Origin of the sequence: Vibrio sp. Vb0598 (assembly GCF_033338935.1) — a bacterium.
Taxonomy (GTDB): Bacteria; Pseudomonadota; Gammaproteobacteria; order Enterobacterales; family Vibrionaceae; genus Vibrio; species Vibrio alginolyticus.
Genome location: NZ_JAWOTP010000015.1, coordinates 1 through 115,343 on the forward strand (window position 1 = coordinate 1; position 115,343 = coordinate 115,343).

The following is a 115,343-nucleotide window of genomic DNA, read 5'->3' on the forward strand; positions in this document are numbered from 1 at the left end:
ATGATTTCCATCGATTCACGAATCGCAGTACCTGCTGTGATTACGTCATCCACTAGCATGATACGACCTTCAAGCGCAGAGCCTACAAGGTTACCGCCTTCGCCGTGATCTTTCGCTTCTTTACGGTTGAAGCAGTAAGGCGTGTCGACGTCATGATGATCCGCCAGCGCGACTGCTGTTGTCGTCGCGATTGGGATACCTTTGTACGCCGGGCCAAACAGCACATCAAACTCAATGCCAGAATCAGCAAGCGCTGCTGCGTAAAAACGACCAAGACGCGCTAGGTCACGACCAGTATTGAAAAGACCAGCGTTAAAGAAGTACGGGCTTTTACGGCCAGATTTCAAAGTAAACTCACCAAACTTAAGAACTTCTTTCTCAAGTGCAAACTCAATAAATTCACGCTGGTATGCTTTCATTATTTTCTCTCTATGTCCTTGGTTTCTTGTGTCTCTTCTCGACAATCATTCATTTCTCTATTGTCGAGATAAAAAAATAGCCCCCATAATGGGAGCTATTTAAATCAATTGGCTAACGCCGCCTTCTGCGCTGCGACAATTTCCGTAATGCCGACTTTCGCCGACTCTAGCAGAGCCATCAGCTGCTCGTGACTGAACGGTTCACCTTCTGCGGTGCCCTGAATTTCAATCATCTTGCCTTCTTCTGTCATTACCACGTTCATGTCTGTGTCTGCCGCTGAATCTTCAACGTACTCAAGGTCACACAGAACATCATCACCTAGCAAACCAACTGAAACTGCCGCTACGTGGCCTTTCATTGGGTTTGCTTTTAGCTTGCCGCTATCTACTAGGTGTTGGAATGCATCGGCCATTGCAACACTTGCGCCGCTGATGGATGCAGTACGCGTACCACCGTCAGCTTGGATAACGTCACAGTCAACGGTGATCATGAACTCACCCATGGCTTTTAGATCGACAACTGCACGTAGGCTTCGCGCGATAAGACGCTGAATTTCCATCGTACGGCCGCCTTGCTTTCCACTTGCCGCTTCACGACGAGTACGCGAATGTGTTGCTCGAGGTAGCATGCCGTATTCAGCTGTAACCCAGCCTTTACCTTGACCTTTTAGCCAACGTGGCACAGATTCTTCGACGGTCGCATTACACAACACTTTGGTGTTACCGAACTCAACTAGCACTGACCCTTCAGCGTAAGCTGTGTAGTTACGAGTAATTTTGATAGGGCGAACTTGATCCGCCTTGCGATCGTTTGGACGCATGGGCATCTACCTTAAATATGAGGAGAAGACGATTTGGTTGGGCGAAGATTATAACGGAATCGATTCCGGATTCATAGGTTACGCATCTGGCACAACATAAACAATCCATACATCCCGCGCACCTATCGACGCAGCATGATACACTCTTGAAGTAATTTTCAAAAAATGAAGACAGGAAAATTCGATGATTTACAGTATGACAGCGTATGCACGCAAAGAAGTAAAAGGCGATTGGGGTTCTGCGGTATGGGAAATCCGCAGCGTGAACCAGCGTTATTTAGAAACATACTTCCGCATGCCAGAGCAATTTCGCGGGTTAGAGCCCGTTTTACGTGAGCGTTTTCGTAAGCGCTTAGCGCGAGGCAAAGTAGAATGTAATCTACGTTTTGAAGCAAACCCTGCCGCAAAAGGTGAGCTTAGCATCAATGAAGCGCTTGCTAGCCAGGTAATTAAAGCCGCTGAACAAGTCATGCACATGACTGGTGAACTGAGCCGAATCAATCCATTTCAAGTTATGCAATGGCCGGGGGTAATGGAAACGCCAGAGCAAGACATGGATGCGGTAAATAAAGTGCTACTAGAAGCGTTTGATGGCGCAATGGATGAATTTATTGAAGCGCGCGCTCGTGAAGGCGAGAACATGAAGGCGCTGATTGAGCAACGCCTCGAAGCGATCACATCAGAAGTTGTGAAAGTGCGCGCACGCATGCCAGAAATACTAGAGTGGCAACGTGAGCGTCTGTTCTCTAAATTTGAAGATGCAAAAGTAGAGCTAGACCCATCTCGCGTTGAGCAAGAGCTTATCCTTCTGGCACAGAAATCAGACGTAGCAGAAGAGCTAGACCGTCTTGATTCTCACGTAAAAGAAACCACGAACATTCTGAAAAAAGGCGGCGCAGTGGGTCGTCGTCTAGATTTCATGATGCAAGAGTTCAACCGTGAATCGAACACGCTAGCGTCGAAATCCATCAGCACCGACATCACCGCATCGGGCGTTGAACTGAAAGTTCTAATTGAACAGATGCGTGAGCAGATCCAAAACATTGAATGATCTAAAAGTCATCGAGTATTGAAACAAAAAAGCCCCGCTAATACGGGGTTTTCTTTTATTCGTCTTTTTCCAAGGTACTGTTATCAACGTAGGGCCAATAATGGTGCCCAATTCTGATCAGCAAAGTAGCCGCAGCCAAAATAAACGCAGCCAGAGATAACCACACAACCAAAACTGCATCCAGCTCTTTCATTCCGAGTGTGATGTAGCGGGCGATGGCCATCATCGCGATGTAGATAGGATAGCGTACCGGAATTTTACCGTTCATCACGAACTGCTGCACCATAGCGAGCACTTCCAGATAGATAAACATCAACAGAATATCCGTGAGTAAGACACGCTTCTCTACAAATACGTGCACAAACTCTTGCATCATGGCGTACAACGTCGCCAAGGTAATAGAGACTAATAACACCGCCTCCAAAATATGGAAGATTTTCAGGAAAGGTCGACTAAAGGATTTCGGTAAATTCGACGGCATGGTCCATTATCCAAACAAAGAAAATAGGCCTTGAGTTTAGCATGCAACGATCTTCAATCAATCAGAATAAACATCAGTGCAAATCGACTCCAAGTCCTGGCATTTGCTTATAAAAACGCTCCGCTTATTTGGCGGAGCGCTTTTGTGTTATAGGACCTGTGGCATCACTTACGCCACTTGCTGCTTTTTTTCAGCTACGCGCTTTTTCTTCCGATATTTAGGGTGAGTGATCGGAATCGCAGATAGGAGTTTTTTGGTGTATTCGTTTTGCGGGTTTGCATAAATTTCTTTAGCACTGCCTGCTTCTACCACTTTACCAAAATACATCACGGCAACTTTGTCAGAAACATGTTTCACCACCGAGAGATCGTGAGAGATAAATATGATCGCCAAGTTCATTTCTTGTTGCAGTTGTAGCAATAGGTTCAAGATTTGCGCCTGTACCGACACATCTAACGCAGATACCGATTCATCACAAATCAGCAGTTTAGGCTTCAATGCAATCGCGCGAGCGATACCGATACGCTGCCGTTGCCCGCCTGAAAATTCATGTGGATAACGGTTTACTGCCGTTTCTGGTAATCCCACTTTGATTAAAAGCTCTTTTACCCATTGTTTACGCTCTGTTGGCGTGCCAATTTTATGAATAACAAACGGTTCTTCCAGAATCATACCGATGGTATGACGCTGATTGAGTGACTCCATTGGGTCTTGAAAGACGATTTGCATGTCTTTACGCAGCGATCGCATCTCTTTCACAGACAATTTAGTGATGTCTTTACCTTCAAAGAAAATCTTACCTTCTGTTGGCTCGTATAACTTTAAGATCGTGCGACCAAGGGTGCTTTTACCACAACCTGACTCACCAACTAGCCCCAGTGTTTCACCTTCAGAAACAGACAGTGAAACCCCGTCTACCGCTTTGATGGTGTAGCCTTTCTTGAACAGCCCTTTACCAGAAACAAAGTGCTGCTTAAGATTTTCAATTCTTAATACTTCTTTTGCCATAACATCCTCTTTTATGACTGGTTCACTTTGCCCAGTTAACTGGCAAACATACTGGCATCAATAGGCTTGATATCGATCATCTGCTTCGGCTCATTATCTAAGCTCGGCATCAATCCCATTAAACGCTCTGTGTATGGGTGCTGCGGGTTATCAAACAACTCAAAAATTTCTGCTTTTTCGACAATACGTCCGCCATACATCACGGCAACATCATCACACACTTCTGCCACAACCCCGAGATCGTGAGTGATGAAGATCATCGCCATGCCCGTTTCTTCCTGAAGCTCGTTCATCAGTTCAAGGATAGACGCCTGAACCGTAACATCCAACGCTGTAGTCGGTTCATCACAAATCAGAATATCCGGCTTACAGGCCAATGCCATCGCGATCATGACACGCTGGCGCATACCACCAGATAGGTTATGGGGATACTCATTCAATCGCTTCTCTGGCATTGGAATTTTTACTTTTGCCAGCATTTCAATCGAGTACGCCTCCCGCTCCTTTTTGTCGAGCTCAGGTCGATGGAGCTCAAGCACTTCACATATTTGACGACCAATGGTGTGCACTGGGTTGAGCGCCGTCATCGGGTCTTGGAAGATGATCGAAATGCGATCGCCACGCATGGCGTACATCTCTTCCGCAGGCAAATCAACTAGGTTGGTGCCGCGATAATTCACTTCACCTTTGATAATGTTGCCATATGGCTTAGGTAATAGCCCCATGATCGACATTGAGGTTACGCTCTTACCACTACCTGACTCTCCTACCAGACCGAGTGTACGTCCAGCTCTCACATCAAAGTTCACACCATGCAGAACCTTCACTGGCCCATCATCGGTGGTAAATTCAACTTCGAGATCTTTAACACTTAGGATTACATCGTTTTCCATAACCAATCCTTACAGCTTATAAGTGTCATCTACGACAACAACAGGTTCAAAAGCTTTGCCTGACTTCATCGCTTGTTTCGTTTCTTTTTTGATATCACTATCAATCCAGTAAGTGCCATCGCCTATGATTGCACCACTGAACAGCGCCTCTGTCATGCGATTCATTGGCTTATCTGGAAACTTTAACCAGCGCCAGTGACCATAGCGGACATAAGGAACCATGTAGCCTGGGACGATAACGTGAGCATCAATGATGTCACGCTGAATCTCATGACCTAGCTGGATCTTTTTATCCATATCCATGCCAAAACGATACTCGATGATCTTTTCATCCAGTTCAGGCGTGCTGTAGTTTGTGAAAGAGTTAGTTTGCGGCTTGTTCGCATTGACTGAATGGAAGTACTCCCAATACGTTGGGATCTCAGACGTACCCATATCTAAGAAAGCCAAATCGTGCTTTTTCTCACGTACGTATTTGAACATGGATGAGCCATCAACTAACTTGAGCTCAATATCCAGCCCTGCTAGCTTGGCTTGCTCACGCAAAAATGCAATACGAGGAGTATGAACAGGTGTTCCGTAGGTCAGCTCGAAGCTTAAGCGCTCACCTTTATCATTAACACGAATACCATCAGAACCAATTTTGTTAAAGCCTGCGGCTTCGAATGCCTCGGCCGCTTTTGCGGGATCGAACTTCGGTGCCTTAGCATCTGGTAGGGTGTATTTACCATGACCATAACCGGTCGGGTTCGGTTTACGGGAGTAGTCGCCACGCATGACATTCTCTATCATGCCATCAAAGTCAATCGCGTAAGTAATGCCCTTGCGAATGTTTAAATCATCCAGCAAAGGCATCGCGGTGTTCATCCATACACCACCAGCCCCAACTGGGAATTGGTTGTAACCCCAGAACTTTTGAATGTATCCCTTTTGGTAAGGTTCCGTATTCGATTTATCATGCCATAAGCTTGGTAAAACAAGACCAAATGCGTCCAGCTTCCCTTTCTCAAAGTGCTTCATCGCGATATCACTGTCGCGAATCACTGTGATGCGGATTTTGTCGACATTATAGCGATGTTGATAATACTTATTGCTGTAACCCCACCAGTCTTCACCGACATGTTTGAAGGTCACACTTTTACCTTTTTTAATGTCATCTAGGTAGTATGCACTGGTCGTTGGTTCACTTTTAAAATTGTAGTAGCGGACAAAGTTGTCATGTATACCGTCACCATTTTCATCTTTTGAAGGGTTAGCATAAAAATGTGCGGGACGTGGGCGCAGAGCCCCCATTCGTAACAGCAATTCTTCCGGATTAAACTCTTTCGCCGCCTTAACAGCAAACGTATGAGTGTCGTACTTGATAACATCCGCAATCGTTTTGTTGTAGTAATCGTTGTACCAAGGTTCCAAGATGTCTTTGGAACGATAAAACTTCAGCATGAACACGAAATCGTCGGCAGTCACAGGTTTGCCGTCCGACCATTTGGCTTCAGGGTTGAGTTTGAAATAGACCGTTTTGTTGTCACCTGCTAACGCCCACTCGTTAGCAAGCTCAGGTATGAACTCTAAAGTATCTGGGTGGCGGACCACCAAGCCTGGTGTTTCATCTAAGATAAAAGAACGTAGCCCTGCATTAGCGTCTGGACCAACACTACGTAACGTCTGCGGGAAACTTGACATAAAGGTGCGATAAGTCCCTCCACGTTTCGCTTCTAGCGAACCATATTGAGGCTCATCCCAGTTTGTTTGCCAGTTTAAGTCAGTCGGAAGCGTTGCTGACATTGCACCAAAACTCAGGGCGCTCAGCGTGGACGCTAAAAATAATTTCTTCATAAAACTTCCCTTTTTTATGTTTTGCTCACAATGCTCGCTTAAACATAGCGTGTGAATTTTTTCGGGTCGAAAGCCGCTCGAATGGCTTCACCAATAAAGGTCACCATTACCAGAACCAGAACAATAGAAGTCACTACTGACGCAACAATCCATGGCGAATCTAAGTTTGACTTACCTTGTTGCAGTAATTCCCCCCAACTTGGTGTTGGTGGCATCAAGCCTAAGCCTAGGTAATCGAGAGCAGTCAATGCTGTGATGTTAGCTGCAATAGTGAAAGGTGCTAGGGTTACAATCATCACCATCGTATTTGGCAAGATGTGATTAAACAAGATACGTCCAGTCGATGCCCCTAAAGCACGTGCCGCCATTACGTATTCTCGTGCCGCTTCTTTATAGGTCATGGTCCGCATGTACCATGTCATCCCCATCCAAGTGAAAAGCACGTTAATAGCGACAAAGAGAGCAAACGTCGGTTGAACGATTGAAACAAGAATCATTATGACGTACAAAAACGGTACCATTGACCAGATTTCGATAAGTCGCTGTACAAACAAGTCAAATTTACCGCCCCAAAAACCCATAGCACAACCGACTGCAGTACCGATCGCGTAGGAAATGGCCATCGTAAGCAACGCAAATCCCATCGCAGTTCTGAATCCGTAGACGAGTCGCGCCAAAATATCGCGACCTATCACATCTGTACCTAAATAATGCTTATTTTCGGCACTAGGTGCTGTTGGCGGGAAATCACCACTAAAATCTTGTTCATATGGGTTCCACGGCACAAGCGGCAAAATAACAAAGTTGTCGCCCCCTTCAGCCTCAAACGCTTTTTGCAGTACACGATAATCGGCTTCACTGGATGACTCTTGGCCGAATTCGCTACCTAAACGTACGTCACTGACAACAGGAAAATAGTAGCTACCATCGTACTTGACGACTAGCGCTTTACTGTTGATCAAAAGTTCGGCGAATAGAGAAAGGATCAACATGATAGAAAGAGCAACAAACGACCAATAGCCTCGTTTGATCTCTTTAAAGTGACGAATTTTCTTTTGAGTTAATGGACTAACTTTAATCATGTTACGCTCCAAACTTCACACGTGGGTCGACTAAAGCAACACAAATATCTGAAATGATGTTACCAATGAGCAGTAACAACGCATTAATGGCGACAATACCCATAACAACAGGGTAATCACGCTCCATGATTGATTCGTAACCCAATAAGCCAATGCCATCAATATTGAAGATAACTTCAATCAGGAAGGCACCGGTCATGAAGAACAACAAAGAGTTACCAAAGTGACTCGCGATCGGAATTAAGCTGTTACGCAACGCGTGCTTACGAACTGCTTTTTTGAAAGGTAATCCTTTCGCAATTGCGGTGCGGATGTAATCTGAGGAAAGGTTTTCCATCAGGTTATTTTTCATTGTCATCGTCAGCGTGGCAAAATCACCAATGAGGTAACAGATCAAAGGCAACACCGCATGCCACATAATGTCTTTAGCGCGTTCAAAGAAGGTTTCGTAATCGTCGAAGTCATCGCCGACAAAGCCTCCCATCGGAAACCATTCCAAGTGATAACTAAATAACGTGATCAGCAATACACCCACCACATAACCTGGTAGCGCGTAGCCTACGAAAATGAGTACTGAAGAAGCGGAATCAAACACAGAACCGTGCTTGAGTGCCTTATAGTAACCAAGAGGAATCGAGATAAAATAACTAATAAAGAAGGTCATGCCGCCATAAAACAACGACACTGGCAAACGCTCTGCGATCATGTCCGAGACAGGCTCGTAGTAACGCGTCGACTCGCCAAGATCTAGCATTACCAAACGACTTAACCACTCGACGTACGCTTCCGTTACAGGTTTATCCAGGCCATAAAACGCATTCAGCTCCGCGATTTGATCGTCAGAAAGGGCCGTATTACCACCCGCAGACGTCATTGATGCGGCGCCATCTCCCTGAGACTGCATTTGTGACAACATGCGTTCAACAGGTCCGCCAGGCACGAAACGAGTGATAGCAAAGATGAGAATAGTTATCCCGAGAAACGTTGGGATAACCAACGCCAAACGGCGTAAAAAGTACGACAGCATATACAACTTGCTCCTTGTCTACTGTCCAGTTCAAACGGAGTGAAAGAGGATATTTTCCGCCCAAAATGGTGCATATTTATCTCGTAGTAACTAAAACTGTTGAAGCACACTCCCTGCGCCTCAAGAGCTAGACTTTTCTACTACTGCAATAATTTCAGCGTCATATTTATCTTGAATCCACATCAGCTTCAAGTGTTTGAAACCAAAACATGACAAACTTCCTTCGATGTCGAAAAACAGAAATGTTTTTGTAAAAAATTATAAAAAACCACAAAAATAATTCATACAGAATATCAATCTAGGCTGTTTAGAGCCAAAACCCTACATAAAAATGCACCCTACACACATAAATAGACACATAATCCAAGGTTATATTTGACCTAAAAATACGAGTGAGCCCTTTAACAGCAATGGGTATCATATTTTGATACCACCTAATAAGTTCGAGCTAACAAAGTATGGATTCGATATAAAACTCATCTCAGAACAATTCACTGGAAAAATATCTTTTTCCAGATTCAATTACCCACTAAAAAACCATAGGCAAGATAAGTCATTAAAGTTTATAAGAAACACAAAATACGGTGTTTTATTGAAATTTAATCTCGATTCATAAACCTTATTCGGTTTTTTATTCCGCCTTTTAAATAAAGCCTGGTTATTTACATCTTTTTTACATTTAAGCATCCCCGTTTACCACTGGTTTGACTTCCTTTTTTCATCTCGGTTATACATTGGCCGAACGTTAACGAAATATTAACGTCACATTTGGCCGCTATGCGGCCAGACATAGGAAATAATAATAATCGGAGCAACAAGGATGTATAAAAACACAACCGCTTTATCTGTTGCGATAAGCCTTGCTTTGGGGACAGCAGCAGTTGCAGCCCCAGCAACAGCACTGGCAGAAGAGCAGCAAGTTGAAAAACTTCAAAAGATGAAAGTTACTGGTTCGCGTATCTCCACGACGGATATGGAAGGTCCTTCACCAGTTACTGTTATTAATAGTAAAGACATTGAGTCTAAAGGCTTTAACAGCGCGCAAGACGTATTGAACAGTTTGACCCAAAACACAGGTGGTGTAATGGCTCAAACAGACTCTTTCTCGTTTACACCAGCAGCGCAGTCAGTCAACTTACGTGGCCTTGGCGCGTCACGCACATTGATTCTTATTGATGGCCGTCGTCTTCCTCAATACCCGCTAGCACAAGATGGTACATCTAACTTCCAAGATATCGGCCAAATCCCTGTCGCCGCTATTGAGCGTGTTGAAGTAATGACCGACTCAGGTTCTGCTATCTACGGCTCCGACGCAATCGGTGGTGTCGTAAACTTCATTTTAAAGAAAGACTTTGATGGCGTTTCTGTAAAAGTACGCGCGGGTGACGCGACGGATGGTGGTTACCAAAATGGTCGTTTAGACGTTGTAGCTGGCAAAAACTTTGACGACAAACGTATTCTCTTCGTTGGCCAATTTGCGGGCAACGAAATGCTAAAGCAATCTGACCGAGATGATTGGGCTGGCGATGACGGTTCTAGCCGTTCTCAGCTAAGTGGCTACTCTAGCTACGGTGCAAACTTTGAAGGCGCCAACGGAACACTTCTAACACCAGCTGATGCTGGTTCTTCCTGTAAAGAAGTCGTTGGTGATGCCGCGATTGAACGAGCGGATGGAAAGTGTGGTGTTAACCGCTCTGCATACCGAACATTAAAACCAGAAAACAAACAAGTAGACCTACTTTTACGTGGTGAAATGGACATTAACGACAATGTCACTGCCATGGCAGAAGCCCGTTTTGGCTACAAGTCTACAGAATCTGAATTCGAACCTAACCCTTACAGCGTTGAAGTTGATGCCACTCACTTCCGCGGCGAAGGCGAATACACTCGCCGTATGGTCGAATTTGGACCACGCGAAAGTAACACTGAAGCCGATTCTTTTGGCTTAACCTTAGGCTTGAACGGCCTGCTTGCTGATACGTATGATTGGGACCTATCCGCTGGTTACTCTGAGCAAAGCGTTGAAACAAGCAACCCAGCAATCTTCCTAACTCTCGACCAAGCTGTACAAAATGGTGATGTCGATCTTCTAGGGCCTATCTCTCAAGACGTTGTAGACAAATACAGCGGCACTTCAAGCAAAGAAGCTTACTCAAAGCTTTACTCTGTTAACGGCTCACTGGCTGGTGATTTGGTTGAACTTCCTGCAGGTATGTCTGGCTTTGCTGTTTATGGTGAATGGAACCGTACTGACTACAATGAGACGATTGATGCGACAACAGCAGCGGGTGGTTTCTCTGGTCTAGGTGGAACATCAGGCGGCGGTGACCGCGATCAGATTGGTCTTGGTGTTGAAGCTCTTATTCCTATCATTGAAGATTTAGAAATGACTGTCGCTGGTCGTTACGACCACTACTTCGACGACTCGGCAACTGGCGGCGCATTCACTCCTAAAGTAGCCCTAGCATACCGTCCTACTGACACCCTATTGCTACGTGGTAGCTACGGTCTAGGCTTCCGAGCTCCAGACTTGAAGCGACTATTTGGTGATCAAACTCGAGGCTTTGGTTCTGGTTTTGACCCTGTGCTTTGTGCCAACGCTGGTGGTAGCGGCCCACAAGATAAAGACAAGTACCCAGAGTGTGATACTCAGTACTTCGATACGCTTAATGGCCCTAACTCTGAGCTGAAAGAAGAAACAAGTACAAACATTAACTTGGGCCTAGCGTGGGAGCCTGTGGATGATCTTGGTGTAACTGTTGACTGGTACCACATCAAGATGGAAGACGTCGTAACAGCACCAACTTACCAAGACGTAATTAACGATCCAGGTAAATACCCAGGTACTGAAGTCGTTCGTAACCCAGATGGCACCATCAAGTCGGTATCCTATGGTCCAGTGAACCAGTCGTATGAAGAGCGTTCTGGTATTGACCTAGCGATCAAATACGCATACGACACTAATGAGTTCGGTTCATTTAACACGCGTGTTGCTGTAACGAAGATCTTGATTGCTGAATATCAAGAAAACGACAGCGAGCCTGTAACGGATGAAAGAGATTTCATGCCTGAATACACCGCAACGTTAAATCTTGGCTGGGCATATGAAGATGTCGCTATCAACCTATTTGGTAAATACCGCGACCGTATGTGTTCAAGCTACGCAAACCGTTACTACTTTGATGACTGTGATTCTGCTAAAAAAGCGGGTTACAAAGCAGAAATCGCTAGTATGACAACGTGGAACCTAACGGCTTCTTACCAATTCAACGAGAGTGGTCGTGTAACTCTTGGTGCTATCAACATGTTTGACAAAGTACCGCCTGCAGATCCTCTAAGCGATACCTCTCCATTCTATGCAACTGGGTATGACGATCCAATCGGACGTCAGCTATACGTCGAGGCATCATACGACTTCTAAAAAATATTTGGCGCGGGTTTTCCGCGCCCTTTTCGACTGACTAAAACACTGACAAGGATGCAACCATGAAATTCAAGGAATTTGGTCTCAGTGCCATAGCTGCAGCATTGCTTACTATCAGTAGTAGCTCTATAGCGGCCAACTCTGGTGCTGTCGTTTCCACACAAGCAAAAGCAAATCAATCTTCAGAAGCTTCGCAACAAAAAATCGACAATTATGCCGAAAGTACTGAAGGCATGTTGGCAGAATACAAAGGCTTACTACGTCAAATCGACAGCATGAAAGTCTACAACGAGCAAATTAACCGTATGGTTCAATCACAGCAAGGTGAATTGGACTCATTAAATAACCAAATTGCTCAGATCGATCAAACGGCAACAGAAGTAGTGCCACTAACACTTAAAATGATCGATGCACTCGATGAGTTTGTGACTCTCGATCTGCCTTTCCAGAAAAAAGAACGTAATAAACGTGTCCAAGAACTGCGTCGTCTCATGGATCGCGCCGACGTAACGACTTCTGAGAAATTCCGTAAAGTGATGGAAGCCTACCAAATTGAAGAAGGCTTCTCTCGCTCAATTGAATCTTACAAAGCTAGCCTAGATAGAAATGGGGAAACCGTGACTTACGACTTCCTACGTATTGGTCGCACGGCGCTTTTATTCCAATCTCCAGACGGTGGTGAGACAGGTATGTGGAACCAACAAACACGTCAATGGGAAACATTACCGGAAAGCTACCGCATAGCGGTACAGCAAGGCCTTCGTATCGCGAAGAAGCAAGCGCCACCAGCGCTAATCAAATTGCCTGTATATGCTGGGGAGGAATAAGAGATGAAAGGATTCAAAACTCTAGCCGCTGGCCTACTAGCGAGCTTATTTATGGTTTCTGGCGTACAAGCAGAAGCGCCTAAAAACTTATCTGAACTACTTAAAAACGTAAAATCAGAAAGCATCGTTGAGTCGAAAGAGAACAAAGCCCGTGAAGCTGAGTTCAAGAACAATCGCGATAAGCAAGCGGTATTATTGCAACAAGCTCGCGAAGAGTTAGCTGCGCAGCAAGCACTGGGCGATCAACTTAAAGCAACATTTGATGAAAACGATAAGCAGCTAACTGAACTAACAGAAACCCTACGTGTTCGCTCTGGTACTTTGGGCGAAATGTTTGGTGTGGTCCGCCAGTATGCGGGCGAGTTTAAGGGCTTATTTGCAGCCTCTCAAAACGCTGTTCAGTTCCCAGAGCGTGACGCTCTACTAACGAAACTGGCTGAAAGCAAAGAACTGCCATCAACACAAGAGCTAGAAGCATTCTGGCATACCATTCTTCAACAAGTGGTTGCCTCAGGCGAGACAGCAACAACCCAAGCAACGGTTGTTTATGGCGAAGGTAAAGAAGCGGTTCGCGATGTTACTCTTGTCGGTGAATTTAACGCGATTGCCGATGGTAAGTACGTTACTTATGTACCTCAAACAGGTAAGTTCGAAGAACTCTCTCGACAACCTCGCACCAATATTACACGTCATGTTGCGGGCTTTGAGTCAGCGTCAAACAGCTATGAGCCACTGTTTATTGACCCATCCCGTGGTGTAATTCTGTCTCTACTTGTACAAAGCCCTACCGTTCAAGAACGTATTGATCAAGGTGGCATTGTAGGTTACGTCATCCTTGGTATGGGTGCAGTTGGCGCTATCATTGCTCTAGTTTGCTTCCTACGCCTTCAAGTGATTGGCGGTAAAATGCGTAAGCAAGCGAAATCAGAAACCGTGATTCCTGGTAACCCTCTGGGTGAAGTTATCCAAGCTTACCAAGAACACAAAGGTGACAACCTTGAAGATCTTGAAGCGAAACTGGACGAAATCATCCTACGTAACGCACCGAGCATTGAACGCTTTATCAGCTCAATCAAACTGTTCGCTTCTGTAGCACCACTTCTAGGTCTACTGGGTACGGTTATGGGTATGATCGGTACGTTCCAAGCAATCACACTATTTGGTACAGGTGATCCTAAGCTAATGGCTGGCGGTATCTCTGAAGCTCTTGTTACAACCATGCTAGGTCTGGTTGTCGCAATTCCATTGCTGTTCCTTTACACCATCGTACACAGTAAAGGTCGTCGTTTGGTTCAAACTCTTGAAGAACAGAGTGCAGGCTTCATCGCTCGCTATCAGGAAAAACTACATAAAGCCGAAAGCTAAGGAGGCGTTATGTGGTGGTTAGTTGGAGAACTTGAATCAATTAGGCGCTTCTTGGGAATGGGTGGCGATGTACTCGTCGCCATCTTCATCCTCAGCTTTATGCTGTGGGCAGTATTGTTAGAACGTTGGTTCTATTTTGCTGCCGTCGCTCCAAAAGCCATGAAAAAAGCCGTTGGCTCATGGCAGGAGCGCTCAGAGCACCAGAGCTGGAACGCTAAGATGATCCGACAAGAAATTGTTTCTCGTCAGGACATTGAGAATAAAAAGGGCCTGCCAATCGTGAAAGTATTGATTGCGCTTTGTCCCTTACTGGGTTTGCTCGGCACCGTTGTTGGCATGATCCAAGTATTCGACATCTTAGCGGTAACAGGAACAGGAAGCCCTCGAGCAATGGCCTCGGGGATCTCAAAGGCAACAATCCCAACTTTAGCCGGGATGGTGGCTTCTCTATCAGGACTGTTCTTTAGTTCACGTCTTGATCATTTAGCCAAAGTCACAACGCAAAAGCTGGAAGATAAGCTAAAGCATATTGCCTGAGTAAATGGAATTAGAGGTATAGGTCATGAAAAGACGCTATAGCAGTGATAGCAGTGATGAAACCGCTATCGATATGACACCGATGCTCGACATCGTATTCATCATGTTGATCTTCTTTATCGTAACAACATCGTTCGTAAAAGAAGCTGGTCTAGAAGTAAACCGCCCGACGGCAAGCTCTGCGCAAACCGTGAAAAAAGGTAACATAATGGTCGCAGTTGGTGCGGCGGGTGATGTTTGGGTTGATAAACGCCGCATCGAAGTGGACGCGGTTCGCGCGAATATTGAACGTCTTCGTGCAGAAAGCCCTGATGGCGCAGTTGTTATCCAAGCCGACACAGAAGCAAATGCTGGCGTAGTCGTGAAGGTTATGGACCAGATCAAAATGGCAGGTGTAGAAAGCATCTCCATTGCCGCAACCAATAAGGATTAAGCTTATGCGGTATCTGGCCTCAATTGCACTGGCGCTCATTGTCTCCCTCGGGTTGTTCTGGGGGATGGACAAGCTAGTAAACAAAGAGCGCCACGAGTTAGTGTCGAATGATGACCTGCGTATGGTCGAGTTTATTCGCATTAAACCAGACGAAAAAATACAGGAGAAAAAACGCGAACTTCCAAAGCCACCACCGCCTAAGCGTCCGCCGCCGCCGCCAGAAATGAAAGTGACAGCGACAGTAAAACCGGTGATGGAGCAGACCCCAATGGATATGCCAAAGCTTGACCTACCCGTAAATGTTACAGGTGGTTCGGTGCTTGGACATTATAGCCAGGGTGGAGGTGCGCAACTCGCGGGTAGCGGAGGTCCAACACCTCTAGCGACATTCCAACCTCAAATGCCTAGGAAGGCTGCGAAAGCAGGAATAGAAAAAGGGGTCGTCTTATTAGAGTTTACTGTCAACGCACGTGGTGCCGTAGAGGACATCAAAGTTCTTAAAGAGCAACCACGACGCTTAGGCCTCGGTCGAGCGGCAAGAAAAACAGTCTCTAAATGGACATTTAAACCAAAATTGGTTGACGGGAAACCTGTTAGCTCGCGCCTATCGCAAGAAATAGAGTTCTCAACCAATTAAGGAGTCACGATGAAAAGTTTATGGAAAAGCAAAGTGGCTTCTTTAATTCTCTTCGCAGGAGTGGCAATGACCGCTCCTACGATGGCAAAAGAAGCTCCTCAGTTATCAGATCGGACATTTCGAACCGTTAACAAAGTGCAAGAGTTGATCGCAACTGAAAAATATTCAGCAGCGAAAGAAAAACTAGCAAGCGCTTTAGAAAGCACAAGTTCGAAAAAATACGACCGAGCAGTTTTACTTCAGCAGACTGGCTTTTTGTATTCGCTACAAGACAATTATGTGCAAGCAGCAAAATACTTTGCCGAAGCATTACAGCTCGACGCACTTCCCGTTCCTGTTGCTCAACAAGTTCGCTACAGCTTGGCTCAGCTTTACCTAGCTGAAGAAAAGTATACGTTGTCTGTAAAAACGATGAAGGAATGGTTCAAGGTTGCAGAAACAACCAAAGAGAAGCCTCAAGCTCATGCTTATATCACGTTAGCGAGCGCTTATGTTCAGTTGGAAGATTACAAAAATGCAATCCCGCCAACCAAAAAAGCCATCGCGATGAGCAAGAGCCCAAGTGAGTCTTGGTACTTAATTCTCGTTGCATCTCACTACGAGTTAGGCCAGCTGAAAAGCGTTGCCAGTGTACTCAAAACTCTGACTTCAAAGTACCCTCAGAAAAAGCGTTACTGGATGCAACTTTCTGGTGTCTACATGGAGCTAGGTCAAGAGCGCAACTCTCTAGCCACCCTAGAAATGGTTTACAAAATGGGGAAACTAGAAGGAGAGAAGGAATATTTACGCTTTGTAAACTTCTTGGCTTATCAAGGTATTCCATATAAAGCAGCCAAAACTCTTGAAAAGGAAATGGCAGCTGGAAACATTGAAAAGACGAAGGAAAACTATGACCGCCTAGCCAGTTTCTGGCAGCAAGCTAAAGAGCTAGATAAATCAATTCTCGCTTATAAAAAGTCATATAACCTCGCTCCTTCTGCTAAAACGCAAATTCAGATTGCTCGCTTAATGATACAAGACAAGCAGTATTCTGAAGCAACTCGTTTTGTAGAAAGCGCGGCATCCAGTGCCTCTAAAGAGCAAAAGGCAGAACTTGAATACATTCGCGGGATGGCCTATTTCGAGCTTAAGCAACCACAAAAGGCCTTGCAGGCGATGAAAGGCGCTGCTCAATCGCCAAAATTCAGGTCAACCGTTAGCCCTTGGATAAATTTCCTAGAGTCTCAAGGATAATTCGAAGATTAAGTGTGAGTCAGTCGCACGCCTGGGGAAGTGAAAGCTTCCCCTTTTTTCCGTTTTATCTTTATTAACCCCTATTTTTAACCAGAGTCACTCACGCAAGCCAAATCGGGACTCTAAACCTAAAATCAGCACACTAAACGGTTGTAGAAATGGTTTTAATAACAGAGTGCGCGGATGGTAAGTCCTGTACCACGCTCCTTCTTCGCTGTTTAGGAACACTCTGGCGTAAGTAACTATTTCATCTGGGACGATCACAGACAGAAAGATCAACTGGTAACAAAATAGAGATCATGATACTCTTCGCCTCCATTTTTCTGGCGGGATTATCACCAACATCCACCCCTTTGGTGGTTGATTTCTCAATGCCAGTGCTATCGTTATAAGAATGTCGAACTTTCCTTCGGCACTCAATCAATCCAATCAAAAGTGGAACAGTACAATGGGCAAAGGTACTCTCTATATCGTATCTGCACCTAGCGGCGCAGGTAAATCTAGCTTGATCTCAGCGATGTTGGAACGCAACCCAACCTACGCAATGAAAGTGTCTGTGTCTCACACCACGCGCAACATGCGACCTGGTGAAGAAAATGGTGTCCACTACCATTTTGTAGCGAAAGATGAGTTTGAAGCCCTGATCGCTAAAGGTGACTTCCTAGAATACGCAGAAGTGTTTGGTAATTATTACGGCACATCTCGTGTATGGATTGAAGAAACACTAAATAAAGGTATCGACGTTTTTCTAGATATCGACTGGCAAGGCGCACGCCAAATCCGTGAACAAATGCCAGAAGCCAAAAGCATCTTCATCCTGCCACCATCAAACGGTGAGTTAGAGCGTCGCTTGAACACTCGTGGTCAAGATAGCGATGAAGTGATCGCAAAGCGTATGGCTGAAGCCAAGTCGGAAATCTCTCATTACAACGAGTACGACTACGTGATCGTAAACGACGATTTTGATACCGCTTTGATGGATTTTAAAGCTATCTTGCGTGCTGAAAGATTGAAGGAAGAAAAGCAAGCTGCTAAATATAAAGGTATGCTTGACGCGTTGTTAGCAGAGTAACTTCAAAAAAGTCACGCTGTAAAACATAAAGAATTTCCCGTTTTTTGCCCAGTGCGAAAAACACAATAAACTACCTGAGAAAGTCCACAAACGGTGGCTTGTCTAATTGCTAGTAAATAAAGTAGTTAGGTTGTATACTTTCTCGTCATTCTAAAATTTTAGTTAACTATTTGGAGTCCTCATGGCACGCGTAACTGTTCAAGACGCTGTTGAAAAAGTTGGCAACCGTTTCGACCTAGTACTGATTGCGGCTCGCCGCGCTCGTCAAATGCAAACTGGCGGTAAAGATGCACTAGTGCCAGAAGAGAACGATAAGCCAACGGTTATCGCTCTACGCGAAATCGAAGAAGGTTTAATTACTAAAGAAGTTCTAGACGCTCGTGAACGTCAAGAACAGCAAGAGCAAGAAGCGGCAGAGCTAGCGGCAGTAAGCAGCATCGCTCACAACCGTTAATTCTGACTTTAGAATTCAACAACCTCCCGGGCCTATAATTTGTATCTATTCGATAGCCTCAAAGACGTTGCCCAAGAATACCTAACAGAGCCTCAGATTGAGGCTCTGCGTCAATCTTATGTGGTAGCGAGAGATGCCCATGAAGGGCAAACCCGCTCTAGCGGTGAACCATACATCATCCACCCTGTCGCTGTGGCTCGTATCTTGGCCGAAATGCGCCTTGATATCGAAACCCTCCAAGCTGCTTTGCTGCATGACGTCATTGAAGACTGTGATGTAACTAAAGAAGATCTCGAAGAGAAATTCGGCAACACTGTCGCAGAATTGGTTGATGGTGTATCTAAACTGGACAAACTCAAATTCCGCGATAGGAAAGAGGCTCAGGCTGAGAACTTTCGTAAGATGGTTCTGGCCATGGTGCAAGATATCCGCGTCATTCTGATCAAACTGGCTGACCGCACGCACAACATGCGTACGCTTGGCGCGCTTCGACCAGATAAAAAGCGTCGTATTGCTCGTGAAACGTTAGAAATTTACGCGCCCCTCGCTCATCGTCTTGGTATTCACAATATCAAAACCGAACTCGAAGAGTTGGGCTTTGAGGCGCTATATCCCAACCGCTACCGCGTACTGAAAGAAGTGGTTAAAGCCGCACGTGGTAATCGTAAAGAGATGATCCAACGCATTCACAGCGAAATAGAAGGCCGTCTGCAAGATTTTGGCTTGAATGCTCGCGTCGTTGGTCGTGAGAAAAACCTGTTCTCTATCTACAACAAGATGAAAACCAAAGAACAGCGCTTTCACACCATCATGGATATCTATGCGTTCCGAGTCGTTGTTGATACCGCTGATACTTGTTATCGCGTTTTAGGCCAAGTACACAGCTTGTATAAGCCACGTCCTGGTCGCATGAAAGATTACATCGCGGTACCAAAGGCGAACGGCTATCAATCGCTACACACTTCCATGGTTGGCCCACACGGCGTACCTGTTGAAGTTCAGATCCGTACTGAAGATATGGATCAAATGGCGGACAAAGGTGTCGCGGCACACTGGTCTTACAAAGACAAAGGCGACAAGTCTGGTACCACTGCGCAAGTGAAAGCTCAGCGTTGGATGCAAAGCCTGTTAGAGCTACAACAAAGCGCGGGTAACTCATTCGAATTCATTGAAAACGTAAAATCCGATCTTTTCCCAGATGAGATTTACGTCTTCACACCAAAAGGTCGTATCGTTGAACTACCTTTAGGCGCAACGGCTGTCGACTTTGCCTATGCCGTACATACCGATGTAGGCAACTCTTGTGTTGGTGCTCGTGTTGATCGTAACCCTTACCCATTGAGTAAGGCATTGAAAAACGGTCAGACAGTGGAAATTATCAGTGCCCCTGGTGCGCGTCCGAATGCGGCATGGCTGAACTATGTCGTGACTTCTCGTGCCCGCACTAAGATTCGACAAGTACTGAAAACGATGCGTCGTGAAGAGTCGATTACTTTAGGTCGTCGCCTACTTAATCACGCACTTGGCCGTCACTCGATTGATTCAATTTATCCAGAAAATATCCAAGAAGTCTTGAATGATCTTCGCCTAGAAAGCATCGATGATTTATTGGCTGCTATTGGATTGGGTGAGTTGATGAGCATTGTGATCGCACGTCGTCTCCTTGGTGACACCGAAGAGCTCACGACAACAAGTTCAATCCCAACGGACTCGAAGAAGAAGCTTCCGATTCGTGGCGCAGAAGGCTTATTGCTGACGTTTGCAAATTGTTGTCATCCTATCCCAGATGATCACATTATTGCTCACGTATCGCCTGGTCGTGGTTTGGTTGTTCACCGAGAAACATGTCCAAACGTTCGTGGTTATCAGAAAGAGCCAGACCGTTATATGGCTGTCGCTTGGTCTGAAGACTACGATAAAGAGTTCATTGCTGAACTTAAAGTCGACATGCTTAACAACCAAGGTGCTCTTGCAGAACTGACCAACGTGATCTCGAAAACAGGATCAAACATTCATGGCCTTTCAACGGAAGAACGTGATGGTCGTCTATACACTGTGACTGTGCTGTTGACGACGAAAGATCGTGTCCACCTTGCTGGTATCATGCGTAAGATTAAGGCAATGCCTCAAGCAACCCGAGTCAGACGCAGAAAGAACTAACCTCTATCGCCACCTACTCTGTTAGGTGGCGATTTTTTATACCTCAATAAATATGAACCTAGAACGTTACAACCGTATTCACCAAGTCCTAAAAACTCGCCAAACTGATCTGACACTTTGTCTCGAAGAAGTACATAAGCCAAACAACGTCTCTGCTGTGATCCGCACCGCTGACGCGACAGGCTTACACAAAGTTCACGCAATTTGGCCAGACAAAATGCGTACGCTGAGCCATACCTCAGCTGGCGCGCGTAACTGGGTTGAAGTGGATACTCACGATTCGATTGAAACTGCGATTACCGAACTCAAAGCGCAAGGTATGCAGGTTTTGGTGACCAATCTTTCGGACACCGCCGTCGATTTTCGCGAGATCGACTACACCAGACCAACGGCAATCATTTTAGGCAGTGAAAAAGTTGGCGCTTCAGAGCAAGCCAAACAGCTTGCCGATCAAGACATTATTATCCCAATGGTGGGCATGGTGCAGTCACTAAACGTATCGGTTGCCAGTGCCGTAATTTTGTATGAAGCGCAACGTCAACGTGAAGCCGCAGGCATGTACGACCGAGAAGAAAGCGCTCTGCCTAAAGAGACAATCAACCGTATTCTCTTTGAACGTGGTCACCCAGTGCTGGCAAAGGTCGCGAAACGAAAAGGGCTCGTTTACCCACCACTCGATGAAGAAGGTCAAATCATCGCCGATGACGCGTGGTGGCAAGAGATGCAAAGCAAGTAACAGACTTTCGTCATCCTGAACGGCGGCGAAGGAGCGTGGTTCAGGATCTAATTCTCAAATATACAGATGCTGATAGTGTTAACTTCAGCGACATACTTGTTGGAAATAGAATCCTGATGTCGCTAAAGCTCCTCGGAATGATAGGTTATCAGTCAAATCATGACACTAACTAAAGCATGACTATTTTTTCCTGTACAAAAACACAGCTCCATGGTTAACATACTGCTATGTTAACCATTTTCTTGAGCCCTCTATGTCCGCCCAAATGTTATCTGCCGTCCCATTAACCTCCCTTTCTGGAGTTGGCGCGAAAGTCGCAGAAAAACTCGCCAAAGTTGGCTTACATAGCGTTCAAGATTTGCTGTTTCACCTTCCGTTACGCTACGAAGATCGTACTCGTATTTACCCTATTGCCAAACTGCATGCTGGCCTTTGGGCGGCAGTGCAAGGTAAGGTCATGGCAGTCGACACCATCTTCGGTAAGCGCAAAATGCTAACGGTAAAAATCAGCGACGGTAATGGCACTATCACGCTGCGCTTTTTCAACTTTACCGCAGCCATGAAGAACAATTTCACGCAAGGTAAGTTAGTACATGCTTACGGTGAAATTAAGCGCGGTGGCATGGGTTTGGAAATTGTTCATCCTGACTACAAGTTTTACGTCAGCGAGCAAAAGCCCGATGTAGAACAGAGCTTAACCCCTGTTTATCCCACCACCGATGGTTTACGCCAAATCACATTACGCAACCTTACCGAACAAGCTTTAGCCCTGCTTGATAAAACCGCAGTGCAGGAATTACTTCCAGCGGGGTTGTATGACCATCAAATCACGATGTCGCAAGCGCTGCACACCATTCATCGCCCACCACCAACCATTAATTTAGATGAGTTTGACGAAGGCAAACATCCTGCCCAAATCCGCTTGATCATGGAAGAATTGCTCGCACAAAACTTATCGATGCTGGCGGTGCGTAGCAAAGGTCAGAAGGATTCAGCGCTACCTCTCGGTCCTTGTCATAAACTAAAAACGCAGCTTTTAGCCCAACTGCCTTTCTCTCCTACAAACGCTCAAACCCGAGTAGTACAAGAGATTGAAGCCGATCTAGAAAAACCGCACCCAATGATGCGATTAGTGCAAGGCGATGTTGGTTCGGGGAAAACATTGGTTGCCGCTTTGGCCGCTGTTAGAGCCATTGAGCATGGCCATCAGGTGGCACTCATGGCGCCAACCGAACTATTGGCCGAGCAACACGCTATCAACTTCGCAAACTGGTTTGAAACAATGGGCATTCAAGTCGGTTGGTTAGCGGGCAAACTCAAAGGTAAGGCAAAGGAAGCCGAGTTGGCTCGTATTGCCAGTGGTGAAGCACAAATGGTAGTGGGTACTCACGCGCTATTCCAAGAGCACGTTGAATTTCATCACCTTGCTTTGGTCATCATTGATGAACAGCACCGCTTCGGTGTCCATCAGCGATTAGAATTGCGTGAAAAAGGCGCAAAACAAGGCGCCTATCCACATCAGTTGATCATGACGGCGACGCCTATTCCTCGCACCTTAGCCATGACCGCTTACGCCGATCTGGAAACTTCCGTGATTGACGAGCTACCACCAGGTCGAACACCAATCCAGACTGTCGCGATTCCAGACACCAAACGCAATGATATCGTCGAACGTGTCCGAAATGCCTGCTTAAACGAAGGCAAGCAGGCATATTGGGTTTGTACCCTGATTGATGAGTCGGAAGTATTAGAAGCGCAAGCCGCGGCAGATACCGCAGAAGAGCTTCAACGTAAACTGCCGGACGTAAAAGTTGGTCTAGTGCACGGACGAATGAAGCCGGCAGAGAAACAAGCGGTGATGCAAGATTTCAAAGACAATAAACTGCATTTGCTGGTCGCAACGACAGTGATTGAAGTTGGTGTGGATGTGCCAAACTCTAGCTTGATGATCATAGAAAACCCTGAACGTCTTGGTTTGGCACAATTACACCAGTTAAGAGGTCGCGTGGGCCGAGGTTCCGTTGCTAGCCATTGTGTGCTGCTGTACCACTCTCCGCTGTCAAAAACCGCGCAAAAACGTCTCGGAGTACTACGTGAAAGTAACGATGGCTTCGTCATTGCGCAGAAAGACCTAGAAATTCGCGGCCCTGGAGAACTATTGGGTACAAAGCAGACAGGTCTTGCTGATTTCAAAATCGCAGACTTAGTTCGAGATCAACGCCTGATTCCCGAAGTTCAGCGTATTGCGCGTCATATTCATGACAATTACCCGACTAACGCAACAGCGATTATCGATCGCTGGTTGGGTGAGCGGGATATTTACTCCAAAGCGTAACGATTGAAAGCGAGCCAAATGGCTCGTTTTTTAATACGCCAAAAGCAAACGTTTGCTTTTTGAGTAAATCTCTCTATAATCGCGCACAAATTTTTAAGTGTGTTAGATCACACTCCACCAACCTGAGTTGACTCTGATTAACAGCAATCACAGGTAACGACGTCAACTCCACCCTGCTCTCCCATTCAGCGAGAACTAGGGAAATATTGCGACTAGCGAGACAAACAATGACAACTTCAAACCGATCTTCGGAACTGGTCTATCAACTCAACGATCGACCACCTTTGCCTCAAACCATTTTTGCCGCACTTCAGCACTTATTCGCGATGTTCGTCGCGGTTATCACTCCGTCACTGATCATCTGTCAGTCTTTGGGTGTACCAGCAGACCAAACGAATACCATCATCAGCATGTCTTTGTTTGCGTCAGGCGTGTCTTCGTTTATTCAAATTCGCACCGTTGGCCCAATTGGCTCTGGTTTGCTCTCTGTTCAAGGCACCAGCTTTAACTTTTTAGGTCCTATTATTGGTGCAGGCCTATCGCTGAAAGCCGGTGGAGCAGACATCAGTACCATGATGGCTGCCATTTTTGGTACGATTTTAGTCGCATCATTTGCAGAAATTTTTCTATCTCGCGTGTTGGAGCATGCCCGCCGAATCATCACTCCGCTTGTTTCAGGCATCGTCGTCACTCTTATCGGTCTCACACTGATTCAAGTCGGCTTAGTATCAATGGGCGGTGGCTACGCAGCATTAAATGAAGGAACCTTCGGCAGCTTAGACAAACTTGCTCTGGCTGGGACGGTACTTGGATTAATTGTGATTTTAAACCGCTCGAAAAACCCATACATCCGTGTGGCTTCAATCGTGATTGCGATGCTAGTGGGCTACATCATGGCGTATTTTATGGGGATGGTAGATACTTCTCAGCTAGGCGCAACCGAGATCGTAGCACTGCCCGTACCAATGCAATATGGCTTATCGTTTGACTGGTCTCTGTTCATTCCGCTGGTACTGATTTTCTTTATTACCGCACTAGAAGCCATCGGTGATATTACCGCAACATCTGAAGTGTCTGGTGAGCCAGTAAAAGGCCCAGTGTACATGAAACGCATTAAGGGCGGTGTGTTAGCAGACGGCTTAAACTCTGCAATCGCAGCCGTTTTCAACAGCTTCCCGAACTCAACGTTTAGCCAGAATAACGGCATCATCATGCTAACAGGAGTCGCGAGCCGCTACGTGGGTTACTTTATTTCTGGCATGTTAGTGATTCTTGGCTTGTTTCCTGGCGTCGCTAGCTTTGTTCAGCTGATTCCTGAGCCAGTACTTGGCGGCGCAACGATTGTCATGTTTGGTACGATTGCTGCCGCTGGTGTGCGTATTATCTCTCGTGTTGAGCTCGATCGCCGCGCAATTCTGATCATGGCCTTATCCTTCTCAATGGGACTTGGTATCGCACAAAAACCAGAGATCCTGCAATTTATGCCAGAATTTATTAAGAGTATTTTCTCAACTGGTGTTGCAGCTGGTGGCATCACAGCGATCATTTTAAATCTACTTCTGCCAGAGAAACTGGAAGACGAAGATGAACTTCCTCAGGAAGTGAAAGAGTCTTAAGATTATTGAGAATAAGAAAAGCCCAACCTATTTAGGTTGGGCTTTTTGTTTTAAAGGGTGCGGGCCATCGACTTACTTGGTAGGAAAGCTGATTTGAGCGATTAAACCGCCTTCACTGCGATTACGCATCACCACAGAACCTGAATGCTGGCTGATTATACGCTTCACAATCGCCAACCCGAGCCCAGTGCCTTCACTACCGCGAGCTGTGTCACCACGCGTAAAGGGTTCAAATAACCTTGCGATTTGAGAATGCTCGATACCCGGTCCATTGTCCTCTACTGAAATCCACACTAGCTGCTTATCTGCTGTCACACCAGTGCTGATTTTGACCCAGCCATTGCCATAACGTAGCGCATTCACAACTAAATTACTGATCGCCCGCTTAATCGCAATCGCGCTTCCTTTGGCTGGCGGCAAGTTAAGATTAAGATCTGTTTCAATTTCAACCTCATAACCACCTTCAGAACTGGCGACGTCACTGGCAATCGTACTGATATCAACCGCTTCAAACGATTCTTGGTTCACCGGTTTGAGGTAATCCATAAACTGACTGATGATCTCATTACATTCTTCCGTATCGCTAATGATCCCCTCCGCAAGATAGCTGTCCTCAGGAGACATCATTTCTGTCGCTAGGCGAATACGCGTCAGAGGCGTTCGTAAGTCATGGCTAATCCCCGCCATTAATAAGGCTCGGTCTTCTTCTAGCTCTTGAATACCTTTCGACATTTGATTAAAGGCTCGAGTTACAGAGCGAATCTCCGATGCGCCTTTCTCTGCTAAGGGGGGCGGGATCTCACCTCGACCGACGTCTTTCGCGGCTCTCTCTAAAGCCAAAAGTGGACGGTTTTGCAAACGAATAAACAACCAACCACCAGCAATGATCAGCAGCGCCATAATCAAGCTGTTACGAAACAGCGGTGCAAAATCTTCTTCTTGCAGCTCAGATAACGGAATACGAATGATGGAGTTCGGCAATTTTTCGATGTGCATCCACAAAATGTAACTTTCATCGCCAAGCAATAAGCGTACTTCTGTAGGCGAACCCAGCTCTTGGCTCATTTCTTCAGACATCAAATCAATCGACATTGCGTGATGAAATTCAATCGCCTTATCGCTGTCGAGACTATGAACCGTCACCCCTAATCTTTCTAACAATTGACGCCTTAACGGTGCATCAGACTTTAAAGGTCCTTCATCATCAAGCACCAAATTGAGCTCATGGGCGAGAATTTTATTGAACTGCTGCAAACTCGGCATCAACGCGTAGTTAAAAACGGCGTAGTAAGAGAAAACTTGGCTCGCGAGAAGCAAAGAGATGAACAGCAGAATAGATTGTGTCAATGAACTTCGGATGCGCATGGAACGTTCCTAGTGGTCCTAACCGCGAAATTTCAGCCTTCAAAAGGAAGGAAATGAAGGCTGAAGTTGCTATAGCCAAGTGTTGGCTATGGAGTGAAGAGATTACACCTCTTTGCCGTCTGGGACGAAAACATAACCTAGGCCCCACACGGTTTGAATGTAGCGCGGCTTGCTCGGATCGTCTTCTAACATGCGACGTAAACGTGAGATTTGTACGTCAATAGAACGTTCCATTGCAGAATATTCACGGCCACGCGCCATGTTCATCAATTTGTCTCGTGACATTGGCTCACGTGCATTCATCACGAGCGCCTTTAGAACAGCAAACTCTCCAGAGGTGAGTGGCATTGCCTCATCACCGCGGAACATCTCGCGAGTGCCTAGATTGAGCCGGAATTCCCCGAACTCCACCACTTTTTCTTCCGTGCTTGGTGCACCCGGCAACTCTACGGTTTGGCGTCGTAATACGGCCTTGATGCGAGCCAATAATTCGCGTGGGTTAAACGGTTTTGGCAAATAATCATCCGCCCCTACCTCAAGACCTACGATGCGGTCCACTTCATCACCTTTCGCGGTGAGCATTAAGATTGGCAACATATTGTTCGCGTGGCGTAGACGACGACAAATTGACAAACCGTCTTCACCTGGCAACATTAGGTCCAGCACCATTAAGTGAAAGTTTTCGCGCGTTAGTAGGCGATCCATCTGTTCGCCATTGGCGACACTTCGTACCTGAAAACCTTGCTCAGAAAGGTAACGCTCCAATAGAGCACGTAAACGAGCATCGTCATCAACCACTAAAATTTTATGATTTTCTTGCATTGAAACATCCTTTCAGAAGCGTCTATTGTCGAAAATGTATCACTGTTTTTCCTAACGTGCTCAAGCAAATTGTTACTCTTTTTATCTTAAGCGCTTTATTCTCTCTCTAGCAGGTATTTTCAGCACCTACTATTGACCATAATTCCATTCCAGTTCACGTTTGGCCTCAAGCAGCTCTTGCTGTGCCTCAGCCAGCTTGTGACGTTTTTTCTCAATTTTGTCTGCTTTCCCTGAATGCTGAGCTTCGACTAATTCTTCCTCTCGCTCCTCAACTTCTTTAGTCTTTTCTTCCACTTCTGCTTGCAGCTCTTGGCGCAGCTCACCTTCCGAGCATTCATTCTGGATAGCGGAAAGTGCTTGCTCCAAGCCTTTAATGCGATGCTCATTACCTTGCGCTTTTGCATACTCAAGCTGCTGCTCTACCGCTAACTCTTTAGCGTCACAGCCTTTCACTTCATCTTGAGCAAAAACTGAAAGTGAGAAACCTATTGTTAGTGCAGCACTACACATGACTGCTTTGTTCATTTTACTTCTCCGAGAAAGGCACCATGCCTTTATACCAAATATTCTGACGTTGAGACCCAAGTCACTTCTAGTGAACTTCATGAGACTTGAATCGGTGATAAAGCCTCAGTCTTCCGAGGCCGGTTGAGTGTATTCAATTGAGTTGATGAACCACTCTTTTTCACCTTCTGGGGTGCGTACCGTGAACTCTTCATCCACTTGTTTTTTCAACATCGCTCGCGCCATAGGTGAATCGATAGAGATGTAGTCTTTCGCATCGCCATAAATCTCTTCAGGCCCGACAATACGAAACTTTTTCACTTCTCCTGCCTCATTTTCTATTTCCACCCATGCACCAAAAAAGACTTTGCCTTCTTGTTGCGGAGAATAGTCAACGATCGTGACTTCTGGCAGGAATTTACGAAGGAAGCGGACACGACGGTCGATCTGACGGAGTAAACGTTTATTGAAGGTGTAATCCGCATTTTCTGAGCGATCGCCCAGGCTCGCAGCCCAAGTGACGATCTTGGTGATTTCCGGACGCTTTTCATTCCAAAGGTAATCATGCTCTTGTTTGAGTTTGTTGTAACCTTCTCGTGTAATCAGCTTAGTTTTCAAATTAACTCCTATCTCAACTAAAAAATGCTGCTCTTTGGCAGCATTAAGGAGATGATATACCCAAAGATCCAATGTTGTTCAGGCTTTGGGTATCAAGGTGATAAGGCGGCCAGAGTGTTACTTTTCGTAATCCGGTTTTTGCGTCACGATGTAATTCGTATCACTCGAAACAACCGCGCCATGTTTTAGGAAGTTTTTACCTAAAATCATGCTGTAATGGAAGCGACCTCGGTCCTGTAAGTTGACTCGGATCTTCTTCTCTAATTCGCCAAGCTTAACATGCATTTCAACCACAGGGCGTACGTTCGCTTTCTCACCTTTCTTCGCTTTAATACGCATGACATCAACAACAGGCTTAGTAAACGCCTGTTTCATGCCAAGATCGTTCTCATAGGTAAAGCTCACCATGTCTTTGCCGTCTTTCTTAAACTGCTTGATGTTCTTAGCATTGATTGAGCTTACATCTGCACCCGTGTCTAACTTCACAGGGAAAGACATCCCCTCAACTTCCGCCACTTCGATGTGGCCAGCTTTGAAAAGTGGCCTTGCATCTAGTAGATGGTCTGCGCGAGTGTTCAGCAACACACCACCCTTGGCTATGTCATGACCAAAGACGAAAAAGGGTTGAGTGTCACCCTCATCAAGCACATCGAGCGCAAACTTCATTGATGTGTCTTTCCTACCGAGAAGAAAGTCTCCTTCAACAACAGGGCGCACCGCGCTGCCAACCTTGAGCTTTTTCAACACTGGTTTGGTGATTTTTTCTTCTTTCCCCTCATCGTTCATTAAATAAAACGTGACGGACTCATCCTTACCTTTTTCTGTTACTTCAAACCCATTTACACGCAGTAATGGCGTTTTCACAGTAAAAGTGGGGTAAGCAGGGACGGTATAACCATCAATGGTGACCTGTTCTTCTGGTGAAACGACAAGAGGTTTTGATTTGAGTGCGCTTTTGAACGTTTTTTCTACGCCACCCAATAGATTTTCTCTGTCCGTATCAATAACAAAGTGCTGACTCGCAACGTCCCGACCTAAGCGAATTTGCGAACTGAACTTACTGCGATCACGCAGATACACCAACCAACGTTGAGTTTCATTTTCGCCGACTTTGACGGGTAAATAGACTAAAGGACGCTCGCTTTTGGTCGTTTTCAGCATTCGTACCAAGGGTAATGTCATTGGGTGACGCTTGCCATTCTCGCCCTCTAACATAAAAGAGACTTCGTTATGCTTTTTGTCTACCTTGATGTCCAGTGCATGGACGTTGGTATAACGGCTAGAAGTTGAGATGCTGATCTTATATGGCACACCTTCGACTTCAACCGTCTCTTTTTTGCCAATCATTTTTGCGCTTGGCTGTTCTTGAAGGTAATCGTAACCAGCGAAGACCCATGCGTTATCATCGAGATAGGTTTTACCAATCAAGATAGGAGAAGAGAATTGCGTACGCTTGGTCAGGTTCACTTCTGTATCAACGGTGTGACCAGCGATTGTCATCGGCATTTTTATTGTCGGGCGTAGGATGGGCTTTTTGCTTGTTCGGCTGCGAATCGCGCTCACTCTTTCCAGATCATCGGTAATCTGTATTTCCTTCCCTGTATAAGGGTGAGGAACCGTAAAGCTAACCTTTACTTGATATGGCTTAAAACTGTCGGCGTCCCACTTTGCCTTCGTACCACCTAAGTCATCGACAATCGCCCAAAGTAACTCGTTATCTTTCAAATCTTGGTAATCTGGGTGTGAGCTACTGACATGGATATTCTCCGCATGCATCGATGTCGTATCTGCACCAGTATCAATCTTGCCAATAAATGGCACCGCTTTTAGTTCCGGAATGTCACTGTAGTAGACGCTCTCCACACGCCCTAGTACCAATTTGTTATCGAGCTGATAAACGGGAGCTTGTGTGGTTCCTGAGATAGACTGCGCCCAACTAAGCGGGGCGGCAAGTAAGGCACTCGTAAGCGCTAACGCCAAAGACATTTTTTTCATCATGATTATCCGTATAAGCCGAGGTACATTTAGTAATATCAACAACCGTGGAATTAGGTTAGTCGATAACTGCGGATATAAGTTCTCAATTTAATTACAGTTTTGACATAAATCTGACTGATGTCCACCAGCGCCCGGTAAATTTTTGCCTCGTTAATTTAAAACATTGCAAATTCTTCGAATGACCCCAATGTTCTATACAACCAAAACCGAATTAAAAGAGAAAACACGGATGAGCCAAGCTATCTGTCGCATGATTGCTCAAGAACTGAATGTTCGCCCAGAGCAAGTCAACGCCGCTGTCACCCTAATTGATGATGGCAACACTGTCCCTTTTATTGCACGTTACCGCAAAGAGGTGACGGGGGGCCTTGATGATACCCAACTGCGTACTTTGGACAGCCGTCTGTCTTACCTTCGTGAAATGGATGATCGCCGTCAAACCATCCTCAAATCAATCCAAGAGCAAGGCAAACTGACGCCAGAGCTAGAACAAGAGATCGCGCAGGCAGACAGCAAAACTCGTCTTGAAGACTTATACCTACCTTACAAACCAAAGCGTCGTACGAAAGGTCAGATCGCGATTGAAGCTGGTCTTGAACCACTCGCAGATCAGCTTTGGAATCATCCACAAACCGAGCCAGAAAGCGAAGCAAGCAAATACCTTGATGCAGACAAAGGCATCGCAGACACCAAAGCTGCATTGGATGGCGCTCGCGCGATCATCATGGAGCGCATCGCAGAAGACGCAAACTTACTGGAAAAAATTCGCAACCACTTAAATCGCAATGCGGAACTGGTCTCACGAGTCGTTGAAGGCAAAGAGCAAGAAGGCGAGAAGTTTAAAGATTACTTCAACCACAACGAGCCCCTAAGCAAAGTGCCATCGCACCGCGCACTGGCGATGCTACGCGGCCGTAACGAAGGCTTCCTGACATTGGCAATGAATGCTGATCCAGAACAGGAAGAAGGCGCTCGTCAGTCTTACTGCGAAACGATTATCGCCGACCATTATGGCGTGACGCTAAGCAGCGCACCGGCGGATACCTGGCGTAAGCAAGTGATCAGCTGGGCATGGCGCATCAAAGTATCAATGCACATGGAAACCGAGCTAATGGGCGCAATGAAAGAGCGCGCTGAAATCGAAGCGATTGAAGTATTCGCCACTAACCTAAAAGACTTGTTGATGGCAGCACCGGCTGGCCCTCGTGCAACACTTGGTCTAGATCCGGGTCTGCGTACAGGTTCAAAAATCGCGGTTGTCGACTCAACAGGTAAAGTGCTTGCAACCGAAACCATCTACCCTCACCCACCACAAAAACAATACGACAAGTCAGCACAAATCGTTGAGCAGTTGGTGCGTAAGTACAACGTGGATTTGATTGCGATTGGTAACGGTACGGCTTCACGTGAAACCGACAGCTTTGTCGCAGACGTCATCAAACGTGGCAACCTGAAAGTTCAGAAGATCATCGTAAGTGAAGCGGGTGCATCGGTTTACTCAGCGTCTGAGCTTGCAGCAAAAGAGTTCCCGAATATGGACGTATCACTGCGTGGTGCAGTGTCGATTGCACGTCGTTTGCAAGATCCATTGGCTGAACTCGTGAAAATTGATCCTAAATCTATTGGTGTGGGTCAATACCAGCACGATGTAAGCCAATCTATGTTGGCAAAACGCCTAGATGCGATTGTGGAAGACTGTGTAAACGCGGTTGGTGTTGATGTGAACACTGCTTCTGCGGCGCTACTGACGCGCGTAGCAGGCTTATCAAGCACCATCGCGCAGAACATTGTCGACTTCCGCGATGAGAACGGCCGCTTCGAAGCACGTACAACCTTGAAGAAAGTACCTCGTTTAGGTCCTAAGGCGTTCGAGCAGTGTGCGGGCTTCCTGCGTATTATGGATGGTAAGAACCCACTTGATGCGTCTGCGGTTCACCCAGAAGCGTACCCAGTGGTCAAAGCGATTTCTGAGAAGAACAACAAAGATATCAAAGCACTGATTGGTGATTCAAGCTTCCTTAAAGGTCTGCATGCGGTCGATTACACCGACGATAACTTCGGCGTTCCAACCATTACAGACATCATCAAAGAGTTAGACAAGCCGGGTCGTGACCCACGTCCAGAATTCAAAACGGCGACCTTTGCAGAAGGTGTAAACTCGGTATCTGACTTGGAACCGGGCATGATTCTAGAAGGCGTGGTGTCTAACGTAGCCAACTTCGGTGCCTTCGTTGATATCGGCGTTCACCAAGATGGTCTTGTGCATATTTCTGCACTGACAGATCGTTATGTGTCTGACCCACGTGAAGTGGTGAAAGCGGGCGACATAGTCAAAGTGAAAGTGATGGAAGTTGACGTGCAGCGTAAGCGTATTGGTCTATCGATGCGTATGAACGACGAACCGGGTCAAGACAACCGCAGCCAACGCTCATCAGCAGCGCCACGTCGTAATGACCAACCGCAGCGTCGTCAGCCTCGCCGTGATGATTCGTCATCGAACAGCGCGATGGGCGGTGCGTTTGCTGCAGCGTTTGCTAAAGCGAAAAAGTAACCTTACCTAGGCTTCACCGCTAACGAGCTTTCATAACTAAAAAGAAAACGCTCCAATCAGTCAACCTGCTTGGAGCGTTTTTGTTTGAGTAGGATATTGAGTCGTCATAATACTGCTATCACTTCTGACGGGGTATGGGGAGCGACTGCATGACCATAATGAAACTTGATCACCTTCCTGCGCTTTTCCATTAATCCTTCATTGATCGCAGCATCCAAAATGCGCTTTGGTAAGCGAAAGCGGATCGCGTAGCCTTTCCCCTGGTCTTCACTATACGATTTGAGCGCAAGCAAACTAAAAAGCCGTTCTAGTGTATCTTCCGGCTCTTCTTGATAACGCGTGTCGACTTCCGTTTCCATATCATAATCAGGATGCTCTGAAGGATCCCAAGAAGACTGACGTCGGCGCTTGTCGTCACCTTTTACTTTTCGCTCTGCATTGGTTTTGGCCAATGCGACCGTTGGCGTTACAGGCTCTCGGACTTTATTGTCGCGAGCTGCTTGTTCCGTCTGCACATTCACGGATGGGGCGATCAGTGGCACACTTACGTTGGTCGGTGACACAATCATTGCGAACCCTCCTCAGAGTCGCCCAACTCGTCAATATGGCTTAGCTTTATTGGCTAATAAAACCTCACCAGCCTTTATATCGACCACTTTTTAAACAACTTGAGGTATTTCCGCTCGTACTTGCTCAATCGTGAGCAAACTCTCGGATTTGAACACAAAATTCGTCATGTTCGGTGATAAAAGGCGCATGAGAGGACTGATTAAAAACAAACTGCTGGGTATGAGGCAACTGTTCACTTAAATCGTTAGCTACTTTAATTGGCACCAACCCATCTAAACGGCCATAAAGACGCAACATTGGAACAGAAAGAGACGTCAACGCATCGCGCAGATCCACATCAGCAAGGATGTTTAGCCCAACCAACAGCGATTCAGGGTTTGGCTGAGGGCGCGATAGTACCGCTTGCTTGAGCTGTTTAACGTCTTTACGCGCTGATGGGCTGCCCATCGCTTGCAACGCCATAAAGCGCTCAATGGTCAGTGAGAAATCTTCTAGCAACTGAGAGGTGAACGCACTCAGTACATTCGGTTGAATGCCACGCCACGGTTTTTCTGCGGCAAATTTAGGTGAGCTGGCAACCGTAATCAACTTAGCCACACGCTCGGGCATATTTAACGCCACATGCGTCGCCACTAAACCTCCGAGGGACCAACCAAGCCAAATCGCTTTCTCTGGCGCACCTTGCACCACCAAGTTAGCAATATGGTCTAAATCTTCGGCATGAGATTCGGCGCTATGTCCGTACCCCGGAAGGTCAACCACATGAACTCGGAAATAAGGTTGAAGAGACTCGACTGTCTGCTGCCATACCGCACCATTCATGCCCCAACCATGCAGTAACACCAAATCTGGTCCCTGACCAAATGACTGCCAGTGTAATTTCGTGCTCATGCTCTCAATCTCTCCCACTTATTTTATTCCCTACGGCTTCAGCCAAGCGTTAGGCTGAGTAAAATATCACCATGAATAAACGCTATGTTATCTCATCACTGGCAAAACATCATGCATCGCGTATTGAGCAGTCAATGCGGCCTGTGTCGGTTCCCTATTCAAACACCAAGCCACACAAATACTCTGCGCTGGTGCGAGCACTGTTTAAAATACCTAACTCCGGTAAAACGATGTCAACGCTGCGGTTTATCATTACAGAAAGAAGAAATGAGTACGGATAGTATTTGTGGTGAATGTCTTTCAAAGCCACCGCCATGGCAAAGGCTATACACGTTAGGCGATTACGACTTTCCCCTTTCACGGGAAGTACAACGCTTTAAAGATCACGGAGAGTCTTGGCATGTAAAAGCATTAACCGAGCAACTGGCACAGCGCATCACCACGCCAGCTCCAATCATTACCAGTGTGCCATTGCACTGGCAGCGTTACCTGCGCCGGGGTTTTAATCAAAGTGATGTTTTAGCCCGACACCTCGCCAAGCAATTGCAGACTAATTTTGATGCGAAGGTCTTTCGTCGAGTAAAGCTCGCCCAATCACAGCGTGGTAATACCAAAACAAGCCGTGAACAAAACTTAAAAGGCGCGTTTATTCTCAATAAGCAACCTCACTCTTCCCATGTTGCCATCGTCGATGATGTAGTCACCACAGGCAGTACCGTCCGACAATTATGTCATTTACTACTTGAAGTTGGCGTAGAAAGCATCGATATTTACTGCATCTGCAGAACACCTGCTCCTCGTTCTCTCTAGATCGCTTCGCCATGCCTTAGCATCAAAAAGACTAGACCCATACGTCAACAAGAGTAGAATAGCAGCAGTAACCTACAAATTTACTCGGGTATTCGTCGTGTCAAATATTACTATTACAGAAACTGCGCAAACGCATTTCGCTAACCTTTTAGGCCAACAACCTGAAGGCACTAACATTCGTATTTTCGTTGTGAACCCAGGTACACAAAACGCTGAGTGTGGCGTGTCTTACTGCCCACCAGAAGCAGTAGAATCGACCGACACTGAACTCTCTTACAGCGGTTTTTCAGCTTACGTGGATGAGCTGAGCCTGCCATTCCTTGAAGACGCTGAAATCGATTTTGTTACCGATAAAATGGGCTCTCAGCTAACGCTAAAAGCACCTAACGCTAAAATGCGTAAAGTTGCGGACGACGCACCACTGGTTGAGCGCGTTGAGTACGTTATCCAAACTCAAGTCAACCCACAGCTTGCTGGCCACGGTGGTCACGTAAACTTGGTTGAGATCACTGAAGACGGTGTTGCGATTGTTGCATTTGGTGGTGGTTGTAATGGCTGTTCTATGGTTGACGTAACACTAAAAGAAGGCATCGAGAAAGAACTGCTAAATCAGTTCATTGGTGAACTAACCGCTGTTCGTGATGCAACAGAACATGACCGTGGTGATCACTCTTACTACTAAGAGTAAACACTGTCAGAAAATGGGAGGCTTCGGTCTCCCATTTTTGTATCGATACTGAGGTGGTGCTGAGATGCTTAGCTCGACTCGTAAAATCCGCTAGAAACTCAGGCGGAGTTCTCATATATTAAGAATCTTACGCATCTCGTAAACGCCAACGACACCAAGGAGCCAGCGTCATGCCGAAACGAACCCCACCAGAGATACTCTCATGCCAGACGGTTGCAAAATCCAAACTGTTTGCTGTGGAAGCGCTCGACCTTCGTTTTTCCAATGGTGAGCATCGTACTTATGAGCGTATGAAGCCAAGTGGACGAGATGCTGTAATGGTAGTCCCTGTAACAGAACAAGGCGATTTATTACTGGTGCGTGAATACGCCGCTGGAACTGAACGTTACGAGCTAGGTTTCCCAAAAGGGCTGATTGACCCAGGAGAAACACCACACCAAGCTGCGGATCGTGAGTTAAAAGAAGAAATCGGCTTTGGCTGTAATCAGTTAACCCCGTTGAAACAAGTTATCCTCGCGCCATCTTACTTTTCGAGCAAAATGACTCTATTTTTAGGACAGGCGCTTTATCCAGAGAAGCAAGAAGGCGATGAGCCTGAACCACTGGAAATTGTGCGTTGGCCACTTGCGCAAGCCGAAGAGTTATTAACTCACATGGATTTCTGTGAAGCACGAAGCATCACAGCGCTAATGTTGGCACTGAAACACTTACCAAACACCACTCACAAGCATAACCAATAACGGTCATTAGAACCGAATAACACTGTGAGTAAGGACTATCACTTATGCCAATGACAAAAGATCTATCTCACCTACTTCCTCAAGTCATCGAGATTGCCCGCAGTGCTGGGCAAATGATCCTCGAAATATATGAAAAGAAGCAATACGAGGCCTACACCAAAAGTGACGAAACTCCCGTAACAAGTGCGGATATTGCAGCTCACAAGTTCATCACTGAACGCTTGAGTGATCTGACGCCTGACATTCCCGTGTTGTCAGAAGAAGACGCAGACATAAGCTTAGAGCAACGCGCTCAGTGGGAACGTTATTGGTTAGTCGACCCTCTTGATGGTACTCAAGAATTCATCGCTCGCAGTGGTGACTTTGCCACTATTATTGCGTTGGTCGACAACAATCGACCAACCATGGGCGTCGTTTACGGCCCTGTATCTGGCGTGACTTACTACGCTTATAATGGCAAAGGCGCCTGGAAAATTCCCGACATGTCGGACAGCGTCAAAATCCATACACACAAACACGAACAGCCAGAGCAAAGCATCGCAATTGCTATTAGTCGTCGCCAAGACATCAATCGTATTACTAACCGTATGAGCAGCGCCTGGAATTACGACTTAATACCGCTCGGTTCTGCGGCATTGAAAGCATGCCTCGTCGCGGAAGGGGCTGTGGATTGTTACTTACGTCTGGGGCCAACTGGCGAGTGGGACACCGCTGCGACACAATGCATTGTTGAAGAAGCTGGCGGACGTATTCTCAGCACGCAATTAGAACCGCTGTCATATAACGAGCGGGAAACACTAGAAAACCCGAATTTTATTGTTCTTGGTGATGCGGATTTACCTTGGAATGAGATTTTACAACGCAAAGATTAAGCGCCCTATCGGTAAAATTTAGAGCACAAAATTCTAGCAATAGAAAGGCCACGAATATCTTCGTGGCCTTTTCTTTTTGACCTTCTGTACAGCACTTGGAGTATTTAGCCTACTATGTTCCAATTACTTGCAAAGCTGAACAAAAGAAACAAATCAATTAAAAATCATGGCTTTAAACTTTCACTCATTCCCAATCAAGATCGAATGTACAGCGAATAGAGGTTTTAGCTTACGATGATCCAAAAGCAAAAAGAGCTGCACAATAGCAGCTCTTTTAAGATATTGGATTTTGTCACGATAGGTTAGAAGCGCCCTTGGTAATTAAACTCATATTGACCTTGAGCATTCGGCTTACCCAACCATTTCAGTTGCTCCCCCATGCTGGATGGGAACTCTGCACCAGGTTTGAACCACGCTTTGGTTGAGTACCGTTGATTAGGCATCAGCTCTGCTGAGAACGCCGCAGAGACTTGTTTGCTGCTCTGCTCACCAGTTGCCGTCAATACACTATCCTGACAGTTTATATCGGCAATCACAGGACCGAGATCTAAGCTGCCAACGGGGCTTTGAATACCACTGGCATTCCATACTAAAGTGCCTTCACCGTTCTTACACCAAGGCGCAGCATAAGTCGCCTGACGAATATTCAGCTCAAGCTGCCCATCAACACCAACAGGCACAGGGAGGCGCGCTTGCTCAACAACTTTTACCGCCGGAATCGAGGCAACTAAGTTTTTGGCATAAGGGCCATCACTTAAGCTATAGCCGACAAAACCGCGCCCACGAACGTCCATTTCACTACCACGACCAAAGCGCACAGCAAACTCAGCTTTACCTGTCAGTAGACTCGACCATTGGAAATCCCAATTAACTTCTCCAAGGTTCTGGCGCTGCCAACGAATACTAGAAGCTTGACCTTGCCATACCGAACCGTTGGCTCCTTGAATGTCCAGGCCTCTCACTGTTGGTGCTTGTTGTAACACCCAAGAGACTGGTAATCCCATTAAAAGACTGACTGAAAAAAAGACGATAAAGATAACAACGTAAAGTACTGCTCGCTTCACCTTAACCTCGCTTAAACTGAAGGCGGTTTACATCGATCATGCCCGCTTGCTCTGTTCGGTCGATATCTAAAAATTCGACTTCAATACCCTGTTGCTCTTTCAAGTAACGTAACCAATCCACTAGTTGATTAAACGCGAGTGGTTTGATCCACACTTGAACGCTCTCATTACGAGGTTGTACGCGAATCAACTCAACTTTATAACGACGAGCTGAAGAAGAAACCAACTGATTCAACGGTTGACTAGAGTAGCTCACACCGCTGCTTTTTCGCAGTGCAGTGATGCCATCCGCTTTATCTTGTACCCAAGCTAGCAACTGCTTTTCACTTTGAATACGTGACTGAGCTAGCTCCGCACGTTGACTCATTGGCTGTAATAAACCCCAATAAATAATACCGATAACGGCAATAGCGCCACATCCCATGACCAAACGCTGCTCACGCTGCGAGATGCTGCTCCACCAAACCTGAGCGTGAGAAATTAAATTTTTCATCATCACCTCACAAACGCTTCAAAACAAAGCTGCCAACCACAACGTTATCGCTACGGTTCAACTGACCTTGCTCAACATTAAACTTCTCTGCCAATTTCACACGAGCCTGCTCAAAAGGTTGGAAGTCTGAACTACGAGCCTGAATACGTACTTCGCCACGTTGTCCGTCGTATTTAAAGCTAGTGATCTCCAAGTCACTGACCTGACCAAGCGTCGCGGGTAATGCCGCCAACCATGACAACATTGCCTGCTGACCACTTCCACCAGATAAGCGGCGCTCTTCATCATCCATTTGTCGTTTGAGGTAACTAACGGTAGGAATGCGTCGTTTATTTGGGAACACCTGGCGGAAAATACGCTCACTCTCCTCACGATACGCTTGAGCTTGTGCTTCGTACTTGTGGACCACGAGCAACTGCTGCGCAACCATGACGACGATAAGCACCCCCGCAGCAATGGTGGCTTTTTGCCAGAGCTTCCAGTATTTACCCCAAGAAGATTTCGGCTTGAAGATCCCAGTCAGCAAATTGACTTTGCTTTCTGTCACCCCCTTCGCCAGTAAAGCCATCGTCATTTCTTCTGGTTGCGGCTCCCATATTTCAGGTAACGCAGATTCCGGGACCGAGCTATAGCAATCGAGCTTCCAACCTTCATGATTTTGTAGATAAGAAGAGAGGTAAAGGTCTAACCAAGAAGCGTCGACAACCGCGCCCTCTGTCGCAGAGTGACGAATTAGCCATTGCTCGCCAATCATTGCAGCACTGCTGTGCTCTCCACGAACCGGTAATGCAAGCACATCGGGTAAAATGCGTTTAATGGCGATACCTTGGCTTGAAAAACGTTGCAGTACAGTCTGAATCCAAGCACGTTCAACTGCGCAAATCTGCGCTTTGTCCGCTTGTTTACCCAACACGCTAAAGTGCAGGCCATCAACGTCCTGAGCAACTTCGTCTTCCACTAAGTACGGTAACATCGCCTCGAATTGGCGTGTTGCACCAGGTGGTATATCCACTTGCGTCAGGACCACATCATTACTCGCCAACAGCGCCACAACTTGGCGCTGACCAGCATATGAGACCAACTCATCTAAGTGTTCCCACCCGGCGATTTCACCGCTAGCAATCACTTCCTGTTGATCTGTCGACCACACCACCCAAGGAATGGTACTTTGTTGTTCGCTACTCAGCCGAACGGTCAGAAACTCGCTCACTGATCCCTCCAAAACGACGGCGAACTACGGTCACCGTTTCTCTATTTGTACTTTGCAAAAGGCTTCGGATACGTACACGTGATTCATCCACCAACACTTGTGCATCCAATTCAAAAAAGGCGCTATCCACACCCAAATAGCCTTTGGCGTTTTTCTTTACATCTTCACTTAAGCCAGCCATTTCTGACTCTGCTAAAAATTCATCAATGCTATCCCACCCATCAAATGGGCGTTTTTCAATTAGCTGAATCGCATCACTACTGCTTAAGTTTGGTGAGAACATTGCCACCAAAATCGGAGCTTGCTCAACATCAATCGTATTCACGTTTAAACGCCAGTCATCACTTGGTAATGCACAGACCAGCGGCTCCAATTTTTGGAAAATTTCACCACTCACCTGATAGACAGCCCGTAACTCGGAAGCATCTGCCATCCAACCATTTGATGCTAAATAGGAAGGCTTCATCGCTTCATATGTGCTGTCTTCAACCCCAGTAGTCGAACGGACAGAGTCGTCAGCATCAATGTATTCCCAAGTAGAGTCTGCAATGATTTCTGCTTGATATGGCTCGACATCCAACTCTTCTAATAAGCGCTGCAATACATTCACTAAATATGGTCTTGTAATTTGCTGACCCGTTGGTTGCACACGACTCAATACATTTAGATTAAAGCACGCTTGCTTGTCTCTAATTCGTCCCGCCGCTTGACCATAATCTAACGGATAGACTTGCTCTTTTATCGCCCACGGTTGACTCATATTAATCGTGTCGGTGTCTTTATAACTTTGCTCGATACCCACTTTTGCTAGCGCCTCGACGCCAAGGCTGTACCAATACGCTTGCTGGTAATTGATTTGATTAGCGCCTCGCTGAAACTGCAAGAACAAACGTTCCGACATACTGGCAGCAACCGTTGCCATAATCGCCAGCAACATCAACACTATAATCAAAGCAACACCGCGCTGACGGTTAACCATTATTGCTGTCTCCTGAACTTTCCTCTTTCTGACTCAATGTGCCATCAGGAGTGAGATAAGTGCGGGCAATTTCTCCATAGTCTTTGAGAGTGAGAACAACAGAAACCGCTTTCGGCAGCGCTTTTTCTTCAGCCCACTCTTTTTTCCATTGCTTACCATCATAGAAACGCATATCAAATGACTCGACCTGCGTTAGCAATGGAGTAACAGTACCTTGTTGCCCAACCGGCGTATCAGGATAGCGCCACCATACTCGCTGCAGTGTTTCTTCTTTTAAGCGATAGCCAACCTTGGTTACTTCTCCACGAGGGAACTGCTGCTGAGGGTTGTGCCAACCTAAACGGGCAAACATCAGTCCTTTGGTATCGGAGTCCAACAGGTAATCGGACCAAAAAATTAGCCGGCTAGCAGGCTCTTCACCATTAGTACGTGTTTGACGCATCGCCATTTGACGAAAATCGTTATCCATCATCACCATGGCACGCTGAATTTCGTTTAAGCGTTGGGTTCGTTCTTGTGATAGCGCATTGCTACGCTGTACTTGCGATACCACTTGGTACGCAGCGACACTTAAACTGGCAAAGATGGCAATCGATACCAACACTTCAATAAGTGTAAAACCTTTTACCCTTTGGCGCGTATTTGCGCGGGGATTATTATTGCGCCACATAGCTTCGTACCGTTACTACAGGGCTCGCGCTTTTCTCTACCGAGACGCTCACATCAAATGCTTTCAGCAATGGCTGCGTCGTGGCGACTGGCGTGACTTTCCAGAACCAAGTGCGTCCTGCCAGCTCTTCTGTGCCGTTTTTCGCTTTGAGTTCTCCGGTATTCAACATCACATTTGCCATCTGATTATCCACAACCATGGCTGCAAACATTTTTTCTTCTAGATAACTGATTGTATTAATATGCTGGCTCACAGAGCGAATGACACTGATGGCAGCGGTAGCGAAAATTGCCAGTGCGACCAATACTTCCAGTAAGGTCATGCCTCTCGTCCGGCGATGACTCAAATTTGGGCGAGCTTGCTTAAAATTGCGCATTCTCATCCTCTTTCACTTCTTCGCCCGGAGCTAATAACAAAATTTGTCCACTTTCTTTGCCAATGACTCGCCAACCGTCATTAAAGGCATCACCATTTTGCGGAAAAAAAGACAGGGTAAATGGCGTGACTTCGGCGCTGGAAAAGATAAACACTTGCGGTGGCTCAATTTTCTTTTCGTCCTCTTCTTCTGCGAACATGTCTTCATCAAAAAGAGAACCTGGTTTGAATAAGCGCTCATCATTATCCCAAGCACCACCTCCGAGCTCGAGTTGTAGCGTAATATCTTCTTCTAGCTTGGTTTTGCTCGGAATCTGCTTTAATTTCAGAGGCTGCCAACCTTCTGAGGTTAAACTCAGTAGAGCGTAGGTCGATTTGGCATCATCCACTCGAACGCCAAAATCTTTACCGCTCAGCACCGCTTCTTCATTGAGCAGCTGTAAACGCTGAAAAAAGCTTTGAGCATACTGTTTGGAAAGATCTTTTTGGCTAGTCGGTAACGTCGAGATCACGGCCACAGCCGTAAGAGATAGCAAAACCAGCACCAATAGAATTTCTATCAATGTAAAACCGTTATGTTTTCGCATTTGTTTCATTAGTGCTGGCTTAGGCTCAATTATTGGAAGTCTTGCATGTTCCAGTTGCCAATATCTGCAGCTGGACCTTCTCCACCCTCTTGGCCATCTGCGCCTAGAGTGAAGATATCGATTGTACCGTTATCACCTGGGCTTAAGTATTGGTACTGGTTGCCCCAAGGGTCATTAGGAAGACGTTTGATGTAACCACCATCACGGTAGTTGCGTGGCTCTGGGTTAGATGGCTTACTAACCAATGCTTCTAGACCTTGGTCCGTTGTTGGGTAAACGCTGTTATCCAACTTGTACATATCTAAGGCATTTTCCAACGCGACAATGTCCGTAATCGCTTTTTGTTGGTCAGCCTTCTCTTTGTTACCCAATAGGTTTGGAACAACAAAACTTGCCAAAATACCTAGGATAACCACAACAACCATCACTTCTAAAAGTGTAAAACCCTGTTGTTTACTACGCTTAAACTTCATTTTTTTCTCCGAAAGTTAGATTAAAGCCATGCCGTTAGTAGACACGTCTTAATTCGAAATTATCCGCTCATCAAGTTATTCATTTCTAACATTGGCATCAAGGTCGCCATCACAATGAACAACACTAATCCAGCCATTAATGCAATCAGCGCAGGAGTAAACACACCCAGAGCAATATTGACTGTTGATTCAAAGTTTTGATCTTGGTTATCGGCTGCCCGCGTCAACATGCTCTCTAATTCACCACTTTGCTCACCACTGGCGATCATGTGTAGCATCATTGGTGGAAACAAGCGGGTTTGGTCCAACGCCTTACGCAGACTAGCGCCCTCTCGAACGTTATCCGCTGCAAGCAACACTTGCTGCTTCACATAACGGTTAGACATAACATCTACCGCAACGCGCATACCCTCTAGAATTGGAATCGCACTGGAAGTACATATCGAAAGCGTTCGTGCGAATCGTGCGGTATTCAAACCTCGAGAGATCTTACCTATTAGCGGTAAGCTCAAGATTTTTCTGTCCCAAGCTAAGCGAAAGTCTGGCTTTTGCAACGCCAGTTTGAGGCCATAGAAAAGCACCACCAGCACAACGAAAATAATCAGCCCCCAATCTTGCACAAACTCACTGGCTGCCAGTAAAAATTGCGTCGATTGAGGTAACTCTTGGCCCATCTGAATGATGGGTTCAATGATTTTAGGAACCACTGTCGCCAATAAGAACGAAACGATGACAACCGCGAATACCACCAAAACTACAGGATAAATCATGGCTTGAAGCAATTTAGATCGCATCTTTTGGCGGTTTTCGACATAGTCTGCCAAACGCTCTAATACGGTATCGAGGTGACCTGATTTTTCACCCGCCGCAACCATGGAGCGGTACAGTTCATCAAACACGTGTGGGTAATCGGCAAAACTGTCGGCAAGCGGATAACCCTCGGTTACTTTCGAGCGAACCGCAGCCAACATAGAACGAATCCTCGGCTTTTCAGCCTGCTCAGAGACCGCACGCAAACACTCTTCCAAAGGCATTCCTGATTGGACTAGCGTAGACAATTGCCGTGTGATGAGTGCCAGCTCAGATGTTGAGATACCGCGCTTAAAGCTGACTGAACCTGAAGACTTAGCCGATTTAGCTTTCGTCTCGACCACTTCAATCGGGATCATCCCTTGCTCTTTGAGTCGCTGGCGCACTTGTCGGGCGTTGTCCCCTTCTATCGTGCCTTTTTTATGCTTGCCTTTTGCATCTAGCGCTTTGTACTCAAATGCCGCCATTAGGTTTCCTTCGTCACTCGCATCACTTCTTCAAGTGACGTAATACCACGACGTACTTTGCTTAAACCATCACTGCGAATACTTGGCGTATGGGCGCGAACGGCTCTCTCAATTTCTTGTTCACCAGACTCTCGATGAATCAACTCTTGCACTTGCTCATCAACCATAATGAGCTCGTGGATACCTGTTCGACCTCGGTAGCCTTTTTGGTTACACGCTTCACAGCCTTTTGCTCGGTGCAGTTCTAACGGTTCATGCGCTTCCATACCAAACAGTTTTTTCTGTTCCGCATCGGCTTCATACGGCTCTTTACAGCTTGGACAAAGCGTTCGAACTAAGCGCTGCGCTAGCACCCCTAATAACGAAGAAGAAATAAGGAATGGCTCAATACCCATATCACGTAGACGCGTAATCGCACCCACTGCGGTGTTGGTGTGGAGAGTCGACATTACCAAGTGACCCGTTAAGGACGCTTGCACTGCAATTTGTGCGGTTTCTAAGTCACGGATCTCACCGACCATCACCACATCCGGGTCCTGACGCAGAATGGCACGCAAGCCGCGCGCAAACGTCATGTCGACCTTTGGGTTCACCTGAGTTTGACCGATGCCATCAATATCAAATTCGATCGGGTCTTCAACCGTTAGAATGTTGCGTTCGTTGCTATTGATCTCTTGCAAGCCAGCGTACAAGGTGGTGGATTTACCAGAACCTGTCGGGCCCGTCACCAAGATGATACCGTGAGGGCGGCCAATCAAGTGACGGAAGTTGTCATGCACTGAAGGGGTCATGCCCAAACTATGTAAATCAAGACGAGTCGCGTTTTTATCCAACAGACGCATTACCACGCGCTCCCCATGGGAGGACGGCATCGTCGATACACGCACGTCCACCGCACGACCACCGATACGCAACGAAATACGGCCATCTTGAGGCACACGCTTTTCTGCGATATCTAGTTTAGCCATAACCTTCACACGAGAAACCAGCAAAGGCGCTAGCTTACGACTTGGGGTCAGAACTTCACGCAATACGCCATCGACACGGAAACGAATCGAAAGGGTTTTCTCGAACGTCTCAATATGAATATCCGACGCACCTTCTTTGATCGCTTCGCCCAACATGGCGTTGATCAATTTGATGATTGGCGCATCGTCTTCCGATTCTAATAAGTCTTCATCATGCGGCAGTTCTTCAGCCAAAGAGAAGAAATCATCGCTATCAGCACCAATATCTTCCATCAACTGACGCGCTTCAGACGAGTCGCGTTGATATGCTTCAGTCAGCTTTTTATCAAAGGCTTCTTTATCGATAGGTTGCGGTACGAAGCTTTTCTTTAATACACGACGGACTTCAACCAGAGCCGCAGGGTTAAGCGGCTCGACATAGTAAAGAATAGGTGGACGCTCAGGATGCTCTGTCTCCAGCACCAGTTTAAAGCGGTTGGCAAAACTGAATGGCAGACGACGCATACTTGGCGCTGTGTCTAACATATCAACCATTAGTTGTTTTCCATTTGATCAATAAACGCTTGAATCTCTGTTGGGTGCTGACGCTCCTGGCCAAAGGCAGGCATAACCGGGATCTTCTCGTCAGCCATCAACTTCAAACCTTGATCCGCTTTGTAAAGCTGTTCTGCGCGAATAAAGTTGTATTTACGCTGCGTAATACCGTCGGCCGTCACACCATCGCGAATAATCGTCGGCTTGATGAACACCATCAAGTTACGTTTTTCTGTTTGCGTGCTAGTTGACTTGAACAGATGGCCAAGTACCGGAATGTCACCCAATAGCGGCACTTTAGACTCACTTTCAAGTGCGCGTTCATCGACCAAACCACCAAGAACCAACATCTGACCATCTTGGATCATGACAGAGGTGTTTAACTGTCGTTTAGCAAAGCGAACGTCAACCGCACCGTTTGCGCCTAATACGTTGGAAACTTCTTGTTCAATGTTTAACTGTACAGAGTCACCTTCGTTAATTTGTGGCACTACTTTGAGTTTGATACCGACTTCTTTACGGTCAACCGTTTGGAATGGGTTGTCGTTGTTTGAGCCAGCCGTAGAGCCCGTAATAACCGGAACCTCTTCACCCACAATAAATGATGCTTCGCCATTATCCATTACGGTAATACTCGGAGAAGATAGAATGTTTGAGTTGGAGTCAGAAGCAACAGCACTAATTAGCGCTGTCCAGTCACCCATGACAATACTCATTGCCGCACCATTTACTCCGCTAAGTGCTGACGCTAGCGTAGAGTAGTCACCTGATTCAGTAACATCATATGGCGTTCGTTCGCCATTAGAGTTGGTATAGTATTCAGTTCGGGTTTGATCTTTTGCTTCTTCTAGACCAACCATCACCTGACCAATCGGGGCTCCTGAGTTACCGTACTGAATTACAGCACCCGTTTCTAACGAACCCCACTGAACACCTAGGTTAATACCATCACCTTCAGACATTTCGACAATTAACGCTTCAATAAGAACCTGAGCACGACGAATATCGAGTTGAGAAATGACGTCTTGTAATGCCATCATAATATCTGGTGGCGCTGTTAAAACTAACGAGTTAGTTGCAGCGTGAGCAGCAATGACGACCTCACCACGCGATGCACCTGGTGTTTTCTGACCGGCTTGCTTTTCAGCTTGCAGGTTATCGGAAACACCTTTCAATACATCCACCAAGTCTTCAGCTTTCGCATTTTTCAGGTACACAACTCGGTTGTTACCTTTTGTCGCCATTTCAACATCAAGTTGACGAATCAAACGTTTCAAGCGGGCTCTTACTTTTGGATCACCAGAAATTAAAATCGCGTTAGTACGTTCATCGGCCACAATTTTAGGTTCAAGGAACTCTGGCGTGCTTTTCTGATTCGCACTTTTATTCAGTGCTTCGACAATGCGTACCATTTCAGCAGCAGATGCATTACGCAGCTCCACCAATTCAATTTCTTTATCGCCGGCTTGGTCAACACGCTTGATGATCTCTGCTAAGCGATTCACTACTGCCGCACGACCAGTAATCAAGATAATATTCGCTGGATCATAATGAACCACGTTACCGGCACCGGCGTTATCAATCAGCTGACGAAGTAGAGGAGACAACTCACGGACCGACACATTACGCACCGCGACAACTCGAGTGATAACACTATCGCCTTGCGCGCTGCCATCACCTAACACAGGGATTGCTGAGGTTTTTGAGTCTTTTGCTTTGATAACCTTAAGTACCCCATTGTCCATCTCTACGACTGCGTAACCGTATACTTCAAGGACATTAAGGAAAAAGCTGTAATATTGCTCTTCGTTAAGTACGTCATAGCTGCGGACATCGATCTTACCGCGTACTGAAGGATCAACAATGATGGTCTTTTCGAGGTTACGACCCACTATGTTGATGAATTCTTGAATATCAGTGCCTTTAAAGCTCGCACTAAATTCGTTTGCCATTGCACCTGGTACGCAGAGTAAACTTCCTGCTAGTAGCCAAGCACTTTTGCTGAACCAATGTTTCACGTATGTCTCCCTGAACTTACGCCGGTTGCCTAAGTCTTACAATTGGATATAGATATCGTACTGTTGGCCGTCTCGCTCAACAGTTAAATTTAATTCTTGCGGATCGCTCATCACTTGCATCAGTTGTACTGAAGAAGACGGGTCACTTAAATCGATCCCGTTCAGTTGAACCGCAATATCGCCAGGTTGTAGCCCTACATCATTAAATAATGCGGCATCACGACCAGGTGATACTCGATAACCAACAATGTCTCCGTCTTTTTTGACGGGTGAAATGGTGATGTATTTAAAAACGCTTTGTGGATCTTTCGCAATTTCCTCGCGGATTTGCTCTAATTTCTCTCCAACGTCAGACGTCGCTGCTTCTGCTCGCTGAGCTTGCGCCCTAGCTACCTGCGGCGATTCAGATAGCTTCTTATATTCTATACCTTGCATCATTAAGGTCTCGTCTCGACCTTGGTTATCAATGATGACGCGATCCACCAATACCGCTTTTAGCGTCGCACGTGTCCCTTCGATTTCTTCACCCAAACCGTACGTAGCTTGCTTACCTCGGTTAGCAATAACAGCAAGGCTGGTATTGGCATCACTGCTGGCAACCGCACCGACTAGGGTGAGGTTAAGGCGCGTCTTAGGGGCGTCTTTAACAATAGGCTGTTCTACAACTGCCGCTTTTTGCTCAGTGAATTTACCGAATAGGTTGGCATTCTGAAGGGCATTAAAATCTATCGCGTCGCCTTTATTACTCGCAGTAACGCTACTCGCCGATGGACGCCATTGCGGCACTTCCGACGATTGAGGTATGGCTAACCACACAATTTTGCCAAGTATCCATCCGGTTATCGCAATAAACAGACAGGTAAGCAACAAGCTAAGTTTGGCTTGAATGGTATAATGATTGGACTTGATCTGAGCCAGTAGCGGTCTGCTTGATAATCCTGCACTTAGCTCTAAACGTTTCACTGAATGGATTCCTTTATTCTAACGTCCGTCATTTAAGCTATAACGATAGCTATCGACTTTAAATTGCTAAATTTGCAATAAAATTATTACTCAACAAAGAGCAGTGAACTATATCACAAGTTGTCTTTCATACCTTTTTCTTATGCAGTTTTTGCCAACTCCCTTGAAAAAAATACGCCTTGACTCCATCTGTAGGTGAATAATCCATCACTCATTGCCGTATTCGGGCAGTGATTAGATAGCGTAGTGTTCTATGAGTTCCCTAAATGAAGCCGTTAGGCTAGATAAATGGCTATGGGCCGCAAGATTTTACAAAACCCGCTCCATCGCGCGTAACATGGTCGATGGCGGTAAAGTCCACTATAATGGCCAACGAAGCAAGCCGAGTAAAATCGTTGAAGTGGGCGCTGAAGTAAGACTTCGTCAAGGCAACGAAGAAAAAATCGTGATCATCGAACAAATCTCAGATCAACGCCGAGGCGCTCCCATCGCACAAACCTTATATCGCGAAACTAATGAAAGTATAGCGAAACGTGAGGAACACGCGACTCAACGTAAGCTTAATGCCCACAACCCAAGTCCGGAACGCCGCCCAGATAAAAAGCAGCGCCGAGACATCATTAAGTTCAAACACCAATAAAAGCCGGAATTACCAACGAGGAAAGCACTCCATGGCAAATAATGTTTTAAACCGCTACCTATTCGAAGATCTTTCAGTACGTGGCGAGTTGGTACAATTAGATGAAGCGTACCAACGTGTTATCTCCAGCAAGGAATATCCGGCAGCAATAGAGAAACTGCTGGGTGAGCTACTCGTTTCAACTACTCTTTTAACTGCCACTCTTAAGTTCGAAGGTTCGATCACCATCCAGCTACAAGGCGACGGTCCTGTGTCTCTTGCCGTTATCAACGGTGACCATAACCAACGTGTTCGTGGCGTAGCTCGCTGGGAAGGCGATATTGCCGATGACGCAAACATTCACGATCTAATGGGTAAGGGCTACCTTGTGATCACTATCGAACCGAAAAACGGCGAGCGTTACCAAGGTGTCGTTGGATTAGAAGGTGACACTTTAGCAGAAGTGCTAGAAGGCTACTTTGCAAACTCAGAGCAGTTAAAAACGCGCCTATGGATCCGCACTGGTGAGCATGAGGGCAAAGCACACGCAGCAGGTATGTTGATTCAAGTGATCCCTGACGGCACTGGCTCTCCAGATGATTTCGAACATCTAGAGCAGCTCACTGATACAGTAAAAGATGAAGAATTGTTTGGTTTAGAAGCGAACGAGTTATTGTATCGACTATATAACCAAGACAAAGTACGTTTGTACGAGCCGCAACCTGTCGAGTTCCATTGTGGCTGTTCTCGTGAGCGTAGCGGTGCCGCAATCATCACCGTTGAGAAAGCTGAAATTTATGACATTTTGGCAGAAGTTGGATCAGTTTCTTTACATTGTGATTACTGTGGCACAACTTATACGTTCGACGAATCTGAAGTCACTGAACTGTATGCACAAGCTTCTACGGACAAGAAAACCCTGCATTAATTTACATAGCTTATCAAGCACGTAATTTACCCTACAAAAGGCCAGCTTAATGCTGGCCTTTTTGTGATCAACCCCTCGTAATAACTAACCTCAAGCGTAATAAAACAACTACTTAATTTTAAACAATTAATAATGATTTTGCCCTAGCGCAAAGGATTGCGTGCACGATAGACTATTCCCACCAATATGTGACGGGTTACCTAAAACCTTATTGAAATCATGGGTAAATTTTGAGCTATCTCCCTGTTTTCTCCCCGCCCCGTTGCTAGCATGGTGAGCAGATTAAAATTAAAACATTCTTACAAAATCCCTACAAAATCCTTATAAGGAGCACCTATGACCGTTATGGAACATACTAAGGCTGCAACACTTGATCTAACCAAGCACGGACTGCATAACGTAAAAGAGGTTATTCGCAACCCAAGCTACGAAATGTTGTTTGAGGAAGAAACGCGTGAAGACCTAACCGGTTATGAGCGCGGCGTGGTTACTGAACTAGGTGCGGTTGCCGTTGACACTGGCATCTTTACTGGTCGCTCACCAAAAGATAAATACATCGTCAAAGACGCTACGACAGAAGAACATATGTGGTGGACGTCTGATCAAGTGAAAAATGATAACAAGCCAATCACTCCTGAAGTGTGGGACGAGCTAAAAGAACTGGTCACAAACCAGCTTTCTAACAAACGCTTGTTTGTTGTTGACGGTTACTGTGGTGCAAACCCAGATACACGTTTGAGCATTCGTGTTATCACAGAAGTCGCATGGCAAGCGCACTTCGTTAAAAACATGTTTATTCGCCCGACAGAAGAAGAGTTAGCGACATTTGAACCAGACTTCGTAGTAATGAATGGCGCAAAATGCACTAATCCAAAATGGGAAGAGCAAGGCCTGAACTCAGAAAACTTCACCGTATTTAACCTAACTGAGCGCATGCAACTTATCGGTGGTACTTGGTACGGCGGTGAAATGAAGAAAGGTATGTTCGCCATGATGAACTACTTCCTTCCACTAAAAGACATCGCATCAATGCACTGTAGCGCTAACATGGGCAAAGATGGCGATGTAGCGGTATTCTTCGGTCTATCTGGTACGGGTAAAACGACCCTGTCGACTGATCCTAAACGTGCGCTAATTGGTGATGATGAGCACGGCTGGGATGATGACGGTGTCTTCAACTTCGAAGGTGGTTGTTACGCAAAAACCATCAAACTTTCGAAAGAAGCGGAGCCGGACATCTACAACGCAATTCGTCGTGATGCACTGCTAGAAAACGTAACAGTACGTGGCGATGGTTCTATCGACTTTGATGATGGTTCGAAAACAGAAAACACACGTGTTTCTTACCCTATCTACCATATCGATAATATCGTTAAGCCAGTATCAAAAGGCGGTCACGCGAATAAAGTGATCTTCCTATCAGCCGATGCATTTGGCGTACTGCCTCCAGTATCTAAATTGACACCCGAGCAAACTAAGTACCACTTCCTGTCTGGCTTTACCGCCAAACTAGCGGGAACAGAGCGCGGTATTACTGAGCCAACACCAACTTTCTCTGCTTGTTTCGGCGCGGCGTTCCTAACGCTTCACCCAACTAAATACGCAGAAGTACTGGTTAAACGCATGGAAGCAGCAGGCGCTGAGGCTTACCTAGTGAATACTGGTTGGAACGGCACTGGCAAACGTATCTCTATTCAAGATACACGCGGAATTATTGATGCCATTCTTGATGGTTCGATTGAAGAAGCACCAACTAAGCACATTCCAATCTTCAACCTTGAAGTACCAACGTCACTACCAGGTGTGGATCCTAGCATTCTAGACCCTCGCGACACGTACGTTGACCCACTTCAGTGGGAAAGCAAAGCGAAAGATTTAGCAGCGCGCTTTATCAATAACTTTGATAAGTACACAGACAACGCTGAAGGTAAATCTCTGGTTGCGGCTGGTCCTCAGATTGATTAAATCGAGTAACAGCGACGTCGCGTAAACGCAGTGAAAAGTTGGCATTAACTTATCACCTTTACGTAGGCCAAGTTACAAAAATTGCTTCAAGCCCCTCTTTTGAGGGGCTTTTTATTGAATACCACAGAATATTGATACAAGCTAAAGCCTATCTAGTTTTATTTCATAACACACGTAGGTTCTAGCAAAGATGAAAACAGCGCGTCGAGTTTTACTTCTGTTACTGGTTATCTTAGTTGCCATTCCAGCCGCTACGATTGCGCTGCTAACAACATCTTACGCGGACGCAACCTGGCGCTTGCTGTCAAACACCTTTTCTCTTCCCTTCCGGGCCGGAAGCGTGCGTTATGGCTTTCCCTATCACCTAACTTTACAACGCGTGAACACCAGCGGAGACGATGCGTCTTACATCGAGCAAGTCGATTTATGGATGAATCCCGATGTTTATCGCGATGGTAAATGGATCGTTGATAGTTTATTGATTGATGGTATGAGCTTGCAGTATGGCGCACCAAAGCTCCCACCTTTAGACAACGTTTTATTCCATCAAATCGCGCTCAAAAATATTGATTACGCCGACGAGCAGTTCTCTGCCAATGGCATTGACCTTCAAATTCAATCACCACAATGGAATGGTCAATTAATACCATATGGCGAAGTTCAACTTGCAGCTGACCAACTCTATTGGAATGGCGAAGCCTTTAATCAAGTCTTAGTCGATATAGACTACAAACCGCAAGACAGTACGCTTTATGGCACCTCTTTTAACTGGCGTAACAGTCAAATATCTGGGCAAGGGGAGCAGTATCCTCAAGGCTGGTCTTTAGTAAATGTGACCATCAACAAGCTGAAACTGAGTAATACGCAGCGCCAATCACTGCTTGCAAAACCTTGGCACGATCTACCATTTAACATTAATCATATTAATAGCTTAGATTTGCTTAACGCCGATATTGAATGGGGCGACTGGCACTGGCAGAACTTGGATCTTTCTGTGGAAAACGCCACACTGCCACTGTCTCTCTGGAAGACAAAAGCTCAAGTGTCATTGCAGGCGGATAGCGTTCGATTCCAGCAGCAAACCGCAATAGAGCCACGTTTGAGTGCCGCTATCGAGCCAGGAGTAATCCAGCTCAACGAGCTCAGCTTAGATTGGCAGCAAGGTCGAGTGCAAGTTTCTGGATTGTTCACGCCAACACAATGGAAGCTCAAAGAAGCCTCTATTCAAGGCCTCAAGTGGGCAACACAGCCAGAAGACAACCTAAATTGGTGGCACGCCGCCACCAGCGAGTTAGAGCATGTTGCAATCGAACGACTCGACATTGAGCGCAGCCAAATTATCCAGCTATCTCACGAACCTTATTGGCAACTTTCCGGTTTAAATATCGAAGGGCAACAGCTTGATATTAAACAGTCGGCTCAACGTTGGGGCCTTTGGCAAGGCGAATTGGAAGTCAGCGTTGTCAATGCCAGCTATGACCAAATACTCACGTCTCACGCAGCACTTGCCATGCAAAGCAAAGATGGCTTTTGGCAATTGACTCGCCTTTTTGCGCCACTCGAGCAAGGCTACGTAGAAGGCATCGGACAAATAGATTTGAGTACCCCGAGCCAACCTTGGGCGCTCAACGTCAATGCTGATGGTATTCCCTTATCGCTCTTCCACGATTATTTTTTACCCGACACACTGGCTATTGATGGTTTTTCCGATCTCAGCCTCGATCTACAAGGGTTATCAGGTGATCGCAACATGCTGGCCTACAGCTTATCGGGTGAAGTGGAAGCCAATCTCCGAGATACCCGCTTGAAGTCCCAAGCGGATCATTCGCTCAAAGCCATTACCTTAAGTCCACTGCGTTTAAGCGCGCAACGAGGGGAAGTATCCATAAAGCCGGTCACAATCTCAGGAAAAGCCATAAGTGGTAAGGTTTGGGGAACATTTGATATGGCCAACAACCCGCTAAGTGGCATTACTTATCAATTGGAAGAGTCGTGCGGAAACATTGAAGGCGATCTACTAAGTGGTGAAACCCACCGTAATGAGTGCGTGAACGCATCAAAACTGGCCGAGCCTACTGATATTGAGACTCCACAGAAAAATGAACCTTCCATCGAGCAGCCAACCGTAATTGATAACATCAATTTGGAGACTCAAGAGGAAGAGCTTTACGAAGAAGTTATCGAAGAAGATGAAGTACCCGACACGAATTCCGCAGCAGAACAAACCCTCTCACCGACAGAGCAAGAAGGTGAAACAGATAAGCGCCCAGCAGATCAGTCGGCGTTTACCCCATCAGCAACTGAGTAACTGCGAGTAATTCGGTATCAGCATATAGGTACCGACAAAATCCACAGCGGGCGTGTCACCACTATAAATCACTACGTGAATAACGATGCGTGCTTTGCGTCCCGACTCCAATCGGTCTAGGTCACCACTGATCCCATCCAACGAAGTACTCGCCACGGGGTTTTGTTCGACTGGTTGACGATAACGAATCGAGCTGTCGGCTAACACAATATCACCGTGCAGCCCACGCTCTTTAAGCAGCAGCCACGTCATCCCCCACCCTGTCAGGGTTGCTAAGGTAAAAGCTGACCCGGCGAACATGGTGTTATGGGGATTAAGGTTAGGATTAAGCTGCGCACAGCATTCAAACTGGTAACCCGTGTACTGGTTAATTTTGATCCCCATTTTGTCGCTAATTGGGATTTGTTGCTCCCAGCGCTGTTGAAGCTCAGTACACCATTCAGGGCGACGTAACACATTGGCCATCGGATCCAGTTGCTTCACCATTTGCTGATGGCGCACAGGGCCACGCTCATCGGTTAGCTCGCCTCGACGCTCAAAGCCATTTTTTTCATAAAAGGCGATGGCATCTTCACGGGCATTACACACCAAGCGTTTCGCTCCTTCTTGGCGCGCTAACGACTCTAGTGCAACCAAAACCAGCGAACCCATCCCTTTGCTACGGCGATTATTTTTAACCGCCATATAGCGGATCTGGCCATCATTATCCGGCGTAATGTATAAACGTCCAATCGCCATAGGACGACCTCGACCATCAACAATCATGCGGTGATGGCTCATTTCGTCGTATTCATCGCGCTCAGAGCCGATCGGCATACGCCATGGCTCACGAAGCAGTTGCCAGCGAAACTGATAATACTTGTTTATCTGATTATCGGTTTTGGGAGTAATGAGTTTGAACATATCAATCCTTTGAAAGCACAACACTAATCAGTGTCGGAAAAATTACTCCAAGCCAATTCCATGAGCTTGGAGTTAAAGCTTAGACTATGGCGCCTGTGTTACCAGATTAGACCTGCAACCAAAACGTCACTGGACCGTCATTCACCAAAGACACTTTCATATCGGCAGCGAAGCTGCCACGCTGTGTGGGTAAGACTTCTTCACACAAGTCAGAAAAGTAATCATACAAGCGCTCTGCATCAACAGGATGCGCACCGCGAGAAAAGCCAGCTCGCGTGCCCTTTTTCGTATCCGCAGGCAGCGTAAATTGAGAAACCACCAGCACTTTACCTTCCACCTGTTTAACGTTCAGGTTCATCTTGCCTTCGTCATCTTCGAACACACGGTAGGTTGTAACACGCTCCATTAAACGCTTTGCTTTAGCTTCATCGTCGTCCTTCTCTACGCCCAATAAGACCAGCAGACCACGATCAATTTCTCCTACGACTTCACCATCCACACGGACGGCTGCTTCACTGACTCGTTGAATTAGCGCTATCACTACTCTCGCTTCCTTCATCTGTTAACTGAGATTCAGCGGTCGAGTGTATCATGTCTAAATCTTCACTCCAGTGCTCTCGCTCACCAAGCGCAGCCGTAACTTCCGCCCCCAATAACACGATCATCCAGCATAAATACACCCAAACAAATAAGATAGGAATCGCCGCTAACGCGCCGTAGATGAGCTGATAAGACGGAAACTGAGTGATGTAGAGTGCAAAGCCTTTTTTACTCAACTCGAACAGTATCGCGGCGACTGCTGCCCCCATGGCACCATGAGCGAGGTGTACTTTTTTATTCGGCACTAGAATATACAAGCCAAGAAAAGCAAAAAAGGACAGCAACAACGGTAGCCAACGCAGAAATAAATTAAACGCACCAGATAATGTCTCGTTCTCTAAAATTTGCAGCGAAGTCACGTACGACGTCGCCGCAATACTCGCACCGACCATGATCGGCCCTAACGTGAGTACCATCCAATACATAGAGAATGAAAAGACTAAACGGCGCTTATCTTTAACTCGCCAAATGTAGTTTAAGTTCTTATCAATGTTGGAAATCAGCATGACCGCTGCGATGAATAAAAACCCACCGCCAACCGCGCTCATTTTGCCCGTATTCGCCACAAATTCCTGTAATGCCGTATGTACAGCTTCTCCAGAAGCTGGCACAAAATTCTCAATAATGTAGCCTTGCAGCACTTCACCAACGTTCGCAAAAACGGGAAATTTCGACAATATTGATAACAATACCGTCAGCATTGGCACGATGGATAACAAGGTAATGTAGGCAAGATAGCCCGCGTTCACATTCACACGGTCATGCGTTAATCGCTTAAGAAGGTACGTAAAAAACGCGACGCAACTTGGCAGTAGATTGATTAATCTCGCCTTGTAACTCTCTGATAACTGGTTCATAGTTCATCCCATAATTAGCGCCGAGGACATAAGAATGCCTTATTTATTAGCAATTGTACTATCAATTTTCACTTTAACAGGGTGTCAATCTGCTTATTACTCAGCAATGGAGCAGGTTGGGTATCATAAACGAGATATTATGGTCGACCGCGTCGAAGATGCCAAAGAATCTCAACAAGATGCACAAGAAGAATTCACCAGTGCACTTGAAGCCTTATCTGCGATCACCAACTTTGATGGTGGTGAGCTAGAAAATGTCTACAACAACATCAATGACAAATACGAAGATAGCGAAAAAGCGGCTCAAGACGTACGTGACCGTATTGCTGCGATTGAAGACGTATCCGGCGCACTGTTTGATGAGTGGCAAGATGAGCTAGAGCTGTACTCGAGTGCGAAACTGCGTCGTTCAAGCGAGCAAAAGCTACGTGAAACCAAAGCCTCGTACAAAACCATGCTTAGCGCTATGAAGCGTGCAGAGAAAAAGATGACACCGGTACTGGACACGCTGCGTGACAACACGTTGTACTTAAAACACAACCTTAACGCCAGTGCGATTGGTTCTTTGCAAGGTGAGTTCTCTAGCTTAGAGAAGGACATTCAGTTTGCGATCAAACAAATGAACGAAGCGATTGCAGAGTCCGATAAATTCCTACAAAAGCTCAATCAAAAGTAAATGATTTAGACCTCCTCCTAGTGAGGAGGTTTTAGTCGGCGACCTTACCGAGTAAACCGATGACTCTTCGAACAAAGCCTACTCTCTCTGGCACAGTTCCCCATGGTACTTCTATCACTTCATAACCCAACTCAGTATAGACACTCACTAACGACTGATGAATCTCCAATGCTTCTTCAAAGCTGTGCGGACGCACTTCATCTTGTACGTAAATGGATGCTTCAGGTCGACAAGTAAACACCTGACTATGGTACCCAGCGCTTTCGGTTAAGAAAGCTTGGTCAACCTTACAGCCGCCCACTTGTAGGTATGCAATGATGTCGGGGATGGCGCGATCAACAAACGCAACATCATGACAACGCGCATCACTCTTTTGTTTGTCCATCAACCCAAGGCATAACTTGGCAAACTCAGGTAAATTCGTCCACGGCAAAATACCATTTTCTAACTGGCTTTGCTGCTCAATCAAGTCGCGAGACCCTTCAGGAAACGTGGCGTAACCACACGCGTCTAGCGCATTCAGCAGTGTTGTTTTTCCCGCACCAGGCCCACCGGTGATAATAATCGGGTTCATATTCAACTCCAGAAAACAAAAAGCCCCGAGCATAACTCGAGGCTTCTTCTTAATTGAATCGCTTAACGAAAATTATTTCGCGCCACGAGAAGCACGCTTACGGTCGCTTTCCGTTAGGAACTTCTTACGGATACGGATGCTTTCAGGCGTTACTTCTACTAGCTCGTCGTCATCGATGAATTCTAGTGCTTGCTCAAGAGTCATCTTGATTGGCGGAGTAAGAACCTGTGCGTCATCTGTACCTGATGCACGAACGTTGGTTAGCTGCTTACCTTTCAGTGCGTTTACCGTTAGGTCGTTGTCACGGCTGTGAATACCGATAACCATACCTTCGTAAACTTCAACACCGTGACCGATAAATAGACGACCACGCTCTTGAAGGTTGAACAGTGCGTTAGTTAGCGCTTTACCCATCGCGTTCGCGATTAGTACACCGTTTACACGTTGACCGATGTTACCGCCTTTGTGAGGGCCGTAGTGATCAAACGTATGGTAAAGAAGACCTGAACCTGAAGTCAGTGTCATGAATTCCGTTTGGAAACCGATCAGACCACGTGATGGCATAACGAAGTCCATACGCACACGACCTTTACCGTCTGGAGACATGTCTTTCAGCTCACCTTTACGTAGGCCGATGTTCTCCATGATGCCGCCTTGGTGCTCTTCCATTACGTCGATAGTTACCGTTTCGAACGGTTCCATCAACTGACCATCTTCTTCTTTGATGATTACTTCTGGACGAGATACCGCAAGCTCAAAGCCTTCACGACGCATGTTTTCGATCAGGATAGAAAGGTGAAGTTCACCACGACCTGATACGCGGAATTTATCTGGATCGTCTGTTTGCTCAACGCGTAGTGCAACGTTGTGTACCAATTCCTTCTCAAGACGCTCAAGGATGTTACGTGACGTTACGAACTTACCTTCTTTACCCGCGAATGGAGACGTGTTTACTTGGAACGTCATTGTTACTGTTGGTTCATCAACAGACAATGGTGGTAATGCTTCTACTGCGTTTTGTGCACAGATAGTGTCAGAAATTTTCAGCTCGCCAAGACCAGTGATTGCGATGATATCACCCGCGTTAGCTTGTTCCACTTCGTGACGCTCTAGGCCAAGGTAGCCCATTACTGTACCCACTTTACCGTTGCGAGTTTTACCGTCAGCACCAATAATGGTTACCTGCTGGTTTGGCTTAACGCTACCACGAGTTACGCGAGCCACGCCGATAACACCAACGTAAGAGCTGTAGTCTAGCTGAGAAACTTGCATCTGTAGTGGACCATCAAGGTCAACATTTGGCGCGTCAACAACATCAACGATAGTTTGGAATAGTGGTTCCATGTTCTCGCCAGTTTCGCCTTCTTCTAGAGAAGCCCAGCCGTTAAGTGCTGATGCGTAAACTACTTTAAAGTCTAGCTGGTCATCAGTTGCACCTAGGTTGTCGAATAGATCGAACACTTGGTCCATAACCCAATCAGGACGTGCACCAGGGCGGTCAATCTTGTTGATTACAACGATTGGTTTTAGACCGTGAGCAAACGCTTTTTGTGTTACGAAACGCGTTTGAGGCATTGGACCATCGACTGCGTCAACGATAAGTAGTACTGAGTCTACCATCGACATGATACGCTCAACTTCACCACCGAAGTCCGCGTGTCCCGGAGTATCTACGATGTTGATACGGTAATCGTTCCAGTCGATTGCTGTGTTTTTAGCAAGAATGGTAATACCGCGCTCTTTCTCGATGTCGTTCGAGTCCATGACTCGCTCTTCAGCTTCACCGCGAGACTCAAGCGTGCCTGATTGTTGTAGCAGCTTGTCAACCAACGTGGTTTTACCGTGGTCAACGTGCGCGATGATCGCGATATTTCTTAATTTATCAATCTGTGGAGTAGCCATGGATATTGATTCACTTAGATAGATGAAATGCCCCCACGCTGAGAACGGGTGCTCTCTGGCGACATTTGCTGATTAAAAAAACGGCCATAATGTACCAGATTTTAGCAAAAAGCCTAGAAATATGTGATCTACTCCCGAGCATTTCTGCGATTTTTACGCTTAATGCCCATTTTCTTCCTCAGAACGAATTGATTAAACGCAACTTTATTCTAATCGATGCATAATTCAAATTGACTCTTGCTCAAAAACTGGGCTGAATACGCAATGTACCTGTCACATTATGGTGCAACAATGATTCTTGGCACCATAATAGTGCAAGCAAAGATCATTTTGGTGCAGGCAAGTGCACCAAACTAGCATTCAAAAACACAATTGCTTGAAATTAATGGAATATTTTTTTTGGCACGGTTTTGGCTTTAGTTAAAACAGCATCGATTAATGAAAAGTCAAATTGATTAATCAATGCCAGGTTTCATGAATAATTCATAAATCGAGCTTTTACCGCTTATTAACACTGGAGGTTATCCAAGATGTCAGTAGAAAACGTTCTATCGCTGATCCAAGAAAACGAAGTTAAGTTTGTTGACCTACGCTTCACTGATACAAAAGGTAAAGAGCAGCACATTTCGATCCCTGCTCACCAAATCGACGCAGACTTCTTCGAAGAAGGTAAAATGTTCGATGGTTCATCAGTTGCTGGCTGGAAAGGTATCAACGAATCAGACATGGTAATGATGCCTGACGCATCTTCTGCTGTGCTTGACCCATTCACGGAAGACGCAACACTAAATATCCGTTGTGACATCTTAGAGCCTGCAACAATGCAAGGCTATGACCGTGACCCACGCTCTATCGCAAAACGCGCTGAAGACTTCATGCGTTCTACAGGTGTTGCAGATACTGTACTTATCGGTCCTGAGCCAGAATTTTTCCTATTTGATGACGTGAAGTTCTCGACGGACATGTCAGGCTCTTTCTTCAAGATCGACGACGTAGAAGCGGCATGGAACACAGGTTCTGACTACGAAGAAGGTAACAAAGGTCACCGTCCAGGCGTTAAAGGTGGTTACTTCCCAGTAGCTCCAGTAGATTCATCTCAAGACATCCGTTCTGCTATGTGTCTAGTAATGGAAGAAATGGGTCTTGTTGTTGAAGCGCACCACCACGAAGTGGCAACGGCGGGTCAAAACGAAATCGCAACTCGTTTCAACACGCTAACAACCAAAGCTGACGAAATCCAAATCTACAAGTACGTTGTACACAACGTTGCTCACGCGTTTGGTAAAACAGCGACGTTTATGCCTAAACCACTTGTTGGCGACAACGGCAGCGGTATGCACGTTCACCAGTCTCTAGCAAAAGATGGCGTAAACCTATTTGCTGGTGACAAGTACGGCGGTCTATCTGAAATGGCGCTTTACTACATCGGTGGTATCATCAAACACGCTCGTGCAATCAACGCATTCGCTAACCCATCAACAAACTCGTACAAACGTCTTGTACCAGGCTTCGAAGCACCAGTAATGCTAGCTTACTCAGCGCGTAACCGCTCTGCTTCAATCCGTATCCCAGTGGTACCAAGCCCGAAAGCACGTCGTATCGAAGTTCGTTTCGGTGACCCAGCGGCGAACCCATACCTATGTTTCGCAGCAATGCTTATGGCTGGTCTTGACGGTATCAAGAATAAGATCCACCCAGGCGAAGCGATGGATAAAGACCTTTACGATCTTCCAGCTGAAGAAGCAGCAGAAATCCCAACTGTTGCATACTCACTAAAAGACGCGCTAGCAGAGCTAGATGCTGATCGTGAGTTCTTAACAGCGGGCGGCGTATTCTCTGACGACTTCATCGATTCATACATCGACCTTAAGTCTCAGGACGTAGAACGTGTGAACATGACAACTCACCCTGTTGAGTTCGAGCTTTACTACTCTGTGTAAGGTCGACACTGTGTAAAATGTAAACACAGCAATAAAATATTAGGCTCGCCTCGCAGGCGGGCCTTTTTTGTATTCGCCACTCAAGCTTCGACGTTTAACATGAGGGGATAATAAAAATACGCTTAGAATTTTTCCTTACAGGTCAAAGAGCTAAGCCATTGAAACGTGAAATCATCGAACAAGAGAAGGTGAGCAATGAAAGTTCAGCTTATTCCATCACTGTGTGCACTCAGCGGATTGTTAATCGCCTCTATCGCCTTCGCGCAGGTCGCGTATACGTGGGTAGATGAAAATGGCGTGGTTCACTTTAGTGATACACCAAACAAAGGAGCAAAAGCGATCGCACTGCCAAACCTTGAAGCCAGCGCACCAGCTCCTGAGGTAGAAAGTACTGAATCGCTCGCACCTCAGACTACGCCATCTACTGCATCACAAAACAAGCCAGATAAAACAACCGAGAAGCCTCTCCCATTACAACTCTCGATGCTGACTCCCAAGCACAACGAGACCATCCGCAGCAATCGAGGCATCATCAATATTCAATTAGAAACCAATCGCAAGCTTGGTATCGGTGAGCAATTGCAATTGTTACTCGATGGAAAACCTTATGGTGCGCCACAAAGCCATATAGTGTGGCAGTTAAACAATATTGACCGAGGCACTCACACACTTGCTGTGCACGCGAAAAGAAGCGGCAAGCTTATTGCATCTACTAGCCCTATAACGGTGCATTTACATAGAGCAAGTGTTAAGCCGACCGTAAAAGGGGCAAAATAGAATATCTGGTGAAAAAAATCACATCACAGCGATGCTTTTCACTTTTTCTTCTAAGATTTATTCGCCATACTTAACGTTCAATTGCACCATTATTGTGCATCGCACAATCTTAAAGCAAAACAAGGACGTAATGTGGATACCAGTCTTCCTAGTGCCATTCTCAACAATATGGTGACAGCAACGCTGATTCTTGATGATGGATTGGCCATCCGTTATGCCAATCCGGCTGCCGAATTGCTGTTTTCTCAAAGCGCCAAACGAATTATTGAACAATCACTTTCTCAATTGATTCAGCATGCGTCGCTGGATCTCGCGCTGCTCACTCAACCGTTGCAAAGTGGCCAAAGCATCACCGACAGTGACGTCACTTTCGTTGTTGATGGCCGCCCTTTAATGCTAGAGGTGACGGTTAGCCCTATCACTTGGCAAAAGCAGTTAATGCTTCTGGTCGAGATGCGCAAAATTGATCAGCAGCGCCGACTCTCTCAAGAACTGAACCAACACGCCCAGCAACAAGCAGCGAAGCTGTTAGTCCGAGGGCTTGCACATGAGATCAAAAATCCGCTTGGCGGCTTACGCGGTGCGGCGCAATTGTTAGAAAAAATGCTGCCAGAGCCCTCTCTCACCGAATATACACACATCATCATTGAGCAAGCAGACCGTTTAAGGGCGCTCGTGGATCGATTACTAGGACCGCAGAAGCCAGGTAAGAAGACACAAGAGAATCTGCACCAAATTCTTGAAAAGGTTCGCCAGCTGGTTGAATTAGAGTCACAACGCTCAATCATCATTGAACGAGATTATGACCCAAGCTTGCCAGAGATTTTGATGGATACAGACCAAATCGAACAGGCAATGCTTAATATCGTCAGCAACGCCGCACAAATTCTTAGCCATCAAGAACACGGGAAAATAACCATTCGCACCAGAACGGTGCACCAAGCCAATATTCACGGCAAACGCTGTAAACTCGCTGCTCGTGTCGAAATCACAGACAACGGCCCAGGTATTCCACCGGAACTACAAGACACGCTGTTCTATCCCATGGTCAGTGGCCGCGAGGGAGGAACTGGATTAGGGCTATCTATTTCGCAAAATTTGATCGACCAGCACAATGGAAAAATAGACGTAGAAAGCTGGCCTGGTCACACAACATTTACTATTTATCTGCCGATCTGATTGCGCTAATGGACTTCAAGTCGCGTCAGTTTTTCGGTTTGCTGCAAGGATTACTACATGAGTAAAGGATATGTTTGGGTCGTTGATGACGACAGTTCAATTCGCTGGGTAATGGAGAAAACGCTCTCCTCTGCCAACATCAAATGTGAAACCTATGCCGATGGAGAAAGCGTGTTAATGGCGCTCGAACGCGAAGTGCCGGATGTTCTAGTATCAGACATTCGCATGCCAGGTATTGATGGGTTGGAGCTACTAAAACAAGTACAGCGCGATTACCCAGACCTTCCCGTGATTATCATGACCGCGCACTCAGATTTAGATGCAGCAGTGAATGCGTACCAAAAAGGTGCTTTTGAATATTTACCAAAACCTTTTGATATTGATGAAACTTTAACTCTGGTTGAACGAGCCATTGCACACAGCCACGAAAACAAACGCGAGCAGCTCTCTCCAGAAGACATTCCAGCAGAAACGCCTGAAATTATCGGTGAAGCACCAGCGATGCAAGAGGTGTTTCGCGCCATTGGTCGTCTTTCTCGCTCCTCTATTTCAGTCTTGATTAACGGTGAATCGGGCACGGGTAAAGAACTCGTTGCTCATGCACTGCACCGTCACAGTCCACGTGCTAACAAACCTTTCATTGCGCTCAATATGGCGGCGATTCCCAAAGACTTGATCGAATCAGAACTGTTTGGCCACGAAAAAGGCGCGTTTACGGGAGCAAACAATGTTCGTCAAGGACGATTCGAACAAGCCAATGGCGGCACTCTATTTTTAGACGAAATCGGCGACATGCCATTGGACATTCAAACTCGTTTACTACGCGTTCTAGCTGACGGGCAGTTTTATCGAGTGGGCGGTCACTCTCCGATCAGTGTCGATGTACGAATTGTCGCGGCAACACACCAGAACTTAGAAAAGCTGGTGCACGAAGGTGACTTTCGTGAGGACCTATTTCATCGCTTAAACGTGATTCGCGTTCAGATCCCGGCACTGCGTGAGCGTAAGCAAGACATTGAAAAGCTTACACAGCATTTTCTTATCCGTGCGGCTGATGAGCTTGGTGTGGAAACAAAGACTCTCCACCCGTCGACCGTAGAGATTCTTAACCGTCTTGATTGGCCTGGCAACGTGCGTCAATTAGAGAATATTTGCCGTTGGTTAACCGTTATGGCCAGTGGTAGCGAAGTGTTACCAAATGACTTGCCAAGCGAACTACTCGAAGAGAAAAAATCCATTTCAGACTCTGCACATGGTAGTTGGCAAGAACAATTGGCGGATTGGGCACGGCATTCACTCGCAGCAGGAGATAAAGAACTGCTTTCTTACGCTTTACCAGAATTTGAACGCATTTTATTAGAAGCAGCCTTAGAGCACACTAAAGGTCATAAGCAAGATGCCGCTAAAGTATTAGGCTGGGGGCGAAATACACTCACCAGAAAATTAAAAGAATTGTACTGACAATCACTTACGTGGTGCATTAACAACGAGCGTCGTTTGTCACTCGATATTAATAAAAACATCAGTACAATTGTGGCGCACCACCATCTATGTGATTAGGCGATGTCTACTGCTACGACTCAAATTACACTGCGTACTGCTGTTTTGATTCCATTTGTCATGATCTTCTTACTGGCGATCGGTGTCATTGTCTACGTCCAAAAACAAAGTTACGAAGAAGTGGTCACGGATATCAGTGACAAGCAACTTTCCGTGTTAACCGAAAGTGTCCACGACCACCTCAATAGCTATCTACGTAAGCCTTTTACTGCGGTTATGGCTCTCGCGCACAACGTCAGCTATCACAACCTTTATCGCCCTCACGATACCTCAGACATTCAAAACTACCTGCTGAGTGCATTCAAAAATCTTTACCAATCGATACCGCAGTTGGATGTAATCGCATTTGGTTCAGAAAACGGCGACTTTGCAGGCTTTCGCCGCGAGCTTTCCGACGATTACACCTTAATGGTGCAAGATCGCTACACCGATGGTGATCTGGTTATTTATGGGACCAACCATGTGAGTAACAACATTCGAACGGTTATCTCCCAATACGATCCTCGCACTCGCCCATGGTATAAGCCCGTTGCGGAGAGCCAAAACGCCACTTGGTCTGAAATTTATACCAACGCTGATGAACGCCAGGATATTACGCTATCAGCCATGACGCCGGTGTACAAACACGACCAATTTGCTGGTGTTTTGGTGACAGACATTCGTATCAATACATTCAACGAATTCCTGCGCGAGTTAAAATACAACACTAAAGCGTCGGTCTACATCATGGACCCAGATCATCGTTTAATCGCTCACTCAGGCCCGGGAAGCGTCATCTCATGGGGCACAAAATTTTCGGATAAAGGGCAGCGTTTGCTTGCCGCTGAAAACGCAGACCCGATCATCAAAATCAGTGCGAGCCGCGTCCGGTCTTTCGATCTCAACAACACCAAGCAACCTTATACTTTTTCATTTGAACATGATGGACAACGTATTTTCAGTCGGCTAACCCCGTATCGAGACCAAAATGGCTTAACATGGTTTATTGGCACCTCCATTTCGGAGTCCGAGCTTCTCGGCCTGTTACCAAAAAGCCAGCAAGAGAGTTGGCTCGTTGGCATTATTGTAAGCCTATTTGGGATCGCCATCAGTTGGATCATTTTCAACCGAGTTACCAGACCAATTAACGCGACGGCCGCCGCCGCTCAGCACCTGGCAAATGGGGATTGGGATAGCGGCATGCCAAAGCCTGGTTATGTGTATGAGACAACCGTACTAGTTCATGCTTTTAATGAAATGGCGAACAATCTAAGAGCTTCATTCAAAGCATTGCGTGAACAGTTAGTTTATGACTCTCTAACACGCTTATATAGCCGTCAGGGTTTGGTCGAAATCTGTGAAAATCAGTCTCATCTTTGTCACGGCAGTTTATTTTTACTTGGTATCAACAAATTTAGAGATATCAACGACAGTGTGGGTCATCACAACGGCGACCAGTTGTTGGTCAGCATCGCTGAAAGGCTAAAACAGCAGTTTCGTGACAACGCATTATTGGCTCGGATTGGTGGTGATGAGTTCGCGGTGTTTCTCTCAAATGTCGACACTGAAACCAAAATTAAACAAACCGAGCGTCGATTACAGCAACTCTTTTCCACCCCATTTATGGTGGAAGGCGAGAATGTAGTGATGAAGATTTCACTTGGTATTGTACAAACCCAGCCAAACGAAACCATGCCTTTATGGTTACGCAACGCCAGCATCGCATTAAGTTACGCTAAACAAGACTCACTGACTGGTGTTTGTCACTACAGCCCAGAACTAGCGAGCGCTTCAAAGTTTCGTACGCAAATGCTGACCAAGATCCAAACTGGCATTGAAAACCGAGAGTTTATTCCTCATTACCAACCGATTGTGGATCTCGTCAGTGGCACAGTGTGTGGCGCCGAAGCACTGGCGCGTTGGCATAGCGACTCAGGTATGGTGTCACCATTAGATTTTATCCCAATCGCGGAAGAAAGCGGCATGATCAAAGCCATCGGCCAACAGATTCTGTTACAAGCTTGTCGCGACACTTACCAAGCGATCGAAAGCAAACAGTGGCCGTCGGACTTCCAACTGCATGTGAATATCTCCGTTAATCAACTATCTTGCCCAAGTTTTGTTGATACGGTGACAAGCGTATTGGATATCACGAAATTACCAGCAAGTAACCTCACACTAGAGATCACAGAATCACGCATCATTGATAGCGCACCGACCACACTAGAAAACATGACTAAACTGCGTGAAATGGGTATTGGTATCGCGATAGATGACTTTGGCACCGGTTACTCATCACTGGGTTACCTCCACTCTCTACCGTTTACTTGCTTGAAGATTGATCGCACCTTCATCAATCAACTCACACAAGAAAACTTAAACAGTTCAGTCGTCGCTGCCGTCATCAATATCACAGCAGGTCTCAAAACTAATGTCGTCGCGGAAGGTGTCGAGGATAGCAATCAAGCACAATTACTGCGCTCTTTAGGCTGTAATCAGGTGCAAGGCTTCTACTACAGCCGCCCTATGCCACTAGAAGAATGGCCAACACATTTGGTGAACATGAAGTAGAAAAGAGCGAGAATCGTTGATTTCCTAGTCATCCTCTACTGACAATCTACCCAACTGTTATTTATACTTAACTGCAAATCTTACCCATGTATTGTCACAGATGATGTTTGGGCCCTGTTCCAGTTCATAACTATCCGGATCGACAAAATGATAACGAAGAACCTTCCTCTTACTGATTTGCACCGTCACCTCGACGGTAACATTCGTACTAAAACGATTCTTGAGCTAGGCCAAAAGTTTGGCATTGCCCTACCAGCGTACGATATTGAGTCTCTCACTCCTCACGTTCAAATTGTCGAAGCGGAACCCTCTCTTGTTGCTTTCCTTTCTAAGCTCGACTGGGGTGTTGCTGTACTGGGCGATCTAGATGCGTGTCGTCGTGTCGCGTACGAAAACGTAGAAGACGCGCTAAACGCACAAATCGATTACGCAGAGCTGCGTTTCTCTCCTTACTACATGGCGATGAAACACAAACTACCAGTAGCGGGGGTTGTTGAAGCCGTCGTGGACGGTGTGCAAGCGGGTATGCGCGATTTTGGCGTGAAAGCCAACCTGATCGGTATCATGAGTCGCACATTTGGCACTGACGCATGTCAACAAGAACTGGACGGCATTCTGAGCCAGAAAGATCACATCGTTGCCGTCGACCTTGCGGGGGACGAGCTAGGCCAACCGGGTGATCGCTTTGTGTCTCACTTCAAGCAAGTACGCGATGCTGGCCTTGGGGTAACGGTCCATGCTGGTGAAGCAGCAGGTGCAGAGAGCATGTGGCAAGCAATCAATGAGCTGGGCGCAACTCGTATCGGTCACGGCGTAAAAGCGATTCACGATCCAAAACTGATGGATTACCTAGCAGAAAACCGCATTGGTATTGAATCTTGCCTGACGTCAAACTACCAAACAAGTACAGTAGAAACGCTAGAAAACCACCCTCTCAAGCAGTTCCTAGAGCATGGCGTTCTTGCGTGTCTGAACACTGACGATCCAGCGGTTGAAGGCATCGAACTGCCATACGAATACGAAGTAGCAGCACCAGCCGCTGGTCTGAGCCAAGACCAGATTCGCCAAGCGCAAATCAATGGCCTTGAGATTGCGTTCCTTTCAGAAGCAGAAAAAGCGGAACTGAGAGAAAAAGTAAAAGATCGCGCTTAAATCCAGCGAAAACATAAAAAATGCCAGCATCTGCTGGCATTTTTTATATCTTGAATCTGTATCTCTGATTAAATAACACGAGAGAATTGTTGCTGACGCGCCTTCGCTCGCAGGTACTTATCGAAGCTCATACAAATATTACGGATCAGCAAACGACCTCGCAGCGTCACACGAATTTCATTGTCATCCACTTCCACCAGCTCATCGTTAATAAAGGTCTGAAGTAGCTGTAAGTCTTCTTTAAAGTACTGATCAAACTTCACTTTAAACTCAGACTCAATGGCTTTCTTGTCTAACTTGAAGTTACAAATCAGCTGCTTAATCACTTCACGACGGAGCAAATCATCGGAGTCCAGCGAGACCCCTTTCCATAGAGCGTGACGAAGTTCGTTGACTTGAGCGTAGTATTTCTTCAGCTCTTTCTGGTTTTGCGCGTAAGCATCGCCGATCATCGAGATTGCAGAAACACCAAAGCCAACCAAGTCACATTCACCTTGTGTGGTGTAGCCTTGGAAATTGCGATGCAAAATACCTTCGCGCTGGGCAACAGCAAGTTCATCGTCCGGCAAAGCAAAGTGGTCCATACCGATAAATTGGTAGCCAGCACCAGTCAGTGTCGCGATGGTGTCTTGCAGAATCGCCATCTTCTCCTCTGCTTTTGGCAGGTCTTCGTCTTTAATCTTACGCTGCGCTGCAAATAGCTGTGGCATGTGCGCGTAGTTAAACACGGATAGACGGCCCGGCTGCATCTCTAGCACTTGTTCTAGAGTCTTGGCAAAAGATTCTTTGGTCTGCTTCGGTAAACCGTAAATCAAATCTAGGTTCGTCGAACGAAAGCCTAACTCTTTTGCGCGCGCAACCATCGCAACGATGAACTCTTCATCTTGCTCACGATTCACCAGTTTTTGCACTTCTTTGTTGAAGTCCTGCACACCGATGCTCAAGCGATTGAAGCCTTCACTACGCAGATGATCCAGCATGGTCAGCTCGATTTCACGCGGGTCAACCTCGATACTGATTTCAGCATCGCTACTAAAAGTAAACTCTTGGCGTAGCAGGCTCATTACACGCGTGATTTGCTTTTCAGAGAGAAACGTCGGTGTACCACCACCAAAATGCAATTGCGTCACAGTGCGACCAACAAGTAATGCAGCACGTTGACGAATTTCGTGTTCAAGCACGTCGAGGTATTCATCCGCTTTGTGCGAGTGGCGTGTAATGACTTTATTACATCCACAGTAGTAACAAAGCTTGTGACAGAACGGAATGTGTACGTACAGCGATAATGGGCGTTCTGGGTATTGAGTGCATGCCATATCATAATCAGAAATGGTGAACGCTTCATGAAACTCCAGCGCCGTTGGGTACGACGTATAACGAGGCCCGGAATAGTTGTACTTATCCAATACCGCTTGATCCCAGACGATTTGCTGTTTCGATTCAGTGTGTTGATTCGACATGGTGGTACTTTCCGTTAAATGCTAGGGCAACGAAAGCCGTCACCCGATATTCAGAGCCGCTATTTTGCCATACGACGATGACAAGCGTGGCAACGCCGACTGGCTTTTTAAGTATAAAACTAAAGAAGTGCTAGCGTGATCACGATACCCCCATTAGCCATAAGGAGACTATTGGGGGTCGCGCTTAAATCATCTGAATATTGATTTGATTATTCAGTGGCTGGACGTTTTTCTGCAACACTTTGAGCTCCTCAATAATCGCATCAGTGAGGCGGCTTTCCGCTTTATGACGCGTCAAGTTCTGTTGCATACGCTCTTTCTTGGCAAGTTGTTGGCGTTCTTCGCCACGCGCCATATCTTTCACGATGTGGTAAAGCTCAGAAATCGCAGGGTACGTTTTATCGAAATCAACGCGGTCTTCACCTTGTACATAATCCATGATGTTATACACACGGATACTGATTTCAGATAAATCGCACTGGCCTTGAATGCCCGCCTGACACAAGGTATGCACATTCTCAAAAATGTTGGCGTTACGTTTGTCTATCGCCAATTTTTGATGCTTCAGCTGCAATTCCTTTTGCTTTTTCAATTGAAGCAGAAGGTAACCTGCATAAGAAGCGAGTGCGATGATAATCACAACACCAGCAATAGCTAATAAGGTTACATTCATAGCTTAATTATCCTTTATAGTCGTCGAAATTAATGTCGTCGAAATCTGCCAGCAAGTCATCATCGTTGCGCGTGCTTTTCTCAGCAGGTGCAGTGAAGTCTTCCTCTTCTTCAGGTTCCAACAAACCTAGTTGTTCCATTAGCTTCTCAATGCGATCGAGTTTCTCATCGACGAATTTCTGTAGACCTGTGCCCAGGTTTTCACCCGCTTCAATACGGTCTAGCAACACGTTCAATTGCGCGTCATTTTCTAGCATCTCTAGTTCTTGCTCTGCCGACAAACGACGCTCTTGCTTCGTCATTTTCTTCGCAGGTTCAACAATCAGAGGTATTTTCTTTTTGCTGCCTAAGCGCGGGTCGCGATTTTGTGCAGCAGCTTGCTTTTTCTGCTCGTTAACTTCTGAGTTACGGTTACCCGTTTTCAGACCTTTACGCTTTTTAGCACGCTTGCGTAAGCGGCCTTCCACATCAGATTCTGTACGGTTACGAGTTACAACAAACTCAGGTGCACCAGCGGCACCCGGTTTTCTAGATTTTTTACTACGGCTCATTACTGGGCTTTCCTCAGTAAAATTACATCATTACCAATAAATTCGAGTTCGAGCTTATCCCGCTCAGCTAGGAACTGGAACGTTTCACGGCTAAAGAACACCACATGAGTTGGATCGTTCTTGTAGTGCCATGATTGAAAGGCTTCAACATCGATGACCATTTTCGTCATCAGGCCTATCCAGCCCCCTGGCTTAACTAAATTCAACCATTGCTTCCACACCAAATCTGGGTGGTAGAGGTGCTCTATCACCTCTGTTGCTGTCATGAAGTCGTACGTTTTTTCTAAAACCGACGTATCAGGGTGGTAGTAGAGATCGTACAACGCCATGTTGTGCCCCGCCTCTTCCAGCATCAAGGAGAGCGTTGGGCCAGGACCACAACCAAAGTCGATACCATTTGATTGTGGAGAAATTCGCTCTGTGATCGGGTCAGCAATACGCGACAAAAAGCTTCGGTAACCCAAATCATCGGGGTTGTTCTCATGCAAATCATAGTGAGCTTTTTCGCTTTCCGCATCCAAACGTTGGTCTGGATTTACGAATACCAAGCTGCACTGCTCACATTGAAGATATTCACGACGCTTATCTTCAAAATAATGGTGAGTGCGCTGATTTTGGCATAAAGGACAGGTATGCATGCTGACTTCCTCAAACAGGGATGCGAAACATACCAGAAAGTGAACTCGGATTGGAGTGTTGTTGAGTATTTTTTCAGCAATTTTTATTAAAAAACTTTGTTTACAACCTATAAAGCTAAATAAGTGCAGTAATCTCAATTCAAGTTACGACTGAGCAAGTCAACGGATATAAAAAAAGCGACAGTCAGACTGTCGCTTTCTAAGTGCCATCAATTGGCGAAACTGTGTTGCACACATTTGGTGCACCAATGATCCCTTTGTTTTTAGAGCTTTCCCTGCCAAAAAGAGTTGTTTTTCATCTTCCTGATGAGTTTTGGCTATCCGTTTACTTCCTGTCTACTGAGCAACTTCCTGTGCCTGATCCGTTTCACTGTCTTAACCGTCAGACGAGATGACCATCCTTATCTGATAGGCTCCCTACCTATCTAAATCCCTTTCTAAATCACCAAGCATCCGAGCTACATCCTTGGAGACCTAAACCGTGGTCTTAAATCCTTACATTCACTCCCTGTGAACGACTTCTACTTTACGCCATCCCGTTATGCTCACAAGTAATGGGTTGAAAAAATAATCCGCCTATTTTTCTAAAAAATCAAAATTATCATTTAATCAAAAGCTTAAAAACACTAACAAGAAAAAGCCAACATCAAGTATGGCAAATGTCTCACAAACTGCCGAGCCAACTATCGCTTTCGCATCCAAACTCGACTGTGATATCTGTCACGAACAAAAATGCCCTAGTGGATTCACTAGGGCATTTTTGTACAAGTTGCTCGAACGATGTAGGGACATCTACCCAACCAGCTCAAGATGCAGGATCTTGAGCGATTTAGGTATATTAGTGCAGACCGCCAACGTATTTAGACAGCACTTCGATATCTTCGTCTGTCATTTTCTTCGCGATGTCGCGCATCATGGCATTCATATCATTGCCACGGTCGCCATCACGGAATTTTTCTAGCTGAGCTTTGATGTAGTCAGCATGCTGACCAGAAATTTTCGGGAAACCTGAAAGCTCAGTACCATTGCCACGAGGACCATGACATGCAATACATGCGGTTAGGCCACGCTCGGCATCACCAGCGGTATAAAGCGTTTTGCCTTTTGCTACTACATCTTCAGGTGTTGAGTTTTCTGAAACTGGTAGCGAAGCGTAGTAAGCAGATAGGTCTGCGATATCTTCATCGCTCAGTGGCATTGCCATACCACTCATTACAGGATCGTAACGACCTTGTTTACCACCACTTGTCATGCCTAGCTTAAGTTCTTTTAACTGCTTCTCAAGATACTTAGCGTGTTGGCCTGCGAGTTTCGGGTACGTTGTTATTGCACTGTTGCCATCTGCTCCGTGACAGGCGACACAGGTTTGTGATTTTGCTTTACCAGCCTCAATATTACCTTGGGCCCATACTGAGCAACTGGCTAAAAGACTCAAAATTAGCGCTAATTTCTTCATGACATTCCATTATAATTATCAAGCTTCCAGTACCACGGAATGTGAACATACCGCGTACACTCATGGTACAATAGGCGACCTTATGCCGAGCACGGTTATTTTACACATTTTCACAAAAAAGTAATCAATCGACTACACAAAGTCGAGATGGAGTTAACAGTGAGCGTAAAAATTCATTACCAAAATACGCATTTCATCACCAGCGCACCCGATATTCGTCACCTGCCGGAAGACGAAGGTGTCGAAATTGCGTTTGCAGGACGCTCAAACGCTGGTAAATCGAGTGCACTTAACCGTCTAACTAATCAAAAAAGCTTAGCCAAGACATCAAAGACACCTGGTCGTACGCAATTAATCAACCTTTTCAAAGTAGAAGAAGGTTGTCACATTGTCGATCTACCTGGATACGGTTTTGCTCAAGTACCGGTAGAGATGAAAAACAAATGGCAGAAATCTTTGGGTGAATACCTACAGAAACGCGAGTGCCTAAAAGGCTTAGTGGTTCTAATGGACATTCGTCATCCAATGAAAGATCTCGACCAACAAATGATTTTCTGGGCCATCGATAGCCACATTCCTGTGCAAGTTTTGCTAACCAAAGCAGATAAACTAAAAAGTGGTGCACGCAAACAAACTCTACTGAAAGTTCGTAAGCAAGTAGAAACTTTCGGTGGTGACGTTTCTGTTGATGTGTTCTCTTCACTGAAAGGATTAGGTGTCGATCAGCTACGTGCAAAACTGGATACCTGGTTTGCACCAGCACTAGCACACCTGATAGAAGAAGACGAACAAGAGATACCAGCGAGCGATGAAGAATAATTAACAATATTTGTTAAATTTCTTCGACACGGCCCTGCCATTTGGTGGGGCTTTTGTTTATCTGAACTAAATAACAGGCAATAAAAATCCCCGCCTTCCTGGCAGGGATAACGGGAGAGAAAAATTGGTAATTATTGTTATGTGACGAAGCATTGCTGAACTGAGATTCGATTTCAATAGGTTAAAAAGCGCTCTTGTTTCCTGTGTATCACCAAACATTCACTCCAAAAACACCCAATAGCGTTACAATTCAGACAGTTAAGCCAAGCAAATCTTCAAAAAGATGTAACTTAGTTTCTTTCAAGAAAAAATAATAGTGTGACTGGCGTAAATTTACAGGATGAATAACGCAATAAATTTGAAGGAAAAATCGAGATTTTGCAGTGACTTAGAAAGGTCAAAAAAGAAGGTTTTTGAAGGCTAACTTTAAGCTGCTGATCCAAAAGAATAATTTTCTTTCGCCCAATAAAAAACGCCCCAGTCAAAAACTGACTGGGGCGGCTGAATCAGCCTAATCCAATAACGTGAAACAAAAGGTCTGAAAGATAGAACATCTTACCTCTGTACCCTACGAGTATTAATGTACAACAATTGGTCAGAATTGCAAAGAATTTTTGTAGTTTTTTTTCATGAAATTTTTATTAAGCAACATCAAAGTTAACTTTGCGCTAGCTTTTTTAATCTCAAAAAAAAGCCAGCGTTTGTGCGCTGGCTCATAATTAATTGGTTATTTTGGTCTAAAAGTGACTAATGAGCTTGATCCCAGTTATCACCGTGACCTGCTTCTGCAACCAACGGTACTTTTAGCTCTGCTGCAGATTCCATCAATTTCTGTACTTTACTTTCAATTTCGGACAATGATGACTCTTCAACTTCAAAGACCAATTCATCGTGTACTTGCATTAATAACTTCACACGACCATTGCCTTCTTCCTGAATCCACTGATCAACCAACAGCATCGCTTTCTTAATGATGTCCGCTGCCGTACCTTGCATTGGTGCGTTGATTGCCGCACGTTCAGCAGCTTTACGACGCATCCCGTTGCGCGATTTGATTTCTGGCAAATGCAAACGTCGACCAAAAATCGTTTCAACATACCCTTTATCTGCTGCTGTGCTGCGTGTGTCTTCCATGTACTGCATCACGCCTGGGTAACGTTCAAAGTATGTATCCATGTACGCTTGAGCCTCACCACGAGGAATGCCTAATTGCTTCGCCAAACCAAACGCACTCATGCCGTAAATAAGACCGAAATTAACCGCTTTCGCACGACGACGTTGCTCACTTGAAACGTCCTCAATAGAAACACCCATGATTTCTGCTGCGGTTGCCGCGTGGATATCTTTGCCATCACGGAATGCATTCAATAAAGCTTGGTCGCCAGAAAGGTGCGCCATGATGCGCAGTTCGATTTGCGAGTAGTCGACCGCTAAGATTTTATGCCCTGATGGCGCGACAAACGCTTGACGAATACGACGGCCAGCTTCGTTACGAATTGGAATGTTCTGTAAGTTCGGATCAGTAGAAGATAGACGACCCGTTGCAGTCACTGCTTGGTGGTAAGAAGTATGCACGCGCCCCGTTGATGGGTTGATCATCTTCGGCAGTTTGTCGGTGTAAGTTGATTTTAGCTTCGCCAAACCACGGTATTCCAAAATCAGTTTTGGTAGTGGGTAGTCTAGCGCGAGTTCTTGCAGAACTTCTTCATTCGTCGATGGTGTGCCTGATGGCGTTTTCTTCACAACCGGTAAACCCATTTTTTCAAATAGGATGGCTTGTAATTGCTTTGGCGAGTTCATGTTAAACTCTTGCTCTGCAATTTCGTACGCTTTCTTTTCAAGCTCATCAAGGCGAGCGGTAATCTCGACCGACTGCGCACTCAGCTTCATTTCATCGATAAAGACCCCAGTGCGTTCAATGCGCGAAAGAACTGGCACCAACGGCATTTCAATCTCTTCGTAAACTGTCTTCAGGCTTTCATCCTGCTCGATATTAGCAAACAAGCGATTGTGCAGACGAAGGGTCACATCCGCATCTTCTGCCGCGTATGGCGATGCTTGTTCCAGTTCGATTTGGTTAAACGTAAGCTGATTTTTGCCTTTACCTGCAATTTGCTCAAAAGAAATGCAGCTGTGCTGTAGGAAGCGAAGCGCCAAGCTGTCCATATCGTGTTTACCGCCGACACTGTTGTAGATATACGATTCCAACATCGTGTCGTGCTTAATACCTTTTAGCTCAATGTCGTAACGAGCGAGTACAGACGCATCATACTTTAAGTTTTGACCGACTTTTGCTTTCGCTGCATCTTCAAGAATTGGCTTCAGCTGTTCTAGTACCCAATCACGATCAAGCTGTTCAGGCGCATCTAAATAGTCATGTGCAACTGGCACATAAGCCGCAATACCTTCATCGACAGCGAATGACAAACCAACTAGATTCGCTAGCATGTAATCTAGGTTATCGGTCTCCGTATCAAATGCAAACAGCTCAGCCGTTTGAAGTTTATCTAGCCAAGCATTGAAGGTTTCTTTATCCAGAATTGTTTCATATTGGCTGCGATCGATTGTTACCGCAGAAGTTTCCATCTCGGCTTGAGAAGAAGAAGCTTGTGAAGATCCTGCAAGCTCTACGGCCTCCACAGATCCAGAACCGCCTTCAAGTAGTTCATTCAACCAAGATTTAAACGTCAGTTGGCCATACAGCTTCACTAATTCGTCTTTATTTGGTTCCGCTTTCAGCAATGATTCTGGCGTTTCCTCAAGCTCAACATCCAATTTGATGGTCGCGAGCTCATACGAAAGCATGGCATTTTCTTTGTTGTCGATGAGCTTTTTCGCCATGGTTTTAGAACCACGGAAACCAAGCCCTGCAATATCATCGAGGTTTTCATACAACTTCGTCAGACCACCAATACCTTGCAGTAGTGCGGTCGCTGTTTTATCACCGACACCCGGTACACCAGGAATGTTATCTACTTTATCGCCCATCAGTGCTAAGTAGTCGATGATCAATTCAGGTGGAATGCCAAACTTTTCAACCACACCTTCACGATCCATTACGACGTTCGTCATGGTGTTGATCAAGGTAATGTTATCATCCACTAGCTGCGCCATGTCTTTATCACCAGTACTGATCAATACAGGCATGCCCTTTTGTGATGCTTGGTATGCTAACGTACCGATGACGTCATCCGCCTCGACGCCAGGAACACAGATCAGCGGCAAACCCATTGCACGAATAACATTGTGTAATGGTTCAATTTGACAACGCAGGTCATCCGGCATTGGCGGACGATTCGCTTTGTATTCTGCATACATATCATCACGAAAGGTTTTTCCCTTTGCATCGAAAACCACCACGATGCGCTCAGACGCAAACTGACGCATCATGCTGCGTAACATGTTCACGACGCCGTAAACGGCATTAGTTGGAATTTCACCATTGCTCATGGTGCCCGGGTAGGCGTGAAAAGCGCGATATAGGTAAGAAGAGCCGTCGATAAGGATCAACGGATTTTCAGGAATACTTGCCATAATTGTCTGTATCCAATTCAGTACTTGAGAGATCTGCCTAGGATGCCATGACTGCTGATCTGAATCTATCTTGTTCGCTCGATCTAGGTCGCGTAAATTTTTCCGACTTTATTCACGAAAACACCACCTCCTGTGGATAACTCTGTTTATAGAAATTATCCACTGGTTATCCAATAACAAAAAACACAAGAAAGCACCAACCCAAACCATTGATTAATAACAACAAATTCGCATAACGGCGAGAAGATCAACGATCCTAAAATGATCATCGCATGTGGAAAAGATATTAATAGTGACGTCAAATAGAAATCGTAGAAAAGAAAAAAGCGACCCGAATGGGGTCGCCTAGCAGAAGTGGTAAAGCAAATTCTGTAAATAGAGCAGCTTAACCAAGAAGCTATAAATTACACTGGAAGCAATGTGAGCAATGTCGTGTCAAAAAGAATTCGTGCAAGTTCTCGGAAAAATGTTTCATCACTTCTCAACTTTCAGTTAATTAACTTCTGTTAATAAGTCACTCAACGTCCTTGTGAACTTTCCTCATTCCCTAAGACAGGTTTAATAATAATGATTCTCATTTCGTAGTCAACAGTTAAATGAGAAAAAATCTCATTTATTTTCACATTGCTTTAATGAAATGCACTCGAGATTCTCGAAGATTTACTTTTTCTTCAAACTTTTCAATGATATAGCCATTTCTTAATAACAAGCGAAGCATAGCCGGAAACTGGTTTCGAGATTTCACTTTTAATGTGTTGTAGCCTTGTTCTGCCACCCAATCCTCTTGAGCTTCCAAAAGCAGTTGTGCCACGCCTTCATTTCGAGCTTCAGGGACAACACCACCTAACCAGCTATAGAAAACACCATCCTCTAATTCGTAACCTATTTTGAAGCCGACAATCGTGCCATTTTTTTCTGCAACGAGGATTAAACTGTTTTTCTCTTCTAAACGTTGAGTCATGGAGTCTACCGTTTCTCCTTTCGAAAACTCGGTAACACGCGCCACAACTTGAAGTGCTTCTTCCAATGTGCCTTCACGAATCAGCATTGTCATTATTCTCTTCTCCAAAATAAAAATACCCAAGCACCTTGGATTGTTACTGTTGTAATCCGCCTGAGGTTACTTGGGTATATACAGACGAACAACTCTTGTTGGTCTGGTATTTCTCACTGAGCGATAATTACTCTTCTGTCGCTTCCGGAGTACGATTTAGGTGTTGAGCAGTTTGTGCATTCTCTTCTGCCAACCACTCAGCAACGTCTTTCGCAAAGTACGTTAAGATGCCATCTGCACCTGCACGTTTGAAGCACAATAGTGATTCCATCACAATTTCACGCTCTTTGAGCCAGCCATTCATGATCGCCGCTTTATGCATCGCGTACTCGCCAGAGACTTGATAAGCAAATGTCGGTACTTGAAGTTCAGTTTTTACTCGGCGAACTACATCTAAGTATGGCATACCAGGTTTAACCATCACCATGTCCGCACCTTCATTGATGTCTAGCGCCACTTCGTGAATCGCTTCATCAATGTTTGCTGGGTCCATTTGGTAGTTTTTCTTGTTGCCGCCTTTTAGATTTGAAGAAGAGCCAACCGCATCACGGAATGGTCCGTAGTAGTTCGATGCGTACTTAGCCGAGTAAGCCATGATTTGAGTATGAATGTAGCCCGCGTTTTCTAATGCTTCGCGGATCTTACCAATTCGGCCATCCATCATGTCTGAAGGCGCGACTACGTCAGCACCCGCTTCTGCATGAGACAAAGCCTGCTTAACCAATACTTCTGTGGTTTCATCATTCATTACGTAGCCATCTTCATCGATGATGCCGTCTTGGCCATGTGTCGTGAATGGGTCGAGTGCCACGTCTGTGATTACACCAATTTGAGGAATGTGTTCTTTAAGTGCTCGTACTGCTCGCTGAACCAAACCTTCTGGGTTGTAGGCTTCAGTAGCACATAAGCTTTTAGCGTCTTGGTTTACGACAGGGAAAAGCGCGATTGCTGGAACGCCTAGATTTGCAAGGTATTGTGCTTCTTCTAGCATTAAATCAATCGACAAACGCTCTACACCCGGCATGGACTCCACGCTCTCACGACGATCTTTACCCATAAGAATGAACATTGGGTAAATCAGATCATTAACAGAAAGTTGGTTCTCAGCCATCAAACGACGACTAAAATCGTGCTTACGTAAACGACGCATACGGCGTGCAGGGAATGGACCTTGAATTGATACAGACACCATTTTCTCCTTGTCTGGACGGTTATGATGATCAAATCATCTGGTGAACAAAATCATATCACTCTTGATGCATGTTGCGAGTGACAATCTGGAAAAAGGTAATGAAAAAAACTGAAAATGACCCAGCACTCACACTCAAGTATACTTCGAATACGAAACCAACCATGAAGCACAGAGAGTAACGATGATCGATACCCACGCGCACATCTATGCTAGCGAATTTGATAACGACCGCGATGAAGTAGTACAACGCGCCTTAACGCAAGGCATTAATAAAATCCTGTTGCCAAACATCGATCTGGACTCAATTGAGCCCATGCTAAAAACCGAAGCGGCATATCCTGACGTATGCCACTCAATGATGGGGCTGCACCCTTGCTATGTGGATAACAACGTTGAGCAAACGTTGGAGATCATCCGCGGCTGGTTTGAGAAACACAAGTTTATTGCGGTGGGCGAAATCGGTATCGACCTGTATTGGGACAAAACCTATCGTGCTGAGCAAGAAATGGCGTTCGTAGCTCAACTTAACTGGGCAAAAGAGATGGATTTACCGGTCGTTATCCACACTCGTGATTCGATTGAAGAAACACTCACTTTGCTACGACAAGAGCAAGATGGTCGTCTGCGTGGTGTATTCCACTGTTTTGGAGGCAGCTTAGAAGAAGCGCAAGCAATCAATGAGCTAGGCTTCCACTTAGGCTTGGGTGGCGTATCGACCTTTAAGAATGGCGGGATGGATAAAGTCATTCCACATTTGGATATGCAGTGGGTCATTTTAGAAACCGACTGTCCATATTTAGCGCCTGTGCCACACCGTGGTAAACGTAATGAACCAGCCTACACTTCTCTCGTTGCACAACGTGTTGCCGACTTGCGTGATGTCGACATCGCAACCATCGATGCCATAACGACTGAGAATGCCAAAAAGCTGTTTAATATTTAATTCACGAGAATTGAAAAAAGCGACGAAATCAACGTCGCTTTTTTATCACCTAAACTATTGAATGAACGATTCAACCCGTTGAAATAGTAGAACAATCCATACAAAATTATTGATAAACATAATAATTAACTAGCAACTCTACTTACTTCTCATATCGTCACTTTACTTCGTCCGCTTTGCAAAACTGTCGACAACTCGACACATTATTTTTCTATACTGATTTACGCCCATTAATTAGCACAAATGTAAAACAGCATGAATATGGAAGTTGAAGTGTGTACACATGGTGCTTACTTACAACGCGTACCGCGCAGTTTTTTTCAAAAGCTGCTGGGCATCAAGGAAGTATACGTATGCACAAAATGTGGTTACGTCATGAAAGTTAAGTAATTAGCCCAAGAAAAAACCAACCGCAAAAAAAAGCGGCTCAATTGAGCCGCTTTTCACATCTAGATTAGCCTTATTCTTCGGTTTCCGCTTCTACTTCTTCGCTTCGACGAGTATAAAAACGCGCGAAGAACAAACCGACTTCAAACAGTAAACACATCGGAATAGCGAGTAAGGTTTGCGAGATCATGTCTGGTGGCGTTAACACCATACCTACGACAAACGCAGCCACTATAATATAAGGACGTTTCTGTCTTAAATCTTCTGGTGTAGTGGCCCCAGTCCAACACAACAAAATAATCGCAACAGGCACCTCGAATGCGATACCAAACGCCATAAATAGCGCCAGCACAAAGTCGAGATAACTCGAGATATCAGTTGCAAACTCTACTCCACCAAGAGAGATGGCGGTAAAGAAGCCAAACACCAATGGAAATACCACGAAGTAGGCAAATGCCACTCCACAGTAGAACAATAGCGAACTAGAGAACAGCAGTGGCATGATCAATCGACGTTCATGCTTGTACAAACCTGGCGCTACAAATGCCCACACTTGATACAAGATAAACGGCACCGCAATAAATACCGAAGCAATTAACGTCAGCTTAAGTGGCGTAAAAAAAGGTGACGCTACATCCGTAGCAATCATGGTCGCGCCTTCAGGTAGACGTTCTACTAAAGGTGCGGAAACAAACTCGTAAATGTGGTTAGAGAAATAAATTAGTCCGACAAACACGACCAACACTGCGAGGATTGAGCGCAGTAGTCGGTTGCGAAGCTCCAACAAATGACTAATTAAAGGTTGTGTCTGCTCGACGGTAGACATGGCAAACCTCTTATTAAAAACCAGATCAAAAAGGAGCTACCAATCACTAGTAGCTCCTCCTAATGAGACTATTCGGCTTTCTTATCTGCCGCTGTAACCTTGCTCTCTTGCGCTTTCTCTACCTTTTCTGCTGCTGGCTCTGTTTTTACAGGCTCAGCCTCTGAATCGGTGTTCTTTGCGTAAGGACGATTTACAGATTGCGCTGCCTTCTTCAACTCTTCAACTGAAGATTTCAACTCAGGGGACAAATCATCCATCCCCATTTGTTCTGCTTTGCGCAAGTTTTCTTGCAGCTCTTGGACTTTCAGCTCGTGTGACAATTCGTCTTTGACGCTATTTGCCATACTCTTAGCGGCACCGATAAAGCGAGACACGCTGCGAATAGCATGAGGCAAACGCTCCGGCCCAAGAACGACCAGACCAACAACAGATATTAATACCAGTTCCCAAAAACCGATATCAAACACGTTTTACGCCTGCTCTTTGTCTTTTTTCGTTTCAGGAGCAGCTTCTTTTTTCTGCTGCTCTTCTAGACTTTTTGGTTCGAAGTCTGCGTCTTTGTCATTTTTCGCAGGTTCATCTTCGCTCATCGCTTTTTTGAAGCCCTTAACGGCACCACCCAGATCGCCACCGATACCGCGTAGTTTCTTTGTTCCGAATAGCAATACAACAATTACAGCAATGATTAGAAGTTGCCAAACACTGATACCACCCATTCTCTTTACCTCGGGTCTTTAAACAAACAAAAATATTTCAAGAGTTTAACGTCTATTGACGATAAGCTCGCCAACTAAGCAGCCAAAATGTGACACCTGCGATACCGCAGGCCAACGAAAGCTGCTCAAAAGCATCGTTCACCAATATTGCCGAGCATACGACTAAAGTCGCGCCAACGCCAAACAAAAACTTTCCTGTCGCCTGCTGGCGCTTGCTCTGGCGATACCCTTGATAAAGCTGATCCATACGTTGATTCATCGCTTTACCTTGTTTCAGGCTATCGTAAAGTAGCTCTGGCAGTTCAGGTAATTTCTCTGCCCAAAATGGTGCGCGGTCTTTAATCGCATTCACTAGAGCTTGCGGCCCAACTTGATTCATCATCCATTCTTCCAGGAATGGTTTTGCGGTCTCCCACAAATCAAGTTGAGGATATAGCTGCCTACCAAGCCCTTCCACGTACAACAGCGTTTTTTGCAACAGTACAAGTTGTGGCTGAACCTCCATATTGAATCGACGTGCCGTGTTGAACAAATTCAACAACACATGACCAAAGGAGATTTCGCACAATGGCTTAGCAAAAATAGGCTCACACACAATGCGAATCGCGAACTCAAACTCATCGACATTGGTATCCGCAGGCACCCACCCTGAATCCACATGTAACTCCGCCACTCGGCGGTAGTCACGATTGAAAAACGCCAGGAAGTTTTCCGCCAGATAACGCTTGTCTTCGCTATTAAGTGTACCAACGATTCCGCAATCTAGCCCTATCCACATTGGGTTCTCTGGATGTTCGGGTTTGACGAACACATTACCCGGATGCATATCAGCATGGAAAAAGCTGTCTCGGAACACCTGAGTGAAGAACACACTCACACCGCGTTCCGCGAGCAATTTCATATTGGTGCCATTTGCTTTCAAGCCTTCAATATCAGAGACTTGAATGCCATATATTCGCTCAGAAACCATGACAGTTTCATTACTGAAGTCGGGAAAAACTTCAGGAACATACAATTCTTCGCTGCCCTCAAAGTTGCGGCGCAACTGAATGGCATTCGCCGCCTCACGTCGCAAGTCGAGTTCATCAAGCAGGGTTTTCTCGTACTCACGCACGACTTCAACTGGTTTTAAACGACGTGCTTCAGGCATCGCTCCGGCGACTATACGCGCCATTCGGTGCATCAGTTTTAGATCTGAATCAATGACTGGGCGAATATCTGGGCGGATAACCTTTAATACCACTTCTTGGTTAGTGTCTTTTATGCGCGCAGTATGTACCTGAGCAATCGACGCAGACGCCAGTGGTTTGATATCAAACTCGGTAAACCATTTTTCTAACGGACCACCTAATGCTTGCTCCATCTGCTTTTTTGCCAACTCGCCATCAAAAGGCGCGACTTGGTCTTGAAGTAAAGCTAGGGGATCAGCGATATACGGAGGAAATAAGTCACGGCGCGTCGACATCATCTGACCGAACTTAATCCAAACCGGCCCCAGCTCTTGCAGTGCTAAACGCAGACGTTCACCGAGTGGTTTTTCTGGGTGCTTGTTCTTAATCCAAAACAAGCTTTTGCGCAGTAAAAGCGGCGCTTTGGTCAGTTGGTGATCGGGAAGCAGCTCATCTAAGCCGTATTCCAGTTGTACTTTGGCGATGTGGTATAAGCGCTTTAGTTCTGCTGGCGTCATGGTTTCTCCAATGCAGGCTTATCTGCATCCAGCTTATTCAGCAAAGCCGTTAAACGAGCTTCAATGCGAGAAGCCTGGCTGCGAACCTCATCAACTTGGTCGCAGAAATAGGCCACTTCTAACGGAGCGGGAGCCAGTTTCCATTCTTCAGTCACTACTTGCGCCAGATGACGCTGGTGTTTTTCTGCTTGAGACGCAAGAAAGTTGCCGATGTTTTTTGAACCTTGCACAAAGGTATGTGCGGCGACATCGCCAGTCACGCGAGACAACCACTCTTCAACATCTGGTTTGCAATCCACCATCAACTGAGAGAATTTCTGCGCCAATTGAATATCGCCTTCAAGTTCAAGTTTATCTTGTTTAATAAGACGAGTGATGTTGGCCTGATCGCGCAGCTCTGGTAACACACTCAAGTTGAGCGATAGGTAGCAGTTAGGCTGCCCTTCGTAATAACCAAGCACATCAATTTGCTGACTAAAAACGAATGTCAGTGTTTTATTGATCTCTTTCAGGTGAACTTGAATAACTTGACCTTTTAGACGCGCTAAACGACGGCCCAATGCAGGGTCGTCTTTGATCAGTGTATTCAGTGACGTTTCAATCACAGCGGTGATAAGTGGTTCAAATGGCATGCCGTTAACCCTTAGAATTTATAACCGCGATGCAAAGCCACAATACCACCAGTTAAGTTGTAGTATTTGGTGTTTTCAAAACCTGCGTCTTGCATCATGCCTTCCAGCGTTTCTTGGTCTGGATGCATACGGATTGACTCCGCTAGGTAGCGGTAACTCTCTGAGTCATTCGCAACTAGCTCACCGATTCTCGGCAACAAGTGGAATGAATATGCGTCGTATACTTTCGATAACGGCTCTAGCACTGGTTTTGAAAATTCCAACACCAATAGACGGCCGCCTGGCTTCAGTACGCGGAACATTGAACGAAGCGCTTTGTCTTTGTCAGTCACATTACGCAAACAAAAACTGATGGTGATGACATCAAAATAATCATCTGGGAACGGCAGTTCTTCTGCGTTGGCTTGAACGTAATGCACGTTACCCACAATACCGTTATCACGCAGTTTATCGCGACCAACGTTAAGCATTGAGTTATTGATATCGGCAAGGATGACATGGCCTTCATCGCCAACAATGCGCGAGAATTTCGCCGTCAAATCCCCCGTACCACCACCTAGGTCAAGAATACGTTGGCCAGGGCGAGCGCCACTACAATCGATAGTGAAGCGCTTCCAAAGGCGGTGAATACCACCTGACATCAGGTCATTCATGATGTCGTATTTTGTTGCCACGGAGTGGAATACTTCGGCAACCTTAGTCACTTTTTCGTCTTTTGCCACTGTAGAGAAACCAAAGTGAGTGGTTTCATTCTCTAACGCTGTATTGGATTGCAAACTTGTGTCCGTCATTCTAATTCCTCTTAGGCAGCGCTTTCCTCTACGGGGCGTTTGTTGACAAATAAAATCGCCCACTGCACTGCGGGCGATTAGTTTACTTTATCCTCAGCCGGATGTCTTTCTACTAACGGGTCATTTTCTGAAAATGCATCACTGTGCGCTAACTGCGCGAGGTCGGAAGAAATCGGTCGTTTAATTTCAACTCCCAAGTGTTTAAAGCTTTCGGCTTGGCGAATCACATTTCCGCGCCCTGTGGCAAGCTTGTTCATCGCACCTTGATAGCTTTGATTCGCCTTATCCAGCGCACCGCCGAGCCCCTCCATGTCGTCTACAAACAATCGTAATTTGTCGTAGAGTTTTGTCGCACGCTGCGCAATCATTTTAGCGTTTTCATTTTGGCGTTCATTGCGCCATAGATTATCAATGGTGCGCAGTGCCACCAGCAACGTTGTTGGGCTCACCAAAATGATGTTTTGCTCCATCGCGTCTTTGATCAAACTTGGATCGGCTTGAATCGCGACTTGGAACGCCGGCTCAACCGGAATAAACATCAGCACATAGTCCAAACTCTGAATACCTTTGAGTTTGTGGTAGTCCTTCATGCTTAACCCTTTGATATGTGCACGTAGAGCAGCTAAGTGCGCATTCAAAGCCTGATCGCGCTCAGCATCAGTTTCGGCGTTGAAGTAGCGCTCATAGGCAACCAGCGCCATTTTAGAATCCACAACCACTTGTTTGTTTTGTGGGAGATGCACAATGACATCAGGTTGGTAACGCTTGCCTGCTTCATTTTGTAAGTTCACCTGAGTCTGATATTCGTGCCCTTCACGCAAGCCAGATTCGGCAAGTACCCTAGCGAGCACCACTTCGCCCCAGTTACCTTGCTGTTTGTTGTCCCCTTTCAACGCTTGGGTCAAATTAACCGCTTCGCGCGTCATTTGCTCATTCAAACGTTGCAGGTTTTTCAGCTCATGCACTAAGGTATGGCGCTCTTTAGCTTCTTGGCTAAAGCTGTCATTAACGTGCTTTTTGAACCCTTCTAACTGTTCTCTAAGCGGTGACAACAAGCCTTCTAAACTCTGACGGTTTTGCAAATCGACCTTCGCGGTTTTTTCTTCAAACAGTTGGTTAGCCAAGTGCTCAAATTGCTGTTTCAGGCGCGCTTCCGCTTGCTCTAGAATTTGCAGTTTTTCGGCATTGGCTTGGTTTATTTGCTCATGGCGAGCTTGCTGCTCACGCAGTTGCGTTTCTAGACGTGATTTGTGTTCACGCATCTGACCAAGCTCATCAAAGTATTGCTGGCGCTCTTGCTTTACAGCCTCGAAGTAACGCAGTTTTTCCATTGCTGCCATCAGCTTTCCATGTGTTTGGCGTACTTCAAACGCGGCTTTATCGCGCTCATCATCTAATTCATCCAACTCTTGCTGGGCATCGGCAAGGCTTTGCTTGACCTGTTCAAGTTGCTGTTGATGAAGCTGTTTTTCTGAAACAAGTTGTTGCTCGAGAAGCTGAGTTTGGGTGATAAAACGCTGTTTCACCCACCAACCGGCAGCGACACCACTAAGCGTGGCAGCACAAAGAGAAGAGAGAATGAGAGATTGGTACTCAAGAATCCATTGCATAATAGCGAGTTAGCCTGTGTTTTGTATCTATAACAATGGTATTTAGACACTGGATAAATGTCCAGTTTGTTGGATGAAAAATCCTCGCATACACTAGGCCTTCCTATAATATTCTTTCTTCCGCTCAAATTATCCAAACCGAGCGGCACATCATCACGCAGAGGCATCATGAACGAGCGTCGCGCCCTAGGATTTGGGCTCTCAGCAGTATTACTTTGGTCTACCGTTGCAACCGCATTTAAACTCACGCTGGCAGAATTTACGCCAATTCAAATGCTATGCATTGCCAGCATCGTCTCTGCGATTGCACTAACAGTAATCTGTGGTGTGCAAGGTAAATTGGGCCAGTTAAGCGCTACATTTTTCTCAAACCCTTGGTATTACCTACTGCTTGGGTTGATTAACCCTTTGGCGTATTACGTTATTCTGTTCAAAGCATATGACTTGCTGCCTGCATCTCAGGCTCAAGCGATCAACTACAGCTGGGCCATCACCTTAACGCTAATGGCCGCTGTTTTCTTAGGACAAAAGATCCGTGGTAAGGACTGGCTGGCTTGCGGTTTTAGTTATGTCGGTGTGATAGTGATTGCCACGCAAGGCAATCTTTTAGGCATGGAATTTGAGAGCCCGTTGGGTGTTGGCCTTGCGCTGCTATCAACGCTGCTGTGGGCCGGTTACTGGATTTTAAATACCAAAAATAAGGCCGACCCTGTGGTTGGCGTTCTGCTCGGCTTTTTGGTCGCTATTCCATTCGCCATTGGTTTAAGTCTTTATGAAGGTGCTGACTGGCAGGCAATCTCAGCTAAAGGCTGGGCAGCGGTGACGTATGTCGGACTGTTTGAAATGGGGATCACTTTCGTTTTGTGGCTGAGCGCACTCAAATCAACGCAAAACACCGCGCGTATCAGTAATCTGATCTTTGCTTCTCCATTTATCTCACTCATGTTGTTAGCTACCATCATCGGCGAAGAAATTCACCCTTCAACCTTGATTGGCCTGGTATTGATCATCAGTGGCTTAGTCATTCAGCAAGTCTCATGGGGCAAGAAAACCAAAGCGGTAAACGCTTCTTAATCACCTATCAAAAGCCCTAAAAAACGATGCAATAAGTTGGATAAAAAAGAGATATAGATAACATTTTAATGATAGAAAGCACTTTACGCTGCTAGGATTTAGCTACGCGTTGGATACGATACTCACAAAGCCCAATAGCTTACGCTAGATTCTAATATAATTACCTTTGGGCGATTTAGGACTCGTTATTAATTATGTTTCGCTTCGCTATTCCTTCGCCTTTGATGGCAGACTGGCAACACGTTCTGCGACAATGCTGTAATGTAACTCAAGCTCAGGGACAGCTTTATACTCTGAGCGATACTCAGCAGTGGCTATCGACTGAGGTTTCCACCTCAACCCAAAATCATCGTGCTATCGTCGATGTTATAACGCAAGTTGTCGATCACTTTACGCCGACAGATTTTACAGTTAGCCATACCCCCTTTGAAGAGCAAACCTTGAGCATAGGACCGATTTGGCTACCAAATGGCAAATTGCTTGCCGTACTGACATTGACTCACCCTAATGATCAATCGACGGTTGTTTCGGCATGGCTAAGCGCAATAGCGGGGCGGATCAGCTTTGATATCAACTTGCACTGTCAGCAAGAACAAACGCGACATCAAAGCGCCGAAATAAAGCCAACACCAACACTACAAGAGTTTATCGACTGCCTTGAAGACCACGTATGGATAAAAGGCATGGATGGTCTTTATTCGATGACCAACCGAAGCGTAGAAAATGCGTGGCAAAAAACCAACAGTGAAATCATTGGAAAAGACGATTTTGCTCTGTTTAGCCATGAACGTGCGGAAAAATTCATTGATGCCGATAAATTGGTGGTAGCCACGGGCACGCAAAATATTGTTGAAGAATGCCGTCAAATTGATGAAAACAATAACCCCACTTGGCTAGAAACCATTAAGTCTCCTGTCCGTGATCATGCGGGAAACTTAATCGGCATTCTGGGGATGACACGTAACATCACCCGCCGAAAAATGGTAGAAACGCAGCTCTCCTTAGCGTCCCAAATTTTCAACAATTCGCAAGAAGGCATGGTCATTACAGACCGCAATGCCAACATCATTGATGTAAACACGGCTTTTACCCAAATTACAGGTTACCGCTCTGAAGAGGTGATAGGAAAAAACCCACGAATTCTGCGCTCAGGCCATCATGATCAAGGTTTCTATCAACAGTTGTGGCATCAACTCGAAAACAAAGGCCAATGGAAAGGCGAATTCATCAACAGAAAGAAAGATGGCAGCATTTATCCGCAATTAGCGACCATTAGCGCCGTAATGGACGATAAAAACCACCTTATTAACTACATTTGTGTATTTGAAGATATCTCTGTGCGTAAGGCACACGAAGAAAAGCTGCAGCGCATGGCTTTTTACGATCCATTAACCAATCTACCTAATCGCACTCATTTACTTAGCTTACTCGAGCAACACATCGAAACCGGACACAAAAGCCAGCAGACGTTTGCCACCCTATTCTTAGATATCGACCATTTCAAACACATCAACGATAGTATGGGCCACTTCTGTGGTGACCAATTGCTGTCTAAGTTAGCGATTCGTCTGCAAGATGTGCTTCACCTCAATGCGCATGTGGCTCGCATTGGCGGCGATGAATTTGTGATTATTTTGCCAGACATCCATAGTGATGTTGCCTTACTGGAAACCGTCGGCGATATTCTAAGCGTATTCCAGCAACCATTCGACTTGGCAAACCACGACTCACTTCGTGTCTCGACCAGTATTGGTATTGCCTTGTACCCAAGAGACGGTCAAGACAGTGAAACCTTACTGAAAAACGCAGACACTGCGATGTACTTAGCGAAGAAAAATGGACGCAACGGCTACGCGTTTTACTCACCGGATTTGACCGATAAATCCGTATCCCATGTACGCATTCAATCCGCTTTGCATCAAGCAATAGAAAAACAACAACTCCGGTTAGAATTCCAACCGCAATACAACTTGGAACAAAATACGATTGTCGGCGTGGAAGCTTTATTACGCTGGCAGCATCCAGAGTTTGGCCTTGTACCACCAGCAGACTTTATTCCAATTGCAGAAAAAACAGGGCTGATTCAAAGCATTGGTGAGTGGGTGTTACAACAAGCTTGTTTGCAAGGTAATGCTTGGCTAGACCAGGGCATCGAGTTTGGCAAAATCGCCGTCAATGTTTCTGCGTTGCAGCTTCAGCAGTCAAATTTCATTCAGCGATTAAGTACTATCCTCGATAACACCGGATACCCTGCCCAACGGTTAGATTTGGAGATCACAGAGAGCTTTTTACTGATCGACCCTCAACAAGCCATTGCATCGTTAAATCAATTACGAGAGCTGGGTATTGAGATTTCTCTGGATGACTTTGGAACTGGCTATTCGTCTTTGTCTTACTTGAAAGGTTTGCCAATCAACAAACTGAAAATTGACCGCTCATTTGTCAGTGATGTCCCAAGTAATAGCGACAGCAACGCGATTGTGAATGCCATTATTGCCATGGGAAAAACGCTGTCGTTGAAAGTCGTCGCGGAAGGGATAGAAACTCGGGAACAAGCCGATTATTTATTCGAAAAAGGCTGTATTTATGGTCAGGGATATTTATTTAGTCAGCCAGTGAGCGCTGAAAAACTGTTTCGTTGAACCAGCTTGACCCTCAAGTCACTCTCGCGGTGCCACGTCCGCGGAGGTGATTTGTTTTGCTTGATTTTGGGTTGATTGGCATAGCTCTAGACGATCAACCAAAATATTGATACAAACCAGCAACGGCACACCGATCAATAGTCCCATTCCGCCCCAAAGCCAGCCCCAAAAAACAAGCCAAACAAAAATCACTAACGGGTTTAAGTTAAACCTTTTCCCCAATAGTGTTGGTGTAACAAACTGACTTTCAATCAAATTGAGCAGTAAATAGATAGACACCACCGTCAGCATAAAACTGACCGACTCCAACTGAAGATAAGCAACAAAGCCAAAGCTCACCATGGATATGACAGGGCCGAGGTACGGCGCAAAATTCATCACGCCTGCAAATGCGCCCCATAGAAATGGATCTTCAAGGCCTAGAACAAAAAACACGGCCCCAACACTCAACCCCAGCCCCGCATTCACTAAAGTGATGGTGCCAATGTATCGAGACAGGTCTTTCTGTAGCGCTTTGACCAACTCAATCGCTTGGCGCTGTTTGGCGAACCCATGTAAGTAAGACACTGACTTTCGAAATAAGCTTCGTCCATGATTGAGCATAAAGTAAACCATAAACAGCACGATCATCGCTTGTGTCAAAATCGTCGGCGTAGTGGTCGCGAGCGTTTTTACCAAAGAAAATACGGTATTGTTCCCGACCTCATCCATACTCATATCGTTGGCGATATTCAATGGAGTATTAAGGTGATCAGCCGAAGCTTTAGTAACTTCGCTTACTTCTTGCGACACATTTTTCACGATACTGGGCAGCTCAGACCACCATTGCTTGGCGGGCTCCGACATGGCGGAAAGACCAATAATTGAGGCGCCAACTAGAAATGACAGCGTCAACACGACGGTAATAGCACGTGGTAAGCCTTTGTCTTCAAGATAATTAATGAAAGGGCTGCACAGCAGAGAAATAAAGGTGCTAAGCACAATAGGTAACAATATTGGCTTGGCAAAATACAGCCCTGGGACGAGTAACAGGACGAGAAGCGTTGCACCAATCGCAGTGTTGGCAGGAATGTTCAATTTCGCTGTCATAATAAGCTCAGAATCGGTAAGAAAATTTTGCGGTGAAATCCGCTATTAGAGTGGTTCGCCCTCTGTCGTCGCAGCGTTGCTTACTTGTGTTGCTGCATTTCCATTTTGCTCCGCATCTGACTCATCCAGAGAAGCTGCCGCGACCGGCTTTGTGAGCGAATCGGTAATATCAGACACGCTGCTAACCAATAGCCCCATTGACGAAATAGAAGAAGTCAGTCGAGACAATCGACCTGCTTTTGCTGCGGTAACGGCAACGACAGCACTAATGCCTAATGTCGTCCAAGGGTTTTCTCTCACAAACTTCTTGGTGGTAAACGTGAACATTTCCATCGACAAACAACATTGCTCTAGAGATGCTTTACCTTCCATCCGCTTGATCCGCATGGCTCGATTGAGCTTTTGTAGCGAGCGCATCCCACCCCTCCTGTAATTGTTCTGTCGTATTTTTGAATCCAAGAAATCCAACTAAACGCTTCTGCCACCAGGCTAAAGCAAATAATGCCAAGCCTAATGATGTGATAAATACACCCACGGCAACATATACGTTGGCAGTTAACTGATAAGCCACCACCCCAGAGGCAAGGCACAAACTGAATACGAACAATACCGACAATAGAGTAAAAACAACGGTACACAGCAAAATCTGACGCACTGCGGACACGTTAACTTTCATCTCCAAGAGGAACAAATCCAACGTTGAACCTGACCATACTTTTAGCGATTTCGTCAGTTGGTCCAATTGCGCAAGAATGCTGCTCAAACCATTAATGGTTTGTTGGATATCCTGTTCTTCTGCCCCATCAGGGGCTCGGCCGCTGTCTGAAGCCGCCGAGCCTGATTGCTGATTGGTAACTTGCCCTGAGTTATTCATGTGAAGCCTCGCCTTTCTGTTGTGTGGCTTAATCCTTGGTGACCACTACTATTTGATCAGCTTCGAAACCGCCCAACCAGCAAGGAAGGCACAGCCTATGCTCAGCAATGGGCGCTCCTTGATTACATTTTCTGCCGACTTGGTCGCCTGCTGAACTTGCTGTGCACCGACATCCAGCTTCTCTTTGGCTTGGTCTTTCATCGCGCCAACAGCTTCCGTCGTGGCTTGCTCCGCTAAGTGATATGCTTCTTCTAACTGCTCTTGAGGTTTTACTGTGCTTTCTTTTGTAGTAGCCATAACTAGCCTCCATTAATGAGTTGAATAGTGAATCAAGTGAAACAATGTTTGACCTCACTTACTCCCTACAAAGCCATATCCATGCCAGAATTTTAAGTTATTGTTTTTTATTGATTTTATTTTCATTTCGATAAAAAGCCGTATCTGCACGTGTAATTCTTTCCAAGCTTTCCCCGCCATTCTTGTAATTTTTTCTTAGCGCCTTACCGACTGTTAGCAAGTTATTGCAAAAAAAGATATTAAGTCACTGATTAATAAGACTTAAAATTCATTGGCATACAACCTGCAATTAAAGATGAAACATCGTGTTTGTATTCCATACGCTCAAACACCCCTATCACCAGTAAATAAGGAGTGGCATATGAAAAATGAAAACATCGCCTCAATCATTGAGCTTATCGAAAGCGGAAATGAAATTTACAACAAGGCCATCGAGAACATCGACAACACTTCTTTGAATAATGTGTTGGTAGAACTGCTCAGAGTACGTGAGCGTGCAGTCATTGAGCTCACTCCCTACTCTCTAGCAAGTAACAATGAAGAATCTGCCGACGACACTCCGGTTTCCTACACCATCAAGGCGCGTGAGGTCTACAGCGACGTGATGAAGGAAGTGTCCTCTGACAAAGAGTCTATGTATTTAGAACAGCTTGAAGGTGTCGAAAGCAAGGTACTCAAAGAGATTGAGAATTTGATTACTTCCCACCCAGAGCAGGCGGATAACTCGGTTCTGCTGAAAGTTCGTAGCGATATAAAAAGCTGCAAAGAAAAACTCAGCAGCATCAGCCTTATTAGCTAAAACTTGGTGGTCGCCTTTGCAATAAAGCTCGGTATTGATCAAAGAAATGGCCAACTTGCTTTGGCCATTTCTGACAAGCCCACAGGCGCATTAACATAACCATCACGAGAAATGTCCCACGACAATAGTCATAAATAAAGAGGTCACTATGACATTGGATAACAATCGAGTAAGGGAGCTACTCGTAAAAATGACACACCATCGCCAAACGTGTTTGCCTCTCGTTAACCCGCAATCACATATGACACTCGCAAGAGCGGCATATCGATTCGTGAAAATAGAAAAAGTGATGATCAAAAAGATGGCGAAGCTGTTCTTCGATCAAGATGGTGAACAATTCATTGCAGAAAATGCCACCGAATACGGCGTTGCCGAGTTAGGCAATTACAAAGAAATGCATTTTATGAATAAATTACTGTTAGATGATTTAAAAGCCCTGCTTAGAGCCATTGACGACACCAACTTAACCGCACTTGTTTCTTATTGGTTAGCTGCTTTACAAGTTGAAAACGATGAAATTGAAAAGCACTTACCTCAGGGTGAGTAATTATACTCGCCCTTCTTTCTTTCACTTTGTTTAAACCACATCCCCAATCAACCTAGTAAAAGGTGCAGATAGAAAAAAAGCCGCTGCATCTACGCAGCGACCTTAATAGCCTTTTTACGACGCACACCAAATCATCAAACAACACAGAAAAAGCGCCATGTAGAATACGAAGCAAATGGCGCGTTATCCGCGGATTACCTGTGTTAAAGCGAAGCTGATTTAAGTCTCTGACTTGGAACAAATACGTTCAATGACTTTGGACGCAGCTTGATTGCCAGTTGCTCATCAGAATACAGTTCACCATCAATCACATACTCAATCGGTTTATTCGCAGAAATAGTGACGCTCTGAGCCGTCGCGTATTGAAAATGTGTCGATTCTTCCTGTGCGCCTACGCTCGTTAATGTCAGATCCGACAAGGCGATAAGACGTCCGCCTAAAGACTCGGTGTTATCTAAATATGTGATATGCAGCTTGCCATCATCAGGCTGCGGCGCATCACCACCTTGGGCAAGCAACGTACTAAATGGAGCGATATTCGCAACGACAAAACTATGGACTTCAAGCGTTTGTGTATTATTGTCGTGGTTTCCATCTTCAGTTGGAGCGTCTAACGAAACGGTTAAAGCTTGCGTTTCTTCCGCCACTACAGCATTAAAAAAGCCAGTGAGGTAAGCGAGTTGTCCAAAAACATTTTTCTCTTCTCGCTGAGCGTGCTCGATCATCTTCTGTTCTAGCCCAATACCTAAGACCAATAAAATAAGCCGCTGATTGCAGTCCGCAGTATCAATACGTTGGCAGTGTCCGCCAAGCAACGCTTCACACGCTTTTTCGACCGGTGAGAATTTTGCGCCAACGCCATAGAGCACATGACATAACGCATTGGCAGTTCCGAGCGGAACAATACCGAGTTTTAGGTCGGTATCCACCAATTGGCTCGCCACCTCTGTTACTGTGCCATCGCCACCAGCTACGATGATTTGCTTAGCTCCACTTTCTTTTGCCTGTTGTGTTAGCTGCTCGGCGCTGAGGTTTGTGGTGGTTTGATGAATACTCAAGCGATATTTTTTGGTTAGTTCACGAATCAAGTGCTGTTCGTTTTCCTCCCATTTTCCGCCACCTGCAACAGGGTTAACCACCATCCAAGTGGATTGATCCAGCCCTAGTACGCCTTTTTCACTGATCGCTCGTAACGTTCTAATCTGTAATTTATTCAATCTCGCGGTACTACGTACGTCATTGATTTTTTTCATCACGGATTCAACCGTCAGTGACGGGTCTTTGCTCAGTAAATACGCCGCCACAACAAACACTGAACGACCACGCCCTAACGCACAATGCACAACCACAGCCCGCGAGCACGAGATTTGAGTATCAATCCAGTTAATCGCATGGCGAAGGCGCTCTAGCGTTGGGGCTTTGTGGTCGAGTACCGGAATCGAAAGGTAATGAAACTGCTTGTCGGTCATCGCACTTTCAAGGCCTGCAAATTCTGCGGTGACATCGACAATACAAGAGATCTCATTGGATTCGAGAAAATCTAAGTCACTCTGAAACAAACGGCGAGATAGGTATAAATTGTCGCTGACTTTTTGGATTGGAGGCACTGTATCACGCCGTCTTTCCCAGGCGTTATATGCTTTAGCCCCCAATAAAAATGGGATGAATGCCCAGCGAATCCATCTGACAATCTTGCCATCTTGGTTTTTTCTAAAAATAGAGGGAATGTCGAATACGTAGGCTACGCTGACCAACGCTAAAGAAAGAGATATCCACAAGAACAGCAGACTAACGATAATTTGAGGCGTATAGATAGCGGCCAATAAACTGATCAGAGCGCCAAGAATATAATATTTGATGATAAACATTCGCTCTCCTTGCCTTCAGCGAGTGCACTTTTTAGTGGAAGTTAGAATACGCGGGGGATTGAGCTTGGATACATGAACTTGAGTAAACGCCTTGATTGAGTGCCTTCCCGTGCCGAAATGGCACGAAAAGGTCCAACACTCTACCTAGCTTGCCATCTCTTCAACATAACCATCCGCTAGTTTCATTTTCTGCTTATCGGTCATTACCTTACCGGCTAACTGGAAGAAACGCTGCTCTTCTTCCTCAAGATGGTGCAACACTTTGTGACGCAAGGTTTTCATTAGGTTGAGCCACGCTGGCGAGCTCATATCGGTTGCATCAAGCTGTGCAATCACTTTATCAATTTCATGATGCTCTGCGATGCCATGGCGAGTGAGATCAATGGTCTTATCGCTATCTATTAAAGGCGCGTAGAAAAATCGCTCTTCTGCCGCTGCGTGCTGTTCGAGTTCCTCTTTAAGGTTATGATAAAACTCTTCACGAGCGGGGGAATCTCCAGACGTTTCCATCAGAGCATCGAGTAAAAGGCGCTGCTTTTCATGACTCTCTTTCAGTACATCAAATATGTTTTTCATCTTTGACTCCTTATCTGATTGTAAACAATTGGGACAAAAGGAAGGGCGGTGATTGACCGCCCCTCTCTTACATAGCTATGCGTAAAAAACCTAACCTGATTCGGCTAACAGTCTTGGTCTTCAGCGTTTAGATTTTCTTTAATGTTTTCACATTCATCTTCAATCGCATTTTGGGTTTCTTCGGCGGCTTCATCTATCTTTTTGCCGGCCTGTTCCATTGGCCCTTCTTCACTACAAGCTGCCAACGCAAACACCAAACCGAATACTGCGGCGATACGGTAAATAAATGACGTAAGTCGCATGAAATCTCCTATCTATTTACGTTTTTTCTTCCCAGCAGAACAATCACTATTGATACAATTAATGACAATAGGAATAGGTAAAATATCACTTGCGCGATAGAGGCAGCAGCTCCTGCAATACCGGTAAAGCCTAATAGTGCAGAAATTAGTGCCAGTGCCAGAAAAATAAACATCCAACGAACCATAGTGTTACCTCCTAATAAAAGTGGGTTAAATCACTCGGCTCGCTATTATTGAACCACTTCTAGCTTATCAATCACCTTATTTACGTCATTGGTGTTATTTGCAATTGAAATTGCAAGATCATGCTCCGCATCTGAATTAACTTTACCTGCCAACGTTACCGTTTTGCGTTCCGTCGTTACATCAATATCCGTACCACTCACATTGGTATCCATTAGTAGGCGCGTTTTAACTATAGTCGTGATTTTAGAATCGGTCAGTGTAGCTAAAGCTTCTGAATCAGTTTCTTTCTTGCCTTCATTCACTACTGACAATTCGTTGTTTACTTTTTTCACACCATCAAGACCAGTCACAAGCTCTTCGGCAAGTGATTTTTCAAGATCATTGTTTACCGAACCAGAAAGGGTAACGACCTGATTCTCAACATCGGTATTGATATCAAAAGAGTTGAGATTGCTGTTTAGCAGTAGTGTGGTTTCAGCTTTACCATCTAGCCAAGCGTCCATGGATTCTTTTTCCCATTTATCACTCGCTAAGACTGCTGTAGATGAAGTAGCAAGAACTGACGTAAGTACAATTTTAGCTGCGATGTTATTCATGGTAATTCTCCTTTATTGACGTTGCACTTCCCTAGGAGCAAACCATGTGCCAACTTTATAACTCATTGTTTTTAAGTGACTAATAAAGGAAAGAGGTAAAAATGAGATGAGCAATAAAGTATAAGCATGAATTATTTACACGTAAAAAATGTAATTTTTAATCGGTGATAAAGCCTCCGCCACTTGTGCAGAAATAACCTGATAAAACAGAAAGGCTATTTCTCCAGGATCAATTAATAGCAAAATTATTATTTTAAAAATAAAAATCTGAACAAAAGGAAATATCTACTGATGGCTCTCACCGATATATATCAAAAAGGGGCTAACAACATAAAAATACCGAACAAATCCTTAAATCTATGCTGACAATATTTTGTCTTGTGAAGTGAGAATAATCCACGTACATTGTTTCTGTCATAGTAAAGAGGACATTTCTATGTCGATGCCAAGCCTGTTTCTAAGAATACAAGATCCATCACTTAAAAATGCCATCGCTTCTTGCCAGGAACTGAACAAATTTCGTCTGCATGACATCGATGCCGCAGACCAATGGATTGAAGATTTCCTACAACTCAAACCGGAAGTTGCGATTGTTGAAGTCGCCCACTTTACTAGTGCAGATTATCAACGTCTTTCTAATATCGAAGACATCTACGATATGGACTTGATCATCATTAGCTCAGGCGCTCCAAACGAGAACTTGGATAAACTGATGAACTTGGGTGCTATTTTTCACTACAGAAAGCCCGTTGATATTGCCATTCTGACGGACACCCTGAGCGAAGTCAGCCAGTACTATCAACACAAACAAGATCAAGGGCGTAAAGTGTCCACCAGCGATCTTGACCAATTTGGTCTTTTGGTCGGATCTTCCTCTCCGATGCATCAGCTCTATCGTATGATCAGGCGCGTTGCTAAAACAGAAGCCAACGTCCTTATTGTCGGTGAAAGTGGATCAGGCAAAGAACTGGTGGCGCAGACCATCCACTTAGCGAGTGAGCGTAAACAACAGCCCTTTATAGCGATTAACTGTGGTGCCATTAGCCCTGAATTGGTTGATAGTGAACTGTTTGGTCATGAGAAAGGCGCTTTTACCGGAGCAAATAAAACTCACCAAGGTGTATTTAAGCAGGCAGAGGGCGGCACACTATTTTTAGATGAAATCACCGAGATGCCTATCGAGCATCAAGTGAAGCTATTGCGGGTGCTAGAAACCGGAGAGTATCGCCCAGTTGGCAGTAATACAGTTCATATCGCTAATACTCGCATCATTGCTGCTACAAACCGTGATCCTAAAATCGCCATTGAGGAGCAGTTCCTGCGTGAAGATCTGTTTTTCCGGTTATCGCATTTCCCATTAACGATACCGCCACTGCGAGAACGAGGCGGTGATATCGTCGGTCTGGCCAAGCACTTTATCGCGCACCGCAACGCCAATGAGGCAAAAACCAAAACGATTCTTGACTCTGCGATCCAAAAAATCGCTGCACACGACTGGCCAGGTAATGTCCGTGAGCTCAAACACACGATCGAACGTGCATTTATTTTGGCTGATGACACCATCCGAGATGAACACCTTATCTTCGACACACCACCATTGGAAACAGGCACCAGCATCGAAGACCTTGTTCCGGCGGGCGTTTCGTTAGAAGAGCTAGAAAAAGCCGCCATTCTCAATACCCTTGAAGAGAATCAAGGTAATAAAACGGAATCAGCGCAGGAGTTAGGCATTAGCGTGAAAACGCTCTATAACAAACTCGAAAAGTATCAAGACGAGTAACTCGCTATGGGAATACAAAAAAAGCACTGAATAAAACTCAGTGCTCTTTTTGTATCTTATCTTTTATGCAGTTAGGCTGCGTTTGGTGTTTGATTAAACCCACTGCCCCGCAACAAAACCGCTCGACCAGCACCACTGAAAATTGTAGCCCCCTAGCCAACCAGTCACATCCATCACTTCACCAATAAAATAAAGCCCTTTAATGTCTTTGCATTCCATGGTTTTCGAGGATAAGTGATCAGTATCGACACCGCCGAGTGTCACTTCCGCAGTTCGGTAGCCTTCAGTGCCATTCGGGGCGATATCCCAATGCTCTAGACGCTCCACAATCGCCGCAAGCTCCTTTTGATTGAACTGTTTTAGCGGTTTATCGACTAGCTCTTTACGTTCAATTAAGACTTCAACCAGACGCTTAGGCAGCACTTTGGCAAGCGTATTCTTGAGTGACTGATTTGGATGCTTCTCACGACTGCGTTCTAATAACTCAGCAACATCATCGTTTGGCACAAGATTGATCAACACCTTTTGTCCGGCCCGCCAGAATGAAGAAATCTGTAACACTGCTGGACCAGATAAACCACGATGTGTGAACAACAGGGCTTCTTTGAACATGGTGCCATCTTCAGCCGTAATTTCCGCAGGTACCGCGATACCAGATAACTCAGCAAAGTCTTCTTTGTCTTCTTTATGCAGAGTAAATGGTACAAGACCTGCCGTGGTTGGGATAACTCGAAGACCAAATTGTTCCGCGACTTTATAACCAAATGGTGTCGCTCCCAGTTTTGGCATCGACAAGCCACCTGTTGCGATAACTAAAGACTCACATTCGACAATCTCAGTACCAGCATGCAAACGAAAGCCTTCATCAATTTTTTCAATCGAATGAACATCGCATTGGTAACGCTGCTCGATGTTCGGCATGTCACACTCAGCTAACAACATCTTCACGATATCTTTGGCCGTAAATGCATCGACACAAAACAACTGGCCGTGATCACGCTCTTCGAACTCAATGCCATGTTTACACACCATCGAGATGAAATCCCAGTTAGTGTATTGGGAGAGCGCCGACTTAACAAAGTGCGGGTTTTGACACAAATAGTGATTAGCTGAAACGTCGTAGTTAGTGAAGTTACAACGACCACCGCCCGAGATAAGGATTTTACGTCCTGGCTTTTTAGCATGATCGAGCACCAAAACACGGCGGCCTCGCTTGCCTGCTTCTGCAGCACACATTAAACCTGCTGCGCCTGCGCCAATTACAACAACATCAAATTTCTTACTCATCGGTAGCTCTTAGACTGATTGGTATCGAATCAAAATAAAAAAGGATGTGCACATTGCACATCCTTGCTTTCTAGGCGCGACATTCTACCGACAAATACCGAAAGGGAAAAGCGCTTAAACTCTAAGCGCTCTGTATGTACGTAAAATCTCAGACAGAACAACTATCTAGATCATCGACTCTTAGAGAATGAAGGCAGCAAGTAGCGTCACGCCGAGCAACGCAGTCGATAGAACAAACAATTCACGCACTCTTTCACACTTACCAGTAAAAATTTCATCGTGGTGATGATGATATTCTTTACTTTTAATGTAGTGATACAACCTCACCTGCTTGGTGACATTTCCATGAGTGGTAAAAAAACCATTACCATCAACTTGCTGATATAACAGCGGATGCGCTTCACGCATGATATAAATTAGAGAACGAAGAGCGGTGAGATACCGGACCATATTAACTCCAGTTACCACCATTAGCGCAAATAAGATTGTGTCTCCACTGATCATCTTTTCCTCCCTACATCTTCAACAATGCTCAAGAGAAAAAGACGACCAACACTTCGTCTTTACCCGCTACTTACAACGTCCCAAAACGCGTTTACGCAGCTGGAGCATCCATGATTGAAGATGAACCTTCTTTCGCCATTTGTGCTAGATCTTTGTCGATGAAGAACAACGCTTTACCGTCTTCACCTACCAGTTCGATCTTATCTAAAATCCCTTTAAACAACTTCTCTTCTTCGTGCTGTTCTGACACGTACCACTGTAGGAAGTTAAACGTTGAGTAGTCTTGGCTAGTAAATGCAACGTGCGCCAGTTTGTTGATTTTTTCCGTTATCATTTGCTCATGTTCAAATGTCTCGCGGAAAACGTCACCTAGGCTCGCAAAGTCATGCTTTGGCGCATCAATAGCGCCTAAGATTGGCATTGAGCCAGTTTCACTCACGTAAGTGAATAGGCGTTGCATGTGCTCCATTTCTTCTACGGCGTGAGCGCGTAAAAATTCAGCCGCACCTTCAAAACCTTTGTCTTCACACCAAGCACTCATTTGTAAGTATAGATTGGATGAGAAAAATTCTAGGTTAATTTGCTCATTCAATTGTTCGACCATAGTTTGAGACAGCATGTTAACTCCTATTATTGTGCATGCAATATACCCAAGTAACCTCGAAATAAGTGACGCTGCGAGAATAGCTTGGTCTGGCAGACACGGCGAAGTTTCACTTCAACTCTAGTCAGTAACACTACGCTTATTTCAGCATATCAAAGTCACTTGGGTATAACGCCACTATAACATGATTACTGAGACAAGACTTTGTACCTACGGCACCGATATGAGATCACTTCAGCAAATTTTTTTTGGGGTTGGTGCTAATCTAAAACTATGACCTTACAAGGAGATAGCAATATGAGTTACAAACACATACTTGTGGCAGTCGACCTTTCAGACGACAGTAAAGTGTTGATTAAGAAAGCCGTATCACTGGCTAAACCTCTGGATGCGAAAGTCTCTTTTATTCACATCGACGTGAACTACGCAGAACTCTACACCGGGCTTATCGATATCAATATGGCAGAAGCGCAACATCAAGCAATGGAAGCATCGCGCACACAATTGGCAAACTTCGCAGAATATGCGCAATACCCAATTGCCCATACTTTAGTCGGTAGTGGCGATTTGAGTAATGAGCTGTGCGATACTATTCAAGACTACAGTATCGATTTGGTGGTTTGTGGTCATCACCAAGATTTCTGGAGCAAGATTCTATCTTCGACTCGACAGCTGATTAACTGCTCACCAGTCGATATGCTGGTCGTACCGCTAAAAGACTGATTGGCGCAGCGATAAAACTTGGTTAGACTGCGGGCACATTTGTTGTTGATAAAGATTCTCATCCATGGCTTATCTATCCGCAGTTACCCTACTTTGGGCATTCTCATTTAGCCTGATCGGCGTTTACCTCGCCGGTCAGGTTGATTCTTGGTTCTCGGTGTTCATGCGCGTGGCACTGGCGAGCCTGGTTTTCATTCCCTTTTTGAAATTCCGTGGCGTTAGCAAACCCCTGATCGCGAAACTGATGACCGTCGGTGGCTTCCAGCTCGGCTTGATGTATTGCTTCTACTACCAATCTTTTTTGCTCCTTTCCGTGCCAGAAGTATTGCTGTTCACCGTATTCACACCCATTTACGTCACGCTAATCTATGACTTCTTGAAAGGTCGCTTTTCACCTTGGTACTTAGTTACCGCAGCAATAGCCGTATTTGGTGCCGCCTGGATTAAATTTGCAGGCATTAATGAAGATTTCCTACTGGGCTTTTTGGTCGTTCAAGGAGCAAACCTCTGCTTTGCCATCGGTCAGGTGGGCTACAAATATATCATGGAGAGTGAACCCGTCGATTTGCCACAACACACCGTGTTTGGCTACTTCTACTTAGGTGCACTTTGTGTAGCAACCGTGGCTTTCGCGCTCATGGGTAACCTAGACAAATTACCAACCACTACAACGCAATGGGGCATTCTGACATACCTTGGTTTGATTGCTTCTGGTTTTGGTTACTTTGCTTGGAACAAAGGCGCGACCATGGTGAACGCAGGGGCACTGGCAGTAATGAACAATGCATTGGTTCCGGCGGGCTTGATTGTAAACATTGTGATTTGGAACCGCGATGTTGATGTCATGCGACTCGCCATTGGCGGTGCGATCATCATGCTATCCCTATGGATTAACGAAACCTGGGTGAAAAAGCGCGTAGAGATGAGCTACGCCAATAAGTAACGCAGCTAATCCTATAAACATTTCGACAATAAAAAACGCTCTCCGACTGGAGAGCGTTTTTTTATTTGATTAATGCACTTTGGCTTGTGAGATTGCGTTCATCAAAGCATTAGGTGGCGTTGGCAGCAACACTTCTAGTTTCGCATTGCGCGCTTCAAGCTTGCGCTGACGCTTAAGTAACTTTTGTTGTTTTTTCGCTACTTTTAGCAACTTCTTTTGCTGCTTATAATGCTTTTTCAGTGCTTTTTTCGCTTTCTTGAGCGATTTTTTATCCGCTAAATCAAACCATACTGGTGCGTCGGCTCTTACTGGCTCCGGAGATTTTTCGGCTTGTTTTTTCTCTTTCACACGCTCAACAACACGCCTCACAATCGCGGCTTTTTCGTTGCTTTGTTTAGTGGTCACTGGAATCGCTTGTGCTGGCAGAGCTTCAACCAATAAGCCACATGCTTGTTGCTCACTCAATGGCTTGTCTTGGCATTTTTGTGGAGGAATTGCGGCTGGCTTACAAAGGGTATCTTTGGCCGATGAAGAGCGTGCGCAAGAACGACAAACGAATTTTGGTGCGACAACTAAACGATGGATATCACCAAGTTCTGCCGCGATCTGTTTGCGACTCATTTTACATAAACGTTTAGCCATTCTACTACTCCAGCTTCCCAGTTATCGACCGCATCACAACAAGTGAAATAATAATAATTCTTAGTTAGATATACAGTCAGGGAAGGGAATTAGCAAGAGAAAACTATCAATAGAGACGAGGAAAGAGAGGCTGAGTCACAGCACGACACACCGTACTGTGACAAGAAAAGTTGAGCCGTCAGGAAGTTATGCCATCGATGCTTTAACGTAGACATCGAAGCGATTTTTTTTCGTTTCAATCGCCATGGTCGGTTTTTTCTCGTTCAGCCAGTTAGCATAGTCTGGGCGTTTAACTACTACACGCTTTGTGGCTAACGCCATGGCTGGTTCTAGTAGGCCATCGGCGTCCAAATCGGCGCCAACCAACGATTGGAAAACGCGCATTTCTTTTTTCACGAGCGCCGACTTCTTTTTATTTTCTGGGTGCGGATACATCGGGTCAAGATACACCACATCTGGCTGGACAAAGTCTTTATCTTGCGCCAATTGTTCTAGCGCATCATGGCTAGAAGCATGGATTAGCGACATGCGCTCAGATACCCAGGTGCCGATTTCTGAGTCTTGTTTCGCTCGAGCCAAGCCATCATCTAACAAAGCCGCTACGACTGGATGACGCTCGACCATCTGCACTTTACAACCTAGCGAGGCGAGCACAAACGCATCACGACCAAGACCTGCCGTGCCGTCTAACACGGTTGGCGTTGCCCCTTTGTTCAACCCCGCCGCTTTCGCAATTGCTTGGCCTTTACCACCGCCGAACTTGCGACGATGACCGACCGCACCACCAATCAAATCCACAAAGATGGCACCCAGCTTTGGCTCATCCACTTTACGTAGCTCCAAACGCTCGGTGGTTAGCACCAAAGCAAAATCGCTATCGTCAGCGTGTGAAAGCTGCCAACGCGCAGCGAGTTCATCAAGATGAGATTGTTGAGACGGGTTTTCACAGATCAATTGCAGTTGCAAAAGGAGGCTCCAATAAAAATCGAGGTAACTGGCGCTGAGTGTATACCTAAGTTACCTATTAATGCTAGGTTGAGCTTGCTACGCAGAGGTTATACAACCGTCAGTTGCTCCACTAGCTCATAAAGCGGCTTAGGATGGCCAATACCGTAGCCTTGGCCGTAGTCCACACCGAGGTCTATCAAATGCTGCATGACCTGGTCATTTTCGACAAACTCCGCCACCGTCACTTTGCCGAGCTGTTTCGCCAAGTCATTGATTGAACGAACCATCACGCGGTCCATTTCATTTACGTTGATATCTTGCACGAAAAGACCATCAATTTTCACGATATCGACAGGAAGTTTCTTTAAGTAACCAAATGAAGACAATCCAGATCCGAAATCATCCAATGCAATCATGCAACCCAAAGCCTTTAACTTGGTAAACAGCTCAATGGCTTGATCCAGATTGCTCATCGCCGCTGTCTCGGTGATTTCTAAGCAGATTTTTTCACACGGCAGAGTCGAACTTTCCAATCGCTCCAATAAGAAGTCAATAAACTCTTGATTCCCCATAGATTGACCTGAAAGGTTTATCGAACAGCGACCAAGCTGTTCAACCACCTCAGGACGCTGTTCAAACCACTCTAGCGTTTGAGTAATAACCTGCTTATCAATCCAATGGGCAATGTTGTAGCGCTCGGAAGCAGGGATAAACAGCGCAGGAGAAACATAATCACCGTACCCATTGCGAATACGCACCAAAATCTCAAAATACATTTGAGTCTCGTGCTTTTGTAAGCTTTTTATCGGTTGAGCAAACAGTTCTAAACGTTGATTCGACAATGCCTCATGCACCAAATTGACGCTCTGCATTTCCATCTGACGACGCTGCAACTCTTCGTTATCTAAGCTGAATAGATTATAGCGGTTACGGCCTTGCTCTTTAGCGGCGTGACAAGCAGAGTCTGCTTGAGCATGCACCATTTGTGGCGTATCAGCGGTATGATCGATGATACGGATACCAATTGAGCAACTGATGAACAGGCGTGTGTCTTCCCAAATAAAGAGGTGTTCGCTTAGTGTCGAGATGATCAGTTTGGCAATATTGATGGCGCCATATTCGTCACAGTCTTTGAGTAACACCGCAAACTCATCGCCTCCCATTCGAGCCAAGATGGAATTGTACGGCAGAACGCCTTCCAGCATACTGGCGCAGAATTGAATCGCCGCATCACCTGCATCATGCCCAACCGTATCATTGAGGACTTTTAGTTGATCTAAGTCGAGGTACAACATGGCGTGGACTCGACGATGGCTGTCCACTTCGCACAGTGCGGTCTTAAGCTCTAGTTCAAAATGGTTTCTGTTGTAAGTCCCCGTCAGTAAGTCATAGCGAGCTTGGTATTCCAATTTCTCGGAGAGCAGTTTGGTTTCGGTAATATCTTCGCCCACAATCAGCAGTTGCTCAGATTCACTCAGCGGACGAATATTCTCGCGCACCCAAACACGATGACCATTTGCATGACGATACTCGACTTCACGTCGCCAAACACCATGCACTTGCTGGTTGGGTTGCAATAACACTTGGCGAGGGAACAGCACTTTGTCATCAAAATAGAACTCCCTCAGGCGATGTCCGAGCATGTCCATCGGTTTGTAGCCAAGAAGTAGTTGAGCAAATCGATTCACTTCTTGAATTCGGTTATTACTATCAAGCGTCACCATCATCACGGGCTGCTGCTCGTAATAGTTGCGTAGGGTTGACTCACGTTGGTAGAGCTTGTCCTCCATCAATTTACGACTGGTAATATCGCGCGCTTCAAACAAGTATTGCTTATGATTCCCTACTTGCTGAGAAAAAGGCTTGAGCGAAACTTCTAATACCAAGGCGCCGTGTTCTTTACTCCAAATTTCAGCTTCAAACGTCGACACTTGATGGTGAGGCGCATGGAAATACTTCTCTAGCAGCGCTTGGGCTTTCTCACTCCAGTTGGGATGAAACCAAAGTGGTCGGTCTAAACGCAGTCCTTGGTGATAAAGTAAGGATTGAAGGTGATCGTTGCCCGATTTAAGCACACCGTTGGCATCCAAAATGCCCATATACTGCATGCTCTGATCGAAAATCGATTCTAGAATAGCCTGGCTTTCTCGCGCAGCGCTCTCACTGCGACGCATCCGCTGTAAATAATAACCCATCAGCAAAATGACCACCGACATCACCACAAACAGACTACCAAACAGGCGAATTTCCTTGGCAAAACGTTCAGAAAGCTTCATTGGCTTATTAAAAAATACCGCAGAAACCTCTTGTTCAGCCCCCAATCCCCAACGCGCTACCGCTTGGTAATCGAGCTTTATTTCAGAATCACTTTTTTTCACGGCAGGCAGAGGCTGATCAGGGTTATCCAAAACGAATTCAAGCATCTCTGCGCTCTCAATACCATGCCGATAACCACTTTGAATAACCCCTCCAACTGCGCCATGACCCAAACCAATGTCATGCACCATAAACAGCGGCGCGTTTGAGACTTTGTTGACACCAACCCAGTCACGCTCGCTGCCAACCATACCTTGTTTATCTCGGTAATAGGTCCAGAACAAGACGACTTTATCGGAACTCAGTTTTGCGACTTGTTGTTTTAGATCGATGATACTGTCTGGGACAAGTTGTACGATTTTGTCTCGATATTGCGGGAACTTGAGGACAAAATTGTCGATTTGATAACGCAACACCTCACCGGTCACCGAGTGGTCACTGACGATGAGAACTTGTGTGTAGTTCGGATGTAAGCGCTCAATAAGAGCGAGATTCGCTTCCAAATCGACATCTTCCATGACTCCGGTTGCATTCAGAGAACGATGTAAAGAAGGATGGTAGTTATTAATGCCGTTAAATATAACTGGGGTGTCTTTGATGATTGGGGCTAAACGCTGCATGAGTTCAAGTGCATTGTTATCGCTCACTAAAATGGCATCGAATCGCTCTTTGCGTAATTTCGTAAGATACAAGGATTTTAGTTGCGCAAAAAACTGCTCACTCTGGTTACGTTTCGAGTCTAGATAGAGCACACGCATGTCCAGCGCTCGATCGCCCAGCTGTTGCTCGATGCCTCGCTGTATGGAGTCCGTCCAGAAAAAACCCTGATGATAGGAGTGCACGACCAACACCTTCGGATCTGAGGCCGTAGCAAACGCGCTCCAACATAGCGCGGCAATAACCAGAAAACGCTGCACATTATCTCCATAGCTCGGAGTTAACCCGCAGTTACTCCTGCCAAACCTTGTGAATCCTATCCGCTATGAGTATAAAAGGGAGGTAAAACTCTATCCCTAACGGAAATCATAGTATGAATGCGAGCCTGCCGAAACTCGACGACCTTGACCGCGCAATATTAAAAACACTGATGGCTGACGCCAGAACGCCCTACGCAGAAATGGCAAAGCAGTTCGATGTCAGCCCTGCCACTATCCATGTGCGTATCGAAAAGATGAAGTCGGCTGACATCATCGAGGGAACGGAGGTGATCATCAATACCAAAAAGCTTGGCTACGATGTGTGCTGCTTTATTGGTATTAACCTCAATGCAGCTCGTGATTACCACTCCGCGTTAGAAAAACTCAACGCGCTCGACGAAGTCGTTGAAGCTTACTACACCACGGGCGCGTATAACATATTCGTCAAATTGATGTGCAAATCGATTGAAGAGCTGCAATTTGTACTGATCGACAAGCTGCAAGCCATTGATGAGGTTCAGTCCACGGAGACATTGATATCGTTGCAGAACCCGATCAACCGAAACGTAAATCCGTAAAATTTTTTATAAAAACTGTACAAAAAAGCCAACCGAACGGTTGGCCTTGATGTTTTTTGCTCAATTTACGCCGCAATACCCGAGTGGCGCAACAGTGCATCGATTTGTGGCTCGCGGCCACGGAAGCGCTTGAACAGCTCCATTGGCTCTTCACTGCCCCCCATTTCTAGGATGTTGTTCAGGAAGCTTAGACCCGTCTCTTTGTTGAAGATGCCTTCTTCTTCAAAGCGAGAATACGCGTCTGACGACAGCACTTCAGCCCACAGGTAGCTGTAGTAACCCGCACTGTAGCCACCAGCAAAAATATGGCCGAAGCTGTGTGAGAAACGCGCCCACTCAACCGCAGGAACTACCGCGACTTTCTCTTTCACTTTCGCCAGAGTTTCCAGTACACGCGCACCCACTTCAGGGTCATATTCGGTGTGAAGCGTGAAGTCGAACAAGCCGAATTCTAGCTGACGCAAAATACCCATCGCAGATTGGAAGTTTTTCGCTGCGAGCATTTTGTCTAGCATCGCTTTAGGTAGCGGCTCACCAGTCTCATAGTGACCAGAAATGAACGCCAGCGCATCCTCTTCCCAACACCAGTTTTCTAGGAACTGACTTGGTAGCTCAACCGCATCCCAAGGCACGCCATTAATACCTGAAACAGCACCTGTATCAACTTGCGTCAACATGTGGTGGATTCCATGACCAAACTCATGGAATAGCGTCACGACTTCATCATGCGTGAACAGTGCTGGTTTGTCGCCCACTGGACGGTTGAAGTTACACGTTAGATACGCAACCGGCGTTTGCAGCTCGCCAGATAGCGTAACGCGACGGCCACGACAATCATCCATCCACGCGCCGCCACGTTTGTGTTCACGTGCATAGAGATCTAGGTAGAAACTGCCACGGAGTGTGCCTTCAGCATCAAAGATATCGAAAAAGCGCACGGACTCATGCCAAGTGTCTACGCCTTCACGCTCAGTAACGGTCATGCCAAACACGCGGTTTAGCACTTCAAACAGACCGCTCACGACTTTTGACTCTGGGAAGTATGGGCGCAGTTCTTCATCCGAAATTTGGAACAGGTGCTGCTTTTGTTTCTCGCTGTAGTAAGCGATATCCCAAACGTTCAGCTCTTCAACACCAAACTCACTTTTCGCAAACTGACGTAACTCTTCGACTTCACGTTCACCTTGCGGTTTCGCTCGTGTCGCTAGGTCATTCAGGAAGCCCAGCACTTGATCCGGCGTTTCAGCCATCTTTGTTGCTAACGACTTTTCACTGTAAGTATTGAAACCTAGCATACGTGAAATTTCATGGCGCAGTTTTAGCTGCTCAGTAATGATTTCTGAGTTATCCCATTTGCCTGCGTTTGGACCTCGATCAGAAGCGCGCGTCACGTACGCTTCGTACACTTCTTTACGCAACTCTTGGTTATCGCAGTACGTCATGACAGGTAGGTAAGATGGGATATCTAGCGTAATGAGGTAACGATCTAACTCTTTTGCTTCTGCGGCAGCTTTCGCTGCTGCCAGCGCCGATTCTGGCATACCTGCTAGGTCTTTCTCGTCTGTGATGTGCTTGGTCCAACCCATGGTGGCATCCAGCACATTGTTAGAGAATTTAGAACTCAGCTCAGACATACGTTTGCTGATCTCGCCGTAACGGTGCTGCTCATCGGATGGCAAACCAATGCCTGATAACTCGAAATCACGCAGTGCATCAGTGATGGTTTTCTGCTGGGCACGAGTTAACGTTGCAAATTCTTCGCTCGCTTTGATGGTTTTGTACGCTTCGTACAACCCTTTGTGCTGACCAACCCAAGTGCCGTACTCTGACAAAATTGGTAGGCAACTTTCGTAAGCTTCACGTAGCTCTTCGCTGTTCACTACCGAGTTCATGTGACCCACTGGCGACCAGATGCGGCTTAAGCGATCATCCGCTTCTTCAATTGGCGCAATCACACTGTCCCAAGTTGGGTGAGCGTTGTCTTGTAGAACTTCATCGATTTTTGCTCGGCAGTCAGCAATCGCTTCCTCAACGGCAGGCTTGATGTGTTCTGGTTTAATTTGAGAAAACGGAGGTAGGTCCGTAAACGTCAGTAGAGGATTAGACATGAATAATTCCTTTTGTGTTTTGACTCTGTGATTGCCTGTCTATTTTGTGTAGATAGGCCAACTCAATGTACAGACGAGCCAGCAACATGGATTGGGGGAGCTCCGTTCCCTTTCTCTATGCCGCGATGACCATCATATAGTCAACCAGCGCTACTCTGTCCTTGAGTCTTGTTATACCTAAATGAAATTTCACACCCTTTTGAGTGCGAGAAACTCACCTAGTTCAATTCGATTACCAATAGTAAGTGTGGGTGACTTAAAGAAATTTCAATAGCGTCCCCTTATCAGAGGAACAGATTTGATTGGAAGTTCTACATCTTTAAGTTACTTGAGTATAATACCGCCATAGAGTGAAAATCACAGACCACACTCAACCAAAGAGTGTTTCGAGAGTTTAATTTGTTAAGTTACCGCCACAGCTTCCACGCTGGCAACCATGCCGACGTGGTCAAACACATCGTTCAAAGCCTCATTCTTGATGCGCTGAAACAAAAAGATAAGCCATTCGTTTATCACGATACCCACTCGGGTGTGGGCCGTTACGATCTGACTCACGAATGGTCTGAAAAAACGGGCGAATACAAACAAGGCATCGCACGTATTTGGGATAACCCAAGCATTCCCGAAGACATCAAAAGCTACATCGATGCCATTAAAGTGCTCAACAATGGCGAGAAGCTGCGTTACTACCCAGGCTCACCACGTGTGGCGCGCGCGCAAATCCGCCCACAAGATCGCATGGTGCTGACCGAGTTGCACCCGGCCGATCATCCATTGTTAGAGCAAGAATTCCATCGTGATCGCCAAGTGAGCATCTTCAAAGAAGACGGATTCCAACGCCTCAAAGCAAGCTTACCGCCACAAGAACGTCGTGGTTTGGTGCTGATTGACCCACCATACGAACTCGCGAAAGAGTACCGCGATGTGGTGCGAGCGATTCATCAGAGCCATAAACGTTGGGCAACCGGTATCTACGCGATTTGGTACCCAGTGGTAAACCGTCACGACATCGAAGATATGATCGAAGGCTTGGAAGCACTGGGCATTCGTAAAATTCTGCAAATCGAGTTAGGTGTTGCACCAGATACCAACGAGCGCGGCATGACGGCATCCGGCATGATTGTGATTAACCCGCCATGGAAACTGGAAAGCCAGATGAAAGAGATTCTGCCATTCCTGCAAGACGCGATAGCACCAGCAACTGGCCACTGGAAAGTGGACTGGATTGTGCCAGAGTAAGCACTTCAGTACCGATATCTTCAAGCGCAACGATATTCTCGTTGCGCTTTTTTATGCTCTCACCTTTTCCCTCCAATCGTGCTTATTCTTCTTTTTGTGCCTCTCATCGCTATTTGTCATAAGTATTGTCGCTTTTTCCCATTTAGGAATTAGTCGAATTCGATTTATGATAGTGGGATAACGGTGGCATTGAGTTCGGGCAAGGTCATCCCAATCTATCTATGTACCAGATAAAATTTATAAGCTCTTGGAGAAAGTAATGGCGACTCATTTTGACTATATCTGTATCGGTGGCGGCAGTGGCGGCATCGCATCTGCAAACCGTGCGGCGATGTACGGCGCGAAAGTTGCGCTAATCGAAGCTCAAGACCTTGGCGGTACCTGTGTCAACGTAGGTTGTGTACCGAAAAAAGTGATGTGGCATGGCGCGCAAATCGCAGAAGCAATGAACCTGTACGCAGAAGATTACGGTTTTGATGTCGACGTGAAAGGTTTCGACTGGAGCAAACTGGTTGAGAGCCGTCAGGCGTACATTGGTCGTATTCACCAATCTTACGATCGCGTTCTTGGCAACAATAAAGTAAACGTGATTAAAGGCTTTGCTAAGTTTGTTGACGAAAAAACTGTCGAAGTAAACGGTGAACACTACACAGCAGATCACATCCTGATCGCGGTTGGTGGTCGTCCTACTATTCCAAACATTCCAGGCGCTGAATACGGCATCGATTCAAACGGCTTCTTCGACCTAGCAGAGCAACCAAAACGCGTTGCGGTTGTTGGCGCAGGCTACATCGCAGTTGAAATTGCTGGCGTACTGCACGCGCTAGGTACAGAAACGCACCTGTTCGTACGTAAAGAGTCACCACTACGTAGCTTCGATCCAATGATCATCGATACATTGGTTGAAGTGATGGACGCAGAAGGTCCAAAACTGCACACCCACTCTGTACCAAAAGAAG

General features: G+C 45.8%; 105 protein-coding genes (1 of these 105 running past the window's edge). 42 read left to right on the forward strand and 63 right to left on the reverse strand.

What is annotated here, in order from left to right; all coding sequences use genetic code 11:
- On the reverse strand, positions 1 to 419 hold a 419-nt coding region (gene pyrE / locus R7Q38_RS15305), incomplete at its 3' end, for an orotate phosphoribosyltransferase (RefSeq protein ID WP_318114278.1).
- Between the two features lie 104 nt (positions 420 to 523).
- On the reverse strand, positions 524 to 1,240 hold the full coding sequence (gene rph, locus R7Q38_RS15310) for a ribonuclease PH (RefSeq protein WP_017634994.1): 717 nt from the start codon (positions 1,238 to 1,240) through the stop codon (positions 524 to 526).
- A 184-nt stretch (positions 1,241 to 1,424) separates the two neighbouring features.
- On the opposite strand from rph, the gene R7Q38_RS15315 reads away from it, so the two are divergent.
- Complete coding sequence (locus R7Q38_RS15315; protein ID WP_005384776.1) at positions 1,425 to 2,291, forward strand: YicC/YloC family endoribonuclease; 867 nt, start codon at positions 1,425 to 1,427, stop codon at positions 2,289 to 2,291.
- 55 nt (positions 2,292 to 2,346) lie between these two features.
- Here R7Q38_RS15315 and R7Q38_RS15320 read toward each other — a convergent pair whose 3' ends face one another.
- The 6 genes from R7Q38_RS15320 to R7Q38_RS15345 form a co-directional block, all read right to left on the reverse strand.
- Entirely contained in the window at positions 2,347 to 2,772 is a 426-nt protein-coding gene (locus tag R7Q38_RS15320) for a phosphate-starvation-inducible protein PsiE (protein WP_025768316.1), read from the reverse strand.
- 168 nt (positions 2,773 to 2,940) lie between these two features.
- Complete coding sequence (locus R7Q38_RS15325) at positions 2,941 to 3,780, reverse strand: ABC transporter ATP-binding protein (protein WP_005379372.1); 840 nt, start codon at positions 3,778 to 3,780, stop codon at positions 2,941 to 2,943.
- Positions 3,781 to 3,815: 35 nt separating this feature from the next.
- Entirely contained in the window at positions 3,816 to 4,673 is an 858-nt protein-coding gene (locus R7Q38_RS15330) for an ABC transporter ATP-binding protein (RefSeq protein ID WP_005379371.1), read from the reverse strand.
- Between the two features lie 9 nt (positions 4,674 to 4,682).
- Complete coding sequence (locus R7Q38_RS15335) at positions 4,683 to 6,509, reverse strand: extracellular solute-binding protein (protein WP_161446244.1); 1,827 nt, start codon at positions 6,507 to 6,509, stop codon at positions 4,683 to 4,685.
- Between the two features lie 38 nt (positions 6,510 to 6,547).
- Positions 6,548 to 7,591 carry an ABC transporter permease gene (locus R7Q38_RS15340; RefSeq protein WP_005379369.1) on the reverse strand — a complete coding sequence of 348 codons (1,044 nt, stop codon included), beginning with the start codon at positions 7,589 to 7,591 and terminating at the stop codon, positions 6,548 to 6,550.
- 1 nt (position 7,592) lies between these two features.
- Positions 7,593 to 8,618, reverse strand: coding sequence for an ABC transporter permease subunit (locus R7Q38_RS15345; protein ID WP_005384771.1), 1,026 nt, complete (start codon positions 8,616 to 8,618; stop codon positions 7,593 to 7,595).
- A gap of 820 nt (positions 8,619 to 9,438) precedes the next feature.
- Between R7Q38_RS15345 and R7Q38_RS15350 the strand changes: the two genes are divergently transcribed.
- From R7Q38_RS15350 to R7Q38_RS15410, 13 genes are all read left to right on the forward strand, one after another.
- Positions 9,439 to 12,039 carry a TonB-dependent receptor plug domain-containing protein gene (locus tag R7Q38_RS15350; RefSeq protein ID WP_017634998.1) on the forward strand — a complete coding sequence of 867 codons (2,601 nt, stop codon included), beginning with the start codon at positions 9,439 to 9,441 and terminating at the stop codon, positions 12,037 to 12,039.
- Positions 12,040 to 12,104: 65 nt separating this feature from the next.
- Positions 12,105 to 12,869 (forward strand): DUF3450 domain-containing protein, encoded by a 765-nt coding sequence (locus R7Q38_RS15355; RefSeq protein WP_005379365.1) that lies wholly within the window; start codon positions 12,105 to 12,107, stop codon positions 12,867 to 12,869.
- 3 nt (positions 12,870 to 12,872) lie between these two features.
- Positions 12,873 to 14,234, forward strand: a complete 1,362-nt coding sequence (locus R7Q38_RS15360) for a MotA/TolQ/ExbB proton channel family protein (RefSeq protein WP_182038434.1) — start codon at positions 12,873 to 12,875, stop codon at positions 14,232 to 14,234.
- Between the two features lie 9 nt (positions 14,235 to 14,243).
- A complete protein-coding gene (locus R7Q38_RS15365; protein ID WP_047103760.1) occupies positions 14,244 to 14,771 on the forward strand; it encodes a MotA/TolQ/ExbB proton channel family protein in 528 nt (175 codons plus the stop codon).
- Between the two features lie 25 nt (positions 14,772 to 14,796).
- Positions 14,797 to 15,204: an ExbD/TolR family protein gene (locus tag R7Q38_RS15370; protein ID WP_005379359.1), complete on the forward strand. Its 408-nt coding sequence runs from the start codon at positions 14,797 to 14,799 to the stop codon at positions 15,202 to 15,204.
- Positions 15,205 to 15,208: 4 nt separating this feature from the next.
- Positions 15,209 to 15,841 (forward strand): energy transducer TonB, encoded by a 633-nt coding sequence (locus R7Q38_RS15375; RefSeq protein ID WP_005379353.1) that lies wholly within the window; start codon positions 15,209 to 15,211, stop codon positions 15,839 to 15,841.
- A 9-nt stretch (positions 15,842 to 15,850) separates the two neighbouring features.
- A complete protein-coding gene (locus R7Q38_RS15380) occupies positions 15,851 to 17,074 on the forward strand; it encodes a tetratricopeptide repeat protein (RefSeq protein WP_169644337.1) in 1,224 nt (407 codons plus the stop codon).
- Between the two features lie 448 nt (positions 17,075 to 17,522).
- On the forward strand, positions 17,523 to 18,146 hold the full coding sequence (gene gmk / locus R7Q38_RS15385) for a guanylate kinase (protein WP_005379347.1): 624 nt from the start codon (positions 17,523 to 17,525) through the stop codon (positions 18,144 to 18,146).
- Positions 18,147 to 18,327: 181 nt separating this feature from the next.
- The gene (rpoZ, locus tag R7Q38_RS15390) at positions 18,328 to 18,600 is read left to right on the forward strand and encodes a DNA-directed RNA polymerase subunit omega (protein ID WP_005379346.1); all 273 of its coding nucleotides are present in this window, start codon (positions 18,328 to 18,330) and stop codon (positions 18,598 to 18,600) included.
- A 39-nt stretch (positions 18,601 to 18,639) separates the two neighbouring features.
- Positions 18,640 to 20,760, forward strand: coding sequence for a bifunctional GTP diphosphokinase/guanosine-3',5'-bis pyrophosphate 3'-pyrophosphohydrolase (gene spoT / locus R7Q38_RS15395; RefSeq protein ID WP_005379340.1), 2,121 nt, complete (start codon positions 18,640 to 18,642; stop codon positions 20,758 to 20,760).
- A 52-nt stretch (positions 20,761 to 20,812) separates the two neighbouring features.
- Positions 20,813 to 21,496 (forward strand): tRNA (guanosine(18)-2'-O)-methyltransferase TrmH, encoded by a 684-nt coding sequence (trmH, locus tag R7Q38_RS15400; RefSeq protein WP_017635001.1) that lies wholly within the window; start codon positions 20,813 to 20,815, stop codon positions 21,494 to 21,496.
- 253 nt (positions 21,497 to 21,749) lie between these two features.
- On the forward strand, positions 21,750 to 23,831 hold the full coding sequence (gene recG, locus R7Q38_RS15405; RefSeq protein WP_239938429.1) for an ATP-dependent DNA helicase RecG: 2,082 nt from the start codon (positions 21,750 to 21,752) through the stop codon (positions 23,829 to 23,831).
- A 227-nt stretch (positions 23,832 to 24,058) separates the two neighbouring features.
- Positions 24,059 to 25,447, forward strand: coding sequence for a uracil-xanthine permease family protein (locus tag R7Q38_RS15410; RefSeq protein WP_239938430.1), 1,389 nt, complete (start codon positions 24,059 to 24,061; stop codon positions 25,445 to 25,447).
- A gap of 72 nt (positions 25,448 to 25,519) precedes the next feature.
- Here R7Q38_RS15410 and envZ read toward each other — a convergent pair whose 3' ends face one another.
- The 5 genes from envZ to R7Q38_RS15435 all read right to left on the reverse strand — a co-directional run bounded on the left by envZ (position 25,520) and on the right by R7Q38_RS15435 (position 30,754).
- Positions 25,520 to 26,812, reverse strand: a complete 1,293-nt coding sequence (envZ, locus tag R7Q38_RS15415; RefSeq protein ID WP_017820700.1) for a two-component system sensor histidine kinase EnvZ — start codon at positions 26,810 to 26,812, stop codon at positions 25,520 to 25,522.
- 102 nt (positions 26,813 to 26,914) lie between these two features.
- Positions 26,915 to 27,634 carry a two-component system response regulator OmpR gene (gene ompR / locus R7Q38_RS15420; RefSeq protein ID WP_005379333.1) on the reverse strand — a complete coding sequence of 240 codons (720 nt, stop codon included), beginning with the start codon at positions 27,632 to 27,634 and terminating at the stop codon, positions 26,915 to 26,917.
- Between the two features lie 129 nt (positions 27,635 to 27,763).
- Positions 27,764 to 28,159, reverse strand: coding sequence for a DUF1090 domain-containing protein (locus R7Q38_RS15425; protein WP_017635004.1), 396 nt, complete (start codon positions 28,157 to 28,159; stop codon positions 27,764 to 27,766).
- Between the two features lie 105 nt (positions 28,160 to 28,264).
- Positions 28,265 to 28,756, reverse strand: a complete 492-nt coding sequence (gene greB, locus R7Q38_RS15430) for a transcription elongation factor GreB (protein WP_005379321.1) — start codon at positions 28,754 to 28,756, stop codon at positions 28,265 to 28,267.
- 117 nt (positions 28,757 to 28,873) lie between these two features.
- Complete coding sequence (locus tag R7Q38_RS15435; RefSeq protein ID WP_005384728.1) at positions 28,874 to 30,754, reverse strand: ATP-dependent zinc protease; 1,881 nt, start codon at positions 30,752 to 30,754, stop codon at positions 28,874 to 28,876.
- Between the two features lie 229 nt (positions 30,755 to 30,983).
- On the opposite strand from R7Q38_RS15435, the gene R7Q38_RS15440 reads away from it, so the two are divergent.
- Positions 30,984 to 33,305 carry a Tex family protein gene (locus R7Q38_RS15440; RefSeq protein ID WP_005379317.1) on the forward strand — a complete coding sequence of 774 codons (2,322 nt, stop codon included), beginning with the start codon at positions 30,984 to 30,986 and terminating at the stop codon, positions 33,303 to 33,305.
- Between the two features lie 104 nt (positions 33,306 to 33,409).
- Here the strand turns inward: R7Q38_RS15440 and R7Q38_RS15445 are convergent, their stop codons facing one another.
- Complete coding sequence (locus R7Q38_RS15445; protein ID WP_005379316.1) at positions 33,410 to 33,874, reverse strand: hypothetical protein; 465 nt, start codon at positions 33,872 to 33,874, stop codon at positions 33,410 to 33,412.
- Between the two features lie 124 nt (positions 33,875 to 33,998).
- Entirely contained in the window at positions 33,999 to 34,766 is a 768-nt protein-coding gene (bioH, locus tag R7Q38_RS15450) for a pimeloyl-ACP methyl ester esterase BioH (protein ID WP_005384724.1), read from the reverse strand.
- An 84-nt stretch (positions 34,767 to 34,850) separates the two neighbouring features.
- On the opposite strand from bioH, the gene R7Q38_RS15455 reads away from it, so the two are divergent.
- The 4 genes from R7Q38_RS15455 to cysQ all read left to right on the forward strand — a co-directional run bounded on the left by R7Q38_RS15455 (position 34,851) and on the right by cysQ (position 37,876).
- Positions 34,851 to 35,576 (forward strand): amidophosphoribosyltransferase, encoded by a 726-nt coding sequence (locus R7Q38_RS15455; RefSeq protein ID WP_042522603.1) that lies wholly within the window; start codon positions 34,851 to 34,853, stop codon positions 35,574 to 35,576.
- A gap of 97 nt (positions 35,577 to 35,673) precedes the next feature.
- Positions 35,674 to 36,258, forward strand: coding sequence for a Fe-S biogenesis protein NfuA (gene nfuA / locus R7Q38_RS15460; RefSeq protein WP_005379313.1), 585 nt, complete (start codon positions 35,674 to 35,676; stop codon positions 36,256 to 36,258).
- Positions 36,259 to 36,434: 176 nt separating this feature from the next.
- Positions 36,435 to 37,004: an ADP compounds hydrolase NudE gene (gene nudE / locus R7Q38_RS15465; protein ID WP_005379309.1), complete on the forward strand. Its 570-nt coding sequence runs from the start codon at positions 36,435 to 36,437 to the stop codon at positions 37,002 to 37,004.
- Between the two features lie 44 nt (positions 37,005 to 37,048).
- Complete coding sequence (gene cysQ, locus R7Q38_RS15470) at positions 37,049 to 37,876, forward strand: 3'(2'),5'-bisphosphate nucleotidase CysQ (protein WP_005379308.1); 828 nt, start codon at positions 37,049 to 37,051, stop codon at positions 37,874 to 37,876.
- Positions 37,877 to 38,178: 302 nt separating this feature from the next.
- Here cysQ and R7Q38_RS15475 read toward each other — a convergent pair whose 3' ends face one another.
- From R7Q38_RS15475 to gspC, 12 genes are read right to left on the reverse strand one after another with little or no spacing between them, the layout of a single operon-like run.
- Positions 38,179 to 38,940, reverse strand: coding sequence for a type II secretion system protein N (locus tag R7Q38_RS15475; RefSeq protein WP_213907968.1), 762 nt, complete (start codon positions 38,938 to 38,940; stop codon positions 38,179 to 38,181).
- Between the two features lies 1 nt (position 38,941).
- Positions 38,942 to 39,433, reverse strand: a complete 492-nt coding sequence (locus R7Q38_RS15480; RefSeq protein WP_239938433.1) for a type II secretion system protein M — start codon at positions 39,431 to 39,433, stop codon at positions 38,942 to 38,944.
- Between the two features lie 7 nt (positions 39,434 to 39,440).
- The gene (gene gspL, locus R7Q38_RS15485) at positions 39,441 to 40,643 is read right to left on the reverse strand and encodes a type II secretion system protein GspL (protein WP_167415599.1); all 1,203 of its coding nucleotides are present in this window, start codon (positions 40,641 to 40,643) and stop codon (positions 39,441 to 39,443) included.
- The gene (gene gspK, locus R7Q38_RS15490; protein ID WP_005379302.1) at positions 40,612 to 41,622 is read right to left on the reverse strand and encodes a type II secretion system minor pseudopilin GspK; all 1,011 of its coding nucleotides are present in this window, start codon (positions 41,620 to 41,622) and stop codon (positions 40,612 to 40,614) included. The genes gspL and gspK overlap by 32 nt, the downstream gene beginning before the upstream one ends.
- Entirely contained in the window at positions 41,615 to 42,292 is a 678-nt protein-coding gene (gspJ, locus tag R7Q38_RS15495) for a type II secretion system minor pseudopilin GspJ (protein WP_047103742.1), read from the reverse strand. The genes gspK and gspJ overlap by 8 nt, the downstream gene beginning before the upstream one ends.
- Complete coding sequence (gene gspI, locus R7Q38_RS15500; RefSeq protein ID WP_017635009.1) at positions 42,279 to 42,668, reverse strand: type II secretion system minor pseudopilin GspI; 390 nt, start codon at positions 42,666 to 42,668, stop codon at positions 42,279 to 42,281. The genes gspJ and gspI overlap by 14 nt, the downstream gene beginning before the upstream one ends.
- Positions 42,655 to 43,254, reverse strand: coding sequence for a prepilin-type N-terminal cleavage/methylation domain-containing protein (locus tag R7Q38_RS15505; RefSeq protein WP_017635010.1), 600 nt, complete (start codon positions 43,252 to 43,254; stop codon positions 42,655 to 42,657). Before R7Q38_RS15505 ends, gspI begins: the two co-directional genes overlap by 14 nt.
- Positions 43,255 to 43,283: 29 nt before the next feature.
- Positions 43,284 to 43,727, reverse strand: a complete 444-nt coding sequence (gspG, locus tag R7Q38_RS15510) for a type II secretion system major pseudopilin GspG (protein WP_005379298.1) — start codon at positions 43,725 to 43,727, stop codon at positions 43,284 to 43,286.
- Between the two features lie 59 nt (positions 43,728 to 43,786).
- Positions 43,787 to 45,004, reverse strand: a complete 1,218-nt coding sequence (gene gspF / locus R7Q38_RS15515; RefSeq protein ID WP_033905910.1) for a type II secretion system inner membrane protein GspF — start codon at positions 45,002 to 45,004, stop codon at positions 43,787 to 43,789.
- Positions 45,004 to 46,506: a type II secretion system ATPase GspE gene (gspE, locus tag R7Q38_RS15520; protein WP_005379296.1), complete on the reverse strand. Its 1,503-nt coding sequence runs from the start codon at positions 46,504 to 46,506 to the stop codon at positions 45,004 to 45,006. The genes gspF and gspE overlap by 1 nt, the downstream gene beginning before the upstream one ends.
- Positions 46,506 to 48,524, reverse strand: coding sequence for a type II secretion system secretin GspD (gspD, locus tag R7Q38_RS15525; protein ID WP_154204917.1), 2,019 nt, complete (start codon positions 48,522 to 48,524; stop codon positions 46,506 to 46,508). Before gspD ends, gspE begins: the two co-directional genes overlap by 1 nt.
- 36 nt (positions 48,525 to 48,560) lie before the next feature.
- Entirely contained in the window at positions 48,561 to 49,487 is a 927-nt protein-coding gene (gspC, locus tag R7Q38_RS15530; RefSeq protein WP_115385654.1) for a type II secretion system protein GspC, read from the reverse strand.
- Between the two features lie 253 nt (positions 49,488 to 49,740).
- Here gspC and hslR point away from each other — a divergent pair, with 253 nt between their 5' ends.
- From hslR to R7Q38_RS15550, 4 genes are all read left to right on the forward strand, one after another.
- Positions 49,741 to 50,127, forward strand: coding sequence for a ribosome-associated heat shock protein Hsp15 (gene hslR / locus R7Q38_RS15535; protein WP_005379292.1), 387 nt, complete (start codon positions 49,741 to 49,743; stop codon positions 50,125 to 50,127).
- A 31-nt stretch (positions 50,128 to 50,158) separates the two neighbouring features.
- Positions 50,159 to 51,034 (forward strand): Hsp33 family molecular chaperone HslO, encoded by an 876-nt coding sequence (gene hslO, locus R7Q38_RS15540; protein ID WP_031780788.1) that lies wholly within the window; start codon positions 50,159 to 50,161, stop codon positions 51,032 to 51,034.
- Between the two features lie 336 nt (positions 51,035 to 51,370).
- Positions 51,371 to 52,999 carry a phosphoenolpyruvate carboxykinase (ATP) gene (gene pckA, locus R7Q38_RS15545; RefSeq protein ID WP_005379288.1) on the forward strand — a complete coding sequence of 543 codons (1,629 nt, stop codon included), beginning with the start codon at positions 51,371 to 51,373 and terminating at the stop codon, positions 52,997 to 52,999.
- Between the two features lie 190 nt (positions 53,000 to 53,189).
- Positions 53,190 to 55,307 carry an AsmA family protein gene (locus R7Q38_RS15550; RefSeq protein WP_054576820.1) on the forward strand — a complete coding sequence of 706 codons (2,118 nt, stop codon included), beginning with the start codon at positions 53,190 to 53,192 and terminating at the stop codon, positions 55,305 to 55,307.
- On the opposite strand, the gene R7Q38_RS15555 is transcribed toward R7Q38_RS15550, so the two are convergent.
- The 3 genes from R7Q38_RS15555 to R7Q38_RS15565 form a co-directional block, all read right to left on the reverse strand.
- The gene (locus tag R7Q38_RS15555) at positions 55,293 to 56,210 is read right to left on the reverse strand and encodes a bifunctional GNAT family N-acetyltransferase/hotdog fold thioesterase (RefSeq protein ID WP_005379283.1); all 918 of its coding nucleotides are present in this window, start codon (positions 56,208 to 56,210) and stop codon (positions 55,293 to 55,295) included. The genes R7Q38_RS15550 and R7Q38_RS15555 overlap by 15 nt on opposite strands.
- A gap of 106 nt (positions 56,211 to 56,316) precedes the next feature.
- A complete protein-coding gene (gene dtd / locus R7Q38_RS15560; RefSeq protein ID WP_239938434.1) occupies positions 56,317 to 56,751 on the reverse strand; it encodes a D-aminoacyl-tRNA deacylase in 435 nt (144 codons plus the stop codon).
- Positions 56,723 to 57,667 carry a virulence factor BrkB family protein gene (locus R7Q38_RS15565; RefSeq protein ID WP_033905908.1) on the reverse strand — a complete coding sequence of 315 codons (945 nt, stop codon included), beginning with the start codon at positions 57,665 to 57,667 and terminating at the stop codon, positions 56,723 to 56,725. Before R7Q38_RS15565 ends, dtd begins: the two co-directional genes overlap by 29 nt.
- Positions 57,668 to 57,701: 34 nt before the next feature.
- Here R7Q38_RS15565 and R7Q38_RS15570 point away from each other — a divergent pair, with 34 nt between their 5' ends.
- Positions 57,702 to 58,343: a DUF2959 domain-containing protein gene (locus tag R7Q38_RS15570; RefSeq protein WP_005382972.1), complete on the forward strand. Its 642-nt coding sequence runs from the start codon at positions 57,702 to 57,704 to the stop codon at positions 58,341 to 58,343.
- Positions 58,344 to 58,374: 31 nt separating this feature from the next.
- Here the strand turns inward: R7Q38_RS15570 and R7Q38_RS15575 are convergent, their stop codons facing one another.
- Both R7Q38_RS15575 and typA read right to left on the reverse strand, forming a co-directional pair.
- Complete coding sequence (locus R7Q38_RS15575; RefSeq protein WP_005382971.1) at positions 58,375 to 58,917, reverse strand: AAA family ATPase; 543 nt, start codon at positions 58,915 to 58,917, stop codon at positions 58,375 to 58,377.
- A 72-nt stretch (positions 58,918 to 58,989) separates the two neighbouring features.
- Positions 58,990 to 60,819: a translational GTPase TypA gene (gene typA / locus R7Q38_RS15580; RefSeq protein ID WP_005379276.1), complete on the reverse strand. Its 1,830-nt coding sequence runs from the start codon at positions 60,817 to 60,819 to the stop codon at positions 58,990 to 58,992.
- A gap of 530 nt (positions 60,820 to 61,349) precedes the next feature.
- Between typA and glnA the strand changes: the two genes are divergently transcribed.
- The 6 genes from glnA (at position 61,350) to add (ending at position 69,977) form a co-directional block, all read left to right on the forward strand.
- Positions 61,350 to 62,759, forward strand: a complete 1,410-nt coding sequence (gene glnA, locus R7Q38_RS15585) for a glutamate--ammonia ligase (protein WP_005379275.1) — start codon at positions 61,350 to 61,352, stop codon at positions 62,757 to 62,759.
- Positions 62,760 to 62,954: 195 nt separating this feature from the next.
- The gene (locus tag R7Q38_RS15590) at positions 62,955 to 63,536 is read left to right on the forward strand and encodes a DUF4124 domain-containing protein (RefSeq protein WP_213915139.1); all 582 of its coding nucleotides are present in this window, start codon (positions 62,955 to 62,957) and stop codon (positions 63,534 to 63,536) included.
- 132 nt (positions 63,537 to 63,668) lie between these two features.
- Positions 63,669 to 64,715, forward strand: a complete 1,047-nt coding sequence (gene glnL, locus R7Q38_RS15595; protein WP_017821940.1) for a nitrogen regulation protein NR(II) — start codon at positions 63,669 to 63,671, stop codon at positions 64,713 to 64,715.
- Positions 64,716 to 64,772: 57 nt separating this feature from the next.
- On the forward strand, positions 64,773 to 66,176 hold the full coding sequence (gene glnG, locus R7Q38_RS15600) for a nitrogen regulation protein NR(I) (protein WP_005379267.1): 1,404 nt from the start codon (positions 64,773 to 64,775) through the stop codon (positions 66,174 to 66,176).
- A gap of 102 nt (positions 66,177 to 66,278) precedes the next feature.
- Positions 66,279 to 68,825 carry an EAL domain-containing protein gene (locus tag R7Q38_RS15605; RefSeq protein WP_138939675.1) on the forward strand — a complete coding sequence of 849 codons (2,547 nt, stop codon included), beginning with the start codon at positions 66,279 to 66,281 and terminating at the stop codon, positions 68,823 to 68,825.
- Positions 68,826 to 68,972: 147 nt separating this feature from the next.
- The gene (add, locus tag R7Q38_RS15610) at positions 68,973 to 69,977 is read left to right on the forward strand and encodes an adenosine deaminase (protein ID WP_005379257.1); all 1,005 of its coding nucleotides are present in this window, start codon (positions 68,973 to 68,975) and stop codon (positions 69,975 to 69,977) included.
- 68 nt (positions 69,978 to 70,045) lie between these two features.
- Here add and hemN read toward each other — a convergent pair whose 3' ends face one another.
- From hemN to R7Q38_RS15635, 5 genes are all read right to left on the reverse strand, one after another.
- A complete protein-coding gene (gene hemN / locus R7Q38_RS15615; protein WP_017635016.1) occupies positions 70,046 to 71,437 on the reverse strand; it encodes an oxygen-independent coproporphyrinogen III oxidase in 1,392 nt (463 codons plus the stop codon).
- 184 nt (positions 71,438 to 71,621) lie between these two features.
- Positions 71,622 to 72,110 carry a DUF2489 domain-containing protein gene (locus R7Q38_RS15620; protein ID WP_005379254.1) on the reverse strand — a complete coding sequence of 163 codons (489 nt, stop codon included), beginning with the start codon at positions 72,108 to 72,110 and terminating at the stop codon, positions 71,622 to 71,624.
- 7 nt (positions 72,111 to 72,117) lie between these two features.
- A complete protein-coding gene (yihI, locus tag R7Q38_RS15625) occupies positions 72,118 to 72,660 on the reverse strand; it encodes a Der GTPase-activating protein YihI (RefSeq protein WP_239938435.1) in 543 nt (180 codons plus the stop codon).
- On the reverse strand, positions 72,660 to 73,298 hold the full coding sequence (locus R7Q38_RS15630; protein ID WP_064353517.1) for a class I SAM-dependent methyltransferase: 639 nt from the start codon (positions 73,296 to 73,298) through the stop codon (positions 72,660 to 72,662). Before R7Q38_RS15630 ends, yihI begins: the two co-directional genes overlap by 1 nt.
- A gap of 838 nt (positions 73,299 to 74,136) precedes the next feature.
- A complete protein-coding gene (locus R7Q38_RS15635; protein ID WP_005379248.1) occupies positions 74,137 to 74,754 on the reverse strand; it encodes a c-type cytochrome in 618 nt (205 codons plus the stop codon).
- A 159-nt stretch (positions 74,755 to 74,913) separates the two neighbouring features.
- On the opposite strand from R7Q38_RS15635, the gene yihA reads away from it, so the two are divergent.
- Complete coding sequence (gene yihA / locus R7Q38_RS15640; protein ID WP_017635019.1) at positions 74,914 to 75,573, forward strand: ribosome biogenesis GTP-binding protein YihA/YsxC; 660 nt, start codon at positions 74,914 to 74,916, stop codon at positions 75,571 to 75,573.
- 747 nt (positions 75,574 to 76,320) lie between these two features.
- On the opposite strand, the gene polA is transcribed toward yihA, so the two are convergent.
- The 3 genes from polA to hemB form a co-directional block, all read right to left on the reverse strand.
- Entirely contained in the window at positions 76,321 to 79,107 is a 2,787-nt protein-coding gene (gene polA, locus R7Q38_RS15645; protein WP_318114279.1) for a DNA polymerase I, read from the reverse strand.
- A 619-nt stretch (positions 79,108 to 79,726) separates the two neighbouring features.
- Positions 79,727 to 80,161 (reverse strand): GNAT family N-acetyltransferase, encoded by a 435-nt coding sequence (locus tag R7Q38_RS15650; RefSeq protein ID WP_005379245.1) that lies wholly within the window; start codon positions 80,159 to 80,161, stop codon positions 79,727 to 79,729.
- Between the two features lie 127 nt (positions 80,162 to 80,288).
- Positions 80,289 to 81,350, reverse strand: a complete 1,062-nt coding sequence (gene hemB / locus R7Q38_RS15655; RefSeq protein ID WP_031777176.1) for a porphobilinogen synthase — start codon at positions 81,348 to 81,350, stop codon at positions 80,289 to 80,291.
- Positions 81,351 to 81,534: 184 nt separating this feature from the next.
- On the opposite strand from hemB, the gene R7Q38_RS15660 reads away from it, so the two are divergent.
- On the forward strand, positions 81,535 to 82,296 hold the full coding sequence (locus R7Q38_RS15660) for a TatD family hydrolase (protein ID WP_005379240.1): 762 nt from the start codon (positions 81,535 to 81,537) through the stop codon (positions 82,294 to 82,296).
- 460 nt (positions 82,297 to 82,756) lie between these two features.
- On the opposite strand, the gene tatC is transcribed toward R7Q38_RS15660, so the two are convergent.
- The 7 genes from tatC to rmuC form a co-directional block, all read right to left on the reverse strand.
- Positions 82,757 to 83,509: a twin-arginine translocase subunit TatC gene (gene tatC, locus R7Q38_RS15665; protein WP_005379234.1), complete on the reverse strand. Its 753-nt coding sequence runs from the start codon at positions 83,507 to 83,509 to the stop codon at positions 82,757 to 82,759.
- Between the two features lie 68 nt (positions 83,510 to 83,577).
- On the reverse strand, positions 83,578 to 83,976 hold the full coding sequence (gene tatB / locus R7Q38_RS15670) for a Sec-independent protein translocase protein TatB (RefSeq protein ID WP_033905892.1): 399 nt from the start codon (positions 83,974 to 83,976) through the stop codon (positions 83,578 to 83,580).
- Between the two features lie 3 nt (positions 83,977 to 83,979).
- Positions 83,980 to 84,225, reverse strand: coding sequence for a Sec-independent protein translocase subunit TatA (gene tatA / locus R7Q38_RS15675; RefSeq protein WP_005382958.1), 246 nt, complete (start codon positions 84,223 to 84,225; stop codon positions 83,980 to 83,982).
- 52 nt (positions 84,226 to 84,277) lie between these two features.
- Positions 84,278 to 85,912: a ubiquinone biosynthesis regulatory protein kinase UbiB gene (gene ubiB / locus R7Q38_RS15680; RefSeq protein ID WP_213868867.1), complete on the reverse strand. Its 1,635-nt coding sequence runs from the start codon at positions 85,910 to 85,912 to the stop codon at positions 84,278 to 84,280.
- A complete protein-coding gene (locus R7Q38_RS15685; protein WP_137281627.1) occupies positions 85,909 to 86,544 on the reverse strand; it encodes an SCP2 domain-containing protein in 636 nt (211 codons plus the stop codon). The genes ubiB and R7Q38_RS15685 overlap by 4 nt, the downstream gene beginning before the upstream one ends.
- An 11-nt stretch (positions 86,545 to 86,555) precedes the next feature.
- On the reverse strand, positions 86,556 to 87,335 hold the full coding sequence (gene ubiE, locus R7Q38_RS15690; RefSeq protein ID WP_005379210.1) for a bifunctional demethylmenaquinone methyltransferase/2-methoxy-6-polyprenyl-1,4-benzoquinol methylase UbiE: 780 nt from the start codon (positions 87,333 to 87,335) through the stop codon (positions 86,556 to 86,558).
- Between the two features lie 77 nt (positions 87,336 to 87,412).
- Positions 87,413 to 88,945, reverse strand: coding sequence for a DNA recombination protein RmuC (gene rmuC / locus R7Q38_RS15695; RefSeq protein WP_239938437.1), 1,533 nt, complete (start codon positions 88,943 to 88,945; stop codon positions 87,413 to 87,415).
- A 168-nt stretch (positions 88,946 to 89,113) separates the two neighbouring features.
- On the opposite strand from rmuC, the gene R7Q38_RS15700 reads away from it, so the two are divergent.
- Positions 89,114 to 90,019, forward strand: coding sequence for a DMT family transporter (locus tag R7Q38_RS15700; RefSeq protein WP_064368891.1), 906 nt, complete (start codon positions 89,114 to 89,116; stop codon positions 90,017 to 90,019).
- 194 nt (positions 90,020 to 90,213) lie between these two features.
- On the forward strand, positions 90,214 to 92,661 hold the full coding sequence (locus tag R7Q38_RS15705) for an EAL domain-containing protein (protein WP_318114281.1): 2,448 nt from the start codon (positions 90,214 to 90,216) through the stop codon (positions 92,659 to 92,661).
- 18 nt (positions 92,662 to 92,679) lie between these two features.
- On the opposite strand, the gene R7Q38_RS15710 is transcribed toward R7Q38_RS15705, so the two are convergent.
- From R7Q38_RS15710 to R7Q38_RS15725, 4 genes are read right to left on the reverse strand one after another with little or no spacing between them, the layout of a single operon-like run.
- Entirely contained in the window at positions 92,680 to 93,750 is a 1,071-nt protein-coding gene (locus tag R7Q38_RS15710) for an AI-2E family transporter (protein WP_262630270.1), read from the reverse strand.
- Positions 93,751 to 93,795: 45 nt separating this feature from the next.
- The gene (locus R7Q38_RS15715; protein WP_005379200.1) at positions 93,796 to 94,122 is read right to left on the reverse strand and encodes a hypothetical protein; all 327 of its coding nucleotides are present in this window, start codon (positions 94,120 to 94,122) and stop codon (positions 93,796 to 93,798) included.
- Positions 94,112 to 94,624, reverse strand: coding sequence for a hypothetical protein (locus R7Q38_RS15720; RefSeq protein WP_033905884.1), 513 nt, complete (start codon positions 94,622 to 94,624; stop codon positions 94,112 to 94,114). Before R7Q38_RS15720 ends, R7Q38_RS15715 begins: the two co-directional genes overlap by 11 nt.
- 48 nt (positions 94,625 to 94,672) lie before the next feature.
- On the reverse strand, positions 94,673 to 94,921 hold the full coding sequence (locus R7Q38_RS15725) for a hypothetical protein (RefSeq protein WP_005379196.1): 249 nt from the start codon (positions 94,919 to 94,921) through the stop codon (positions 94,673 to 94,675).
- Between the two features lie 361 nt (positions 94,922 to 95,282).
- Here R7Q38_RS15725 and R7Q38_RS15730 point away from each other — a divergent pair, with 361 nt between their 5' ends.
- Complete coding sequence (locus R7Q38_RS15730) at positions 95,283 to 95,720, forward strand: DUF2383 domain-containing protein (protein WP_005379194.1); 438 nt, start codon at positions 95,283 to 95,285, stop codon at positions 95,718 to 95,720.
- A gap of 148 nt (positions 95,721 to 95,868) precedes the next feature.
- Positions 95,869 to 96,267, forward strand: a complete 399-nt coding sequence (locus tag R7Q38_RS15735) for a hypothetical protein (protein WP_005379193.1) — start codon at positions 95,869 to 95,871, stop codon at positions 96,265 to 96,267.
- 203 nt (positions 96,268 to 96,470) lie between these two features.
- Here the strand turns inward: R7Q38_RS15735 and R7Q38_RS15740 are convergent, their stop codons facing one another.
- The 5 genes from R7Q38_RS15740 to R7Q38_RS15760 form a co-directional block, all read right to left on the reverse strand.
- Positions 96,471 to 98,135: a diacylglycerol kinase family protein gene (locus R7Q38_RS15740; RefSeq protein WP_167415588.1), complete on the reverse strand. Its 1,665-nt coding sequence runs from the start codon at positions 98,133 to 98,135 to the stop codon at positions 96,471 to 96,473.
- A gap of 144 nt (positions 98,136 to 98,279) precedes the next feature.
- Positions 98,280 to 98,711 carry a hemerythrin domain-containing protein gene (locus R7Q38_RS15745; RefSeq protein WP_005379185.1) on the reverse strand — a complete coding sequence of 144 codons (432 nt, stop codon included), beginning with the start codon at positions 98,709 to 98,711 and terminating at the stop codon, positions 98,280 to 98,282.
- Positions 98,712 to 98,815: 104 nt separating this feature from the next.
- Positions 98,816 to 99,013 (reverse strand): hypothetical protein, encoded by a 198-nt coding sequence (locus R7Q38_RS15750; protein WP_005379178.1) that lies wholly within the window; start codon positions 99,011 to 99,013, stop codon positions 98,816 to 98,818.
- 8 nt (positions 99,014 to 99,021) lie between these two features.
- Positions 99,022 to 99,198, reverse strand: coding sequence for a DUF1328 family protein (locus tag R7Q38_RS15755; RefSeq protein WP_005379177.1), 177 nt, complete (start codon positions 99,196 to 99,198; stop codon positions 99,022 to 99,024).
- Positions 99,199 to 99,243: 45 nt separating this feature from the next.
- Entirely contained in the window at positions 99,244 to 99,795 is a 552-nt protein-coding gene (locus R7Q38_RS15760) for a BON domain-containing protein (protein WP_005379174.1), read from the reverse strand.
- 436 nt (positions 99,796 to 100,231) lie between these two features.
- Here R7Q38_RS15760 and R7Q38_RS15765 point away from each other — a divergent pair, with 436 nt between their 5' ends.
- Positions 100,232 to 101,575, forward strand: a complete 1,344-nt coding sequence (locus R7Q38_RS15765) for a sigma-54 interaction domain-containing protein (protein ID WP_005382945.1) — start codon at positions 100,232 to 100,234, stop codon at positions 101,573 to 101,575.
- Between the two features lie 93 nt (positions 101,576 to 101,668).
- Here R7Q38_RS15765 and R7Q38_RS15770 read toward each other — a convergent pair whose 3' ends face one another.
- The 3 genes from R7Q38_RS15770 to ftnA all read right to left on the reverse strand — a co-directional run bounded on the left by R7Q38_RS15770 (position 101,669) and on the right by ftnA (position 103,985).
- On the reverse strand, positions 101,669 to 102,862 hold the full coding sequence (locus tag R7Q38_RS15770) for an NAD(P)/FAD-dependent oxidoreductase (RefSeq protein ID WP_005382944.1): 1,194 nt from the start codon (positions 102,860 to 102,862) through the stop codon (positions 101,669 to 101,671).
- A gap of 180 nt (positions 102,863 to 103,042) precedes the next feature.
- Positions 103,043 to 103,366: a universal stress protein UspB gene (gene uspB / locus R7Q38_RS15775; protein WP_005379169.1), complete on the reverse strand. Its 324-nt coding sequence runs from the start codon at positions 103,364 to 103,366 to the stop codon at positions 103,043 to 103,045.
- A 91-nt stretch (positions 103,367 to 103,457) separates the two neighbouring features.
- On the reverse strand, positions 103,458 to 103,985 hold the full coding sequence (gene ftnA, locus R7Q38_RS15780; RefSeq protein WP_005379167.1) for a non-heme ferritin: 528 nt from the start codon (positions 103,983 to 103,985) through the stop codon (positions 103,458 to 103,460).
- A gap of 282 nt (positions 103,986 to 104,267) precedes the next feature.
- Between ftnA and uspA the strand changes: the two genes are divergently transcribed.
- Positions 104,268 to 104,693, forward strand: a complete 426-nt coding sequence (gene uspA / locus R7Q38_RS15785; protein ID WP_005379165.1) for a universal stress protein UspA — start codon at positions 104,268 to 104,270, stop codon at positions 104,691 to 104,693.
- 64 nt (positions 104,694 to 104,757) lie between these two features.
- Positions 104,758 to 105,636 (forward strand): carboxylate/amino acid/amine transporter, encoded by an 879-nt coding sequence (locus R7Q38_RS15790; protein WP_065274996.1) that lies wholly within the window; start codon positions 104,758 to 104,760, stop codon positions 105,634 to 105,636.
- Between the two features lie 69 nt (positions 105,637 to 105,705).
- Here R7Q38_RS15790 and R7Q38_RS15795 read toward each other — a convergent pair whose 3' ends face one another.
- The 3 genes from R7Q38_RS15795 to R7Q38_RS15805 all read right to left on the reverse strand — a co-directional run bounded on the left by R7Q38_RS15795 (position 105,706) and on the right by R7Q38_RS15805 (position 110,459).
- The gene (locus tag R7Q38_RS15795; protein ID WP_064368886.1) at positions 105,706 to 106,278 is read right to left on the reverse strand and encodes a hypothetical protein; all 573 of its coding nucleotides are present in this window, start codon (positions 106,276 to 106,278) and stop codon (positions 105,706 to 105,708) included.
- A 186-nt stretch (positions 106,279 to 106,464) separates the two neighbouring features.
- Positions 106,465 to 107,244: a class I SAM-dependent methyltransferase gene (locus R7Q38_RS15800; protein WP_213871804.1), complete on the reverse strand. Its 780-nt coding sequence runs from the start codon at positions 107,242 to 107,244 to the stop codon at positions 106,465 to 106,467.
- 89 nt (positions 107,245 to 107,333) lie between these two features.
- Positions 107,334 to 110,459 carry an EAL domain-containing protein gene (locus R7Q38_RS15805; protein ID WP_318114283.1) on the reverse strand — a complete coding sequence of 1,042 codons (3,126 nt, stop codon included), beginning with the start codon at positions 110,457 to 110,459 and terminating at the stop codon, positions 107,334 to 107,336.
- 113 nt (positions 110,460 to 110,572) lie between these two features.
- Between R7Q38_RS15805 and asnC the strand changes: the two genes are divergently transcribed.
- Positions 110,573 to 111,037 carry a transcriptional regulator AsnC gene (gene asnC / locus R7Q38_RS15810; protein ID WP_005389595.1) on the forward strand — a complete coding sequence of 155 codons (465 nt, stop codon included), beginning with the start codon at positions 110,573 to 110,575 and terminating at the stop codon, positions 111,035 to 111,037.
- 65 nt (positions 111,038 to 111,102) lie between these two features.
- Here asnC and prlC read toward each other — a convergent pair whose 3' ends face one another.
- Positions 111,103 to 113,145 carry an oligopeptidase A gene (gene prlC, locus R7Q38_RS15815; RefSeq protein ID WP_318114284.1) on the reverse strand — a complete coding sequence of 681 codons (2,043 nt, stop codon included), beginning with the start codon at positions 113,143 to 113,145 and terminating at the stop codon, positions 111,103 to 111,105.
- Between the two features lie 399 nt (positions 113,146 to 113,544).
- On the opposite strand from prlC, the gene R7Q38_RS15820 reads away from it, so the two are divergent.
- Together R7Q38_RS15820 and gorA are read left to right on the forward strand one after the other, a co-directional pair.
- Complete coding sequence (locus R7Q38_RS15820) at positions 113,545 to 114,384, forward strand: 23S rRNA (adenine(2030)-N(6))-methyltransferase RlmJ (protein ID WP_005379158.1); 840 nt, start codon at positions 113,545 to 113,547, stop codon at positions 114,382 to 114,384.
- Between the two features lie 259 nt (positions 114,385 to 114,643).
- Positions 114,644 to 115,343, forward strand: the 5' portion of a protein-coding gene (gorA, locus tag R7Q38_RS15825; protein WP_005379157.1) for a glutathione-disulfide reductase. It continues 656 nt past the right edge of the window; the window shows 700 of its 1,356 coding nt (coding positions 1–700); the start codon lies at positions 114,644 to 114,646; the stop codon falls past the right edge of the window.

Bases quoted from the DNA above. Each gene is read 5' to 3' on its own strand.
- R7Q38_RS15755 (WP_005379177.1), bottom strand. From the start codon at position 99,198: ATGGTTCGTTGGATGTTTATTTTTCTGGCACTGGCACTAATTTCTGCA.
- R7Q38_RS15565 (WP_033905908.1), bottom strand. From the start codon at position 57,667: ATGAACCAGTTATCAGAGAGTTACAAGGCGAGATTAATCAATCTACTG.
- R7Q38_RS15335 (WP_161446244.1), bottom strand. From the start codon at position 6,509: ATGAAGAAATTATTTTTAGCGTCCACGCTGAGCGCCCTGAGTTTTGGT.
- R7Q38_RS15630 (WP_064353517.1), bottom strand. From the start codon at position 73,298: ATGCATACCTGTCCTTTATGCCAAAATCAGCGCACTCACCATTATTTT.
- ubiE (WP_005379210.1), bottom strand. From the start codon at position 87,335: ATGACGGACACAAGTTTGCAATCCAATACAGCGTTAGAGAATGAAACC.
- cysQ (WP_005379308.1), top strand. From the start codon at position 37,049: ATGCCAATGACAAAAGATCTATCTCACCTACTTCCTCAAGTCATCGAG.
- R7Q38_RS15735 (WP_005379193.1), top strand. From the start codon at position 95,869: ATGACATTGGATAACAATCGAGTAAGGGAGCTACTCGTAAAAATGACA.
- yihI (WP_239938435.1), bottom strand. From the start codon at position 72,660: ATGAGCCGTAGTAAAAAATCTAGAAAACCGGGTGCCGCTGGTGCACCT.
- R7Q38_RS15590 (WP_213915139.1), top strand. From the start codon at position 62,955: ATGAAAGTTCAGCTTATTCCATCACTGTGTGCACTCAGCGGATTGTTA.
- gspF (WP_033905910.1), bottom strand. From the start codon at position 45,004: ATGGCGGCATTTGAGTACAAAGCGCTAGATGCAAAAGGCAAGCATAAA.
- R7Q38_RS15345 (WP_005384771.1), bottom strand. From the start codon at position 8,618: ATGCTGTCGTACTTTTTACGCCGTTTGGCGTTGGTTATCCCAACGTTT.
- rph (WP_017634994.1), bottom strand. From the start codon at position 1,240: ATGCGTCCAAACGATCGCAAGGCGGATCAAGTTCGCCCTATCAAAATT.
- bioH (WP_005384724.1), bottom strand. From the start codon at position 34,766: ATGAGCACGAAATTACACTGGCAGTCATTTGGTCAGGGACCAGATTTG.
- R7Q38_RS15325 (WP_005379372.1), bottom strand. From the start codon at position 3,780: ATGGCAAAAGAAGTATTAAGAATTGAAAATCTTAAGCAGCACTTTGTT.
- R7Q38_RS15425 (WP_017635004.1), bottom strand. From the start codon at position 28,159: ATGAACAAAGCAGTCATGTGTAGTGCTGCACTAACAATAGGTTTCTCA.
- tatC (WP_005379234.1), bottom strand. From the start codon at position 83,509: ATGTCTACCGTCGAGCAGACACAACCTTTAATTAGTCATTTGTTGGAG.
- hslR (WP_005379292.1), top strand. From the start codon at position 49,741: ATGAGTTCCCTAAATGAAGCCGTTAGGCTAGATAAATGGCTATGGGCC.
- R7Q38_RS15650 (WP_005379245.1), bottom strand. From the start codon at position 80,161: ATGACAATGCTGATTCGTGAAGGCACATTGGAAGAAGCACTTCAAGTT.
- R7Q38_RS15740 (WP_167415588.1), bottom strand. From the start codon at position 98,135: ATGTTTATCATCAAATATTATATTCTTGGCGCTCTGATCAGTTTATTG.
- R7Q38_RS15370 (WP_005379359.1), top strand. From the start codon at position 14,797: ATGAAAAGACGCTATAGCAGTGATAGCAGTGATGAAACCGCTATCGAT.
- R7Q38_RS15375 (WP_005379353.1), top strand. From the start codon at position 15,209: ATGCGGTATCTGGCCTCAATTGCACTGGCGCTCATTGTCTCCCTCGGG.
- R7Q38_RS15660 (WP_005379240.1), top strand. From the start codon at position 81,535: ATGATCGATACCCACGCGCACATCTATGCTAGCGAATTTGATAACGAC.
- gspJ (WP_047103742.1), bottom strand. From the start codon at position 42,292: ATGTGGCGCAATAATAATCCCCGCGCAAATACGCGCCAAAGGGTAAAA.
- glnG (WP_005379267.1), top strand. From the start codon at position 64,773: ATGAGTAAAGGATATGTTTGGGTCGTTGATGACGACAGTTCAATTCGC.
- R7Q38_RS15550 (WP_054576820.1), top strand. From the start codon at position 53,190: ATGAAAACAGCGCGTCGAGTTTTACTTCTGTTACTGGTTATCTTAGTT.
- R7Q38_RS15770 (WP_005382944.1), bottom strand. From the start codon at position 102,862: ATGAGTAAGAAATTTGATGTTGTTGTAATTGGCGCAGGCGCAGCAGGT.
- R7Q38_RS15720 (WP_033905884.1), bottom strand. From the start codon at position 94,624: ATGAATAACTCAGGGCAAGTTACCAATCAGCAATCAGGCTCGGCGGCT.
- R7Q38_RS15340 (WP_005379369.1), bottom strand. From the start codon at position 7,591: ATGATTAAAGTTAGTCCATTAACTCAAAAGAAAATTCGTCACTTTAAA.
- nudE (WP_005379309.1), top strand. From the start codon at position 36,435: ATGCCGAAACGAACCCCACCAGAGATACTCTCATGCCAGACGGTTGCA.
- ompR (WP_005379333.1), bottom strand. From the start codon at position 27,634: ATGCAAGAAAATCATAAAATTTTAGTGGTTGATGACGATGCTCGTTTA.
- R7Q38_RS15455 (WP_042522603.1), top strand. From the start codon at position 34,851: ATGTTATCTCATCACTGGCAAAACATCATGCATCGCGTATTGAGCAGT.
- typA (WP_005379276.1), bottom strand. From the start codon at position 60,819: ATGGCTACTCCACAGATTGATAAATTAAGAAATATCGCGATCATCGCG.
- R7Q38_RS15790 (WP_065274996.1), top strand. From the start codon at position 104,758: ATGGCTTATCTATCCGCAGTTACCCTACTTTGGGCATTCTCATTTAGC.
- R7Q38_RS15635 (WP_005379248.1), bottom strand. From the start codon at position 74,754: ATGAAGAAATTAGCGCTAATTTTGAGTCTTTTAGCCAGTTGCTCAGTA.
- prlC (WP_318114284.1), bottom strand. From the start codon at position 113,145: ATGTCTAATCCTCTACTGACGTTTACGGACCTACCTCCGTTTTCTCAA.
- R7Q38_RS15350 (WP_017634998.1), top strand. From the start codon at position 9,439: ATGTATAAAAACACAACCGCTTTATCTGTTGCGATAAGCCTTGCTTTG.
- R7Q38_RS15480 (WP_239938433.1), bottom strand. From the start codon at position 39,433: ATGAAAAATTTAATTTCTCACGCTCAGGTTTGGTGGAGCAGCATCTCG.
- tatA (WP_005382958.1), bottom strand. From the start codon at position 84,225: ATGGGTGGTATCAGTGTTTGGCAACTTCTAATCATTGCTGTAATTGTT.
- add (WP_005379257.1), top strand. From the start codon at position 68,973: ATGATAACGAAGAACCTTCCTCTTACTGATTTGCACCGTCACCTCGAC.
- R7Q38_RS15555 (WP_005379283.1), bottom strand. From the start codon at position 56,210: ATGTTCAAACTCATTACTCCCAAAACCGATAATCAGATAAACAAGTAT.
- rmuC (WP_239938437.1), bottom strand. From the start codon at position 88,945: ATGCAATGGATTCTTGAGTACCAATCTCTCATTCTCTCTTCTCTTTGT.
- gspE (WP_005379296.1), bottom strand. From the start codon at position 46,506: ATGGTTGATATGTTAGACACAGCGCCAAGTATGCGTCGTCTGCCATTC.
- R7Q38_RS15710 (WP_262630270.1), bottom strand. From the start codon at position 93,750: ATGACAGCGAAATTGAACATTCCTGCCAACACTGCGATTGGTGCAACG.
- R7Q38_RS15445 (WP_005379316.1), bottom strand. From the start codon at position 33,874: ATGATTGTGTCACCGACCAACGTAAGTGTGCCACTGATCGCCCCATCC.
- gspG (WP_005379298.1), bottom strand. From the start codon at position 43,727: ATGAAGTTTAAGCGTAGTAAACAACAGGGTTTTACACTTTTAGAAGTG.
- asnC (WP_005389595.1), top strand. From the start codon at position 110,573: ATGAATGCGAGCCTGCCGAAACTCGACGACCTTGACCGCGCAATATTA.
- R7Q38_RS15410 (WP_239938430.1), top strand. From the start codon at position 24,059: ATGACAACTTCAAACCGATCTTCGGAACTGGTCTATCAACTCAACGAT.
- ubiB (WP_213868867.1), bottom strand. From the start codon at position 85,912: ATGACGCCAGCAGAACTAAAGCGCTTATACCACATCGCCAAAGTACAA.
- ftnA (WP_005379167.1), bottom strand. From the start codon at position 103,985: ATGCTGTCTCAAACTATGGTCGAACAATTGAATGAGCAAATTAACCTA.
- R7Q38_RS15730 (WP_005379194.1), top strand. From the start codon at position 95,283: ATGAAAAATGAAAACATCGCCTCAATCATTGAGCTTATCGAAAGCGGA.
- R7Q38_RS15605 (WP_138939675.1), top strand. From the start codon at position 66,279: ATGTCTACTGCTACGACTCAAATTACACTGCGTACTGCTGTTTTGATT.
- R7Q38_RS15705 (WP_318114281.1), top strand. From the start codon at position 90,214: ATGTTTCGCTTCGCTATTCCTTCGCCTTTGATGGCAGACTGGCAACAC.
- R7Q38_RS15620 (WP_005379254.1), bottom strand. From the start codon at position 72,110: ATGAATGTAACCTTATTAGCTATTGCTGGTGTTGTGATTATCATCGCA.
- R7Q38_RS15750 (WP_005379178.1), bottom strand. From the start codon at position 99,013: ATGCGACTTACGTCATTTATTTACCGTATCGCCGCAGTATTCGGTTTG.
- R7Q38_RS15760 (WP_005379174.1), bottom strand. From the start codon at position 99,795: ATGAATAACATCGCAGCTAAAATTGTACTTACGTCAGTTCTTGCTACT.
- rpoZ (WP_005379346.1), top strand. From the start codon at position 18,328: ATGGCACGCGTAACTGTTCAAGACGCTGTTGAAAAAGTTGGCAACCGT.
- gspK (WP_005379302.1), bottom strand. From the start codon at position 41,622: ATGGTTAACCGTCAGCGCGGTGTTGCTTTGATTATAGTGTTGATGTTG.
- pckA (WP_005379288.1), top strand. From the start codon at position 51,371: ATGACCGTTATGGAACATACTAAGGCTGCAACACTTGATCTAACCAAG.
- gmk (WP_005379347.1), top strand. From the start codon at position 17,523: ATGGGCAAAGGTACTCTCTATATCGTATCTGCACCTAGCGGCGCAGGT.
- gspI (WP_017635009.1), bottom strand. From the start codon at position 42,668: ATGCGCAATTTTAAGCAAGCTCGCCCAAATTTGAGTCATCGCCGGACG.
- R7Q38_RS15715 (WP_005379200.1), bottom strand. From the start codon at position 94,122: ATGGAAGGTAAAGCATCTCTAGAGCAATGTTGTTTGTCGATGGAAATG.
- R7Q38_RS15685 (WP_137281627.1), bottom strand. From the start codon at position 86,544: ATGCCATTTGAACCACTTATCACCGCTGTGATTGAAACGTCACTGAAT.
- recG (WP_239938429.1), top strand. From the start codon at position 21,750: ATGTCCGCCCAAATGTTATCTGCCGTCCCATTAACCTCCCTTTCTGGA.
- R7Q38_RS15725 (WP_005379196.1), bottom strand. From the start codon at position 94,921: ATGGCTACTACAAAAGAAAGCACAGTAAAACCTCAAGAGCAGTTAGAA.
- R7Q38_RS15575 (WP_005382971.1), bottom strand. From the start codon at position 58,917: ATGAACCCGATTATTATCACCGGTGGGCCTGGTGCGGGAAAAACAACA.
- R7Q38_RS15570 (WP_005382972.1), top strand. From the start codon at position 57,702: ATGCCTTATTTATTAGCAATTGTACTATCAATTTTCACTTTAACAGGG.
- uspB (WP_005379169.1), bottom strand. From the start codon at position 103,366: ATGATCAGTGGAGACACAATCTTATTTGCGCTAATGGTGGTAACTGGA.
- R7Q38_RS15745 (WP_005379185.1), bottom strand. From the start codon at position 98,711: ATGAAAAACATATTTGATGTACTGAAAGAGAGTCATGAAAAGCAGCGC.
- R7Q38_RS15435 (WP_005384728.1), bottom strand. From the start codon at position 30,754: ATGATGAAAAAAATGTCTTTGGCGTTAGCGCTTACGAGTGCCTTACTT.
- R7Q38_RS15320 (WP_025768316.1), bottom strand. From the start codon at position 2,772: ATGCCGTCGAATTTACCGAAATCCTTTAGTCGACCTTTCCTGAAAATC.
- R7Q38_RS15360 (WP_182038434.1), top strand. From the start codon at position 12,873: ATGAAAGGATTCAAAACTCTAGCCGCTGGCCTACTAGCGAGCTTATTT.
- R7Q38_RS15315 (WP_005384776.1), top strand. From the start codon at position 1,425: ATGATTTACAGTATGACAGCGTATGCACGCAAAGAAGTAAAAGGCGAT.
- R7Q38_RS15365 (WP_047103760.1), top strand. From the start codon at position 14,244: ATGTGGTGGTTAGTTGGAGAACTTGAATCAATTAGGCGCTTCTTGGGA.
- envZ (WP_017820700.1), bottom strand. From the start codon at position 26,812: ATGCGCATCCGAAGTTCATTGACACAATCTATTCTGCTGTTCATCTCT.
- trmH (WP_017635001.1), top strand. From the start codon at position 20,813: ATGAACCTAGAACGTTACAACCGTATTCACCAAGTCCTAAAAACTCGC.
- R7Q38_RS15380 (WP_169644337.1), top strand. From the start codon at position 15,851: ATGAAAAGTTTATGGAAAAGCAAAGTGGCTTCTTTAATTCTCTTCGCA.
- R7Q38_RS15440 (WP_005379317.1), top strand. From the start codon at position 30,984: ATGAGCCAAGCTATCTGTCGCATGATTGCTCAAGAACTGAATGTTCGC.
- glnA (WP_005379275.1), top strand. From the start codon at position 61,350: ATGTCAGTAGAAAACGTTCTATCGCTGATCCAAGAAAACGAAGTTAAG.
- R7Q38_RS15330 (WP_005379371.1), bottom strand. From the start codon at position 4,673: ATGGAAAACGATGTAATCCTAAGTGTTAAAGATCTCGAAGTTGAATTT.
- R7Q38_RS15765 (WP_005382945.1), top strand. From the start codon at position 100,232: ATGTCGATGCCAAGCCTGTTTCTAAGAATACAAGATCCATCACTTAAA.
- R7Q38_RS15355 (WP_005379365.1), top strand. From the start codon at position 12,105: ATGAAATTCAAGGAATTTGGTCTCAGTGCCATAGCTGCAGCATTGCTT.
- hslO (WP_031780788.1), top strand. From the start codon at position 50,159: ATGGCAAATAATGTTTTAAACCGCTACCTATTCGAAGATCTTTCAGTA.
- hemN (WP_017635016.1), bottom strand. From the start codon at position 71,437: ATGTCGAATCAACACACTGAATCGAAACAGCAAATCGTCTGGGATCAA.
- uspA (WP_005379165.1), top strand. From the start codon at position 104,268: ATGAGTTACAAACACATACTTGTGGCAGTCGACCTTTCAGACGACAGT.
- polA (WP_318114279.1), bottom strand. From the start codon at position 79,107: ATGGCAAGTATTCCTGAAAATCCGTTGATCCTTATCGACGGCTCTTCT.
- R7Q38_RS15505 (WP_017635010.1), bottom strand. From the start codon at position 43,254: ATGCGAAAACATAACGGTTTTACATTGATAGAAATTCTATTGGTGCTG.
- R7Q38_RS15795 (WP_064368886.1), bottom strand. From the start codon at position 106,278: ATGGCTAAACGTTTATGTAAAATGAGTCGCAAACAGATCGCGGCAGAA.
- R7Q38_RS15700 (WP_064368891.1), top strand. From the start codon at position 89,114: ATGAACGAGCGTCGCGCCCTAGGATTTGGGCTCTCAGCAGTATTACTT.